Annotated in this window: 106 protein-coding genes and 1 tRNA gene (2 of these 107 cut by a window edge); 37 read left to right on the forward strand and 70 right to left on the reverse strand. The window is 73.4% G+C overall.

Annotation, left to right across the window (positions count from 1 at the left end; translation table 11 throughout):
- Both efeB and efeU read left to right on the forward strand, forming a co-directional pair.
- On the forward strand, positions 1-946 hold the 3' portion of the coding sequence (efeB, locus tag N0B34_RS12150) for an iron uptake transporter deferrochelatase/peroxidase subunit (protein ID WP_263731661.1). The gene continues 416 nt to the left of window position 1, outside the view; 946 of the gene's 1,362 nt are visible here — the last part of the coding sequence; its start codon lies beyond the left edge, outside the window; its stop codon occupies positions 944-946.
- A 114-nt stretch (positions 947-1,060) separates the two neighbouring features.
- Complete coding sequence (gene efeU, locus N0B34_RS12155) at positions 1,061-1,906, forward strand: iron uptake transporter permease EfeU (RefSeq protein ID WP_263731662.1); 846 nt, start codon at positions 1,061-1,063, stop codon at positions 1,904-1,906.
- Between the two features lie 43 nt (positions 1,907-1,949).
- On the opposite strand, the gene N0B34_RS12160 is transcribed toward efeU, so the two are convergent.
- Positions 1,950-3,359, reverse strand: a complete 1,410-nt coding sequence (locus N0B34_RS12160; RefSeq protein WP_263731663.1) for an NAD(P)H-quinone dehydrogenase — start codon at positions 3,357-3,359, stop codon at positions 1,950-1,952.
- Between the two features lie 72 nt (positions 3,360-3,431).
- Here N0B34_RS12160 and N0B34_RS12165 point away from each other — a divergent pair, with 72 nt between their 5' ends.
- The gene (locus tag N0B34_RS12165) at positions 3,432-4,310 is read left to right on the forward strand and encodes a purine-nucleoside phosphorylase (protein WP_263731664.1); all 879 of its coding nucleotides are present in this window, start codon (positions 3,432-3,434) and stop codon (positions 4,308-4,310) included.
- A gap of 32 nt (positions 4,311-4,342) precedes the next feature.
- Positions 4,343-6,184: a phospho-sugar mutase gene (locus N0B34_RS12170; RefSeq protein WP_263731665.1), complete on the forward strand. Its 1,842-nt coding sequence runs from the start codon at positions 4,343-4,345 to the stop codon at positions 6,182-6,184.
- 114 nt (positions 6,185-6,298) lie between these two features.
- On the opposite strand, the gene deoC is transcribed toward N0B34_RS12170, so the two are convergent.
- The 11 genes from deoC to N0B34_RS12225 all read right to left on the reverse strand — a co-directional run bounded on the left by deoC (position 6,299) and on the right by N0B34_RS12225 (position 18,454).
- Positions 6,299-7,024, reverse strand: coding sequence for a deoxyribose-phosphate aldolase (gene deoC / locus N0B34_RS12175; protein WP_263731666.1), 726 nt, complete (start codon positions 7,022-7,024; stop codon positions 6,299-6,301).
- Positions 7,021-8,214: an adenosine deaminase gene (locus N0B34_RS12180; protein ID WP_263731667.1), complete on the reverse strand. Its 1,194-nt coding sequence runs from the start codon at positions 8,212-8,214 to the stop codon at positions 7,021-7,023. Before N0B34_RS12180 ends, deoC begins: the two co-directional genes overlap by 4 nt.
- A 53-nt stretch (positions 8,215-8,267) precedes the next feature.
- Positions 8,268-8,489 carry a hypothetical protein gene (locus N0B34_RS12185; RefSeq protein ID WP_263731668.1) on the reverse strand — a complete coding sequence of 74 codons (222 nt, stop codon included), beginning with the start codon at positions 8,487-8,489 and terminating at the stop codon, positions 8,268-8,270.
- Positions 8,490-8,621: 132 nt separating this feature from the next.
- Complete coding sequence (locus N0B34_RS12190; RefSeq protein ID WP_263731669.1) at positions 8,622-9,914, reverse strand: thymidine phosphorylase; 1,293 nt, start codon at positions 9,912-9,914, stop codon at positions 8,622-8,624.
- The gene (locus N0B34_RS12195; protein WP_263731670.1) at positions 9,911-10,318 is read right to left on the reverse strand and encodes a cytidine deaminase; all 408 of its coding nucleotides are present in this window, start codon (positions 10,316-10,318) and stop codon (positions 9,911-9,913) included. The genes N0B34_RS12190 and N0B34_RS12195 overlap by 4 nt, the downstream gene beginning before the upstream one ends.
- Before the next feature lies 1 nt (position 10,319).
- Positions 10,320-11,618, reverse strand: coding sequence for an ABC transporter permease (locus tag N0B34_RS12200; RefSeq protein WP_263731671.1), 1,299 nt, complete (start codon positions 11,616-11,618; stop codon positions 10,320-10,322).
- Positions 11,615-12,856 carry an ABC transporter permease gene (locus N0B34_RS12205; protein WP_263731672.1) on the reverse strand — a complete coding sequence of 414 codons (1,242 nt, stop codon included), beginning with the start codon at positions 12,854-12,856 and terminating at the stop codon, positions 11,615-11,617. Before N0B34_RS12205 ends, N0B34_RS12200 begins: the two co-directional genes overlap by 4 nt.
- On the reverse strand, positions 12,853-14,454 hold the full coding sequence (locus N0B34_RS12210; protein WP_263731673.1) for an ABC transporter ATP-binding protein: 1,602 nt from the start codon (positions 14,452-14,454) through the stop codon (positions 12,853-12,855). The genes N0B34_RS12205 and N0B34_RS12210 overlap by 4 nt, the downstream gene beginning before the upstream one ends.
- A gap of 135 nt (positions 14,455-14,589) precedes the next feature.
- A complete protein-coding gene (locus N0B34_RS12215; protein WP_263731674.1) occupies positions 14,590-15,708 on the reverse strand; it encodes a BMP family lipoprotein in 1,119 nt (372 codons plus the stop codon).
- Between the two features lie 236 nt (positions 15,709-15,944).
- A complete protein-coding gene (locus N0B34_RS12220) occupies positions 15,945-17,168 on the reverse strand; it encodes an amidohydrolase (protein WP_263731846.1) in 1,224 nt (407 codons plus the stop codon).
- A gap of 155 nt (positions 17,169-17,323) precedes the next feature.
- Entirely contained in the window at positions 17,324-18,454 is a 1,131-nt protein-coding gene (locus tag N0B34_RS12225) for a mannose-1-phosphate guanylyltransferase (RefSeq protein WP_263731675.1), read from the reverse strand.
- Positions 18,455-18,613: 159 nt separating this feature from the next.
- Here N0B34_RS12225 and sdhC point away from each other — a divergent pair, with 159 nt between their 5' ends.
- From sdhC to N0B34_RS12245, 4 genes are read left to right on the forward strand one after another with little or no spacing between them, the layout of a single operon-like run.
- Complete coding sequence (gene sdhC, locus N0B34_RS12230; protein WP_263731676.1) at positions 18,614-19,006, forward strand: succinate dehydrogenase, cytochrome b556 subunit; 393 nt, start codon at positions 18,614-18,616, stop codon at positions 19,004-19,006.
- Entirely contained in the window at positions 19,006-19,455 is a 450-nt protein-coding gene (locus N0B34_RS12235) for a succinate dehydrogenase hydrophobic membrane anchor subunit (protein WP_263731677.1), read from the forward strand. Before sdhC ends, N0B34_RS12235 begins: the two co-directional genes overlap by 1 nt.
- Positions 19,456-19,480: 25 nt before the next feature.
- Positions 19,481-21,316, forward strand: coding sequence for a succinate dehydrogenase flavoprotein subunit (gene sdhA / locus N0B34_RS12240; RefSeq protein ID WP_263731678.1), 1,836 nt, complete (start codon positions 19,481-19,483; stop codon positions 21,314-21,316).
- Positions 21,316-22,113: a succinate dehydrogenase iron-sulfur subunit gene (locus tag N0B34_RS12245; RefSeq protein WP_263731679.1), complete on the forward strand. Its 798-nt coding sequence runs from the start codon at positions 21,316-21,318 to the stop codon at positions 22,111-22,113. Before sdhA ends, N0B34_RS12245 begins: the two co-directional genes overlap by 1 nt.
- Before the next feature lie 18 nt (positions 22,114-22,131).
- Here N0B34_RS12245 and N0B34_RS12250 read toward each other — a convergent pair whose 3' ends face one another.
- From N0B34_RS12250 to sigE, 6 genes are all read right to left on the reverse strand, one after another.
- Positions 22,132-23,181 carry a YihY/virulence factor BrkB family protein gene (locus N0B34_RS12250; RefSeq protein WP_263731680.1) on the reverse strand — a complete coding sequence of 350 codons (1,050 nt, stop codon included), beginning with the start codon at positions 23,179-23,181 and terminating at the stop codon, positions 22,132-22,134.
- A 9-nt stretch (positions 23,182-23,190) separates the two neighbouring features.
- Entirely contained in the window at positions 23,191-23,784 is a 594-nt protein-coding gene (locus N0B34_RS12255) for a 2'-5' RNA ligase family protein (RefSeq protein ID WP_263731681.1), read from the reverse strand.
- Positions 23,781-24,824 (reverse strand): tryptophan--tRNA ligase, encoded by a 1,044-nt coding sequence (gene trpS / locus N0B34_RS12260; RefSeq protein WP_263731682.1) that lies wholly within the window; start codon positions 24,822-24,824, stop codon positions 23,781-23,783. The genes N0B34_RS12255 and trpS overlap by 4 nt, the downstream gene beginning before the upstream one ends.
- Positions 24,821-25,195, reverse strand: a complete 375-nt coding sequence (locus N0B34_RS12265) for a Sec-independent protein translocase TatB (protein WP_263731683.1) — start codon at positions 25,193-25,195, stop codon at positions 24,821-24,823. Before N0B34_RS12265 ends, trpS begins: the two co-directional genes overlap by 4 nt.
- A 62-nt stretch (positions 25,196-25,257) precedes the next feature.
- Positions 25,258-26,214, reverse strand: coding sequence for a zf-HC2 domain-containing protein (locus N0B34_RS12270; protein ID WP_263731684.1), 957 nt, complete (start codon positions 26,212-26,214; stop codon positions 25,258-25,260).
- Entirely contained in the window at positions 26,211-26,813 is a 603-nt protein-coding gene (sigE, locus tag N0B34_RS12275; protein WP_263731685.1) for an RNA polymerase sigma factor SigE, read from the reverse strand. The genes N0B34_RS12270 and sigE overlap by 4 nt, the downstream gene beginning before the upstream one ends.
- A gap of 206 nt (positions 26,814-27,019) precedes the next feature.
- Here sigE and N0B34_RS12280 point away from each other — a divergent pair, with 206 nt between their 5' ends.
- Entirely contained in the window at positions 27,020-27,652 is a 633-nt protein-coding gene (locus tag N0B34_RS12280) for an O-methyltransferase (protein WP_263731847.1), read from the forward strand.
- Positions 27,653-27,670: 18 nt separating this feature from the next.
- Here the strand turns inward: N0B34_RS12280 and N0B34_RS12285 are convergent, their stop codons facing one another.
- From N0B34_RS12285 to N0B34_RS12325, 9 genes are all read right to left on the reverse strand, one after another.
- On the reverse strand, positions 27,671-29,248 hold the full coding sequence (locus N0B34_RS12285) for a leucyl aminopeptidase family protein (RefSeq protein ID WP_263731686.1): 1,578 nt from the start codon (positions 29,246-29,248) through the stop codon (positions 27,671-27,673).
- Between the two features lie 14 nt (positions 29,249-29,262).
- Positions 29,263-29,430, reverse strand: a complete 168-nt coding sequence (locus N0B34_RS12290) for a DUF3117 domain-containing protein (protein WP_263731687.1) — start codon at positions 29,428-29,430, stop codon at positions 29,263-29,265.
- Between the two features lie 106 nt (positions 29,431-29,536).
- Positions 29,537-30,760 carry a hypothetical protein gene (locus N0B34_RS12295; RefSeq protein WP_412175749.1) on the reverse strand — a complete coding sequence of 408 codons (1,224 nt, stop codon included), beginning with the start codon at positions 30,758-30,760 and terminating at the stop codon, positions 29,537-29,539.
- Between the two features lie 19 nt (positions 30,761-30,779).
- Positions 30,780-31,685 (reverse strand): TIGR00730 family Rossman fold protein, encoded by a 906-nt coding sequence (locus tag N0B34_RS12300; protein WP_263731689.1) that lies wholly within the window; start codon positions 31,683-31,685, stop codon positions 30,780-30,782.
- Between the two features lie 42 nt (positions 31,686-31,727).
- The gene (gene dapE / locus N0B34_RS12305; protein WP_263731690.1) at positions 31,728-32,813 is read right to left on the reverse strand and encodes a succinyl-diaminopimelate desuccinylase; all 1,086 of its coding nucleotides are present in this window, start codon (positions 32,811-32,813) and stop codon (positions 31,728-31,730) included.
- A gap of 71 nt (positions 32,814-32,884) precedes the next feature.
- Positions 32,885-34,969 (reverse strand): glycosyl hydrolase, encoded by a 2,085-nt coding sequence (locus N0B34_RS12310; protein ID WP_263731691.1) that lies wholly within the window; start codon positions 34,967-34,969, stop codon positions 32,885-32,887.
- On the reverse strand, positions 34,966-35,694 hold the full coding sequence (locus N0B34_RS12315) for an HlyD family efflux transporter periplasmic adaptor subunit (protein ID WP_263731692.1): 729 nt from the start codon (positions 35,692-35,694) through the stop codon (positions 34,966-34,968). The genes N0B34_RS12310 and N0B34_RS12315 overlap by 4 nt, the downstream gene beginning before the upstream one ends.
- Positions 35,691-37,400, reverse strand: a complete 1,710-nt coding sequence (locus N0B34_RS12320; protein WP_263731693.1) for a glycosyltransferase — start codon at positions 37,398-37,400, stop codon at positions 35,691-35,693. Before N0B34_RS12320 ends, N0B34_RS12315 begins: the two co-directional genes overlap by 4 nt.
- A 351-nt stretch (positions 37,401-37,751) precedes the next feature.
- Positions 37,752-39,230: a glutamate synthase subunit beta gene (locus tag N0B34_RS12325; protein ID WP_263731694.1), complete on the reverse strand. Its 1,479-nt coding sequence runs from the start codon at positions 39,228-39,230 to the stop codon at positions 37,752-37,754.
- A gap of 150 nt (positions 39,231-39,380) precedes the next feature.
- Between N0B34_RS12325 and dapD the strand changes: the two genes are divergently transcribed.
- Both dapD and N0B34_RS12335 read left to right on the forward strand, forming a co-directional pair.
- Positions 39,381-40,325, forward strand: a complete 945-nt coding sequence (gene dapD, locus N0B34_RS12330) for a 2,3,4,5-tetrahydropyridine-2,6-dicarboxylate N-succinyltransferase (protein WP_263731695.1) — start codon at positions 39,381-39,383, stop codon at positions 40,323-40,325.
- Positions 40,325-41,260 carry a hypothetical protein gene (locus tag N0B34_RS12335; protein WP_263731696.1) on the forward strand — a complete coding sequence of 312 codons (936 nt, stop codon included), beginning with the start codon at positions 40,325-40,327 and terminating at the stop codon, positions 41,258-41,260. The genes dapD and N0B34_RS12335 overlap by 1 nt, the downstream gene beginning before the upstream one ends.
- Before the next feature lie 87 nt (positions 41,261-41,347).
- Here the strand turns inward: N0B34_RS12335 and N0B34_RS12340 are convergent, their stop codons facing one another.
- The 3 genes from N0B34_RS12340 to fdxA form a co-directional block, all read right to left on the reverse strand.
- Positions 41,348-42,658, reverse strand: a complete 1,311-nt coding sequence (locus tag N0B34_RS12340) for a citrate synthase (RefSeq protein WP_263731697.1) — start codon at positions 42,656-42,658, stop codon at positions 41,348-41,350.
- A gap of 169 nt (positions 42,659-42,827) precedes the next feature.
- The gene (dapC, locus tag N0B34_RS12345) at positions 42,828-43,982 is read right to left on the reverse strand and encodes a succinyldiaminopimelate transaminase (RefSeq protein ID WP_263731698.1); all 1,155 of its coding nucleotides are present in this window, start codon (positions 43,980-43,982) and stop codon (positions 42,828-42,830) included.
- A gap of 7 nt (positions 43,983-43,989) precedes the next feature.
- The gene (gene fdxA, locus N0B34_RS12350) at positions 43,990-44,316 is read right to left on the reverse strand and encodes a ferredoxin (protein WP_263731699.1); all 327 of its coding nucleotides are present in this window, start codon (positions 44,314-44,316) and stop codon (positions 43,990-43,992) included.
- Positions 44,317-44,429: 113 nt separating this feature from the next.
- Here fdxA and N0B34_RS12355 point away from each other — a divergent pair, with 113 nt between their 5' ends.
- On the forward strand, positions 44,430-44,675 hold the full coding sequence (locus N0B34_RS12355) for a hypothetical protein (protein ID WP_263731700.1): 246 nt from the start codon (positions 44,430-44,432) through the stop codon (positions 44,673-44,675).
- Positions 44,676-44,694: 19 nt separating this feature from the next.
- On the opposite strand, the gene N0B34_RS12360 is transcribed toward N0B34_RS12355, so the two are convergent.
- From N0B34_RS12360 to N0B34_RS12420, 13 genes are all read right to left on the reverse strand, one after another.
- A complete protein-coding gene (locus N0B34_RS12360; RefSeq protein ID WP_263731701.1) occupies positions 44,695-47,253 on the reverse strand; it encodes a VanW family protein in 2,559 nt (852 codons plus the stop codon).
- Between the two features lie 129 nt (positions 47,254-47,382).
- Complete coding sequence (locus tag N0B34_RS12365; protein WP_263731702.1) at positions 47,383-47,883, reverse strand: flavin reductase family protein; 501 nt, start codon at positions 47,881-47,883, stop codon at positions 47,383-47,385.
- Positions 47,880-48,236 carry a DUF6113 family protein gene (locus N0B34_RS12370; RefSeq protein WP_263731703.1) on the reverse strand — a complete coding sequence of 119 codons (357 nt, stop codon included), beginning with the start codon at positions 48,234-48,236 and terminating at the stop codon, positions 47,880-47,882. Before N0B34_RS12370 ends, N0B34_RS12365 begins: the two co-directional genes overlap by 4 nt.
- A 9-nt stretch (positions 48,237-48,245) precedes the next feature.
- A complete protein-coding gene (locus N0B34_RS12375) occupies positions 48,246-49,187 on the reverse strand; it encodes a PIG-L family deacetylase (RefSeq protein WP_263731704.1) in 942 nt (313 codons plus the stop codon).
- Between the two features lie 32 nt (positions 49,188-49,219).
- A complete protein-coding gene (typA, locus tag N0B34_RS12380; RefSeq protein WP_263731705.1) occupies positions 49,220-51,142 on the reverse strand; it encodes a translational GTPase TypA in 1,923 nt (640 codons plus the stop codon).
- 139 nt (positions 51,143-51,281) lie between these two features.
- Positions 51,282-53,357, reverse strand: coding sequence for an ABC transporter substrate-binding protein (locus tag N0B34_RS12385; protein ID WP_263731706.1), 2,076 nt, complete (start codon positions 53,355-53,357; stop codon positions 51,282-51,284).
- Positions 53,358-53,362: 5 nt separating this feature from the next.
- Positions 53,363-55,105, reverse strand: coding sequence for a dipeptide ABC transporter ATP-binding protein (locus N0B34_RS12390; protein WP_263731707.1), 1,743 nt, complete (start codon positions 55,103-55,105; stop codon positions 53,363-53,365).
- A complete protein-coding gene (locus N0B34_RS12395) occupies positions 55,102-56,052 on the reverse strand; it encodes an ABC transporter permease (RefSeq protein ID WP_263731708.1) in 951 nt (316 codons plus the stop codon). The genes N0B34_RS12390 and N0B34_RS12395 overlap by 4 nt, the downstream gene beginning before the upstream one ends.
- On the reverse strand, positions 56,045-56,971 hold the full coding sequence (locus tag N0B34_RS12400; RefSeq protein ID WP_263731709.1) for an ABC transporter permease: 927 nt from the start codon (positions 56,969-56,971) through the stop codon (positions 56,045-56,047). The genes N0B34_RS12395 and N0B34_RS12400 overlap by 8 nt, the downstream gene beginning before the upstream one ends.
- Positions 56,972-57,146: 175 nt before the next feature.
- A complete protein-coding gene (locus N0B34_RS12405) occupies positions 57,147-58,835 on the reverse strand; it encodes a peptide ABC transporter substrate-binding protein (RefSeq protein WP_263731710.1) in 1,689 nt (562 codons plus the stop codon).
- Between the two features lie 246 nt (positions 58,836-59,081).
- Complete coding sequence (locus N0B34_RS12410) at positions 59,082-60,929, reverse strand: ABC transporter ATP-binding protein (protein ID WP_263731711.1); 1,848 nt, start codon at positions 60,927-60,929, stop codon at positions 59,082-59,084.
- Positions 60,922-61,809, reverse strand: a complete 888-nt coding sequence (locus N0B34_RS12415; protein ID WP_263731712.1) for an ABC transporter permease — start codon at positions 61,807-61,809, stop codon at positions 60,922-60,924. The genes N0B34_RS12410 and N0B34_RS12415 overlap by 8 nt, the downstream gene beginning before the upstream one ends.
- 1 nt (position 61,810) lies before the next feature.
- A complete protein-coding gene (locus tag N0B34_RS12420) occupies positions 61,811-62,794 on the reverse strand; it encodes an ABC transporter permease (protein ID WP_263731713.1) in 984 nt (327 codons plus the stop codon).
- A gap of 205 nt (positions 62,795-62,999) precedes the next feature.
- On the opposite strand from N0B34_RS12420, the gene N0B34_RS12425 reads away from it, so the two are divergent.
- Positions 63,000-64,724: an ABC transporter family substrate-binding protein gene (locus N0B34_RS12425; RefSeq protein ID WP_263731714.1), complete on the forward strand. Its 1,725-nt coding sequence runs from the start codon at positions 63,000-63,002 to the stop codon at positions 64,722-64,724.
- 61 nt (positions 64,725-64,785) lie between these two features.
- Entirely contained in the window at positions 64,786-65,418 is a 633-nt protein-coding gene (locus N0B34_RS12430) for a DedA family protein (RefSeq protein WP_263731715.1), read from the forward strand.
- Between the two features lie 24 nt (positions 65,419-65,442).
- On the opposite strand, the gene N0B34_RS12435 is transcribed toward N0B34_RS12430, so the two are convergent.
- Both N0B34_RS12435 and N0B34_RS12440 read right to left on the reverse strand, forming a co-directional pair.
- Complete coding sequence (locus tag N0B34_RS12435) at positions 65,443-65,982, reverse strand: DinB family protein (protein WP_263731716.1); 540 nt, start codon at positions 65,980-65,982, stop codon at positions 65,443-65,445.
- A 13-nt stretch (positions 65,983-65,995) separates the two neighbouring features.
- A complete protein-coding gene (locus N0B34_RS12440) occupies positions 65,996-67,240 on the reverse strand; it encodes an MFS transporter (RefSeq protein WP_263731717.1) in 1,245 nt (414 codons plus the stop codon).
- 94 nt (positions 67,241-67,334) lie between these two features.
- Between N0B34_RS12440 and N0B34_RS12445 the strand changes: the two genes are divergently transcribed.
- From N0B34_RS12445 to N0B34_RS12460, 4 genes are all read left to right on the forward strand, one after another.
- A complete protein-coding gene (locus N0B34_RS12445; protein WP_263731718.1) occupies positions 67,335-67,721 on the forward strand; it encodes a VOC family protein in 387 nt (128 codons plus the stop codon).
- A 10-nt stretch (positions 67,722-67,731) separates the two neighbouring features.
- Entirely contained in the window at positions 67,732-68,814 is a 1,083-nt protein-coding gene (locus N0B34_RS12450; RefSeq protein ID WP_263731719.1) for a tellurite resistance/C4-dicarboxylate transporter family protein, read from the forward strand.
- Positions 68,815-68,871: 57 nt separating this feature from the next.
- Positions 68,872-70,434: a protease pro-enzyme activation domain-containing protein gene (locus N0B34_RS12455; RefSeq protein WP_263731720.1), complete on the forward strand. Its 1,563-nt coding sequence runs from the start codon at positions 68,872-68,874 to the stop codon at positions 70,432-70,434.
- 102 nt (positions 70,435-70,536) lie between these two features.
- On the forward strand, positions 70,537-71,751 hold the full coding sequence (locus N0B34_RS12460; protein ID WP_263731721.1) for a hypothetical protein: 1,215 nt from the start codon (positions 70,537-70,539) through the stop codon (positions 71,749-71,751).
- Positions 71,752-71,761: 10 nt separating this feature from the next.
- Here N0B34_RS12460 and ychF read toward each other — a convergent pair whose 3' ends face one another.
- The 3 genes from ychF to N0B34_RS12475 are packed head-to-tail and all read right to left on the reverse strand — an operon-like array spanning position 71,762 to position 75,243.
- Entirely contained in the window at positions 71,762-72,838 is a 1,077-nt protein-coding gene (gene ychF / locus N0B34_RS12465; RefSeq protein WP_263731722.1) for a redox-regulated ATPase YchF, read from the reverse strand.
- Positions 72,839-72,856: 18 nt separating this feature from the next.
- Positions 72,857-74,419, reverse strand: a complete 1,563-nt coding sequence (locus N0B34_RS12470) for a hypothetical protein (RefSeq protein ID WP_263731723.1) — start codon at positions 74,417-74,419, stop codon at positions 72,857-72,859.
- Positions 74,389-75,243 (reverse strand): ABC transporter ATP-binding protein, encoded by an 855-nt coding sequence (locus N0B34_RS12475; protein ID WP_412175739.1) that lies wholly within the window; start codon positions 75,241-75,243, stop codon positions 74,389-74,391. Before N0B34_RS12475 ends, N0B34_RS12470 begins: the two co-directional genes overlap by 31 nt.
- 120 nt (positions 75,244-75,363) lie before the next feature.
- On the opposite strand from N0B34_RS12475, the gene N0B34_RS12480 reads away from it, so the two are divergent.
- On the forward strand, positions 75,364-76,749 hold the full coding sequence (locus tag N0B34_RS12480; RefSeq protein ID WP_263731725.1) for a DNA recombination protein RmuC: 1,386 nt from the start codon (positions 75,364-75,366) through the stop codon (positions 76,747-76,749).
- An 89-nt stretch (positions 76,750-76,838) separates the two neighbouring features.
- Here N0B34_RS12480 and N0B34_RS12485 read toward each other — a convergent pair whose 3' ends face one another.
- On the reverse strand, positions 76,839-77,891 hold the full coding sequence (locus N0B34_RS12485; RefSeq protein ID WP_412175750.1) for a 4-hydroxy-3-methylbut-2-enyl diphosphate reductase: 1,053 nt from the start codon (positions 77,889-77,891) through the stop codon (positions 76,839-76,841).
- A gap of 187 nt (positions 77,892-78,078) precedes the next feature.
- On the opposite strand from N0B34_RS12485, the gene xseA reads away from it, so the two are divergent.
- The 7 genes from xseA (at position 78,079) to N0B34_RS12520 (ending at position 83,381) form a co-directional block, all read left to right on the forward strand.
- The gene (xseA, locus tag N0B34_RS12490; RefSeq protein ID WP_412175751.1) at positions 78,079-79,410 is read left to right on the forward strand and encodes an exodeoxyribonuclease VII large subunit; all 1,332 of its coding nucleotides are present in this window, start codon (positions 78,079-78,081) and stop codon (positions 79,408-79,410) included.
- A gap of 19 nt (positions 79,411-79,429) precedes the next feature.
- Complete coding sequence (locus N0B34_RS12495; RefSeq protein ID WP_263731726.1) at positions 79,430-79,756, forward strand: exodeoxyribonuclease VII small subunit; 327 nt, start codon at positions 79,430-79,432, stop codon at positions 79,754-79,756.
- Entirely contained in the window at positions 79,753-80,679 is a 927-nt protein-coding gene (locus N0B34_RS12500) for a carbohydrate kinase family protein (protein ID WP_263731727.1), read from the forward strand. Before N0B34_RS12495 ends, N0B34_RS12500 begins: the two co-directional genes overlap by 4 nt.
- Entirely contained in the window at positions 80,676-81,317 is a 642-nt protein-coding gene (locus N0B34_RS12505) for a carbonic anhydrase (RefSeq protein WP_263731728.1), read from the forward strand. The genes N0B34_RS12500 and N0B34_RS12505 overlap by 4 nt, the downstream gene beginning before the upstream one ends.
- Positions 81,318-81,414: 97 nt before the next feature.
- Positions 81,415-81,645, forward strand: a complete 231-nt coding sequence (locus tag N0B34_RS12510) for a hypothetical protein (protein WP_263731729.1) — start codon at positions 81,415-81,417, stop codon at positions 81,643-81,645.
- A gap of 26 nt (positions 81,646-81,671) precedes the next feature.
- Positions 81,672-81,842 (forward strand): hypothetical protein, encoded by a 171-nt coding sequence (locus N0B34_RS12515; protein ID WP_263731730.1) that lies wholly within the window; start codon positions 81,672-81,674, stop codon positions 81,840-81,842.
- Between the two features lie 105 nt (positions 81,843-81,947).
- Positions 81,948-83,381, forward strand: coding sequence for a class II fumarate hydratase (locus N0B34_RS12520; RefSeq protein WP_263731731.1), 1,434 nt, complete (start codon positions 81,948-81,950; stop codon positions 83,379-83,381).
- 96 nt (positions 83,382-83,477) lie between these two features.
- Here N0B34_RS12520 and N0B34_RS12525 read toward each other — a convergent pair whose 3' ends face one another.
- From N0B34_RS12525 to N0B34_RS12545, 5 genes are all read right to left on the reverse strand, one after another.
- Positions 83,478-85,133 (reverse strand): DHA2 family efflux MFS transporter permease subunit, encoded by a 1,656-nt coding sequence (locus tag N0B34_RS12525; protein WP_263731732.1) that lies wholly within the window; start codon positions 85,131-85,133, stop codon positions 83,478-83,480.
- A gap of 27 nt (positions 85,134-85,160) precedes the next feature.
- Positions 85,161-85,778, reverse strand: a complete 618-nt coding sequence (locus N0B34_RS12530) for a PadR family transcriptional regulator (protein ID WP_263731733.1) — start codon at positions 85,776-85,778, stop codon at positions 85,161-85,163.
- Positions 85,779-85,924: 146 nt separating this feature from the next.
- Positions 85,925-89,350: a S8 family serine peptidase gene (locus N0B34_RS12535; RefSeq protein WP_263731734.1), complete on the reverse strand. Its 3,426-nt coding sequence runs from the start codon at positions 89,348-89,350 to the stop codon at positions 85,925-85,927.
- A gap of 251 nt (positions 89,351-89,601) precedes the next feature.
- On the reverse strand, positions 89,602-91,020 hold the full coding sequence (locus N0B34_RS12540) for a PhoH family protein (RefSeq protein WP_263731735.1): 1,419 nt from the start codon (positions 91,018-91,020) through the stop codon (positions 89,602-89,604).
- A gap of 281 nt (positions 91,021-91,301) precedes the next feature.
- Positions 91,302-92,063, reverse strand: a complete 762-nt coding sequence (locus N0B34_RS12545; protein ID WP_263731736.1) for an isoprenyl transferase — start codon at positions 92,061-92,063, stop codon at positions 91,302-91,304.
- Between the two features lie 179 nt (positions 92,064-92,242).
- On the opposite strand from N0B34_RS12545, the gene trhA reads away from it, so the two are divergent.
- A complete protein-coding gene (trhA, locus tag N0B34_RS12550) occupies positions 92,243-92,986 on the forward strand; it encodes a PAQR family membrane homeostasis protein TrhA (RefSeq protein WP_412175740.1) in 744 nt (247 codons plus the stop codon).
- 63 nt (positions 92,987-93,049) lie between these two features.
- Here trhA and N0B34_RS12555 read toward each other — a convergent pair whose 3' ends face one another.
- From N0B34_RS12555 to mca, 3 genes are read right to left on the reverse strand one after another with little or no spacing between them, the layout of a single operon-like run.
- Complete coding sequence (locus N0B34_RS12555; RefSeq protein WP_263731737.1) at positions 93,050-93,877, reverse strand: carbon-nitrogen hydrolase family protein; 828 nt, start codon at positions 93,875-93,877, stop codon at positions 93,050-93,052.
- 60 nt (positions 93,878-93,937) lie between these two features.
- Positions 93,938-94,279: a hypothetical protein gene (locus N0B34_RS12560; protein ID WP_263731738.1), complete on the reverse strand. Its 342-nt coding sequence runs from the start codon at positions 94,277-94,279 to the stop codon at positions 93,938-93,940.
- A complete protein-coding gene (gene mca / locus N0B34_RS12565) occupies positions 94,276-95,139 on the reverse strand; it encodes a mycothiol conjugate amidase Mca (protein ID WP_412175752.1) in 864 nt (287 codons plus the stop codon). Before mca ends, N0B34_RS12560 begins: the two co-directional genes overlap by 4 nt.
- A 206-nt stretch (positions 95,140-95,345) precedes the next feature.
- Between mca and N0B34_RS12570 the strand changes: the two genes are divergently transcribed.
- Complete coding sequence (locus tag N0B34_RS12570) at positions 95,346-95,753, forward strand: DUF4307 domain-containing protein (protein WP_263731740.1); 408 nt, start codon at positions 95,346-95,348, stop codon at positions 95,751-95,753.
- A gap of 53 nt (positions 95,754-95,806) precedes the next feature.
- Here the strand turns inward: N0B34_RS12570 and greA are convergent, their stop codons facing one another.
- The 4 genes from greA to N0B34_RS12590 all read right to left on the reverse strand — a co-directional run bounded on the left by greA (position 95,807) and on the right by N0B34_RS12590 (position 99,836).
- Positions 95,807-96,301, reverse strand: coding sequence for a transcription elongation factor GreA (gene greA / locus N0B34_RS12575; RefSeq protein ID WP_412175742.1), 495 nt, complete (start codon positions 96,299-96,301; stop codon positions 95,807-95,809).
- 242 nt (positions 96,302-96,543) lie between these two features.
- Positions 96,544-97,383 carry a PhzF family phenazine biosynthesis protein gene (locus N0B34_RS12580; RefSeq protein ID WP_263731742.1) on the reverse strand — a complete coding sequence of 280 codons (840 nt, stop codon included), beginning with the start codon at positions 97,381-97,383 and terminating at the stop codon, positions 96,544-96,546.
- Between the two features lie 33 nt (positions 97,384-97,416).
- A complete protein-coding gene (gene ilvA, locus N0B34_RS12585; protein WP_263731743.1) occupies positions 97,417-98,619 on the reverse strand; it encodes a threonine ammonia-lyase in 1,203 nt (400 codons plus the stop codon).
- Complete coding sequence (locus tag N0B34_RS12590; RefSeq protein ID WP_412175753.1) at positions 98,616-99,836, reverse strand: cystathionine gamma-synthase; 1,221 nt, start codon at positions 99,834-99,836, stop codon at positions 98,616-98,618. Before N0B34_RS12590 ends, ilvA begins: the two co-directional genes overlap by 4 nt.
- A 117-nt stretch (positions 99,837-99,953) precedes the next feature.
- On the opposite strand from N0B34_RS12590, the gene msrA reads away from it, so the two are divergent.
- Positions 99,954-100,622 carry a peptide-methionine (S)-S-oxide reductase MsrA gene (gene msrA / locus N0B34_RS12595; RefSeq protein ID WP_263731745.1) on the forward strand — a complete coding sequence of 223 codons (669 nt, stop codon included), beginning with the start codon at positions 99,954-99,956 and terminating at the stop codon, positions 100,620-100,622.
- A gap of 423 nt (positions 100,623-101,045) precedes the next feature.
- Entirely contained in the window at positions 101,046-101,288 is a 243-nt protein-coding gene (locus N0B34_RS12600; RefSeq protein ID WP_263731746.1) for a hypothetical protein, read from the forward strand.
- 34 nt (positions 101,289-101,322) lie between these two features.
- Here the strand turns inward: N0B34_RS12600 and N0B34_RS12605 are convergent, their stop codons facing one another.
- Entirely contained in the window at positions 101,323-101,760 is a 438-nt protein-coding gene (locus N0B34_RS12605; protein WP_263731747.1) for a YdeI/OmpD-associated family protein, read from the reverse strand.
- 117 nt (positions 101,761-101,877) lie between these two features.
- On the opposite strand from N0B34_RS12605, the gene N0B34_RS12610 reads away from it, so the two are divergent.
- Positions 101,878-103,467, forward strand: coding sequence for an ATP-dependent DNA ligase (locus tag N0B34_RS12610; protein WP_263731748.1), 1,590 nt, complete (start codon positions 101,878-101,880; stop codon positions 103,465-103,467).
- A 54-nt stretch (positions 103,468-103,521) separates the two neighbouring features.
- Here the strand turns inward: N0B34_RS12610 and N0B34_RS12615 are convergent, their stop codons facing one another.
- Positions 103,522-103,926, reverse strand: coding sequence for an FKBP-type peptidyl-prolyl cis-trans isomerase (locus tag N0B34_RS12615; protein ID WP_263731749.1), 405 nt, complete (start codon positions 103,924-103,926; stop codon positions 103,522-103,524).
- Between the two features lie 154 nt (positions 103,927-104,080).
- On the opposite strand from N0B34_RS12615, the gene N0B34_RS12620 reads away from it, so the two are divergent.
- Both N0B34_RS12620 and N0B34_RS12625 read left to right on the forward strand, forming a co-directional pair.
- Positions 104,081-104,971, forward strand: coding sequence for an alpha/beta fold hydrolase (locus N0B34_RS12620; RefSeq protein WP_263731750.1), 891 nt, complete (start codon positions 104,081-104,083; stop codon positions 104,969-104,971).
- A 1-nt stretch (position 104,972) separates the two neighbouring features.
- The gene (locus N0B34_RS12625; RefSeq protein ID WP_263731751.1) at positions 104,973-105,569 is read left to right on the forward strand and encodes a TetR/AcrR family transcriptional regulator; all 597 of its coding nucleotides are present in this window, start codon (positions 104,973-104,975) and stop codon (positions 105,567-105,569) included.
- On the opposite strand, the gene N0B34_RS12630 is transcribed toward N0B34_RS12625, so the two are convergent.
- Positions 105,509-106,525, reverse strand: coding sequence for an acetylxylan esterase (locus N0B34_RS12630; RefSeq protein WP_263731752.1), 1,017 nt, complete (start codon positions 106,523-106,525; stop codon positions 105,509-105,511). The two genes, N0B34_RS12625 and N0B34_RS12630, sit on opposite strands and share 61 nt — an antisense overlap.
- Before the next feature lie 81 nt (positions 106,526-106,606).
- Positions 106,607-108,013, reverse strand: coding sequence for a cystathionine beta-synthase (locus tag N0B34_RS12635; protein WP_263731753.1), 1,407 nt, complete (start codon positions 108,011-108,013; stop codon positions 106,607-106,609).
- 220 nt (positions 108,014-108,233) lie between these two features.
- On the opposite strand from N0B34_RS12635, the gene N0B34_RS12640 reads away from it, so the two are divergent.
- Positions 108,234-109,229 carry an ATP-binding cassette domain-containing protein gene (locus N0B34_RS12640; protein ID WP_263731754.1) on the forward strand — a complete coding sequence of 332 codons (996 nt, stop codon included), beginning with the start codon at positions 108,234-108,236 and terminating at the stop codon, positions 109,227-109,229.
- Positions 109,226-110,098, forward strand: a complete 873-nt coding sequence (locus tag N0B34_RS12645) for an ABC transporter permease subunit (RefSeq protein WP_263731755.1) — start codon at positions 109,226-109,228, stop codon at positions 110,096-110,098. Before N0B34_RS12640 ends, N0B34_RS12645 begins: the two co-directional genes overlap by 4 nt.
- 24 nt (positions 110,099-110,122) lie before the next feature.
- On the opposite strand, the gene N0B34_RS12650 is transcribed toward N0B34_RS12645, so the two are convergent.
- Positions 110,123-111,361, reverse strand: coding sequence for an MFS transporter (locus tag N0B34_RS12650; RefSeq protein ID WP_263731756.1), 1,239 nt, complete (start codon positions 111,359-111,361; stop codon positions 110,123-110,125).
- A 112-nt stretch (positions 111,362-111,473) separates the two neighbouring features.
- On the opposite strand from N0B34_RS12650, the gene N0B34_RS12655 reads away from it, so the two are divergent.
- The gene (locus N0B34_RS12655; RefSeq protein WP_263731757.1) at positions 111,474-111,944 is read left to right on the forward strand and encodes a MarR family winged helix-turn-helix transcriptional regulator; all 471 of its coding nucleotides are present in this window, start codon (positions 111,474-111,476) and stop codon (positions 111,942-111,944) included.
- Between the two features lie 48 nt (positions 111,945-111,992).
- Positions 111,993-112,412: a PLD nuclease N-terminal domain-containing protein gene (locus N0B34_RS12660; protein WP_263731758.1), complete on the forward strand. Its 420-nt coding sequence runs from the start codon at positions 111,993-111,995 to the stop codon at positions 112,410-112,412.
- Between the two features lie 26 nt (positions 112,413-112,438).
- Here N0B34_RS12660 and N0B34_RS12665 read toward each other — a convergent pair whose 3' ends face one another.
- From N0B34_RS12665 to N0B34_RS12680, 4 genes are all read right to left on the reverse strand, one after another.
- Positions 112,439-112,849, reverse strand: coding sequence for a VOC family protein (locus N0B34_RS12665; protein ID WP_263731759.1), 411 nt, complete (start codon positions 112,847-112,849; stop codon positions 112,439-112,441).
- Between the two features lie 84 nt (positions 112,850-112,933).
- Positions 112,934-113,010: transfer RNA gene (locus tag N0B34_RS12670), tRNA-Leu, on the reverse strand.
- Positions 113,011-113,053: 43 nt separating this feature from the next.
- Complete coding sequence (locus N0B34_RS12675) at positions 113,054-114,496, reverse strand: NAD(P)/FAD-dependent oxidoreductase (RefSeq protein WP_263731760.1); 1,443 nt, start codon at positions 114,494-114,496, stop codon at positions 113,054-113,056.
- 129 nt (positions 114,497-114,625) lie between these two features.
- Positions 114,626-115,343, reverse strand: the 3' portion of a protein-coding gene (locus tag N0B34_RS12680) for a DMT family transporter (RefSeq protein WP_263731761.1). Its footprint extends 215 nt past the window's final position; 718 of the gene's 933 nt are visible here — the last part of the coding sequence; its start codon lies beyond the right edge, outside the window; its stop codon occupies positions 114,626-114,628.

The following is a 115,343-nucleotide window of genomic DNA, read 5'->3' on the forward strand; positions in this document are numbered from 1 at the left end:
GCCGGCGGCACGGCTGACGCTGACGTTCGGCTTCGGCCGCTCGCTGTTCGTCGGGGACCGCGCCGCGGCGCACGACCGCTTCGGCCTCGCGGCGCGGCTGCCGGACGGGCTGGTCGAGCTGCCGCACTTCGCGGGCGACGCCCTCGACCCGGCGCGCAGCGGCGGCGACCTGGTGGTGCAGGCGTGCGCCGACGACCAGCAGGTGGCGGTGCACGCCGTGCGCAACCTGTCCCGTGCGGCGTTCGGAGCCGCGTCGATCCGGTGGACGCAGCTGGGCTACGGACGCACGTCGTCCACGTCCGCCGCCCAGCAGACGCCGCGGAACCTGTTCGGCTTCAAGGACGGCACGGCGAACGTGATGGCGGAGGAGACGGACGCCCTGGCCGAGCACGTCTGGGTGCCGCCGGCCGGCGGGTGGCTCGCAGCCGGCACGTACCTGGTGGCGCGGCGCATCCGCATGAGCATCGAGACGTGGGACCGCGCGTCGCTGCGCGAGCAGGAGGCCGTCGTCGGGCGCACCAAGGGCGAGGGGGCGCCGCTGTCCGGCGGCAGCGAGCACACGGAACCGGACCTCGGGGCCACCGGCGCGGGCGGGACGCCGCTGGTCCCGCGCACGTCGCACGTCCGACTGGCGCACCCCAGCTCCAACGGCGGCGTCCGGATGCTGCGGCGGGGGTACACCTTCACCGACGGCAACGACGCCCTCGGCCGGCTCGACGCCGGGCTGATGTTCCTCGCGTTCGTCCGCGACCCGCGCACGCACTACGTGCCGATGCAGACGACGCTGGCCAGGTCGGACGCCATGGGTGAGTACGTGCAGCACACGGGTTCGGGGCTGTTCGCGGTGCCGGCTGGGGTTCCCGACGGCGCCCTCGTGCTCGGTGCCGACGGCACACCGGTCACCACGGGACGCAGCCCGTTCGTCGGAGAGGTCCTGTTCACCTGACTCGGCCGTTAGGTTAGCCTTACCTCACTGGCATTCGTTCTCGTTCCGCCCCGCTCCATGCCAGCTCCCCGCCCGCTCCACGCCCCTCCCGGGCCCGCGTCGAAGGCAGACCACATGCTCGCCAACTACCTGATCGGCCTCCGCGAAGGCCTCGAGGCCGCGCTCGTGGCCAGCATCCTGGTCGCCTACCTCGTCCGGCTCGGCCGCCGGGACCTGCTGCCGGCGCTGTGGACCGGCGTCGCCGCGGCCGTCGCCGTCTCGCTGGCGTTCGGCGCGCTGCTGACCTTCGGACCGTCGGGACTGGCCTTCCGCGCCCAGGAGGCGGTCGGCGGCACGCTCTCCCTCGCCGCGGTCGCGCTGATCACCTGGATGGTCTTCTGGATGGCCCGCACGGCCCGGTCGATGCGCTCGGACCTGCAGCACCGGCTCGACGGCGCCGTGGCGGCCGGGCGCGCGGCGGTCCTGGTCACCGCCCTGCTCGCGGTCGGACGCGAGGGCCTCGAGACGGCCCTGTTCCTGTGGGCGGGCGCTCAGGCGGCCGGGACGACGAGCGCCGCACCGTTGGCCGGCGCCGCCCTCGGCCTGGCCACCGCTTTGGTGCTCGGCTGGGCGCTGTACCGCGGGAGCGTGCAGCTGGACCTGCGCGTGTTCTTCGCCTGGACGGGTGCGTTCCTCGTGCTCGTCGCGGCAGGCGTGGCGGCGTACGGCGTCCACGACCTGCAGGAGGCCGGGATCCTGCCCGGCGAGGACGCGCTGGCGTTCGACGTCTCCGGTGCCGTACCACCCGGCAGCTGGTACGGCGTGCTGCTCAAGGGCGTCCTGAACTTCTCGCCCGCGACGACGTGGCTGCAGGCCGCCGTCTGGGTCGGCTACGTCGCCGTCGTGCTGACCGCCTTCGTGCGGACCGCGGTCCCGCGGCGCGTGCGGCGCCCCGAGACCGCGGCGGTCGCAGCCGGCTGAGGGCCGAGGCGTCGAGACGCCGGGCGGTCGGTCCGGCGGAGGTTCAGTCCACCGGTCGGTGGTGCAGCATGCGCGCCACCTCCGCGATGGTGCCCGACATCGACGGGTACACCGTGATCGCGTCGGCCAGCTGGTCCGCCGTCATCCGGTGCGCCACCGCGAGCGTCAGCGGGAACACCTGCTCGCTGGCCCGCGGTCCGACGACGACGGCGCCCAGCACGGTCCCGCTCGAGGGGTGCGCGAACAGCTTCACGAAGCCCTCGTGCACGCCCAGCATCTTGGCGCGCGGGTTGCGCGCCAGGGGCAGGCTGCTGACCTCGTAGGGCGTGCCGGTCTCCCGCAGCCGCGCCTCGGACAGGCCGACGGTGGCGATCTCGGGCGTGGTGAAGACGTTCGCGGCCACACCCCGCAGCGACAGGGGTGCGACGGCGTCGCCGAGCGCGTGGGACATCGCGATGCGGCCCTGGGTGGCAGCGACGGAGGCGAGCGGGAGCACGCCGGTGCAGTCGCCGGCCGCGTAGACGCCGCGCGCGGAGGTACGGGACACCTGGTCGACCAGCACGTGCCCGCCCGGCCCCAGCCGTACGCCGGCCTCCTCGAGCCCGAGCCCGGTGGTGCTGGGGACGGAACCGACCGCGAGCAGCACGTGGGAGCCGGTCACCACCCGCCCGTCGGACAGCTCCACCTCGACACCGTCGGCCGTGCGGCGGGCCGCGACCGCCCGGGTCCGGCCGAGCACCGTCATGCCGCCGGCGGTGAACACCTGCTCGAGCAGCGCGGCGGCGTCGGCGTCCTCGCCCGGCAGCACCCGGTCCCGGCTGGAGACCAGCACCACGTCGACGCCCAGCGCGCTGTAGGCACCGGCGAACTCGGCACCGGTCACGCCGGACCCGACCACGACCAGCCGGCTCGGCAGCTCCGCGAGGTCGTACAGCTGCGTCCAGGTCAGGATGCGCTCACCGTCCGGCATCGCCTCGGGCAGCACGCGTGGTGTCGCACCGGTCGCCAGCAGCACCACGTCGGCCTCGACCACCAGGTCGTCCCGACCCGCCGGGGTCCGGACCGCCACGTGCTGGGCGTCCTGCAGCGACCCCTCGCCGAGGAGCACCCGGACGCCCTCCCGCTCCAGCCGCGCACCGATGTCCGCCGACTGGGCGGCCGCGAGCGCCTTGACCCGGGTGTTCACCGCCGCCAGGTCGATCGTCGGCCGCTGCGCCTTCGGCACACCCACCCCGAGCTCGGGCGCCAGCGATGCCGTGGTCATCCACTCTGCCGTGGCGATCAGCGTCTTGGACGGAACCACGTCGGTCAGCACGGCGGCCCCGCCGAGCCCCGTGCGCTCCACCACGGTGACGTCGGCCCCGAGGCGCCGGGCGACCAGCGCCGCTTCGTAACCACCCGGCCCTCCGCCGACGACGACGACACGACCGGTCGGGACGGCAGGAGCGCTCACCCCCGCATTGTGCCGATGCTCGCCCGGACCCGCTCACCTGGGCACGGAGTGTCCGCCGCTAGCCTTCGAGCCATGACCGGACCCGTGCCCGACCCCATCGCCGGCGAGACGCTCGCCACCGTCCCCGACCTGGACGACCCCGCCACCGACCCCGCGGAGGTGGCGAACGCCGCGGCCGCCGTGATCGCGGCACGAACCGGGGTGCCCCACCACGACGTGGCGCTGGTGCTCGGCTCCGGCTGGGGCGGCGCGGCGGACCTGCTGGGCGAGACGGTCGCCGAGCTGCCGAGCCACGAGGTGCCGGGGTTCAGCCGGCCGGCCGTCGTCGGCCACACGGGCACGTTGCGGTCGGTTCGGTACGCCGCGCCCGACGGGACGGACCGGTTCGCCCTGGTGCTCGGGTCGCGCACGCACCTGTACGAGGGTCGCGGCGTGCGCCGCGTGGTGCACGGGGTCCGCACGGCGGCCGCCACCGGCGCCCGTGCGATCGTGCTGACCAACGGCTGCGGCGGTCTCGACCCGGCCTGGGCTCCCGGCACGCCGGTGCTGATCAGCGACCACATCAACCTCACGGCGACCTCGCCGCTGGAGGGCGCCACCTTCGTCGACCTGACCGACCTCTACTCCGCGCGGCTGCGCGCGGTGGCGCACGAGGTGGACCCGACGCTCGCCGAGGGCGTGTACGTGCAGTTCCGCGGGCCCCACTACGAGACGCCGGCGGAGGTGGCGATGGCCGGTCGGATCGGTGGCCACCTGGTCGGCATGTCCACGACGCTCGAGGCGATCGCCGCACGCCAGGCCGGACTCGAGGTGCTCGGTGTCTCTCTGGTGACCAACGCGGCGGCCGGGATCAGCCCGGAGCCGCTGTCCCACGCCGAGGTGCTGGCCGCCGGCGCCGCGGCCGGCCCGCGGATCAGCGCGCTCCTGGCGCAGGTGGTCCGGCGGATCTGACCGGCGGTGCCGGTCTGCCCTACCGTGGCCCCATGAGCAGCGACGACGCCTGGTCCGACCTCGTCTCGCAGGTCCGGGCCTGGATCGACGACGACCCAGACCCGACCACCGCCGCGGAGCTGACGGCCCTGCTGGCCCGCGCCGAGACTCCCGAGCGGCCGGCCGCGGGCCACCGGACCGACCCGGCCCACCAGCGCGCACGGCAGGACGCCGAGATCGCCCGGGCGGAGCTCGCGGACCGGTTCTCCGGGCTGCTCGAGTTCGGCACCGCCGGTCTGCGCGGGGCGATGGGTGGCGGTCCCCACCGGATGAACCGTGCGGTGGTGATCCGGGCTGCCGCCGGCCTGGGCCAGTACCTGCTCGGTGAGCTCGAGGGGCTCACGCCGCCGCCCCGGGTCGTCGTCGGCTACGACGCCCGGCACCGTTCCCGCGACTTCGCGCTCGACTCCGTCTCGGTGCTGACGGCGGTGGGCATCGAGGCGCTGCTGCTCCCCGCGGCCCTCCCGACACCGGTCCTGGCCTTCTGCGTCCGGCACCTGGGCGCGGACGCCGGCATCATGGTCACCGCCTCGCACAACCCGGCGGCCGACAACGGGTACAAGGTCTACCTCGGGGGTCGGGTCACGGAGGACGCCGCTCGCGGTTCGCAGATCGTGCCTCCGGTCGACGCGGCGATCGCCGCGCACATCGCCCACGTCCGCTCCGTCGCCTCCGTGCCACGCGCCGAGTCCGGCTGGCGGGTGCTCGGCACCGACGTTGTGGACGAGTACGTCGCGGCAACCCTGTCCGCCGCACCCTCGGCACCCGCCGACCTGGCGCTGGCCTCCGACCTGCGCATCGTCCTGACTCCGATGCACGGCGTGGGCGCCCGGGTCGCCACCCGGGTGCTCGCCGAGGCGGGCTTCACGCACGTGAGCCTCGTGCCGGAGCAGGCCGAGCCCGACCCGGACTTCCCCACCGTGGCGTTCCCCAACCCCGAGGAGCCCGGCGCTCTCGACCTGGCGCTGGGGCTGGCGCGCGACGAGGGCGCCGACCTGGTGCTCGCCCTCGACCCGGATGCCGACCGGTGCGCCGTCGGGGTGCTGGACCGCCGCGCCCGGTCCTTCCACGGTCCGGACACGGCCGCCGCCGAGGGCTGGCGCGGGCTGCACGGCGACGAGACGGGGGCGCTGCTCGGCTGGTCGGTGGCGGAGGAGCTGTCCGGGCGTCCCGGTGCCGTGCTGGCCTCGTCGATCGTGTCGTCACGCCAGCTGGAGTGCATCGCCACCGACCACGGTCTCGGCTTCACCCCCACCCTGACCGGGTTCAAGTGGCTGTCCCGCGTCGAGGGGCTGGTGTTCGGCTACGAGGAGGCGCTCGGCTACTGCGTCGACCCGCAGCACGTCCACGACAAGGACGGGATCAGCGCCGCGCTCCGGGTGGCTCGTCTCGCAGCCGGCCTCAAGGGCCAGGGCCGGACGCTGCTGGACCTGCTGGACGACCTGGCGCGGCGCTACGGCCTGTACCTGTCCGGGCAGGTCGCGGCGCGCTTCGAGGACGTCGCGGGCATCGCGGCCGCCGTCGACCGGCTCCGCTCCGCACCGCCGTCACGCCTCGGCGGCTCGCCGGTGGTGCGCATCGACGACCTCGCGGCGGGCACGGACGACGACCGCGGCGGCCTGCCGCCCACCGAGGGCCTCCGCCTGCTGACCGAGGACGGCACCCGCGTCGTCGTGCGGCCGAGCGGCACGGAGCCGAAGGTGAAGTGCTACCTCGAGGTGATCGTCCCCGTCGCACCGGACGCCTCGGACGCGGACGTCACCTCGGCACGCACCACGGCACGGTCCCGCCTCGACGTGCTCGCTCGCGAGATCAGCTCCGCGCTCGGCCTGTAGCGGCGCGAGCCTGGTCGGCCGTCCTGACGGCGGCGACGACGCAGTGCGGCGAGAGGGGCGGGTGCCTGCGCACCCGCCCCTCTCCCGTGCCGACCTACCGACCCGTCTGCCGACTCAGTACGACCCCTCGTCGGCCGTCAGACCGCCCAGCACCGCGGCGGTGGAGGACAGGCCCAGCCGGGTCGCACCCGCGTTGATCATCGCGATCGCATCCGCCGCCGTCCTGATCCCGCCGGACGCCTTGATGCCGAGCCGGCCGCCCACCGTGCCGGCCATGATCCCGACCGCCCGCACCGTCGCACCACCCGCCGGGTGGAACCCCGTGGAGGTCTTGACGAAGTCGGCACCGGCCGCCGCGGCCGCCCGGCACGACTCGATGATCTCGTGGTCGGACAACGCCGCCGTCTCGAGGATCACCTTCAGCACCGTCGGGTGCGGCGCGGCCGCCCGGACCGCCGCGATGTCGGCCTGCACGTCCTCGAACCGCCGCTCCTTGGCCGCGCCGATGTCGATCACCATGTCGACCTCGTCGGCACCGTCCCGCACCGCACGGGCCGCCTCGGCGGCCTTGACGTCGCTGTGGTGCTTGCCGGACGGGAACCCGACCACGGTCGCGACCTTCAGGTCCGGCGCACCGTCGAGACCGACCGGGATCTCCAGCGGGAGGAAGGACGGCGAGACGCAGACGGCGTACACCCCGAGCTGCACGGCCTCGGCCACCAGGGCGTTCACATCGGCCCGCGTCGCCTCGGGCTTGAGCAGCGTGTGGTCCACGAAGGTCGCCAGGCCGGCGGCGTCCAGCGGCCGGTGGGCGCCCTCGAGGGTGATGTGGTGGTTCATGCGCGGTGCCTCCCGCCAGCAGCCCGGGCGAAGCCCGGGGTGATGACCTCGTCGATGAGTCGGGTCCGCTCGTCCTCGTGGACGAACGCGTGGTGTGCGGCGGTCAGCGTGACGCGCCGCAGGTCGTCGAGGGTCCAGCCGGCCTGCTCGACCAGCTGCCGCAGCTCGCGACCGAGGGTGGTGCCGGACTGCAGCCGGTTGTCGGTGCTCACCGTGACGGCGAACCCGAGACGCAGCAGCCGGGTGATCGGGTGGTCCGCCACCGAGGTGGCGGCACCGGTCTGGATGTTCGAGGACGGGCACAGCTCGAGGGCTATCTCTCGGTCCCGCACCCAGTGCGCCAGCGTGCCGAGCTGTCCGTCCGCCGCGACGTCGTCGGCGATCCGCACGCCGTGACCCAGCCGGCAGGCACCCACCTGCACGGCTTCCGCGATCGAGTCCAGACCCGCAGCCTCACCGGCGTGCACGGTTACCGGGAGCAGCCCGGCGCGCAGCGCGCCGAACGCGGACGTCAGGCGCGAGGGCGGGAAGCCGGCCTCCGGCCCCGCGATGTCGAACCCGACGACGCCACGGTCCCGGTACGCGAGCGCCAGAGCCGCCACCTCGTCGCCCCGGTCCGCCTGCCGCATCGCGGAGAGGAGCGTTCGGACCCGGATCGTCCGGCCCTGAGCAGCGGCCTCCTGCTCCCCCTCGGCGAAGCCGGCGAGCACCGCGTCGAGCACCTGCTCGAGGCCCAGGCCGCCCAGCTGGTGCTGCTCGGGGGCGAACCGCTCCTCGGCGTACACCACGCCGTCCGCGGCGAGGTCCAGCACCGCCTCGCGTGCGACGCGGTGCAGCGCCTCGGCCGTCTGGAGCACCGCGACGGTGTGGGCGAACGTCTCGAGGTACCGCTCCAGGGACCCCGACCCGGCCGCCCGCACGAACCAGTCGCCGAGCTCGTCCGGGTCGGACGTCGGCAGCTGGTGACCGACCGCGGCGGCGAGGTCCACCACCGTGGCGGGTCGCAGACCACCGTCCAGGTGATCGTGCAGCAGCACCTTCGGCAGGCCGGCCACCAGGTCCGTCAGGGGCTGCGCCGGCGCGGGTGCTCGGGTCCCGTCCCGTCCGCCACCGGCCGGTGCGGGCGGGACCGTCAAGGATCCGTCGGGGGCGTTGTCCGGTGCCACGGAGGGCTCCGGCAGGCTCGTCATGCGCTCACCGTAGTGTCGGCGGGTCGGTGCCCGGGACCACTGCGCACGTGCTCTCAGATCTCGTCGGGCTCGTCGTCGGGACCGACCTCGATGTCCTGCTCGACGACGTCGGCCTCCGCGGCGGCGTCGTCACGGTCGGGCCGCGGGAAGTCCGGGGCGTACTCCTCCGCATCGGGCTCCGGCTCGGCCTCGTCGGTCAGCCGGCGCGGGACCTCCGGGTCCACCGGCTCGAGGCCGGCGTCCCGCCAGGACTCCTGTCCGGGCACGGTGCTCATCGGTCCTCCCGGGGTCGACGCTGTCCCTCTCCCATCCTGGTCCGACGCCGGGCCGCGCGCCAGCACCGGAGCGCGCCGGTCGCGCGTCGGCCGCGGTGGCGCGGACCGGACCGCCACCACCCGTGACGTGGCTCAGTCGGCGACGCGCTCGAGGACCAGCGGGCCCCGCTCCGGAGCCGCGTCCGCGCTGATGCTGACGGCGCCGGCGAGCGCCTCGCGTGCCCGGCCGAACCGTTCCGGGGTGTCGGTGTGCAGCGTCATCAGAGGCTGTCCGGCACGGACCCGGTCGCCCGGCTTGGCGTGCAGCTGCACACCCGCCCCGGCCTGCACCGGGTCCTCCTTGCGGGCACGCCCTGCCCCGAGCCGCCAGGCGGCGATGCCGACGGCGTAGGCGTCCAGGGCGGTGAGCACCCCGTCGGCCTCCGCGAGCACCTGCTCCGTCTCGCGTGCGACCGGCAGCGTCGCGTCGGGGTCGCCGCCCTGCGCGGCGATCATCGACCGCCACACGTCCATCGCACGACCGTCGGCGAGCGCGGCGGCGGGATCGGCGTCGGGCCGTCCGGCGCCGGCCAGCATCTCCCGCGCCAGGGCGACGGTCAGCTCGACGACGTCCGCCGGTCCACCGCCGGCCAGCACCTCCACCGACTCGCGCACCTCGAGGGCGTTGCCCGCGGTGAGGCCCAGCGGCGTCGACATGTCCGTCAGCAGCGCCACCGTGCGCACCCCGGCGTCGGTGCCCAGCGCCACCATCGTCTGCGCGAGCTCGCGAGCCCGGTCGACGTCCTTCATGAACGCCCCGGAGCCGACCTTCACGTCGAGGACCAGCGAACCGGTGCCCTCGGCGATCTTCTTGCTCATGATCGAGCTGGCGATCAGGGGGATCGCCTCGACCGTGCCGGTGACGTCGCGCAGCGCGTACAGCTTGCGGTCGGCCGGCGCCAGGCCGGAGCCGGCAGCGCAGATCACGGCACCGACGTCCTCGAGCTGGCGCAGCATCTCGTCGTTGGACAGCGACGCCCGCCAGCCGGGGATCGACTCGAGCTTGTCGAGCGTGCCGCCCGTGTGACCCAGACCGCGGCCGGACAGCTGCGGCACCGCCACGCCGAAGACGGCCACGAGCGGTGCGAGCGGCAGCGTGATCTTGTCGCCGACGCCGCCCGTCGAGTGCTTGTCGGACGTCGGCCGCGACAGCCCGGAGAAGTCCATCCGCTCGCCGCTGGCGATCATCGCCGCCGTCCAGCGGGCGATCTCGGCACGGTCCATCCCGTTCAGCAGGATGGCCATGGCCAGGGCGGACATCTGCTCGTCGGCGACGACGCCGCGCGTGTAGGCGTCGAGCACCCAGTCGATCTGCGCGTCCGACAGCCGACGGCCGTCCCGCTTGGCGACGATGACGTCGACCGCGTCGAAGGCTTCGGTGCTCATCGCTGCTCCCCTGCTCGGGTGCCGAGGTCGGTCGGTCCGAAGGCGTCCGGCAGCACCTCGCTCATCGGCCGGACGCCCGACACGGTCTCCACCAGCAGGTCGGGGCCGCCATGCTCGAACAGCAGCTGCCGGCACCGACCGCACGGGGCGAGCACCTGCCCGTCACCCGCCACGCAGGTGAACGCGACCAGCCGGCCGCCGCCGGACACGTGCAGGCCTGACACCAGGGCGCACTCGGCGCACAACGTCAGGCCGTACGACGCGTTCTCCACGTTGCACCCCGTCACCACGCGCCCGTCGTCGACCAGCGCGGCGGCTCCCACCGGGAAGTGCGAGTACGGCACGTACGCCCGTCGGGACACCTCGCGGGCTGCCGTCCGCAGCCCGTCCCAGTCGATCGGCATGTCAGCCCTTCACGTACGGGACACCGTCCGCGGCGGGCGCACGCACCCGGCCGACGAAGCCGGCCACCGCGAGCACCGTCAGCACGTACGGCAGCATCAGCATGAACTGGCTCGGCACGGGGGTGCCGACGACCGACAGCACGGACGCCAGCTTGGTGGCGAACCCGAACAGCAGGGCGGCGCCGAGCGACCCGAACGGCGTCCACCGGCCGAGGATCATCGCGGCGAGCGCGATGTACCCGCGGCCGCCGGACATCTCCTGGCCGAACTGCCCGATGTACCCGATGGTGAGGAACGCACCGCCGAACCCGGCGGTCGCCGACCCCATGACGACGTTGCGCCAGCGCACCTTGTTCACCGGGATGCCGACGGTGTCGGCCGCCTCAGGGTGCTCGCCGACGGCGCGCACCCGAAGGCCCCAGCGGGTGCGGAACAGGCCCACCGTCAGCATGAAGACGGCGATGTAGAGGGCGTAGACGATCACCGTCTGCCGGAACAGCACCGGACCGAGCACCGGGATCTTCTCCAGCAGCGGGATCGCGATCGGCTGCATCAGGGGCGGCGTGTTCAGCCGCGCCGAGTTGGGCTTCAGCACCGCGGAGAACAGGAAGCTCGTCAGGCCCACCGCCAGCACGTTGAGCACCACGCCGACGATGATCTGGTTCACCGCGTACCGCACCGTGAACAGGGCGAGCAGCAGCCCGAGCAGGTAGCCGGCGACGGGCGCCGCGAGCAGACCGGCGTAGACGTTGTGCGTCACCGACGCCACGACCGCCGCCGCGAAGGCGCCCACCAGCAGCTGTCCCTCGATGGCGATGTTGACGACCCCGGAACGCTCGCACAGCACTCCACCGAACGCTCCGAACGCCAGCGGCACGGCCAGGAGCAGCGAGCCCTGCAGCAGGTCGACCAGCGACGTCTGCTTGCCGGCGACCGCCCACACCAGGAAGGCGAACACCCACAGCACGCCGAACCCGGCCAGCAGCCACATCGGCGTGCGGCGACGCCGCGCCGTCTGCGCGACCGTGAAGGCGGCGATCAGCAGGCACACCACGCCGATGACGATGTTGGTCGCCTGCGACGGCACGACCAGCGGCGACAGCTGCACCGCGTCGGTCCGGAACGACAGGTCGAACCGGCTGTGCGCGGCCGACGGCGCTCCGACGCCGAACGCGAGCAGGGCCAGCACGCCGAGCGCCGCGACGATGCCGGGCACCCGCCACGACACCTTCGGTGCGACGGCGTCGCGTTCCGGGGCAGCCAGCGGCTGGGCCGGCGGGGTTGCGGTGACGGTGCTCATGCCAGGGCCCCCTCGACGTCGGCGCTGGGCGCCGGCAGACGGAAGATCGTGCGGACCAGACCAGGTGCGGCGATGAACAGCACGACGAGCGCCTGGAGGACCAGCACGATGTCGATCGGCGTGCCGGTGACCACCTCCATGAAGCGACCTCCGGCCGACAGGCCGCCGTACAGCAGGCCGGCCGCGACGATGCCACCGGGCTTGGAACGACCGAGCAGCGCGACGGTGATCGCGTCGAAGCCGATCGTGCCGGCGATGCCGTCGGTCAGGTACTTGCTCGTGCCCAGCAGCTGCACCGCTCCCGCCAGGCCGGCCAGCGCACCGGAGGCCAGCATCACGTACGTCGTCATGCGAGCCACGCTGATGCCCGCCGTGCGGGAGGCGTAGGGGTTCGCGCCGACCGCCCGGAACTGGAAGCCCAGCCTGGAGCGGGACATCAGCCACCACACGAACAGGGCGGCGAGGAGGGCCAGCACGAAGCCCCACGTGGCCCGGTACTGCGAGCCGAACAGCAGCGGCAGCTGCGCGTTCGTCAGCACGGTCTGCGACTTGGGCTCCTGCGAGCCGTGCACGCGGAAGGCCGTCGTGGTCAGCAACCACGCCAGCAGGAACGACGCGACGTAGTTGAGCATGATCGTGACGATCACCTCGTGGGCGCCGGTCCTCGCCTTGAGCACGCCGGCGATGCCGCCCCACACCGCACCGGCGAGGACGCCGACGACCAGCGCGACCAGCACCGCCACCACCGGCGGCAGGTGGAACGTGAACCCGACGTAGCCCGACACCACCGCGCCCATGATCACCTGCCCCTGCGCGCCGATGTTGAACAGCCCGGCGCGGAACGCCACCGCCACCGCGAGCGAGGCGATGATCAGCGGCGTCGAGGTGGTGATCGTCTCGGTCAGCGGCCGGACCGCCTTCAGCACCGTGGTGGCCTGGTAGTCCAGGACGGCTCCCCGGAACAGCGCGGCGTAGGCGCCGCTGACCGAGTGCCACGCGGCGGAGAGCAGGTCGCTGGGCCTGGCGAAGAAGTACCCGGCGGCGGCGGTGACCTTCTTGTCGACCGCCGCGATCAGGATGCCGCCGATCACCAGCGCCAGGACGAACGCCAGGACGGTGGTCAGCACCTCGCCGCTCGAGACGCGTCGCAACCACGACGACGCCCGCTCCTCGCTCGACGGCTCCGGCGGCGCGGCCGGCGGTGCCGCAGCCCGGTCGGGAACCAGCTCGTCGGTCACGGGACCTCACCCTCCTCGGGCCCGGCGGCAGCCGCCGCGGACGGGTCCTGCTCGATCAGCGTCTCTGTGGTGGGGTGCTCGGCGGCATGGCGCTGCGCCTCCTCGTATGGCACGCCGGCCATCATCAGGCCGAGCACGTCGCGTGGGGTGTCGCCGGGGACGATGCCGACGATCCGACCGCGGAACATCACGGCGACGCGGTCCGCCAGGGCGCTGACCTCGTCGAGCTCGGTGGAGACGATCAGCACCGGGGTGCCGTTGTCCCGCTCGGCGACGATCCGCCGGTGCAGGAACTCGATCGAGCCGACGTCCACGCCGCGCGTGGGCTGGCTCGCCACGAACAGGCGCAGCGGCCGGGACATCTCCCGGGCGACGACCACCTTCTGCTGGTTGCCGCCGGAGAGGCGTTCCGCGGGCTGCTCCGGCCCACGGGTGCGGATGTCGAACTCGGCGATCCGCGCCTCGGCGTTGGCCTTGATCGCCGGGAGGTCCATGCCGAGCCCCCCGCGGAACCGGGCGTCTGCGAACAGGTCGAGGACCAGGTTCTCCGCGACGGTGAACTCCCCCACCAGCCCGTCGTGCGAGCGGTCCTCGGGGACGAAGCCGACGCCGTGGTCCAGCACCTCGCGGACGGAGCTGCCGACCAGCTCACGGCCCTCGAGCACCATCGACCCGGTGGCCGGCACCAGCGCCAGGATCGCCTCGGCGAGCTCGGACTGCCCGTTGCCCTGCACCCCGGCGATCGCCAGGATCTCGCCCCGCGCGAGGTCGAACGAGACGTGGTCCACCACGCGGGCTCCGGTGCGGTCCGTCACGACGAGGTCCCGCACGGACAGGGCCACCTCGCCGGGCTGCGCAGGTGCCTTGTCCACCTGCAGCATCACCGAACGGCCGACCATCATCGCCGCGAGCTCGGACTCCGGGGCACCCGGGTCGGCCTGACCGACCACGCGACCCCGCCGGATGACGGTGATCACGTCCGCGACCGCCTTGACCTCGCGGAGCTTGTGGGTGATGAAGACGATCGACGTCCCGGCCGCGCGCAGCTGCCGCATGATCTCGATCAGCTCGTCGGTCTCCTGCGGCGTCAGCACCGCGGTCGGCTCGTCCAGGATCAGCACCTTCGCGTCCCGGGCCATCGCCTTGATGATCTCGACCCGCTGCTGCACGCCGACCGGCAGGTCCTCGATCACGGCGTCGGGCTCGACGTCGAACCCGAACCGTGCGGACAGCTCGCGCACCTGACGGCGTGCGGCATCCAGGTCCAGCAGCCCGGCCCCGCGGGTCGACTCGTGACCGAGCATCACGCTCTCGGCGACGGTGAACACCGGCACGAGCATGAAGTGCTGGTGCACCATGCCGATCCCCGCGGACAGGGCGTCCGCCGGACCCTTGATCTTCGCCGGCTGGTCGTCGATGAGGATCTGCCCCGAGTCCGGCTCGTACAGGCCGAACAGGACGTTCATCAACGTCGACTTGCCTGCGCCGTTCTCGCCCAGCAGGGCGTGGATCTGACCCGGCTCGACGACCAGGTCGATGCGGTCGTTGGCCACCAACGGCCCGAACCGCTTGGTGATCCCCCGCAGCTCCAGCTTCACGTGCCCCTCCTCGGGCCTGCCGACGCTGGCCGGCCCCGCCGACCGCACCGACGACAGTAGCGGCCAGGGTCGGCCGCGGGCTCAGACGCGACCGAGCCGGCCCGGGACGTGCCCGGACCGGCTCGGTCGACGGACTCAGGAGGCCTTCGGCGAGTTCGCCGACTGGACCGTGATCTTGCCGGAGATGATGTCGGCCTTCAGCTGGTCGACCTCCGACTTCAGGTCGGACGGCACCTTCGAGTCGAGGTCGTGGTACGGCGCGATGCCGACCCCGTTGTTCTTCAGCGTGCCGACGTACGGCGTCGCGTCGAACTTGTTCTGCGCGGCGTCGGTCACGGCGGAGCCGACGGCCGCACCGATCAGCTTCATCACCGAGGTGAGGATGATCGACGAGGAGTCGGGGTTGATCAGCGCACCGTCGGAGTCGACCCAGATCACCAGGGTGCCCGGGGTGGCCTTGGCGGCCGTGAGGGCGTCGAGCGCCGCGCCGCCGGCGACGGGCAGCAGGATGTCCGCACCCGCGGCGACCAGCGAGTCGGCGTTGGCCTTGCCCGAGCCCGGGTCGAACGGGCTGTTGCCGCCGTCGAACAGGCCGTCCTGCTTGGCCTTGTCCCACCCGATCAGCTGGACGTTCTTGCCCTTGACCTGGTTGTACTTCGCGATGCCGTCGGCGAAGCCGTCCATGAACACGGTGACCGTCGGGATCTTCAGGCCGCCGTAGGTGCCGACCTTGCCGGTCTTCGACATGCCTGCGGCGAGGTAGCCCGCGAGGTACGCGGCCTGCGCGGTGTCGAACTCGAGCGGCTTGACGTTCGGCAGCGTGAGGGCGTTGCCCTGGGCGTCGGTGGGCTGGGCGTCCACGAGCGCGAACTTGGTGTTGGTGTTGGCCTTGGCTGCGTCACCGGTCGCCGTGGACAGCTTGAAGCCGACCGTCACGATGATGTTGCAGTTCTGGCTGAGCATGTTCTGGATGTTCGGCGTGTACGCGTCGTCCGTCTTCGACTCGGCGCTGGCCGTCTGGATGCCCAGCTTGCCCGCGGCGTCCTTCAGGCCCTGGAAGCCGGACTCGTTGAAGGACTTGTCGTTGAAGCCGCCGGAGTCGGAGACGATGCAGCCCTTGAAGCTGGAGTTGGCTGCACCGCTGGCGGCTGCCGACGAGCTCGAACCACCGGTCGTCGTCGGGGCGCTGCCGCACGCCGCGAGCGCGAGGGCGATCGCGCCGGTCAGCGCCGCCGCTCGAATCACGTTCTTCACTGGGTCTCCTGGGGTTCTCGTCGCCGCGCCGGCGGCCAGGGGTCCGAGCCGGCGACGACGCGCCGTTGCGCCGCCGCCGGGTCGGAAGCCGACCGGCATCGATCAGACGCGACCCTAGTGAGCGGGGCGTGTCCGTCGCGTTACCTGGCGGTATCGATCGAGCATCCGTTACCGCATTGGTACCTGGATCGGTCGCGCACGCGGCCGGACGGGTGACGGTGTCGGCAGTGCGGCGCTCAGCGCACCGTCTCGACAGGCTCGTGCCGGCCACCGAGCATCGCAGCGCGGGCCAGCAGGAGCGCTCCCGCCTCGATCGCGCGCTCGTCGACCCGCAGGTCGCCCTGATGGATGTCGTACGTGTGGCCGCCGGGGGTCCGGGTGCCCAGCCGCGCCAGCGCCCCTGGCACCTTGGTCAGGTACCACGCGAAGTCCTCGCCGCCGAGCGACTGCTCGGTCAGCGTGACGGCGTCGGGCCCCAGCACGTCCCGGGCAGCCGCCTCGAGCACCGCGGTGCTCCGCTCGTCGTTCTCCACGGGTGGCACACCGCGCTCGTGGCGGACCTCGAGCTCCACGCCGTAGGGCTGGACGACCTCGCGCACGGCGGACTCGAACACCTCCGAGGCGTGCTCCCACGCGCGGACGTCGAGGCAGCGGAGGGTGCCGGACAGCGAGCCGGTCGGCGGGATCGCGTTGGGTGCGGCCCCGGCGCGCACAGCTCCCCACGTCAGGTTCACGCCCGAGCGCGGGTCGAGGCGCCGTCCCAGCACGGCAGGCACCTGGGTGATCACCTGAGCGAGGGCGAACACGACGTCGGCCGTCAGGTGCGGACGCGAGGTGTGACCGCCGGGGCCGGTCAGGGTGACGTACACCTCGTCGGACGCCGAGGTGATCGGGCCGATGCGGGTGCCGACCAGGCCGACGTCGAGCTTGGGGTCGCAGTGCACCGCGAAGATCTGCGCGACACCGTCCAGGCCGCCGGCGCTCATCACGTCGATCGAGCCGCCCGGCTGGACCTCCTCCGCGGGCTGGAACACGAGCCGCACCGCGGTGCGCAGGTCCCCCGTCGCGTCGAGCTGCGCCAGCGCGAGACCGGCGCCGAGCACGGCCGTGGTGTGCACGTCGTGGCCGCACGCATGGGCGACGTTGCGCACCGTCGAGGTCCACGGAAGCTCGCAGCGGTCGGCCAGCGGGAGCGCGTCGATGTCGGCGCGCAGCGCCACGCGGCGGACGTTGGGCCCGGTGGGGCCGAGGTCGCACAGCAGACCCGCGCCCGGCAGGAGTCGCGGGCGGAGCCCGGCGGCGGCGAGCCGGTCGGCGACCACGCGCGTGGTGCGCTTCTCGGTGCGGGCCAGCTCGGGGTGGGCGTGCAGGTCGCGCCGGATCGCGACGAGCTCCGGACGGAGGGCACCGACGATGCCGTGGAGGCGTGCCGCGAGCGCAGTCTCGGGCGCCGGCGTCAACGACGTGATCGGCGGCACGGGGTCGGTCGAGGCGGTCAGCTGGAGCGGTAGCACGGAATCCGGCTCGGGCTGCGACACACGACGAGCCTAGTCGCGGCCCGCGACGCCCCACCGGGGGCGACCAGCGGCCGGACGCCAGCCGCTGCGCCCTGCCGTCAGAGCAGGTCCTCCCGGCCCCGGCCCCGCCAGCCGTCCACCGCGGCCTTCACCGCCTGGGCGTGCTCCCGGGTGGTGACCAGGACCGCGTCGGTGGTGTCCACCACCACTGCTCCCGGCACCCCGACCACCGAGACGGTCCGACCGCCGGTCACCACCAGCGCGTCGGCGGCGTCGACCCGCAGCACGGCGGCGTCGTCGCCGAGCGTCGTGCCGCCCGCCGCCTGCAGCAGCGCGCCGAGCGAGGCGAAGTCGCCGATGTCGTCCCAGCCGAACTCGCCGGGCACCACGGCGACGCCGCCGGCGGCGGCGACCGGTTCGGCGATCGCGTGGTCGATCGCGATCTTGGTCAGACCCGGCCAGATCCGGGCCAGCGCAGCGTCCCGCTCCGGGGTGTCCCACGCCCGCGCGAGCTGGCGCACGCCGTCCGCCAGCGCCGGCAGCTGCGTGGCGAGGTGGTCGAGCAGGACCTGCGCCTTGACGATGAACATGCCCGCGTTCCAGCGGTACTCCCCGGTGGCCAGGTACTCCGCGGCCGTCTGCGCGTCCGGCTTCTCGGTGAAACCGACGACGTGCCGGGCGCTCGGCGCCTCGGGCACCCCGAGCGGCGCACCGGCGTGCACGTAGCCGAACGCGGTGGACGGTTCGGTGGCCGCGATGCCGATGGTCGCGACGTAGCCGGCGCGCGCGGCCGCGACACCCTCGCGGACCGCCCGGCCGAACTCCTCGGCACCGCTGATCACGTGGTCGGCGGCGAACGAGCCGAGCACCACGTCCGGACCGTGCCGGTGCTCCAGCACCGCGGCCGCCAGCCCGATCGCGGCCATCGAGTCCCGCGGTGACGGTTCCGCCAGCACCCGCTCGGTGCCGTCGGCCAGCAGCTCGGGCAGCTGACCGCCCACGGCCGCGGCGTGGCGCGCACCGGTCACCACGAGCACGTTCCCCGCACCGGTCAGCGGCGTCAGCCGGTCCACCGTCGCCTGCAGCAGCGTGCGCCCGGTGCCGGTGAGGTCGAGCAGGAACTTCGGGTGGCCGGCACGAGACAGCGGCCACAGCCGGGTGCCGGCACCCCCCGCCGGGACGACGGCGTGGAAGCCGGGGACGGGCGTCGTGGCGAGGTCGGCGGGCATGGCGGCCAGGGTAGCGGCGCACGTGCCGGGCGGCGCCGGGCAGGGTCGTCGGGACGGCCACGCCGGGACCATCGGTCCGGAGCCCCGCGGCCCGGTCAGTACAGTGACCCCAGGACGTCGACGTCCTCCCCCGTGAACCTTCGCCAGGAAGGCCCTCAAGTGCCTACAGCGCCCTCAGCGCCGGCCGGAACGCTCTACCGCGGGCGGGAAGGCATGTGGTCGTGGGTCGCGCACCGCGTCACCGGCGTCGCGATCTTCTTCTTCCTGCTCGTGCACATCCTCGACACCGCGTTGGTGCGGGTGTCGCCCGAGGCCTACAACTCGGTGATCGGCACGTACAAGAACCCCGTGATGGGCCTGGGCGAGGCGGGGCTGGTCGCAGCGGTCGTCTTCCACGCCTTCAACGGCCTGCGGATCATCCTCGTGGACTTCTGGGCCAAGGGCGCCCGGTACCAGCGCGTGATGCTGTGGGTCGTCGTCGGGCTGTGGGTGCTCACCATGGCCGGCTTCCTGCCGCGACACCTGATGCACGTGTTCGGAGGGGGGAACTGATGAGCGCGATCGCCGATCCGAAGGCGCCGTTCGTCCGCCGCAACCGGCGGACCACCCGCGGCAACACCGAGCTGTGGGGCTGGATCTTCATGCGCGCCTCGGGCGTGCTGCTCGTCGTGCTGATCTTCGGCCACCTGTTCGTCAACCTGTGGGCGGGCAAGGGGATCCACGCGATCGACTTCGGCTTCGTCGCCGGCAAGTGGGCGTCCCCGTTCTGGCAGGTCTGGGACCTGCTCATGCTGTGGCTGGCGATGATCCACGGCACGAACGGCGTCCGGACCGTGATCAACGACTACGCCGAGCGGGACACCACCCGGCTGGTGCTCAAGTCGGTCCTGGCGCTCGCGTTCGTCGTGGTGGTCGTGCTGGGCACCCTGGTGATCTTCACCTTCGACCCGTGCCCGGCGGGTGCCCCCGCGAACCTGCTGCCGTCGTTCTGCCACGCCTGATCGCGCCCGAGACCCGAGGACAACCATGCAGACCCATCAGTACGACGTGGTGATCGTCGGCGCCGGCGGCGCCGGCATGCGGGCGGCGCTCGAGTCGTCCACCCGCGCGCGCACGGCGGTCATCTCCAAGCTGTACCCGACCCGGTCCCACACGGGCGCTGCGCAGGGCGGCATGTGCGCCGCGCTCGCCAACGTCGAGGAGGACAACTGGGAGTGGCACACGTTCGACACCGTCAAGGGCGGTGACTACCTGGTCGACCAGGACGCCGCCGAGGTGATGGCCAAGGAGGCCATCGACGCGGTGCTCGACCTGGAGAAGATGGGCCTGCCGTTCAACCGCACGCCCGAGGGTCGGATCGACCAGCGCCGCTTCGGCGGCCACACCCGCAAGCACGGCGAGGCCCCGGTGCGCCGGGCCTGCTACGCGGCGGACCGCACCGGCCACATGATCCTGCAGACGCTGTACCAGAACTGCGTGAAGCAGAACGTCGAGTTCTACAACGAGTTCTACGTGCTCGACCTGCTGGTGGACCACGACCTCGCGGCCGGCCACGTGCCGGAGGGCGAGGAGGTGCACGCCTCCGGCGTCGTCGCGTACGACCTGGCCAGCGGCGAGATCCACGTGTTCCAGGCCAAGTCCGTCATCCTGGCCACGGGTGGCGCCGGCAAGATCTTCAAGACGACGTCGAACGCGCACACCCTGACCGGTGACGGCATCGCCCTCGCCTACCGGCGCGGCATCCCGCTGGAGGACATGGAGTTCTTCCAGTTCCACCCGACGGGCCTGGCCGGGCTCGGCATCCTGCTGTCCGAGGCCGCCCGCGGCGAGGGCGCGATCCTGCGCAACAGCGAGGGCGAGCGCTTCATGGAGCGCTACGCCCCGACCATCAAGGACCTGGCGCCCCGCGACATCGTCGCGCGGTCGATGGCCAACGAGGTGCGCGAGGGACGTGGTGCAGGACCGAACAAGGACTACGTCCTGCTCGACCTGACCCACCTCGAGCCGGCGCACATCGACGCGAAGCTGCCGGACATCACCGAGTTCGCCCGGACATACCTCGGCGTCGAGCCGTACACCGAGCCCATCCCGGTCTACCCCACCGCCCACTACCTGATGGGCGGCGTGCCGACCAACATCCGCGGCGAGGTGCTGCGCAACGAGACCGACGTGATCCGGGGGCTCTACGCCGCCGGCGAGTGCGCCTGCGTCTCGGTGCACGGCTCGAACCGGCTCGGCACCAACTCGCTGCTGGACATCAACGTGTTCGGCAAGCGGTCCGGCATCGCCGCCGCCGAGTACGCCGCGGACGCCGAGTGGGTGGAGCTGCCGGAGAACCCGGCCGAGTCGGTCGAGGCGGAGCTCGAGGGCATCCGCACCCGGCCGGACGGCGAGCGGGTGGCGGACATCCGCCGGGACCTGCAGCAGACGATGGACACCAACGCCCAGGTGTTCCGCACCGCGGAGTCCCTGACGCAGGCGCTGGAGGACGTCAAGGCCCTGCAGAAGCGGTACCAGGCCGTCTCCGTGCAGGACAAGAGCCGCACGTTCAACACGGACCTGCTCGAGGCGGTGGAGCTCGGCTTCCTGCTCGACATCGCGGAGACCGTGGTGGTCGGCGCCCTGAACCGCAACGAGTCCCGCGGCGGCCACTTCCGCGAGGACTTCCCCAAGCGCGACGACGCCGGCTACATGCGCCACACGCTCGCCTACCGCCGTCCGCTGTCGGTGGACCCGGCGGAGACCGACGGCGACCAGGAGGGCTCGTTCCACCGGGTCACCCAGTTCGACGACTACCAGCTGGTCCTGGGCTCGAAGCCCGTCACCGTCACCCGCTACCAGCCGATGGAGCGCAAGTACTGATGACAGCAACCATGGACAAGCCCGCTGCCTCCGGCGCCCCCATGGGCGAGGTGCCGACGTTCGAGGTCCGGCTGAAGATCCGCCGCTACCAGCCTGCGGACGCCGAGCCGGCGCCCTACGGCGAGGTGGTGGAGCAGGGACCCTCGACGTGGCAGGAGTTCGTGGTGCAGGTGCACGGCACCGACCGCGTGCTCGACGCCCTGCACAAGGTGAAGTGGGAGCAGGACGGCTCGCTCACGTTCCGCCGCTCGTGCGCCCACGGCGTGTGCGGCTCGGACGCGATGCGGATCAACGGTCGCAACCGGCTCGCGTGCAAGACGCTGCTCAAGGACCTCGACCCGACCAAGCCGATCGTCATCGAGCCGATCAAGGGCCTGGCCGTGATCAAGGACCTCGTGGTCGACATGGAGCCGTTCTTCGCCTCGTACCGCGAGATCATGCCGTTCCTCATCACCTCGGGTAACGAGCCGACCCGCGAGCGCCTGCAGTCGCCGACCGAGCGGGCGCGTTACGACGACACCACCAAGTGCATCCTGTGCGCCTGCTGCACGTCGAGCTGCCCGGTGTTCTGGAACGACGGGCAGTACTTCGGCCCCGCCGCGATCGTGAACGCGCACCGGTTCATCTTCGACAGCCGCGACGAGGGCGGCTCGCAGCGTCTGGAGATCCTCAACGACAAGGAAGGGGTGTGGCGCTGCCGCACCACCTTCAACTGCACCGAGGCGTGCCCGCGTGGCATCGAGGTCACCAAGGCGATCGCCGAGGTCAAGCGGGCGATGATCACCCGGGCCTTCTGAGCGTCGGCCTCCTGCAGCTCAGCCTCGCGAGCCGACCTTCGCGCCCTCCGGCGCGGGGGTCGGCTCCGGCTGTGTCAGGGGCGGGTTCGCGGTCCAGGCGACGGCGAGCAGGACGATCCGCGACACGAGGTTGATCCACAGCAGCAGCACGACGATGACGGCGAACGACGCCAGCACCGGGTTGTGGCGCACGCTGCCGGACACCACCGACGTGCCCAGCACCCGGACGACGCCCAGACCGACGCCGGCGATGGCGGCGCCGCCCAGCAGGTCCTTGCGCGGCGGCGACTCGCCGGCCAGGACCTTGACCACGACGACGAACGTCACCGCGTCGACGACGAACGTGACCGCGATGCCGAGCACCCGGCCGGCGAACCGGGCCATCGACCCCCACCCGACCGCACCGAGCAGCCAGTCCGCCGCGGACGTCAGCGCGAGCCCGAGCGCGGCGGACACCAGCACCGCGATGCTCATCGCCGCGAACCCCCCGAGCTCCCGGAGCTTGTTCGACAGGGTGCTGCCCTGCTGCATCCGGCCGAACATCGCGCGGACGCTGGTCTGCAGGGCCCCGACCGCGGACAGTGCGCTGAGCACCAGCGTGACCAGCGCGACGATCCCGGCCACCGAGAGCCCGGCCGAGAGCCGCAGCTGGTCGGGCTTGATCACGCCCTTGCCGTCGCCGGTGTCGATCAGGCCCGGCAGGGTGTTCGCCACGGTGCTGATGACGCGGTCGTGCACGGCCTTGTTCTTGCCGAGCACCAGCATGAACACAGACCAGCCGAGAGTCAGGGCCGAGAAGACCGCGAACAGGGCCGCGTAGGCGATGCCCCCGGTCAGCAGGCCGCCGCCCGCGGCGCTGAACCGCGAGTTCGCTCGGCCGGCACGGCTGCGCTGCCACCACGCCAGCAGACGCTTGACCCGCTCCACGAGCGCGGACCACGGACCAGCCCCGGATCGTCGGGCGCCGGCACCAGGCCCCTCGGGATCCGGTGCGGCTGCCGCGGCGCGCGCATGTGCAGCGCCGGAGCCAGCCGGAGGCTCGACGGTCGGGTCGGTCTGATGGTCCACGGGCCGACCCTAGGTCGGCCGCACCACCCTGGCATCCGGTGCCGCGGGCTGCGGAACCCCCGCACGAGCGGCGCCGCCGCGCAAGCGGAACGTGCGGACGGCGCACCACGTCCCGTCGTCGTCCTGCTCGTAGCGGCTGAACCCCGTCACCACGAAGGTCGCCTCGAAGCCGGAGAGCCGGTCGAAGACCTCGTCCAGCACCGGCTCGGGCACCCCGTGCGCCACCGTGACGTGCGGGTGGTACGGGAACCGCACCGGTGTGGACAGCGGACCCTGACGGATCCCGCGCTCGAGCTGCTCGCAGTCGGAGATGCCGCGGCTCAGCTGGAGGAACACCACGGGGGTCACGGGCCGGAACGTGCCGGTCCCCCGCAGCTGCACGACGAACGGGCGGTGCGCGGACGCGACCGCCGCCAGGTGCGCGTCCACGTCGTCGAGCGCCCCGGCGACCAGGTCCGTCGGACCGAGCAGCGTGATGTGCGGTGCGATCGCATGCGCCTCCGGGTCCCCGGTGGCGATGCGCTCGGCGCGCAGCACGGGACCGTGCGGCTCGGGGACGCCGACGACGACGCCGATCCGCACCACACCGGGCGGCACGGTCATCGGCGCCCTCGGCGGGCGAGCAGACCGGACCGCTCGTAGAGCCGGTCGAGGGTGACGGCCGCGATGTCGCGGGCCTTGCCGGCGCCCTCCGCGAGCACCTCGTCGAGCGCAGCCGGGTCGGCGAGGAAGTGCTGCACCCGCTCCTGGAACGGGGTGAGGAAGTCGACCACGACCTCGGCGAGGTCCTTCTTCAGGTCGCCGTAGCCCCGGCCCTCGTACTCGGCCTCGAGCTGCGGCACCGACCGGTCCGTCAGCGCGGAGAAGATGGTCAGCAGGTTGGCGATGCCGGGCTTGGCGACCGGGTCGAACCGGATCTCCCGCTCGGTGTCCGTCACCGCGGAGCGGATCCGCTTGGCCACCACCTTCGGGTCGTCGAGCAGCTCGATCAGCCCGTTGGGGCTCGCCGCCGACTTGCTCATCTTGGCCGTCGGGTCCTGCAGGTCGTAGATCTTCGCCGTGCTCTTGACGATGAACGCCTCGGGCACCACCACCGACCCGGCTCCGAGCCGGGCGTTCAGCCGCTGGGCGAGCGTCCGGCTGAGCTCCAGGTGCTGACGCTGGTCCTCGCCCACCGGGACGAGGGCCGTGTCGTACAGCAGGATGTCGGCGGCCATCAGCACCGGGTAGGTGAACAGGCCGACGTTGGTGCCCTCCGTGCCGTGACGCGTCGACTTGTCCTTGAACTGGGTCATGCGACCCGCCTCGCCGAACCCGGTGTGGCAGGACAGGAGCCAGGCGAGCTCGGCGTGCTCCGGCACGTGGGACTGGACGAACAGCATCGACCGCGTCGGGTCCACCCCCGCCGCCAGGTACTGGGCCGCCGTGCGACGGGTGCGCTCGCGCAGCACCGCGGGGTCCGGGCCGACCGTCAGGGCGTGCAGGTCGACGACGCAGTAGATCGCGTCGTGGTCCTCCTGGAGCGCCACCCACTGCGTCAGGGCGCCGAGGTAGTTGCCCAGGTGCAGCGAGTCGGAGGTCGGCTGCATCCCCGAGAACACCCGGGGCATGCCGGCGGTCAGCATCTGCGTGTCTCTCCTCATGTTGCCTCGTCGTCGTACGGAGCCGGTCCCGCGAGACCGACGTCGGACGACGGTACCGGCGAGCCCGTGGCACCGGTTGCCGGGCGGGCCACGGGCCCCGCGGGAACCCGCCCGGAACCGGACCCGTCGTCCAGCAGCGCCTCGCGCACGATGCGGCGCGGGTCGTACCGACGCGGGTCGAGAGCTTCCCAGTCGATGCCGGTGTCACCGAGCTCGGAGTCGACCCGGGCGCGCGCGTCCGACGCCAGCTGGCGCAGGCCCCGTGCCCAGCGGGCGAGCTGCTCGGCGTAGGCCGGCAGGCGTTCGGGCCCCACGACGAGGGCCACGACGACGAGCAGGATGATCAGCTCGCCACCGTTGATACCGAACACCGGGCAAGGCTACCCCGCAGGGATCGGCGCCCCCGGACGCCGGCTGCCCGCTCGGACTGCGGTCAGGGGCCGGCCAGCACGTGCGCGACGGTCGACCAGCCGCGGCCGATCCGAGCCGGCACGCCGTCGTCGAACGGCGTCGCCGGGAACGCGGCCACGAGGGCCTCGACGCTGTCGTCGCGCGCGGCCGACACCATCTCGACCACGCTGCCGTCGGACTGCCACACGAGGTGCCGCGGCGACGTGGAGAGCACGTACACGGCCCGGCCGCCCACCTGGTGCACGGCGACCCCGTGCAGCGCGGTGGTGTCCAGCCGCCCCTGCCTCTCGGTCACGACGACCGTGGCGCCCGTCGGACCGGTCAGGTCGAGCTCCACCGACGTCCCCGCCGAGTCGCTGCGGAGCGCGGCCACCGCCCATCCCGCGGGCAGCTGCGGAGCCGTCCAGCCGCCGCCTGCGAGCGCATCCACCGTCGACGTCGACGCGGTCCGCACGGTGCCGCCCGCGGACGGCGCCGGGGCCGCCGCCTGCCCGAGCAGCCCGAGGGCGACGGCCGGGTGGTCCGTGGGCACGACCGCGGGTCGGGCCCCGAGCGCGAAGAGCCCCGTCGCGGCCAGGCCCAGTCCGGCGACCGCTCCGACCACGAGGCGGCTCGGCGACCGGCGTGCGGTCACCTCGCCGCGCAGCGCGCGGGACTGACCACGCAGACCGAGGGCGCCGACCGCCGGGCGGAGCGTGAACGCACGGGCCAGCTCCTCGGAGCGCGGGCCGGCGAACGGGTCCCGTGGCGCGGGACGGCGCTCGGGAGCGGGGGCCAGGGACAGGAGCCGGGCCGTCAGATCGGGTGCGGGGTCGACCGGGTCGGCGGCGGAGGCCAGCACGTCCCGGGCACGCCGGGCGGCTGCGAGCTCGCCGGCGCAACGCGGGCACCCCGCGACGTGGGCGAGCGCCCGCTCCGTCTCCGCGACGGACAGCTGGTGGTCGACCAGCGCGCTGATCCGCGAACCGAGGTGGGTCATCCCCGTGCCCCCGCGACGGGTACGGCGTCGCCGCCGAGCGCGAGCCCGACCGGCCCGCCGTCGTCCGCCTGCGGCCGCCGGTGCTCGAGCGACACCCGCAGCCGTGCCCGCGCCCGGTGGATGCGCGAGCGGACCGTGCCGAGCTTGATCCCGAGCGTGACGGCGATCTCCTCGTAGGAGAGCCCCTCGATGTCGCAGAGCACCACGGCCGCGCGGTACTCCGGGGGCAGCTCGTCCAGCGCCCGCTGCACGTCCTGGTCGAGGTTGCCGTGCTCGAAGGCGCGCTCGGGCGAGGCGAGCTCGTCCGACGTGGTCCACCGCTCGGTGTCGTCGCCCATCGCGTCGATCCGGATGCGCTTGCGGCGACGCGCCTGGTCGAGGAAGAGGTTGGTGGTGATCCGGTGCAGCCAGCCCTCGAACGTGCCGGGCACGTAGGAGTCGAGCGAGCGGAACACCCGGACGAAGGTCTCCTGCGTCAGGTCCTCGGCGTCGTGCCGGTTGCCGGTGAGCCGGTAGGCGAGCCGGTACACCCGAGCAGAGTTGTCCCGGACGATCGCCTCCCACGTCGGGGCCTGCCACTCGGCGGGCTGCGTGGTCATCTGGTCCAGGTCCTCCTCCGGGCGGGTGGCCCGTTCGACGTCGACGGCCGGGTGCGGTCGTCTCGTGGGTCGTCCGCCGATCCTCCCAGGGCCGAGCGGCTTCCCACCACTGCGCAACGTCCTGACGGGTCGATCGGTTCCGCCTCCACCGGCCCTCGACACGGCACCGATACGCTGACCCGCGGAAACGCCATCAGGAGGTCGCCATCCCCACCGACAAGGCCCAGAGCTGGGTCTACTGCGAGGAGTTCGTCCCCGAGGACGACGTGCTGCGCCGTGCCCGCGAGCGCGCCGACCAGCTGGGTTGCACGCCGGTGCTGCCCGGCACCGGCGCTGCGCTCCAGGTGCTCGCGGCCGCCAGCCGGGCCCGTGCGGTGGTGGAGATCGGCACGGGTGCCGGCGTCAGCGCCCTCTACCTGCTGCGCGGCATGCCCGCGGACGGCGTGCTCACCACGATCGACGTCGAGGTGGAGAACCAGCGCGCCGCCAAGGAGGCGTTCGCGGAGGAGGGTGTGCGACCCACCCGGACGCGCACGATCTCCGGGCGGGCGCTCGACGTGCTGCCCCGGCTGACGGACGGCGCGTACGACCTCGTGCTGGTGGACGCGGACAAGGAGTCCTACCCCGCCTACGTCGAGCAGGCCGTGCGCCTGCTGCGCTCCGGCGGCGTGCTGGCCGTGGACAACGCGCTCTGGCACGACCGGGTGGCGGACCCGGCACGGCGCGACGAGACGACGACGATCGTCCGCGAGGTCGGCCGCACCGTCCGCGACGACGCCCGGCTGATCTCGACGCTGCTGCCCAGCGGTGACGGGCTGCTGGTGGCCGTCCGCCGCTGAGCGGCGTCCGAGGACCGGTCAGCTCAGGTCGGCCAGGTACTGCAGCAGCAGGCGGGCGCCGTAGCCCGTCGCCCCGGCCGTCACCTCGTGGGCATCGGCGGTGGCCCGTGCGGTGCCCGCGACGTCCAGGTGCGCCCAGCGGCGCGTGCCGACGAAGCGCTGCAGGAACAGGGCCGCGAACACCGAGCCGCCGCCCATGTGCTTGTCCCGCGCGGTCTGACGCACATCCGCGACGTCGGAGCGGAGCGAGTCCTGGTACTCCGCCGACAGGGGCATCGGCCACGCCAGCTCACCGGTCGCCTGGCCGGCAGCGGTCAGCGCCCGCACGAGGTCGTCGTCCGTCCCGTAGAGAGCGGCGTGGCCGCGCCCGAGCCCGAGCGTGGCCGCACCGGTCAGGGTGGCGACGTCGATCAGCACGTCCGGGTCGAGCACCGCATCGGCGTACGCGAGGGCGTCGGCGAGGACCATGCGGCCCTCCGCGTCGGTGTTCTGCACCTCGACCGTCGTGCCGCCGTACACCCGCACCACGTCGTCCGGCCGGTAGGAGGCGGCGCCGACCTGGTTCTCCGCGAGCGGGAGCACCGCAGTGACGCGATGCACAGAGCCGCTGTGCGCGGCGCCGAGCACCGTGGCCAGCGCGACGGCAGCACCCGCCATGTCCGTCTTCATCGGCACCATCGACTCGCGTGGCTTGATCGACAGGCCACCGGTGTCGTACGTGATCCCCTTGCCGACCACCACCACGTGGTGCGCGGCCGGCTGCGGTGGCGTGTACCTGGCGACCACCAGCCGGGGCGTCGAGGCGGAGCCGCTGCCGACCGCGAGGATGCCGCCGAACCCCTGGGCGGCCAGCTCGCGGGGACCCAGTACCTCGACGCTCACGCCGGCGCGCGTGGCCAGCCGACGCGCCTGGTCGGCGACCCACGCCGGGTTCTTCACGCCGGACGGCGTGTTCGCCAGGTCCCGCACCAGCCACGTCGCCGAGGCGGCCGTGCGTGCGGCGACGACGGCGGCGCCCGCCCGACCACCGTCGCGGCCCAGCAGCACCAGCTCGGCGGCGGCCTTGACGGCGTCCTTGTGCGCACCGCTCGGCTGGGCGTACGCGGCCAGGAGGTAGCCCTCGACGAGCGCCCGGGTCGACCGCGCCACGTCCGACGACGCGGCGTGGTCGTCGTCGCCGAGGGTGGTCGCGACCGCACGCCAGCCCCGGGACGCACGAGCCAGCGCCGCACCGGCCCGGCGCAGGTCGGTGTCCGAGCCCTGCCCGACCCCGACGAGGACGATCCGCGGGGGAAGGTCCGTCCACGGCAGGGCCACGGCCGAGCCGACCGGCCGTGGCAGCTGCACGACGGAGGACTCCCCGGCCGCACCCGTCAGGCCGGAGCGCTCGGCCAGCTCCGCCAGGTCGATGCCGTACCGGGCCGCGGCCTGCGCTGTCCCGGAACCTGCGGCCAACCCCTCGTCACCCTCGCGTCCCGGTGCGACCGGCACGGCGACGGCGTCGAGAGAGCCGTCCGTCAGCAGAGGGCTGTCCGCGAGCGCGCTGCCCGACAGCGTGACGGTCGGAGGTGTGCGGTGACGTGCCGACGGCGCCATCCCGCCGGCCGGCCTCAGCCGGCGACCGACGTCAGAGCCTGTCCCAGCTCCGCCGCCTCGGTCGCGTTGAGCTCGACCACCAGACGGCCGCCGCCCTCGAGCGGGACGCGCATGACGATGCCACGACCCTCCTTGGTGACCTCCAGCGGTCCGTCGCCGGTCCTCGGCTTCATCGCGGCCATGCGGGGCCTCTCCTTCGGCTGGTGTGACCCGGCCTCCCTGCGCAGGGAGGCGGTTGTCCGGGTCCCATCCTAGGTCACCCGCCCCTTCCGACCGGCCCCCGCACGGTCACGGTGGCCAGTCGCCGTGCGGGTTGAACAGCCACATCGTGCGGATCCACAGCACCTGCAGCCCCACCATGAGGGCCAGCACGGCCCAGAACGCGATCCGCCGGGCACGTTCCGGGCGGGTGACCAGCCCGGCGGTGACGGCACCCATCGGGAACGCCAGCAGGAGGAAGCGGGCCAGGCTGCTCCCCGGCTCGATCACCGCGACGATGTACCCGATGTAGGCCGCGGCCCAGGTGTGCAGCTCGTTCCCGAGCCGCCAGGCGGCCGGCGCGACCAGCAGGGCGATCGTCAGCCCGAAACCGGCGACCACGACGAGGGCCGCCCACGGCCCGAACCAGAACTGCGGGACATAGGTCCAGCCGTAGAACGGCGTGGTGGTGCGCACGCCCCGCCACGACTCCTGGGTGAGCAGGTACCCGTTCGGCACTCCGGTCATCCAGCCGCAGATGAGCGGCCACGCGAAGCCGGACACCACCGCGACCGCACCGAGGACCGCGACGCGCAGCACGTCGCGCAGCGGGAACGCCTCGCTCCCCCGGCGGGCGTCGCGCCACCGCACGAGCGCGTGCACCGCCACGACGACGGCCATCGGCAGGGCTACGGCACGGGCGAAGCCCAACGCCACCACGACCAGCGCCGCCGCGCCGTAGCGCCGTCGCATCAGCAGGTACAGCGAGCCTGCGACCAGGAGCAGGGCGAGCGACTCGGTGTAGCCCGCCTGGAGCACCGGCGACGTCGGGAAGACGCAGACCAGGGCGACGGTCGCCAGCGGCAGCGCCGGCCACGCGGCGACGGCGCGGGGCGCGCCGAGGACGACGCAGCGGTGGACGAGCAGGACGGCGCCGGCGCCGAGCAGCGTGGCGACCACCGGGGCGGCCACCTCCCACGGCAGGCGGGTGACCGCCATCACCGCGCGGACGAGTGCCGGGTACAGCGGGAAGAAGGCCCAGGCGTTCTGCTGCACCAGCCCGTCGGCGCCGTGCGGCAGCGTGGCCGGGTAGCCGTGCTCGGCGATCTGCCGGTACCAGGACCCGTCGAACATCAGGCCGACGAACTTCCAGTACGACGGGTGCCCCGGCGTCCAGAGGTTGGGCAGCTGCAACCGCGCCACCCAGACGAACACCGCCGCGGTGAACAGCCTGGTCACCGTGTACAGCGCCAGGACCTGGCCCCACCAGGGCCACGTGCGCGGGTCGGTCCGGGCGCGGCTCACGCCCGGCATCGGCTCGAGGACCACGCGACTACCAGCCGGCGCTCTCGGCGGCGGCCTGCTCGGCCTCCGCGTTGGCCCGGACGACCGCCTCCTCCTGTGCGCGGAGCTCGGCGCTGCGCCGCACCACGATCTCGACGGCCTCGTCGGGGTCGTCCGTCAACCGGAGCAGGTCGGCGTCGAGCGGCCCGATCATGCCGCGGTCCGCGACGGTGCCGCGGATCCAGTCCAGCAGCCCGCCCCAGTAGTCCGAACCCATCATCACGATCGGGAAGCCGATCACCTTGTGCGTCTGCACCAGGGTGAGCGCCTCGAACAGCTCGTCCAGCGTCCCGAACCCGCCGGGCAGCACCACGAAGCCCTCGGCGTACTTCACGAACATCGTCTTGCGGGCGAAGAAGTACCGGAAGTTGACCCCGAGGTCGACCCACTTGTTCATGCCCTGCTCGAAGGGCAGCTCGATGCCGAGGCCGACCGACAGACCACCGGCCTGAGCCGCACCGCGGTTCGCCGCCTCCATCACCCCGGGTCCCCCGCCGGTGATCACCGCGTACCCGGCACGGGCGAGCCGCTCGGCGACGCGGCGGGCCAGGTCGTACTCCGGCTGGCCCTTGCGGATGCGGGCCGAGCCGAACACGCTGACGGCCGGACCGACCTCGGCGAGCGCGCCGAAGCCCTCCACGAACTCGCTCTGGATGCGCATCACCCGCCACGGGTCCTCGTGCACCCAGGCGACCCGGTCGCCACGGGTCAGCAGGCGCTGGTCCGACGTGGTGGTGGGGATCTGCGGGCCCCGCAGCAGGACGGGGCCGCGGCGGTACTCGGCGGTGTCCTTGCGCCGGCGGCCGTCACCACGTCGGGAACCGCCCCGCTCGCCGGCGCCCTGCGGCGCGTCCGCGGTGCGCTCGACGCCGTCGTCGTCCTGCTGCTCGTCCATGGGGGGCACTCTAGGGCCGGCACCGAGGTGCGGCCGGTGCGCTCAGCGCACCAGCCAGGCGCGCAGTGCCGCGTGCACCTGCTCGACCTGCGCGAGCGGGCAGCGCTCGTCGCGGGTGTGCGCCAGCAGCGGGTCACCGGGGCCGAAGTTGACGGCAGGAACCCCGAGGGCGCTGAACCTCGCCACGTCCGTCCAGCCCAGCTTGGCCACCGGAGCGCGGCCGGTGGTCCCGAGCACCGCGGCGATGAACTCCTGGGCGGCCGGCTGGTCGAGCCCGGGCAGCGCGCCGGCGGCCGCGTCGACGACGGTGACGTCGTAGCCGGCCATCACGTCACGGACGTGGGCCTCCGCCTCGGCGAGCGAACGGGTGGGAGCGAACCTGTAGTTGACGGTGACGACGCACCGGTCCGGGATGACGTTCGCAGCGGTGCCGCCGGAGACGAGGACGGCGTTGAGGCCCTCCCGGTACTCCAGGCCGTCCACCGTCACGGTGGCGGGCGTGTACTCCTCGAGCCGACGGAGCAGCTCGCCCGTGCGGTGGATGGCGTTGACGCCCATCCACGAGCGGGCCGAGTGGGCGGCCACGCCCGGGACGACCACCTCGGCCCGCAGCGTGCCGTTGCAGCCACCCTCGACACCGCCTGCCGTCGGCTCGCCCAGCACCGCGAAGTCCGCCGCCAACCAGTCCGGGTGCGCGGCGGCCACCCGGCCCAGCCCGTTCAGGTCCGCGGCTACCTCCTCGTGGTCGTAGAACACCCACGTGACGTCGTGCACCGGCGCCGTCAGCTCGGCGGCGAGCGCCAGCTGCACGGCGACTCCCGCCTTCATGTCGACGGTGCCGCGGCCCCAGAGCACCGCGTCCGACCCGCTGCCCTCGACGTGGCTCGGCACGTTGTCCGCGATCGGGACCGTGTCGAGGTGACCGGCGATCGCGATACGCCGGGGCCGGCCCAGCCGGGTGCGGGCCACGACGGTGTCGCCGTCGCGGAGCACCTCGAGGTGCGGCAGGGCGCGCAGCGCGCCCTCGACGAGGTCGGCCAGCGGTCCTTCGTCCCCGCTGACGGAGGGGACGTCGCAGATGGCGCGCGTCAGCGTCAGGAGGTCCGCCGTGAGGTCGAGGTCGGTCACGCGCCGACCCTAGCCACTCCTGGAGCCACTCCAGGAGCCCACTCCTGCGGTACGACCCCGGCGCCCTCCGCTCACCGGGAGTGTGCCGCGACGAACGCCAGCAGGTACGCCTTGGAGTCGCCGTTGTCGATCGCCGTGTCCGGGAGCTGCTGCGCAGCCGTCCACGCGGCGGCCGCCTCCTTCGGACCGGCCATCGACCGGTACATGAGCAGGTAGTCGCCGAACTGCACGCCGTACCCGTTCGGCGCCGCCTCGTCGACGGCGGCCGTGATGCGGGCCGGGTCGACACCCTGCGCGAGCCAGCCGGACCCCGGGTTCATCGGGATCAGCTGGATGCCGAGCATCGCGCTGGGCTCGGGGCTGAACCAGGTGGCGTAGTCACGCTTGCCGCCCCAGTTCATGGCGACCACCTTGTGCTGGAACCCGCTGAACGACGACAGGTCCGGTGCCGTCCAGTAGGCGCGCACCGAGGCGGCCTCGGTGGACATCAGCCAGGTGGCCTCCGTGCCGAGCGCGTCCTGCCCGCTCGCGGCCGCCCACAGGCCCAGACCGTTCCAGGCGTTCACCGCCTCGGAGCCGGACTCCTGGTTGTTCCCGTCGGCGAACGGCGACGTGCCGGACGCCCACGAGTGGCCCGCGTAGGGGTCGAACACCCGCAGCTGCGGCAGCTGGTCGCTGGGCTTCGCCGCGGCGATGTCCTGCGCCACCAGGTCGAGCACCGGCCGCAGCTTGTCGGCGAGCCCCGGGTCGCCCTTCGCGAGCAGCCCGGCGGCCGAGAGCAGGTAGCCGTAGTGGAAGTGGTGGTCGTTCAGCTGGTCGGAACCGAAGGACGGCGTCTTGCCGATGACCGACCGGACCGACTCGTCGTACACGAAGCACCGGGCGTCGCGCTGCGCGCAGCCCTGCGGGTCGGCCCACTCCTGGAGCGCCTTCTCCGTGCGCGCCCGCAGGTCGGCCACGGCGTCCTTCTCGCCGACCTGCTCACCCAGGACCACGAGCACGGCGGCGCGGTACAGGTTCTTGCCACCGAAGTAGGTGTCCGAGGCGAACGCCCCGGTGGACGCGACGTCGGCGCGCACCTGCGTGGCGACGGCCGCCTTCTGGTCGGCGGTCAGGTGCGACAGGTCGAGAGATCCGGACGGTGTCGCCAGCGGTGCGTACGCCGTCAGCACCGAGCCGCGGCACAGCGTCAGGTCCCCGTAGATGCTCGGGTAGGTGCCGAGGTCGCAGCCGGTCCGCGTCGGCTGTGCACCGGTGCGCTGGTGCGGCATGAGGACGTAGGCCGACGGCGCGCCCTTGGCGGTCCGGTAGGTCAGCGTCGTGCGGGCCACCTGGTCGCCGACGCCGTACGACACGTCGACGCCCGTGACGGGGTCGGCGGCGGCCTGGGCGAGCTGGGGCGCCGCCTGGTCGGACGCGCCGTGCGGCAGCGGGTACCAGGTCGCCGTCTGGCCCGCCTGGAGCGTGACGGAGGATCCCTTCAGAGCCCCCGACGGGACCGCGAGGGCCCACGTCGTGTCCCCGACGGTCACCGTGGGCGCCGGCCCGCTGCCGGCGGCGAAGCCGGCTCCGGAGCCGAACGTCACCTGCCGGTCTGCCGTGAACGAGGCGAAGGGTGAGCCCTCGGCGAGCGCGACGTGGCCGAGCCGTGCGCCGCCACCGTCGAGGAGCGCCACGGTGACGCTCACGGGGTCGGCGGCGATCACCTGCGAGGACGCGGCGCCGACGTCGACCGTCACGGCCGGGACGTGCGGACCCGCGATCGTCTTCGCGGTGGCCACCGGCTTGGGCGCGCCGAGCTGGAAGCCGCCACCCACGAGCGCGAACGACAGCGGAAGCGGGAACACCGGCTGCGGCTGGGCGCCGAAGACGAGCCCGGAGTACCACCGGTTGGAGGGCGGCACCATGCCCGGCGCGAGCCGCGGGGCCGTCACGCCCTGGGCCACGCCCGCGTGCGGCACGCCCTTGACCAGGGCCGCGGTGTCGACCCGTGGCACGGGCGCGTCGGCCGGACCCTGGACCGGGCCGGTCCCCGCGCTGGAGGACCCGGCCGCGAGGTGCCGGCCCCCGCGTCCCCAGGGCGACAGCCCGACCACGACGGCCGCGACCAGCGCGAGGGCGGCGAGGGAGCTGATGACGACGACGCGGCGGCTCAACCGATCAACCCCTGGACGTAGGTGCGGACCTTGTCGGCGACGGTGGTCACCACCCCGTCGTTGCGCAGCTGGAGCTGGGCGACCACCGGGGTGCCGGCCGTCACCATCCCGTCACCGGCGCCGGACGCCAGGCCCGGGCTGGTCACGTCGACCACCGCCTGCGCCTTGCCGTTGACCGTGGTCACGCGCATCTGGTCCACGGAACCGACGACCGTGCGCTGGTCCGGCAGCACGATGGTCACCGGCTCCTGCTTGCTGACGCGGGCGTACTCCTTGGGCGTGAGGGTGTACTGCGCCTCCACGGTCAGGCTGCCCGCCCGCTGCACGGTGCCGAGCTGGCCGCCGGCCTGCACGAAGCTGCCGGGCTGCGCCTGCAGCTGCGTGACCGTGCCGTCCTCGGCGGCCTGGACCACCAGGTGGCCCGCCTTGTCGACGACGGTGGCGTCGGGCACCTGTCCGGCACCCTGTGACCGCGCCTGGGTGAGCGTGGCCGAGTCGATCGTGAACAGCGTGTCGCCCTTGTGCACCTGGTCGCCGACCTTGACGGGTCGGTCCAGCACGATGCCGGCGTACGGAGCGCCGACGGCGATCTCCTGACCGACGATCTGCGCCGACGTGCTGGTGGCACGTCCACGGTTCTCGTTCAGCTTGTAGGTGGCCAGTGCGGCCAGGACGAGGACGAGCACGACGCCGAACAGGAGTCGCAGGCGGGAAGCCCAGGTCATGCGGCACCTCCGGTGAGGACGAGGTCGGGGTTCTGCGCGGCGCGGACGGCACGACGACCGCTGCGGCGGGCGAGCCGGGCGGCGCGACGAGCGCGGCGCGCCTCGCGCAGGGCGGTGACGAGGAAGCCACCGAGGATCAGCGTGTTGGTGATGTTCCAGGCGAGCGCGAGGCTCGGGTAGCCGTTGCTGACGTCCTTCCAGACGCCGACCACCGTGGTGACCGCCAGCAGGACGAACATCAGCACCTGCGGCTGGATGAAGGCGAAGGGCGAGCGGTACGCGCCCTTCTTGCCGGTGACGTGCCACACCTGCTCGCGCCGCAGCAGCGCGTTGACCAGCGCCCGCAGGTAGATCGGGAACGACACGGAGGCCAGCAGCAGCACCTCCCAGCGGAACGAGCCGAGGGTGTAGAAGGCGAGCAGCACCTGCAGCACGTAGAACCCGGCGTAGTACAGCGCCCACGTGACGGGTGTCAGGTGCAGGTTCATCGGCGTCATGTCGAAGTAGATCTGCAGCGGCGGCACCAGCAGCAGGAGGGCCGGTGTGATGCCCGTCAGGTAGTGGGTCGCGGTGACCGTGTACTGGACCTTCTGGTCCACCGTCAGGCCGCGACCGCGCCGCCAGGGCCAGCGCTGCAGCATGATCTCGAAGCCACCCGTCGCCCACCGCAGCTGCTGCTTGGTGTAGGCCTCGACGGTCTCGGGGGTGTCGCCGACCGCGAGCGCCGTGGGGATGTAGACCGACCGCCAGCCGCGCTCGTGCAGCCGCAGGGACGTCCAGACGTCCTCCGACTTGGAGTCCGCGTACATGCCGCCGACCGAGGCGATCGCCGCGCGGCGGAACACGACGTTGGTGCCCACGCAGAACGCGGCGTTGAACCGGTTCCGGCCCGGCTGGATGAACCGGTAGAACACCGACTGCATGTAGCCCGCGCCGCGGGAGATGATCGAGTCGAGGTTGCCGTAGACCTGCGGCGTCTGCACGAAGGCCACGTCGTCCTCGGCGAAGAACGGCACGGTCTCGTGCAGGAACGACGGGTCCGGCACGAAGTCCGCGTCGAAGATGGCGAACAGCTCCGCCTTGCTCAGCGACAGCGCGTGGTTGATGTTCCCGGCCTTGGCGCCCGTGTGCACGAGGCGGCGCACGTAGCGGGCGCCGAGCTCGGCGGCGAGGTCGCGGACGTCGTCGTCGTCACCGTCGTCGAGCACCCAGACGACGTGCGCGCCCTGCATCGCCATCGCCGCGCTGACCGTGCGGCGGATCGTGCCGAGGTCCTCGCCGTAGGTGGTGACGAAGACGTCGACGTCCACCACGCGGTCCTTGAGGAACATCCGCCACGCCCACGGCGCGTCCTCCGCCCGGTCACGGACGATCTCCGCCATCTCGTACAGGCGATCCTGGGCGTGGTGAAACGCGAAGTTCCGGGGGTTGTCGCCACCGGCGAGGATGGTCCACATCGCCAGCAGGGCGTGCGCGACGAGCACCGCCTCGGCCGTCATCACCATCACGTACGGCAGCCAGTCGCCGCGGTTCGACGGGTTCAGCAGGAAGACGGCGTACAGGACGACGCCTGCTGCGGCCGCCAGCACGAGCAGCACCAGCGAGGGGCTGCGCGCCGCGTCGTTCTCGGCGCTCGGGGCGGGAACCTCGTACGGCTCGTCCGTCGCGCGCGGCTCGCTCATCAGCCGCCCGAAGGTCGTGGTCACCGGTCCTCCATCGTCGTCGTCCAGGTCGCGAAGGAGACTCCTTCGCGAGTGGGCGGCGTCGTCGGCGCCGGTCGGCGGACGACCTGCCCTCGACGGTTCCGAGGACGGTCTCGCTGGGACCTGGATGGCCCTGCAGCGCCCGCACTTGCGTACTTCGACGATGGGTGGGCAAAGCCGACATGTCCACCCGAGACGGTGTGAAGCAGGTCACGCAAGAACGGTCAGAACGGACGTAACAGGCGCCTGACCTGCATGGACAGGCGTCCAGATCGGGACTGGCGTGACAGCCGCGGACACCGCACCGTTCTCACGATGCGGGACGGCAGACGTCGGCGCGCGAAGCGCGTCGACTCAGAGGCGCAGGCTCGCGGTGCTGGCCCGGATCGGTGCCGGCAGCTCGCTGGTGCCGGTCCCCGACAGGTACGCGTCGACGGCGCGGGCCGCTGCACGACCCTCGGCGATGGCCCAGACGATCAGCGACTGGCCACGCCCCGCGTCCCCGGCGACGAACACGCCGGGGACGTCCGTCGCGAACTCGTCGTCGCGCGCCAGCGTGCCGCGACCCGTCAGCGTCACGCCCAGCTGCTCCAGCAGCGGGCTCCGCTCGGGCCCGGTGAAGCCCATCGCCAGGAGCACCAGCTGGGCCGGCAGGTCACGCTCGGTGCCCGGCACCGGGGCGATGCGTCCGTCCACCAGCTCGACGTCCACCAGGCGCAGCGCGCGGACCGCGCCGTGCCCGTCCGCCAGCACCTCCTGGGTGCTGACCGCGTAGACCCGTTCGCCGCCCTCCTCGTGCGCGCTCGCGACGCGGAACAGGTTCGGGTACGTCGGCCAGGGCTGGCCGGCGGGCCGGTCCTGCGGCGGCCGCGGCATGATCTCCAGCTGCGTGACCGAGCGAGCGCCCTGCCGGATCGCGGTGCCCAGGCAGTCCGCGCCCGTGTCGCCGCCCCCGATCACCACGACGTCCTTGCCCGTCGCGGTCACCTGACCCGGCACGTCCTCGCCGAGCGCCGCCCGGTTGGCCGGGGGCAGGTACTCCATCGCCTGCAGCACGCCGCCCACCTGGCGGCCAGGCACGTCGAGGTCCCGCGGGACGGTCGAGCCGACCGCGAGGACCACCGCGTCGTAACGGGCGCGCAGCTCCACGCCGGACACGTCGGTGCCGACCTCGACGCCCGAGTGGAACCGGGTCCCCTCCTCGCGCATCAGCGCGAGGCGACGGTCGATGACGTCCTTCTCCATCTTGAACTCGGGGATCCCGTAGCGGAGCAGGCCGCCCGGCTTGTCCGCGCGCTCGTACACCGCCACGGTGTGGCCCGCCCGGGTCAGCTGCTGCGCCGCGGCGAGGCCTGCGGGCCCGGAGCCGATCACGGCCACCGTGTGGCCGGTGTACCAGCGCGGCACCTGCGGCGTGACCAGGCCGCGGGAGTAGGCCTCCTCGATGATGGAGACCTCGACGTTCTTGATGGTGACCGGCGGCTGGTTGATGCCGAGCACGCAGGCCGTCTCGCAGGGTGCCGGGCACAGCCGCCCGGTGAACTCCGGGAAGTTGTTGGTGGCCAGCAGCCGGTCCGTCGCATCCACCCACTGGTCGCGCCACACCAGGTCGTTCCACTCCGGGACGAGGTTCCCCAGAGGGCAGCCGTTGTGGCAGAACGGGATGCCGCAGTCCATGCACCTGCCCGCCTGCTGGTGCAGCGTGGCGAGCGCGTCCCGGTCCCCGGCGCGGTGCGCATGGATCTCGCGCCAGTCCAGGATGCGGACGTCGACGGGCCGGTCGGCGGGCAGCGCTCGCTGCCGCACGGTGAGGAACCCTCGGGGATCAGCCACGTCACTTGCCCTTCGATGCAGGCCAGAGCCCCTTTCGGGGAGCTGGCGGCCCGGGGCACGGAACCGGGCAGGCACCCGTGCCGAGCACACCCTAGACACTGTCCGGACGCCCGCCGAACGGGCCTAGGTCCCGGCCCTAGGCTGGCGGCCATGTCCTCCCGTACCGCCTGGGGCCACGGCCTCGCCACGGTCGCCGACGACGGCACCACCCTGGACGTCTGGTACCCGGCGCCTGCGCTCGGCGCTGCGCCCGCCGACGCGCAGCCGCCCGCCGAGCTGACGGCGGCGACCGGGTCCGACCCGCTGCGGGGGGTCACCGTCGTCGTCGTCACCACGTCGATCGACCTCGACGCGGCCCCCGCCGACTGCGCCGACGCCTACCTGCGGCTGCACCTGCTCTCGCACCGTCTGGTCCGGCCCAACGAGCAGAACCTCGACGGCATCTTCGGCGTGCTCCCCACGGTGGTCTGGACCTCGGCGGGTCCGTGCGCCGTCGAGGGGTTCGAGCAGACCCGCCTGCGGCTGCGCGCCCGGGGCGCGGTCACGGTCCTGGGCGTGGACAAGTTCCCCCGGATGGTCGACTACGTCGTCCCCGACGGCGTCCGGGTCGCCGATGCCGACCGCGTCCGGCTCGGCGCGCACCTGGCACCCGGCACCACCGTGATGCACGAGGGCTTCGTCAACTACAACGCCGGCACGCTCGGCGTCTCCATGGTCGAGGGCCGCATCTCCCAGGGTGTCGTCGTGGGAGACGGCTCCGACATCGGTGGTGGCGCGTCGATCATGGGCACCCTGTCCGGCGGTGGCCGCGAGCGGGTGTCGATCGGGCGGCGCACGCTGCTCGGCGCGAACGCCGGTCTCGGCATCCGGCTCGGCGACGACTGCGTGGTCGAGGCCGGGCTGTACGTCACGGCGGGCACCAAGGTCGCGCTCGTGGGGTTCGACGACGAGCCTGGCGCGCGGGTCGTCAAGGCGCGCGAGCTGTCCGGGGCGGATGGCGTGCTGTTCCGTCGCAACTCCCGCACCGGGGCCGTCGAGGCCGTGCGGCGCACCGGGGTCGGTGTGCAGCTCAACGCGGCGTTGCACGCCAACTGATGCCGGGTCGACGCCCGCAGCGTCGTTCTCCGCGACGTCGGCGGGGACGGCGAGTCCTCGCCACCGTCGTCGGGGCGCTGCTGCTGGCCGCCGCCGCGGTGGCAGGTGTCGTGCTGCTGCTCGACCACGCGGCGCCCCGACCACCCCTCGCGGAGAGCTGTGTCGCCGAGGTCAACGGTGTGACGGCGCGGCTGAGCCCGCAGCAGTCGGACAACGCGGCCGTGATCGCCGCGGTGGCGGTCCGTCGTGGGCTCCCCGCACGCGCGGCGACGATCGCCCTCGCGACGGCGCTGCAGGAGTCCGGCCTGATCAACCTCGACCACGGCGACCGGGACTCGCTCGGGCTCTTCCAGCAACGGCCGTCCCAGGGCTGGGGCACCGCCGCCCAGGTGATGGACCCGGTCTACGCGACCGGGACGTTCTACGACCGGCTGGTGAAGGTGCCCGACTACCAGAACCTGCCGATCACCGCGGCGGCCCAGGCGGTGCAGCGCTCGGCGCTCCCCGACGCGTACGCGGTGCACGAGGACCGGTCGAGGGCATGGGCCTCGTCGCTGACCGGATGGTCGACGGCCGCCCTGAGCTGCACGCTCCGCCCGGCGAGCGCCCCGGGAACCACCGACGCGGTGCTGACCCGGGCGTCGCGGGACCTCGGGCTGACCGGATCCGTCGTCCCCACCGCGCCGCCTGCGGGCTCGGTGCACACCGCGGCGCCGGCGCCCGTCGTGGCGCTCGACGCGACGCCGCTGGTCGCCGGTGATGCGGCGCGCGCCGGATGGGCGACCGCGCAGTGGGCGGTCGCGGTGGCGTGGACCGTCGGTGTCGACCAGGTGGCCGTCGCCGACCAGGTGTGGAAGCGGGGCACCGACGGCTGGCACCCGACCACCACCGCGGCGCTGCCAGCCGGTCAGGTGCGGCTGACGCTCGCCACCTGACCGTTCACCGTCCGATCCCCTGCACGTGCCACCCGGCCGAGCGCGCCGGGGCCGTTCCGTGCGGCGGCCCAGCCGCCGCCCGAACCCTCAGCGCTGCTCGACCGGGACGTAGTCGCGCTCGGTGGCGCCCGTGTAGATCTGCCGCGGCCGGCCGATCTTGGTCTGCGGGTCGTTCATCATCTCCCGCCACTGCGCGATCCACCCGGGCATGCGTCCCAGGGCGAACAGCGGCGTGAACATGTCCTCGGTGAACCCCATCGCCTTGTAGATCAGGCCGGTGTAGAAGTCCACGTTCGGGTACAGCTTGCGGGAGATGAAGTAGTCGTCCGAGAGCGCGATCTCCTCCAGGCGGAGGGCGATGTCCAGCAGCTCGTCCTGCGTGCCGAGCGCCTGCAGCACGTCGTGCGCGCTCTGCTTCACGATCGCCGCACGCGGGTCGTAGTTCTTGTAGACGCGGTGCCCGAAGCCCATCAGCCGGACGCCCGCCTCCTTGTCCTTGACCCGCCGCATGAACGAGGTGGCGTCGCCACCGTTCTTCTGGATCTCGACGAGCATCTTCAGCACGGCCTCGTTGGCGCCGCCGTGCAGCGGGCCGGACAGGGCGTTGATCCCCGCCGCGACCGACGCGTACACGTTGGCGTGGCTCGAGCCGACGATCCGCACGGTCGACGTGGAGCAGTTCTGCTCGTGGTCGGCGTGCAGGATCAGCAGCTTGTCGAGCGCCTTGACGGCGACCGGGTTCGGCGCCCACTGCTGGTACGGCACCGCGAACGCCATGCGGAGGAAGTCCTCGACGTAGCCGCGCGAGTAGTCCGGGTACAGCAGCGGCTCGCCCTTGGACGCCCGGTACACGTACGACGTGATGGTGCGGGTCTTGGCGAGGATCAGCACGGTGGCCAGCTCGACCGCCTCGGGGTCGAACGGGTCGAGCGACTCGGGGTAGAAGGTCGAGAGCGCGTTGACCGCCGAGGCCATCACGGCCATCGGGTGCGCGCCGCGCGGGAACGTCCCCATGAAGGTGCGGAAGTCCTCGTGCACCAGCGTGTGCCGGTTGACGCGCTCGACGAAGCTGTCCAGCTCGCTCGGCGACGGCAGCTCCCCGTGGATCAGCAGGTACGCCACCTCGAGGAAGCTGGAGCTCTCCGCGAGCTGGTCGATCGGGTAGCCGCGGTAGCGCAAGATGCCGGCGTCACCGTCGATGTAGGTGATCTTCGACTCGCAGGACGCCGTGTTCATGAACCCGGGGTCCACGGTCACCAGGCCGGTGTCGCGCAGCAGCGAGGAGACGACGATGCCGTCGTTGCCCTCGGTCGCGGTGACGATCGGCAGGTCACGGGCCTGGCCGTCCACCACCAGCTGAACCGGTGCCTGCGTGGGCGCCGAGAGGGTCTCCGTCATGTTCGTCCTTCCTGCACCGGCCGGATGAGCCGCATCGTCGCGTACCTCAGCGGGCGGGGCCAGTGGTGAGGGCCCCGCAGGATGTGGCGTGACAGTACCCGCCGAATTCGTCACACGACCAACGTCCAGCGGACGTTCGTCCCATGTGTGACGCGACTCACACGGTCCGTCATGCCCCAGTCAGGCGAGCCGCGGCCTCCCCGATGCGCTCGTCCGATGCCGTCAGAGCGATGCGCACGTGGCCGCTTCCCGCCGTCCCGTAGAACGCACCGGGTGCCACCAAGATGCCCAGCCCGGCCAGGTCGTCCACGGTCGCCCACGAGTCCTGCCCGCCGGCCGCAGGACGGGTCCACAGGTACAGGCCGGCCGCGGAGCGGTCCACCGTGTACCCGGCCTCCTCCAGCGCGGCCCGCAGCACCCGACGGCGACGTGCGTAGCGAGCCCTCTGCTCCGCCACGTGGGCGTCGTCGTCCAGCGCCACGGTCATCGCCGCCTGCACCGGCCCGGGCACGATGAGGCCCGCGTGCTTGCGGACCTCCAGCAGCGCCGTGACCAGCGCGAGGTCACCGGCGACGAACGCCGCCCGGTAGCCGGCGAGGTTCGACTGCTTGGAGAGGGAGTAGGCGGCCAGCAGACCGGAGTGGTCGCCGCCGCACACCCGCGGGTCGAGCAGGCTCGGCACGCCCTCGGCGTCCCACGGCGCGTCCCACGCCAGCTCGGCGTAGCACTCGTCGGACGCGACGATCACGGGCTTGCCGTGCCGCGCCGACGCCGCCCGGGCGGCCTCGACCACGGCACGCAGCTGCGGGACGCCGAGCACGGAGCCGTCCGGGTTGCACGGCGAGTTCAGCCAGACGAGCCGCACCGCCCCCGCGTCGTCCGCGGCGAGCCGGGCGGCCGGGTCGGCGCACGGCTCCGGGGTCGCACCGGCGAGGCGGGCGCCGACGTCGTACGTCGGGTACGCCACCGCCGGGTGCAGCACCACGTCGCCCGGGCCGAGCCCGAGGAGAGCCGGCAGCAGTGCGACCAGCTCCTTGGACCCGACCGTCGGCAGCACCGCCGCGGGGTCGAGGTGCGGCACGTGCCGCCGCCGGGCGAACCACCGGGAGACCGCCTCGCGGAGCTCCCTGGTGCCGTGGGTCGTCGGGTAGCCAGGTGAGTCGGCCGCGGCAGCAAGGGCCTCGCGCACCAGGACCGGCGTCGGGTCGACGGGTGTGCCGACGGACAGGTCGACGATCCCCCCGGGGTGAGCAGCGGCACGGGCGGCCGCCGGTGCCAGGGTGTCCCAGGGGAAGTCCGGGAGCGTGCCGGTCAGCAGTCCCACGGGGACGTCACTCGCCGTTGATGCGCAGCGGCAGCGTGGCGATGATCGGGTGGTCCTTGTCGATCTGGCCCATCTTGGCGGCACCGCCGGGCGAGCCCAGGTCGTCGAAGAACTCGACGTTGGCCTGGTAGTACGTCGCCCACTGCTCCGGGACGTCGTCCTCGTAGTAGATCGCCTCGACCGGGCACACCGGCTCGCACGCACCGCAGTCCACGCACTCGTCGGGGTGGATGTAGAGCGAACGACGCCCCTCGTAGATGCAGTCGACAGGACACTCGTCGATGCACGCCTTGTCCTTGACGTCGACACAGGGCTCGGCGATGACGTACGTCACGGTGCTCCTCCACGGGTGCGCGACAGGCGCGGTGCCGGCGCCGGATCGGTCGTGCCTAGTATCGCTCACATGCCCCTGCCGCCCGGTCACGGTCCACATGACGGGGACGCCGCGTGAGCCGCGACGGCTGGCGGGAGTGGGCCCCGGGCATCCGCGTGGTGGTGCGCCGGCTGCGCGACGACAGCCCCGGGCCCGGCGAGCCGCGGTACACGGACGTGCTGGGCGACCTGCTGGAGGTCGACGACGAGGGCGTGCTGGTCCGCACCCGCCGCGGTGACGTGCACGTCCCGGCCCGTGCGATCGCCCTGACCAAGGTGGTGCCGCCCGCACCGCCGCGGCGCCGGCCCCGCTCTCTCTAGAGCCGGCTGGCCGGCGGGGTCAGGACGTCGGGCTCGGCGACGCCCCGCTCGGGGCCGGGCCGCAGATGATCGTGTCCTGCGGCTTGTACGTGGTGGTCCGGGACGTCGACTGCTTCACCTCGCCGTTCAACGACAGCTGTCGCGTCACCGTCACGGTGAAGCCCGGGTTGCCGGCCTGCTGCGGCGTGCAGTTCGGCGACTGCGAGTAGACCGTCGTCGGGGCGTGCACGTTGGACCGCGGGCTCGTCGTGGACGTCACGGTCCAGTACTTGGTGCCCCAGATCCGCACGTGCATCTGGTTGTCCGCCACCCACGCCTGGATGAGGGCGCCGTACGGAGTGTTGTTCTTCCACTTCATGTCGAGGGTCGGCACGAAGATCGTCGCCTCGCGACCCTCCGGGTACCGCGTGAACCACTCCGAGTGCGGGGTGTGCGCCACGTCCTCGAAGCCCGCGAAGAAGGCGGCGTTGTACGTGGTCGTCGACACCTGCGACAGGCCGCCGCCCAGCGCCTGGACGTGGTCGCCGTCGACGATCGCGCCGGCGTCGATGTAGCCGTGCGCCGCATCGATCGGGCTCAGCGCGGTGCCGAGGCTGAAGGTGTCACCGGGCTTGACGAGGACGCCGTTGATCTTGCTGGCACCGACGGTGATGTTGACCGTCCGGTGCGGCTCGCTGGTCAGCGGGGTGGCGAACTCCGAGACGATCTCCTTGATGCCGAGCGCCTGCAGCGCCGCCGTGCTCTGCGCCGGGTCCGACGGCACCAGCGAGACGGTGGCGGTGCGCTGGGTCGGGGACGACGCGGCCGTGGCGACCGCCGTGGCGAGGGCGTTGGGGTCGATCGTCGTGCCGGGCGTCCCCGGGACGAGCACGGGGGCGTCGTTCTGGAAGTCGAAGCGCGCGTCCGACGCCGGCGTGACGAGCCCTGGCGTCTGCGCCAGCACCGCGGCCACCAGGGCGGGGCCGTTGAGCTGCAGCACCAGCTTGCCGTCCTGGGCGACGAAGGACGCGTTGGCGACCAGGGTGCTCGCGGGCAGGCTGACCGTCCGATCGGCGACGGACACCGTCACGGGTGCACCGGCGACGCGCTGCGCCACCTCGGTCAGCGCCGCGTCCGTCTCGGCCTGCGTGATGTCCGGTACGACCGACCTGGTCGGCAGCACCAGAGGTCGAGCGCCCACCAGCCAGCCGTCGCGGATCGCCTTCTCCGCACCGGGCACGTCCAGGTCGGTACCGTCCTGCGCCGGCGTGGCGTGGGCGGTGCCGTCGGCGAAGACGATCGAACCGTTGACCGGGGCGACCTGCAGCGAGTCGGCCAGCTGCCGGACCGCGGCGTGCAGGGCGCCGGCGTCGACCGCCGTGACGGCGGGCTGGGCACCCACCCCCACCACCTGGTTCCAGAGGCGGACCGGTTGCAGCAGGTTCACGCCGACCAGCCGCCGGACCGTCGCTGCGGCGTCGAACGTCAGGCCGGCGTGCGCCGGGTCGAGCTGCGACTGCTGGGTGCCTGCCGCGACGGCCAGCGCGCCGGTGGTGGCCGGGCCGAGGCGACCGGTCAGCCGGTCCACCGCCGCCGCTTCGGTCAGGCCGCCGATGTCCACCCCGGCGACCGTGGCCCCACGCGGCACCCGGTGGCCCAGCGCGTAGCAGGCACCGGCGTACGCACCGACGAGCACCAGGACGATGCCGAGCGCGACGGCCAGCTGGCGTGGCCAGCGACGGCGGCCGTCGTCCGGCTCGAAGTCGTCGAGCACCGAGGCGTCGCGGCTCACGACCGGGATCGCGCCGGCGCGGACGTGCGGGGACGAGGAGCCGCCGGCCGCGGTCGCAGGGAAGGCGCTGGCCCGCGAGGGGGTCGTCGCAGCAGCCGCGGGCTCCGCCGGGACCGCCGGGACCGCGACGGTCGGCTCGGCGGCGGTCACAGGGGTCGCCGGGGCGTCGACAGGAGGTTCGACGGCGGCCGGCGAGCCATCGCCCGAGGCCGTCTCGGCGGTCGGTGCGCCCGGGCCGGTGACCGGCTCGCCAGTACCGTCGGCAACGGGGGCGTCGGGGGCGACCGCGGCGTCAGCGACGACCGGGGCATCAGCGGCGCTCGCCGGCGCACCCGGCGCAGCTGCCGCGGCGTCGACGCCGTCGACCGCCTGGGCTGGCTTCGTCGCGCTCTGGGCGTGCCCCGCGGTGCCCGCCTCCTCGACGTCGGCGTCGTGCACGGTCTCGGCGGGAGCCACCGCCTCGGTGGGAGCCACCGCCTCGGTGGGGACGACGGTCTCGGCAGGGACGATGGTCTCGGTGGGATCCGCCGTCTCGGCAGACACCGACCCGGCGGTCCGGTCGCGCGGTTCGGTCCCCTCGCCGGCGTCCGGCGTCTCCGGGGTGCCCTCCGGCGTCTGCTCCGAGGCATCGGCGACCGAGGTCGGCTCCGCTTCGTCCGGCTTCGTGCTCGGGCCGTCGCCACCCGGGTGCGCCGAAGGGATGTGGTGGAGCCGGCTGATGTCGGACCAGGTGGGCCAGCGGGTGCCGTCGCCGCCCGGCGTGGGATCGGCGACCGGCACGGAGTCGCTGTCGGTCCCGTTCGTCATCCACTCCCCCTGGGTGGCGGGGCTGCTCTCCCGCGTCGCGCGATTCTACGGCGGCAGGGGTCCGCGACCGGGGAGGTGCCCGTCGGCCGGCCACCGGACGGCTGCGCGCGGACGCCCGGCCCGCGCGGTTCAGCGGACCGGCCGCAGCCGCCCGCGAAGGTGCACCAGCGAACCGGCCTCGGCGTCCCCCTGGACCGCGTCGAGCACGCCGCCCACGACGATCCGGTGGTCACCGGACTCGTACGTCGCGACCGTCTCGCAGTCGAACCAGGCGGCGGCGCCGTCCACGCGAGCGCCGCCCGTCAGCGCCGAGACCGTGTGCGGCACGCGGAGCAGCTGGTCGACGACGGGCCGGCCGTACGACGCCAGCCAGTCCGCGACCGGGGCCTGGTCGTCCGCCAGCACGCTGAGGGTCCACCGCGCGGTCTCCTCGAGCGCATCCGCCAGCCGGGAGTCGGCGTGCACGCAGAACAGGAGCTGCGGCGGCCGCAACGAGACCGACGCCACGGAGCTGACCGTGGTGGCGTGCACCGACCCCCGCCACGCGACCGTGACCACGCACACGCCGCCGGGGAGCCGGGCGGCTGCCGCCCGGTACGCGTCCACGTGCTGCCCGTCGGCGGCGGTCACGGGCGGTCGGCGAACAGCCGGCGCGGGAGCAGCGCCACCGCCACCGTGACCACCAGCGACCCGAAGACCCACACCAGCCCGAGCACCCCGGCCGGCACCAGCACGTCCCCGCCGGGTCCCCGCTGCGCGAGCACCTGCACCGCGAGGAAGAGACCGCCGAGGAAGCCGACCCACGTGACCCAGCCGGACCACGCGCGCGCCGTGACGGCGGCGCTGAGGACAAGGAGGAGCGCCCCGACCATCCCCCACGGCTGGTAGGCGCGGTGCACGACGGTGCCGACCGTACCGACCAGCACACCGAGCAGCAGGGCGCCCGCGGCACGACCCGCCGCGGCGGCTGTCAGGGGTTGCACCGGGTCAGGCTACCGGCGCGTGCTGGGGCCGCCGTCCGAGCCGGTCCGGCGCCGGTGCACGGGCGCCGGCCACTCGACGGCACCTGGGTCGCCGGCCACCACCTCGTAGCCCTCGTGCGGCAGGAGCGGCTGCAGCAGGCGGTTGCTCAGGGCGAACGCACCGAGGAGCCGAACGTCGCCGTCGATCGGGGTCACAGCCTGGACCTGCGTGGCGTGAGCGCGCAGCGCGCCCACCACCTGATCACGCAGGGGGCGCACGTCCACCGCGAGCTGCACGGCCTCGTCGGTCACGACGAGGGCTGCGGTCTCCCCCGCGGGGTCCGTCAGCGTCAGGCCCTCCGGCCAGGGCCCGTGCGCCTCGAGGGCCGCCGCGGCGGCGGCCGTCTCGGTCCGGCCCGCGCGCCGCCAGAGCACGACGGGAGACCAGGCCGGTCCCGTCGTCAGCTCCAGCGCGCGCATCGTCACCTGGTGCGCCCGGACATGGTCGGGGTGGCCGTAGCCTCCCTCCGGGTCGTACGTCGCGACCACGTCCGGACGGCGCCGACGCAGCAGCCGCGCCAGCCGCTCGGCCGCCTCGTCGACCGGGACGCCGACGAAGGCGCCCGCGGGCACCTCGGCACCCAGCCCGGCGCGCGCCGACCCGGTCCACACCATGCCCGAGTCCTCGTACCGTCCCGAGGACGCCGGAGCCAGCCGGTCGACGAACGCGTGGTCGGCGACCCCGAGGGCGGTCAGTGCAGCGGCCAGCTCCGTCTCCCGATGGGCGGCCAGCGCCGGGCCGTCGCCCTGCAGGTGCGCGAGACGATGACCGATCACCTCACCACGCTCACCGCGGGTGGCGGTGACCACCGTCACAGGCCGCCCGGCATCGGCGAACGCCGCGAGCAGCGCGCCGGTCGAGAGCGTCTCGTCGTCGGGGTGCGCGTGCACCGCGACGAGACCCCCGGTCACGTGCTCGCCCGGACCCGCCGGGCCCGACGGCGTCACGACCGCGCGGCGGCCTTCGCGCGCGCCGTCATCCGCGCCCGCTCGGTCTGGTCCAGCTCGACCTTGCGCAGCCGCACCACCTCGGGCGTCACCTCGACGCACTCGTCCTCGCGCGCGAACTCGAGGGACTCCTCGAGCGTCAGCTTGCGCGGCGGCACGAGGTTCTCGAACGTGTCCGCCGTGGAGGAGCGCATGTTGGTGAGCTTCTTCTCCTTGGTGATGTTGACGTCCATGTCCTCGTTGCGCGGGTTCTCGCCGACGATCATGCCCTCGTAGACCTCCTGCGTCGGGTCGACGAAGAAGGTGCCACGGTCCTGCAGGTTGGTCATCGCGTACGGCGTGGCGACGCCGGCGCGGTCGGCGACGAGCGAGCCGGTCAGCCGGGTCTCGATGCTGCCCGCCCACGGCTCGTAGCCCTCGGCGATCGACGACGCGATGCCGGTCCCACGGGTGTCGGTGAGGAACCGGGTGCGGAAGCCGATCAGCCCGCGCGCCGGCACCAGGAACTCCATGCGGACCCAGCCGGTGCCGTGGTTGGACATCGTCTGCATGCGGCCGCGGCGCTGCGCCATCAGCTGCGTGACGGCGCCGAGGAACTCCTCGGGCACGTCGATGGTCATCCGCTCGGTCGGCTCCCAGGTGTGCCCGTCGATCTGCTTGGTGACCACCTGGGGCTTGCCGACCGTCAGCTCGAAGCCCTCGCGGCGCATCTGCTCGACCAGGATGGCCAGCGCCAGCTCGCCGCGGCCCTGCACCTCCCACGCGTCCGGCCGGCTGGTCGGCAGCACGCGCAGCGAGACGTTGCCGACGAGCTCGCGGTCCAGGCGGTCCTTGACCTGCCGCGCGGTGACCTTGTGGCCCTTGCCGCCCTTGCCGGCCAGCGGGGACGTGTTGATCCCGATGGTGACGGAGATGGCGGGGTCGTCGACCGTGATCAGCGGCAGCGGGCGCGGGTCGTCCGGGTCCGTCAGCGTCTCGCCGATGGTGATGTCCTCGATGCCGGCGACGGCGACGATGTCGCCCGGACGGGCCTCGTCGGTGGGCACGCGCTCGAGCGCCTTGGTCTCGAGCAGCTCGGTCACCTTGACGTTCTGGATGCTGCCGTCGTGCCGTGCCCACGCGACGGTCTGGCCCTTGCGCAGGGTGCCGTTGAAGATGCGGAGCAGGGCGAGCCGGCCGAGGAAGGGCGACGCGTCGAGGTTGGTGACGTGCGCCTGCAACGGCGCGTCCTCGTCGTACGTCGGCGCCGGGATCTTCGCGACGATCGTGGCGAACAGCGGCTCGAGGTCCTCGTTGTCCGGCAGACCGCCGTCCGCCGGCTGCTCCAGCGACGCGCGCCCGGCCTTGGCCGCGGCGTAGACCACCGGCACGTCGAGGATCGAGTCCAGGTCGAGGTCCGGGACGTCCTCGTGCAGGTCAGAGGCGAGGCCGAGCAGCAGGTCGGTCGTCTCGGAGACGACCTCGCTGATGCGCGCGTCCGGCCGGTCGACCTTGTTCACGACGAGGATCACCGGCAGCTTGGCCGCCAGCGCCTTGCGCAGCACGAACCGGGTCTGCGGCAGCGGACCCTCGCTCGCGTCCACCAGCAGCACGACGCCGTCGACCATCGACAGGCCGCGCTCCACCTCGCCACCGAAGTCGGCGTGGCCGGGGGTGTCGATCACGTTGATCGTGATGCCGTCGGGCTGCCCCGCCTCCGCCGCCGCAGGCCCGGAGTACCGGACCGCGGTGTTCTTGGCGAGGATCGTGATGCCCTTCTCGCGCTCCAGCTCGCCGGAGTCCATCGCGCGCCGCTCGACGTGCTCGTGGGCGCCGAACGCCCCGGTCTGCCAGAGCATGGCGTCGACCAGGGTGGTCTTGCCGTGGTCGACGTGCGCGACGATCGCGACGTTGCGCAGGTCCGGACGCACGGCGGGCATACGAGACTCATCTCTGTTCGAGGGTGGGGAGCGCGCCACGACGGCGGGCGCCCGACGATTCTACGCGGTCCGCGCCGCGGGCCCCGGGTCGGTCCGTGACGAGGGCCAGCAGCTGCGCCTCCCCTGGGACGGGCAGACCTCAGGCGGCGGTGCTCGCCCAGCGCCACCACGACGTCAGGTCGGCCGACCCCCACGGGACGGCGGGAACCTGTGGCAACCGAGGCCGGCCGTCGGACGAGGCGGTCGACGTCCCGGCGCCGACCGTCGCCGCCAGCTCCGGCTGACGCACCAGGGGCACCACGACGTCCGCAGCGGTGAGCGCTGCCGAGACGGCGGACAGCGACTCGGTGACGGCCGCCGCATCGGTCTGCCTCGCAGCCTGGTCCAGCAGTGCGTCCAGCGCGGGGTCGCGGTGCGCCGTGACGTTGGTGGCGCCGCCCGTGCGCCATCGAGCCAGCACCGAGGCGACCGGCGCGGGACTCTGCGGCACGGGCAGCAGCGCGACGTCCCAGGAGCCCGGGTCCGCCCACAGCGCCGTGGCCGGGTCGGCGGGCCGCGCCTGCGTGACCGCGAACCCCGCGGGCGCCAGCTGCGCCGTCAGCGCCGCCAGCATGTCCCGGCGCACCTCGTCGTCCGTGCTCACCAGGACGCGGACCGGCACGGCCGCCGCGGAGGGGCCGCCCGTCGGGGTTGCGGACGGGCCGCCGGGTGTCGCGGACGGCGGGGGAGCGCTCGTGGTCGTGTCGCCGGGGGCCGGGCTGGACGACTGGCTCGGTGCCGCCGCCGAGGTCGTCGCGGTCGGGCCGACGGCGGCGAGGACGGCGCCGCTCGGCGACCCGTGGGCAAGGGCTGCGAGCCGAGCGCGGTCCACCGCACCGACGAACGCGGCGCGCAGTGCCGCCGCCCGCGCCGTGCCGTCGCCACCGGACGACGTCCAGTGCGCCGGGTCGAAGACGCTGCCGCCACCCTCCTGCAGCTGGAGCTGCAGGACCGCACCACCGCCGTCGGACAGCCGGACGTTCGGCAGCTTCTGCAGCGCCGACCGGACGTCCGGCGTCGCCACGGGAGCCACCACGTCCGCCGTGCCGGCGCGCAGGGCGGCCACCTGGGCGAGCGGGTCGAGGTCGGAGCGCACCACCACGCGGTCGTACGCCGCAGGCCGCGCACCCGAGTACGCCTCGTTGCGCACCAGCTCCACACGCTTGCCGGGGTCCACCACGTCGAGCCGGTACGGGCCGGTGGTCACCGCGGCGGCCGGGTCGTCCTTCAACGCCGCCGCGTCCGCAGCCGTGCGCCAGACGCGCGAGACCGGGATCAGCGCGTTGCGGTCCGCGTGCTGGATCGCCGCCGTCACCAGGGCGGCCCAGCGTGGCGCGTCTGCCCCCGCGGTCGACGTCGCAGCGGGCGACCCACCCGTTGCGGTGGTCGCGGACGGCGACCCCGGGGTGGCGGACGCCGCAGCGCCCGCGGTCGGGCCCTCGGTCGCACCCGTCGCCCCGCCCAGCGCCAGCCGGCCGACGACATGGGCGGGGAGGTTGACGTCGAGGGCGGACTGCCAGTCCGCGACGGGGTCGGCGTACACGAGAGTGAGCCCGTGCTCGTCCACCGTCGGGAGGGCGGGGGCGTGCACCAGCACCGGCGACACCGCGCCGAACCACACGGTGTCCGAGGCAGGCGCCGTCGACGGGGCCGAGGAACTCGGTGCGGGAGCGGTGCTCGACGCGGCGGGCGTGGTGCTCGGCGCCGCCGACACCGTGGCGGAGCTGCTCGGAGCAGGGCTCGCCGTCTCGGTGCCGCCGGGACCGGTGCCCGGCGGCGTCTCGTCGAGCTGACCCGACCGCGCCGCCCACTCCAGCAGCAGGTCGTCGCCGGTGACCGGCACACCGTCCGACCACCGGGCGTTCGGCGCGATGGTGTACCGCACGGTCAACGGGTTGTCGGACGTCTTCTCGACCGTGCCCATCGCCGTGTCCGGGACCACGGCACCTGCCTCGTCCACCGTGGTGAACCGGTCCTGCACCAGCCCGCGGACCAGCGTGCTGCCCGGTGTCCGGCCCGCGGTCGTCGCGGCGTTGAGCGACTCGAAAGGCACGTCCACGGTGACCACCACCGTCCGAGACCGCTGCGGGTCGACCGTCGTGGCGGTGCAGCCGGCAACCGTGAGCGCGGCCACCGCCACGAGGGCGGCGATCAGCTGCCCACGACGGCGGCGCACGGTGCTCAGGCGGCCGGCGGGGCGCCGAACACGTCGAGGTGCGCGCCCGGGATCGCGTTCAGCAGCTCGCGCGTGTACTCCTCGCGCGGGTTGTCGAACACCTCGTCGGTCGTGGCGGCCTCGACGATGCGGCCGGACTGCATGACGGAGACCTCGTCGGCGATCTGCCGCACCACGGCCAGGTCGTGCGTGATGAACAGGTACGTCAGGCCCAGCTCGGCCTGAAGGTCGTTCAGCAGCGTGAGGATCTGCGCCTGCACCAGCACGTCGAGGGCGGAGACCGCCTCGTCGCACACGATCACGTCGGGCTCGAGCGCGAGAGCGCGGGCGACGGCGATGCGCTGCCGCTGACCACCCGAGAGCTCGTTGGGGAACCGCCGCATCGTCGACGCCGGCAGCGCCACCATGTCGAGCAGCTCGCGCACCCGCTTCTCGCGCGACTTCTTGTCGCCGACGCGGTGGATCCGCAGCGGCTCCTCGAGCGTGCGGAAGATCGAGTACATCGGGTCGAGCGACCCGTACGGGTTCTGGAAGATCGGCTGCACCCGGCGCCGGAAGCCGAACTCGCCCTTGCGGTCGAGCTGGTGCAGGTCCGTGCCCTCGAAGTAGATCTTCCCCTCGGTGGGCTGCAGCAGGTTGAGCATGATGTTGGCGACCGTCGACTTGCCGGAGCCCGACTCGCCCACCAGCGCCATCGTGGTGCCGCGGCGGACGGTGAACGAGACGTCGTCGACCGCCTTGAACTCCTTGGCGGCACCGGCGCCACCACCGCGCAGCTCGAAGACCTTCGTCAGGTGCTCGACGCGGATCAGCTCCTGCCGAGCGGGGCTGACGCCGTCGCCGTGCGTGATCGCCAGCAGCTCCGTGGCGCGCTCGCCGCGCTCCTTCGCGCTCTGGATCCGCCGCGAGGCGAGGGAGGGAGCCGACGCGACCAGCCGCTTGGTGTACGGGTGCTGGGGGTCGGCGAGGATCTTGCGCGCCGGGCCGGACTCGACCACCTGCCCGCGGTACATCACGACGAGGTGCTCGGCGCGCTCCGCCGCGAGGCCCAGGTCGTGGGTGATGAACAGCACGGCCGTGCCGAGCTGCTCGGTCAGACCCTCCAGGTGGTCGAGGATCTTGCGCTGCACCGTCACGTCGAGGGCCGACGTCGGCTCGTCGGCGATCAGCAGCTTGGGCCGTGCGGCCAGGCCGATCGCGATGAGGGCGCGCTGGCGCATGCCGCCGGAGAACTCGTGCGGGTACTGGTTGGCCCGGCGGGCGGCGTCCGGCAGACCGGCCTCCGCGAGCAGCTCGGCCACGCGGGTCATCGCCGCCTTGCCGGACGCGATGCCGTTGGCCTTGAGGGCCTCCTTGACCTGGTACCCGATCTTCCAGACGGGGTTCAGGTTGGTCATCGGGTCCTGCGGGACCAGGCCGATCTCCTTGCCGCGCAGGCCGACGAACGTCTTCTTGTCGGCGCCGACCAGCTCACGACCGTCGAAGAGGATCGATCCCGCGGTGACCCGGCCGGTGCCGGGCAGCAGGTTGATGATCGAGTGCGCGAGGGTCGACTTGCCCGAGCCCGACTCGCCCACGATGGCGACGGCCTGCCCGGGGTAGATCGTCAGGTCCGCGCCGCGCACCGCGTTGACCACACCGGTCGCCGTGGTGAACGAGACGTCGAGGTTGCGCACCTGCAGCAGCGGGCTGTTGCGGTCGACCACCGGCGCCTGCGTGTCGGTCAGCTCCACCGTCGTCCTGCTCATCGCTTCCGGGCCTTCGGGTCGAGGGCGTCGCGTACGGCGTCGCCCATCATGATGAAGCCGAGCACCGTCAGGGCGAGGGCGCCGGCCGGGTAGAAGAGGATGCCCGGGTAGCTGCGCAGCTGCTGCTGGGCCTTGGCCACGTCCGCACCCCACGAGACCACCGACGGCGGCAGCCCGAGACCGAGGAACGACAACGTCGCCTCGGCCACGATGAACGTGCCGAGGGACACGGTCGCGGTCACGATGATCGGAGCCAGCGAGTTCGGCATCACGTGCCGCACCAGCGCCGCCGGCCTCGAGGCGCCGAGGGCCTTGGCGGCCGTGATGAAGTCGGCGTTCTTGACGCTCATCACGGCACCGCGGGTGATGCGGGCGATCTGCGGCCAGCCGAAGATCCCGAGCACCAGCACCACGGTGAAGATGTTGCGGTGCGCCCGGAACATCGCCATGACCAGCACGGCTGCGAGCACGAACGGGATCGCGAAGAAGATGTCGGTCACGCGCGAGAGCAGCGCGTCGAACCAGCCGGCGTAGAAGCCGGCGATCGCGCCGATCACCGCGCCGAGGACGGTGACGAGGATCGTGGTCAGCACGCCGACCGCGACCGACGCACGCGCCCCGTAGATCGTGCGGGCGTAGATGTCACAGCCCTGGAAGTCGAACCCGAACGGGTGCCCCGCCTCCGGCCGCTTCAGGCTGTTCTGCAGCTCGCAGAAGTTCGGGTCCACCGAGGTGAACAGCTTCGGGAAGATCGCGACGACGACCACCAGCAGGATGATCGCCGCGGACACCCAGAACAGCGGACGCGTCCGGAGGTTGCGCCAGGCGTCCTGCCACATGCTGGCAGGGGCCTCGGTCTCGTCGACGGCGTCGACGGCGGCGAGCACGTCCTCGTCGAGCGAGGCGAAGAAGTGCGCCTGGTCCTGACGGACGAGGGGCTCAGGCATAACGGATCCTCGGGTCGAGTGCGGCGTACAGCAGGTCCACGATCAGGTTCGCCGCGATGAACACGATCACGAGGATCGTGGTGAAGGACACGATGGTGGGTGCGCTCCCCTGGCGGATCGCCTGGTAGAGGGTGCCGCCGACGCCCGAGATGTTGAAGATGCCCTCGGTGACGATCGCGCCGCCCATCAGGCTGCCGAGGTCGGACCCGAGGAACGTGACCACCGGGATCAGCGAGTTGCGCAGCACGTGCACCATCACCACGCGGGGCCGGGACAGACCCTTCGCGGTCGCGGTGCGGACGAAGTCGGCGGTGAGGTTCTCGAAGACGGACGTCCGGGTCAGCCGCAGCACGTAGGCGAACGACACCGCCCCGAGCACGATCGCCGGCATCAGCAACGTCCGGAACGACACGTCCGACCCGACGGACACCGGCAGCAGGTGCCACTTCACACCGACGAAGAACTGCAGCACGAAGCCGATGACGAACGTCGGAACGGCGATCACCACGAGGCTGACGACCAGCAGCGTGGAGTCGAACACCTTGCCCTTGCGCAGGCCGGCGAGCAGTCCGGCGCCGATGCCGAACACGCCCTCGAAGACCAGCGCCATGATCGCGAGCTTGAAGGTGATGGGGTACGCGTGCGCCAGCAGCTCGCCGACGGGGCGTCCCGAGAAGGTCACGCCGAAGTTCCCGGTGAAGATGCCCTTGAGGTACAGCACGTACTGGACCAGGAAGGGCTTGTCCAGGTTGTACTTGGAGCGCAGCTGCGCGGCCAGCGCATCGCTCACACCCTTGTCACCGCCGAGGGCGAGCACGGGGTCGCCGGGCAGCGAGAACACCATGAAGTAGATCAGCAGCGTCGCCCCGAAGAACACGGGGATCGCCTGGAGCAGGCGGCGGCCGAGATAGCGGGCCATCAGCCTTCCTTCGAGTCAGGGGTCGCGACGATCAGTGCCGCGACAGGGGGGTCCGCTCCCTCACGGAGGCGGAGCGCCGACCGGTGAACTGTAGTCCATCGGCGGCCTCCGACCACCGCAGACGAGTGGGGGCGGGGCCCCAGCGGGCCCCGCCCCCACTCGTGGAGCGATCAGGTCAGGACTTGGTGACCGCGTAGTACAGCGGGACGCCGTCCCAGCCGAACTCGACGTTCTTCACCGTCTTGGCGAAGCCGCCCGTGGAGTTCGAGTACCACAGCGGGATCGACGGCAGGTCCTTGAACAGGATCGTCTGGGCCTGGGCGAAGTCCTTGTTCGCGTCGTCCAGAGACTTCTCCTGCGCACCCTTGCTGAGCAGCGCGTCGAACTGCGGGTTCGAGTAGCTGCCGTCGTTCGAGCCGGCTCCCGTGGCCCACATGGCACCGAGGAAGTCGAGCGCGCCCGGGTAGTCACCCTGCCAGCCGCTGCGGAACGCACCGGTCAGACCGGTCTTCTTGCCCTTCTTGCTGGCGTTGATGTCCGTGCGCAGGTCCTTGAAGACCGGGTACGGCTGACCGGCCGCGTCGATGCCCAGCGCGTTCTTGATGCTGTTGGTCACGGCGTCGACCCACGCCTGGTGCCCACCGTCGGCGTTGTAGGCGATGGTGAAGGTGCCCGACCACGGCGACATGGCGTCCGCCTGGGCCCAGAGCTTCTTGGCGGCGGCCGGGTCGTACTTCAGCACGTCGGAGCCGTCGATCTTGTCCGACCAGCCCGGGATGACCGGGGAGGTGAAGTCGGTCGCCGGGGTACGGGTGCCGTGGAAGATCGTCTTGGTGATGGTGTCACGGTCGATCGCGTGGGAGAGAGCCGCACGGCGGAGCTGACCCTCGGCGCCGGTGAAGTGCGCGAGGTTCTGCGGGATCGTGAAGCCCTGCCACACGGCGCCCGGGATGTTCACCGCGTTGCTGCCCAGGTCGTTCTGGAAGGTGCCCAGAGCGGACGACGGGACGGTCTGCAGGACGTCGAGCTGGCCCGCGAGCAGGTCGTTGTAGGCCGTGTCCTGAGATGTGTAGAACTTGATGTCCAGCCCACCGTTGCGCGCCTTGCGGTCACCGGTGAAGTCCGTGTTCGGCACCAGCTTGATGTCGACGTTGTGGGTCCAGCCGTTGTCGGCGACCTTGTACGGGCCGTTGCCGATCGGGTTCTCGCCGAACGCCTTCATGTCCTTGAACGCCACGGACGGCAGCGGGAAGAAGGCCGAGTAGCCGATGCGGACCGGGAAGTCCGACAGCGGGGTGGTCAGCTGGACCGTGAAGGTCGTGTCGTCCACGACCTTCAGACCCGACATCGTCGTGGCCTTCGGCTGGCTCGAGGCGTCCGCGGCCTGCGTGTCGTCGTAGCCGACGATCGGGATGCCGTAGCTCGGGTCCTGGAACCAGCCGCTGTTCAGCTGGGCGTTGGTGGAGACGGCGCCGTAGTTCCACGCGTCCACGAAGCTCTTGGCCGTGACGGGCTCACCGTTGGTGAACTTCCAGCCGGACTTCAGCTTGATGGTCCAGTTGGTGTTGTCCGACGACGTGATGGAGTCCGCGACCTCGTTGTGCGTCTTGCCCTTGGCGTCGTAGTACACGAGGCCCGCGAAGATCTGGGTGAGGATCGTCCCGCCACCGGTCTCGTTGGTGTTGGTGGGGATCAGCGGGTTCTCGGGCTCGCTGCCCCATGCCGTCACGATGCCCGTGCTGGTCCCGCCGCTGGCCGCCGTGGTCGAGCTGGAGCTCGACGAGCCGCCGCTGGAGCAGGCCGCGAGGAGCAGGGCACCAGCCGTGATCGTCGCGAGCAGGCCTGCGCTACGCCTGATCTTCAATGTTCCTCCTGGGATGGGAGTGGCCGGGCGAGAGGTGCACGCCACCGGCCTGGCCGGGTGCGCGCACGGACGTCGCCGACCGCCACACGTTGGGAGCCACCGTAGGGCGGTCGAGCCGGACATTCGCGACAGGCTGGACACCGGTTTCGAATCGTTACGTGATCGATACTGCCCAGTAGGTCCTGCGCTGGGAGGATGCCCGGCCGGACACCGGCCCGAAACATGCTGGTAACACGGCGCCCGCCATCAGGGGTGTCGCTGAACGGGGACGTCCGCGTAGTGGCACGCCACGTCCCGGCCCTCGATCCGACGAGACACCGGGTCCACCTGTGTGCACACCTGCGCGAGGTCGTCGGGCAGCGCGGCGCGGAGCGAACACCGGTGACGGAAGCGGCATCCGGCCGTCGGCGGCGCGTCGTCGTCCAGCAGCGGCACCCGAACCGGTCGTACGCGCGGGTCCGCCACCGGGACGGCGGCGAGCAGGGCGCGCGTGTACGGGTGCCGCGGGTCGTCGAGCACCACGTGCGCCTGCCCCTGCTCGACCACGCGGCCGCGGTACATCACGGCGACGAGCTCCGCGTGGGCGCGCACCACGCCCAGGTCGTGGGCGACGAGGACGCAGGTCAGCCGCAGCTCGTCGCGCAGCCGGTCCACCAGGGCGAGCAGCTCCGCGCGGACCGGTGCGTCCAGGGCCGAGACCGGCTCGTCCAGCACCAGGACCTCGGGCCGGGCGGCGAGCGCGCGAGCGAGGGCGACGCGCTGCAGCTGGCCGCCCGAGAGCTCGTGCGGGTACCGCTCCGCGAGGGGTTCAGGCAGGCCGACGAGCCGCAGGACGCCGGGGACGTCCGCACCGGCCGCGCCGGCGGCCCGGAAGCCCTCGGCGAGGGACTGCCGCACCGTCATGCGGGGGTCGAGCGAGCCGCCGGCGTCCTGGAACACCAGCTGCACCCGTCTGCGCAGGGCCAGCCGCTCGCCGCGGCCGAGCCGCGGCACGGTGGACACGTCGGTCCCGACCACCCGCACGGTCCCCGCCTCGGGCGGCTCGAGGGACGCGATGGCCAGCGCCGTCGTCGTCTTCCCGCTCCCGCTCTCCCCGACCAGGGCCAACGTGGTGCCCCGCGGGACGACGAGGCTGACCCCGTCCATCGCGACGACGGCCTCGTCGGCGGCGCGCCCCCTCCACCTGCTCCGCGACCGGAAGGTGCGACGCACGTCGACCAGCTCGACGGCCGCACGCCCGGTGAGCTCCACCGCGCGCTGAGCGGGTGCGGGCGCCTCGGCCCGGAGCAGCCTGGCCGTGTAGTCCTGACCGGGCGCGTCGAACAACGTCCTCACGTCGCCCTGCTCCACGACCTGCCCGTCGCGCAGCACCACGACGCGGTCCGCGTGGCCCGCCACCACCCCCGGGTCGTGCGTGATGAGGAGCAACGACGCGCCGGCGGCCTCGCGGGCCCGGTGCAGCACCTCGAGCACCTGGGCCTGGACCGTGACGTCCAGGGAGGAGGTGGGCTCGTCGGCGACGATCAGCCGGGGGCGGTTGGCGACCGCGACCGCGACGAGCACGCGCTGGCGCTGGCCGCCGGACAGCTGGTGCGGGTACGCGTCCAGGGCCCGCGCCGGCAGGCCGACGAGGGTGCACAGCTGCGCGGCCCGGGCGAGCGCCGCAGCACGGGACAGCCGCCGGTCGTGCAGCTGGAGCGCCTCGACGAGCAGAGCGCCGACGCGGTGCACCGGGGGCAGCGCCGAGCGAGGGTCCTGGAACACCATCGCGATCCGCACGCCGCGCAGCGCGGAGAACGCGCGGTCCGACAGGTCGAGGAGCGAGGTCCCCTCCAACCGGACCGAGCCGCGCACGCGTGCGCTCGAGGGGAGCAGCCCGAGGACGGCGAGCGCCGTCGTCGTCTTCCCCGCTCCCGACTCGCCGACCAGGGCGACCACCTCGTCGCCGCCGACGGTGAACGAGACGTCCCGGACGGCAGGAACGCCCCCGGCTGCGGCGGCGGACCGGCTGCGCGGGCGTGGGCCGGGCCGGGCCGCGCGCGGGGCGCGGAACGTGACGCCCAGCCCCTCCACGGCGAGCAGCGGCTCACTCACCGGCTGTCCCCGTCGTCGGGTCGAGGGCGTCGCGCAGCGCGTCGCCGACGAGGCTGGTCGCCAGGACCGTGACGACCAGCAGACCGGCCGGGAACCAGAACAGCCAGGGCCGCGTGACCGCCGAGGCGCTGCCGGCGGCGAGGAGGGTGCCCAGCGACACCGCGGGCGGCCCGAGGCCGAGACCCACCCAGCCGAGCGTCGCCTCGGTGAGCACCGCCGCTGCGACGCCCAGCGTCGCGTCCACGACCAGGAGGGACGCGAGGTGCGGCAGCACGTGCCGGCGCAGCACCGCGCCCGTGGGCACGCCGAGGAACCGTGCCGCCGTCACGAAGTCACGACGGCGCAGCGAGCGGGCCTGCGCCCGGACCAGCCGTGCCATCACCATCCAGCCCAGCAGCGCGATGGCGAGAGCCACCGCGAACCAGCCGGCACGGCCCGCCGTCGGGGCGAGGAGCACCAGCAGGTAGAAGGACGGCAGCACGAGCGCGAGGTCGATGCCCCACACCACCACGCGGTCGACCCGACCTCCGAGGTAGCCGCCGACGGCGCCGACCACGGCGGCGATCAGCGTCGACAGCGGGCCGGCGACCAGCCCGACGGCGAGCGACGTGCGCAGCCCGACGAGGGTGCGGACGTACAGGTCCCGACCGGAGGAGTCCGTGCCGAACCAGTGCAGCGCGGTCGGCGGTCGCCCGAAGGCGGTGACGTCCGAGGTGAACGGGTCCCAGCGCGACAGGACGGGACCGAGGACGGCCGCGAGGACGACCAGCACCAGCACCGCCAGCCCCACCCGGGCTCGCGGTGCCCGGAAGGTGCGACGCAGCACACCGGGTGCCCCGGACCCGGGAGCCGAGGTGGCGGTCAGGTCGGTGACGGCCACGTCAGGTCCGCACGCGCGGGTCGAGGGCGGCGTGCAGCACGTCGGCGAGGACGCCGGCGAGCAGCACCAGGACGGCGGTGAACAGCACCGTGCCGGCCGCCGCGTTCACGTCGTCGTCCACGACCGACCGGACCAGGTACTCCCCCATGCCGTGCCAGCTGAAGGCCAGCTCGGTGATCGCCGCCCCGGTCAGGATCAGTCCGAAGGAGTACGCGAAGAACGTGGACATCGGGATCAGTGCCACCCGGACCCCGTGGCGCCACAGCGCGGACCGGCGGGTGTGGCCCATCGACCGCGCCGTGCGGACGTGGTCCGCCGCGAGCACGTCGAGCATCGCGGCGCGCTGGTACCGGGACCACGTCGCGGACGTGCCCAGCGCGAGGCAGAGGGTCGGCAGCAGCAGGTGCGCGGCCCGGTCCCCCACCTGCGTCGGCCAGCCGCCGCCCAGGCCCGGCGTGTACTCCCCGGTGAACGGCACCAGCGTGCGACCCGCGGCCGAGTCGAGCCGCACCGCGAGGGTCATCAGCACGACGGCGAGGACGAACGGTGGGGTGGCCAGCAGCACGAACGAGCCCACCGTGGTCACCCGGTCCGGCCAGCGGTACTGACGGGAGGCGCCCCAGGTCCCGATCACGACCCCCAGCAGCGCGCCGAGCAGGCTGCCGACCAGCAGCAGCCGCAGGCTGGTGCCGGCTCGGGCGGCGATCTCGGCGGTCACGGGGACACCTCGCACGCTGAGCCCGAGGGAGCCGTGCGTGACGAGCTCGGTCAGCCAGTGCCACAGCCGGGCCGGCACCGGGACCCCGGGGTCCACGCCGAGCGTCGCGAGCTCCGCGTGCACCACCGAGGGGGGCACGGGCGGGGTCCGACCCGCGTACCGCGCCGCCGGGTGCAGCGTCAGGCTGGCGAGCACGTAGCCCAGCGCCGTCGCGACCGTCGCCAGCACCCCGTAGCCCGCGGCCCGGCGCACGAGGAACCGGAGCATCGCGCCGACGCTAACACCGGGCCGCTGCCGCGGCGCCGACCACGCCGGGACGAACCGGACAGGTGCGACACGCCGCGCCCACCAGGCACTCCGTATCCGAAACCCGTCCTCGTCCAGAGGTTGGCCCGGGGCTCGCCGGACGACATGATGACCACGCAGGGGTGCACGTTCGCCACGTCTCGGCGCTGAACACGATGTGAGGACCATGGCCTACCCCAGGACGACCGCACGGCTGTGCGCGGGCCTCGTCGCCGTGCTGCTCGGCCTCGCCGGGTGCACCGCCGGATCACCGGCCCCGCGCGCGACCACCGGGACGACCGGCGTGGCGACGCCCGCCGCACTGCCGGGCACGGCGTGGCGAGCCGTGCCACGCGAGCAGGTGCGCGACGGCGGCTCCCTCACGCTCAGCGTCGACGCGCTGCCGCAGACCTACCAGCTCAACGACCCGAACTCCTCGCTGGACCTGCAGCGGATCTCCAACCTCTACCTGCCCTCGTTCGTGCGGATCGAGGCGGACGGCAGCTGGTCGCCGAACCCGGACTACACCGCCTCGCTGACCGTGACGTCGCAGGACCCCGAGGTGGTCGAGCTGCGCATCGCGCCGGCCGCGACGTGGTCGGACGGCACCCCGATGAGCTGGCGCGACCTCGCCGCGAGCTGGCAGGCGTTCAACGGCACCAACTCGGCGTACACGCCGGCGTCGACGGCCGTGTGGCAGGACGTGAAGTCGGTGACGCGCGGGGACGACGACCGCGACGTGCTGATCACGTTCGCCAAGATCGATGCCGACTGGCCTGCGCTGCTGTCCAGCGTGTACCCGTCGTGGGCGGTGGACACGCCGGCGCACTTCGCCTCGGCGTGGAAGAACGGTCCGTTCGCGGCGGACGGCACGACGTACGTCTCCGCGGGGCCCTTCGTCGTGCGCTCGATCGACACGAACGCCGGGGTGGTCACCCTCGGCCGCAACCCCCGGTGGTGGGGCGACCCCGCGCGGCTGGACACGGTCGTGTTCCGCACGGTGTCCCGGGACAGCCTCGGCCAGAGCTTCGCCAACCAGGAGCTGGACGCGGTCGACGTGATGGGCATGCCGGACGTGCTGACCGCGGCGCGAGCCCGGCAGGGCACCACCGTCGAGCAGTCCGGCGGCACGGTGGCGCGGCAGCTGACGCTCAACGGCACCGCGGGCGTGTTCGCCGACCCGGCGGTCCGCAAGGCGTTCGCCCAGGCGGTGGACCGCAGGGTGCTGGCCCAGGCGGTGCTCGGACCGGTCGGGGCGCCGGTGCAGACGCTCGGCAGCGTGATCTTCGTCCCCGGGCAGAAGGGGTACGCCGACCACACGGCAGGCGTGCTCACCGGGTCCGCGACGGACGCACGCAGCACCCTGCAGGCGGCGGGCTGGACGATCGGGCAGGACGGGGTGGCGACGAAGGGGGGCACCCGGCTGACCGCCCGGTTCGTGGTCCCGCAGGGCGCCGCAGCGGTCGCGACGATCGCCCAGCTGGTCAGCCAGGAGGCCAAGGCCGCAGGGTTCGACGTGAGCGTCCAGACGGTGCCCGGCAGCGACTTCTTCAGCAGCTACGTCACGGCGGACAACAAGCGCAACTTCGACGTGACGTCGTTCGCGTGGGTGGCGGGGGCGTTCCCCATCGCCACCGCCGAGGCGTACTTCTACCCCGCCGACTCCGGGTCCAACTACGGCGGCGTCACGGACAAGACCCTCGGCAGCGACTGGGACGCGCTGAACGCCCAGCTGGACCCGGCGAAGCGGCTGACGCTCGCCGCGGACGTCGACAAGCGTGCGCTGGACCTGTTCACCATGGTCCCGCTGTTCGTCGAGCCGTCGACGTGGGTGGTCCGCTCCGACCTGGCCAACTACGGCCCGTCGCAGTTCCAGGACGTGCGCTGGCAGGACGTCGGCTACACCGGCTGACGGTGCGTCCGGCCGTGGGCGGCACCGGGCCGATCTCCCGATCGCCGGATACCGTCGCGGCATGACGGCCTTCCTGGACCAGGTGCTCGGTGCCGCCCCGTGGGCCGTGCTGCTCGTCGTCGGGCTCGTGGTGTTCGCCGAGGACGCGCTGTTCGTCGGCTTCGTGCTGCCGGGCGAGACCGCGGCGATCCTCGGCGGCGTCGCCGCGCACCGGGGGCACGTGGCGTTCGCGGCCGTGCTGGCGGTGGTGATCGTGGCCGCGATCGTCGGCGACAGCGTCGGGTACGAGGTCGGACGGCTGGTCGGACCGCGCGTGCTCGCATCGAAGCTGCTCCACGGTCGGCGCGAGCGCATCGAGCAGGCGCAGGACTTCCTGGCCCGGCGCGGCGGCTGGGCCGTGCTGCTCGGCCGGTGGGTCGCCTTCTTCCGGGCGGTGATGCCGGCGCTGGCGGGCCTGGCGCGCATGCCGTACCGGGTGTTCCTGCCGTTCAACGCCGCGGGCGGGATCATCTGGGGGTCGGTCGTCGTCACCGTCGGCTACCTCGCCGGCGCCTCCTACGCCGCGGTGGAGAAGAAGCTGGGGACGGACTCGGCCCTGGTCGTGCTCGGGATCGTCCTCGTCGGCCTGGTGGTGTGGCACCTGCGCAAGCGGTTCACCGAGCGACGCTCGCAGGACGCACCCGCCGCCGACTGAGACCCGCCCGCCCGGGTGCCCGGCCTACTGCCCGGTGCGCCCGTCGATGCACTCCCGCAGCAGGTCGGCATGGCCGGCGTGGCGGGCGTACTCCTCGATCAGGTGCACCAGGACGTCGCGAACCGAGACGGTGCCGTCACGGTGCGGCACCGTGTCGCCGAGGCGGCTCTCGTCGAGGGCGTCCAGCCAGCGGTCCGACCGATCGATCTCCGCCTTCCAGGTGGTGAAGGCGTCCGCCACCACCGCGTCGTCGGCGACGGCACCGTTGAAGTCGGCGTCGCGGTCCTCGGGCGTCAGGTAGATCGACTCGTCCTCCGGGTGCCTGTCGAGGACGCGGTGGAACCAGTGGTTCTCGACGCCGACCAGGTGCCGTACCAGGCCGAGCAGGCTCAGCGTGCTGGGGGGCACAGACCGGCGCGCCAGCTGCTCGGCGTCGAGGTCCTGGCACTTCAGCTCGATGGTGAGGCGGTAGTTGGTCAGGTACTCCCGGTAGGTCGCCAGCTCGCCGACGGGGTTCGCGTACGTGCGCGGGTCGAGCTCCGGAACGGTCCACATGTCGCTCATGCGGACCACCAGATCACGGACGCGGCCTCGCGCGGAAGCGCAATGCCGCGAGCACCGGGACCGCGATCACGGCTCCCGCACCGGAGACCAGCAGCGGCACGGTTCCCCTGCCGCGTCCCGCGTCCCACAGCAGCCCGGCCCACAGGCCGGCCACGAGCACGGCCCCGCTGCTCAGCGCCTGGAACGCGCCCTGCGCACGGCCGCGGTGCTCCGCCGGCACCAGCGAGGAGATCCACGCCTTGCCCACACCGTCGGTCAGGGCCGGGAACAGGCCGTAGACGGCCAGCAGGACGAAGACGGCCGGACCCTTGCCGACCAGGGCGAGGCCGACGTAGCCGATCGCGAACGCCAGCAGGCCCACCGCGTAGACGTAGGCCCGCGGCCAACGGTCCGTCAGCGCACCGGCGGGGTACGAGCCGACCGCGTAGACGACGTTGAACAGCACGTAGGCGAGCACCACCTGCGTGGTGCCGAACCCGAGCTCCGAGACGCGCAGCAGCAGCAACGTGTCGGAGAAGTTGACCAGGGCGACGACGACGAGCACACCGACCACCCACCAGTACGCCGCGGGCAGCGGGCGGGACGGCGCCGCGGATGCCGCGACGGGTCGCGCCGGTAGGGGGGCGGGTCCGGCCGGGGCGGGGCCTCGTCGGGCCGGGGCGGGTGCGGGTGCCCGATGCTCGCGCACCAGCACGACGAGGCCGGCGGACAGCACCGCGGGCACCACCGCCCACCACAGGGCGGCATGCAGGTTGCCGCCCATCACCGACAGCGCCAGCAGGCCCAGCAGAGGCCCGACCACGGCTCCCAGGGTGTCGCCCGCGCGGTGGAAGCCGAAGGCCCGGCCCAGGTTCTCCGACGGGACCGACGCCGCGATCAGCGCGTCCCGCGGTGCCGACCGCACACCCTTGCCCAGACGGTCGACCGTCCGGCCGGCCAGCACCGTCGGCCACGCCCCGGCCGCCGCGACCAGCACCTTGCCGACCGCGGCGAGACCGTAGCCCGCGCCGATGAACCGCACGCGCCCCGCCCGGTCCGACCAGCGACCGGTCACGTACCGGGCCAGCCCCGCCGTGCCCTCGGCCACGCCCTCGATCACTCCCAGCACGACGGGTGGCGCCGCCAGCACGCCGGTCACCAGGACGGGGAGGAGCGGGTACAGCAGCTCGCTGGCCGTGTCCTGGAAGAGCGAGACCAGCGTGAGGACGACGAGGTTGCGGGTGAGCCACCGACGCCGGTGCCCCGTCGTGCCCGCCATGCCGACCCCCCTCGTGACGACGTCGCCACCGGGTGCCAAGGTAGGCCTGGCCGCCAGCAGGCGACGACCGTGTACCACGACCCCAGGGGGACGCATGAGCGAGTGGCCGGGACCGATCTTCGCCCTGACCCTGTTCGCCGAGGACCTCGGTGAGGCCAAGCGCTTCTACACCGACGTGTTCGGGCTGCCCGTCGTCTTCGAGGACGGCAACTCCGCCGTGTTCCAGCTCGGCGACACGCTGATCAACCTGCTCGCGGTGTCGCAGGCGCCAGGGCTCGTCGGACCGGCGCCGATCGCCCCGCCGGAGGCCGGCGTGCGCAGCCAGCTGACGCTGAAGGTCGCGGACGTCGACGCGATGTGCGCCGAGCTCGAGCGCCGCGGCGTCACCCTGCTCAACGGGCCGATGGACCGCCCGTGGGGCCCGCGCACGGCCGCGTTCCGCGACCCGACCGGCACGGTCTGGGAGATCGCCTCCCAGTAGCGTGCGGCGAGTGACCAGCCAGCTGGGCGGCCGGGTGAGCGGCGCCGTCGAGGGCCTGACCCCCGGGTACTTCGCCCTGGTCATGGCCACCGGCATCATCTCCGTGGGCATGCGCCTCGAGGGGTTCGTCGTGGTCTCCGACGCCCTGCTGGCGGTCACGGCCGCCGGCTACGCCGTGCTGGTCGTCCTCACCGTCTGGCGCCTGGTCGCCTACCGGCGCGCCGTGAGCGACGACTTCAACGACCCGAGACGCGCCTTCGGCTTCTTCACCTTCGTCGCGGCCACCAACGTGCTCGGCGTCCGGCTCGGGGCCGACGGCCACCATGCCGCGACCGCCGCGCTGCTGGCCGTCTCGGGCGCCTCGTGGCTGGTGCTCGGGTACGTCGTCCCGTGGACCGCGGCCCTGGGTCGGCAGCAGCGTCCGATCGTCGCGGACGCGAACGGCACGTGGTTCATCTGGGTGGTCGCCAGCCAGTCGGTCGCGATCGCCGCGGCGACCATCGAACCCGTCTTCGATACCGGGCGCCGCGAGCTGGCGGTGCTCGCCGTCACGTCGTGGTCGGTGGGGGTCTTCCTCTATGCGGCCGCCGGGATCTTCGTCGCGCTGCGGCTGATGCTCTACCGGTTCGGGCCGGAGGACCTCACGGCGCCCTACTGGGTGTCGATGGGCGCCCTCGCGATCTCTGTGCTGGCCGGGGCGCGCATCGTCGAGATGGCCGACGCGCCGATGGTGCAGGCCACGCGAGGCCTGATCGCCGGCCTGACGGTGGTGCTGTGGGCGTTCGCCACCTGGCTGATCCCGGCGCTGGTCGCCGCCGGCTGGTGGCGGCACGTCGTCCGGCGGCTGCCGCTGCCGTACGACGCCACGCTGTGGAGCATCGTGTTCCCGCTGGGCATGTACGGCGTCGCGGGCATCTACCTCGGGCAGGCCGACCAGCTGCCGGTGGTGGGCATGGTCGGGCGCGTGGAGCTGTGGGTGGCGCTGGCCGCCTGGGTCGTGGTGCTCGTCGCGATGCTGCGGCACGTGTGGCTGAGCGTCGTCGTCGGCGCGCTCGCACCGCGGGACGAGGAACCAGGGATCGCCACACGCTGAGACCGCGGGCCGGCTCCCGGGGTGGCGGGTGTGGGTGCGCGGAGGGAGGGTGCGGGCATGAGCGAGGAACGACACTCCCTGCCCGGCAGCACCCGGCACCCGGTGGCCGACGCCCGGCCTGTCGGCGGTCCGGAGCCGTCGACGACGGTGGCGGTCACGCTCGTGCTGCGCCGACGCGGTGAGCTGCCCCCGCCCGGTGGTGCGCCGATGAGCCGCGAGCAGCTCGCCTCCACGGCCGGCGCGGACCCGCAGGACCTCGAGCTGGTGCGCCGCACGCTGGCAGCGGCCGGTGTCACCGTGACGGCCGAGGACGCCGCCTCTCGGCGCATCCAGGCGCAGGGCAGCCTGCAGACGCTGGAACGGGTGTTCGGCACGTCCCTCGGGCTCGTGGAGTCGCCGGCACCGGACGGTGCCGGCACCGTCACGCACCGGCAGCGGACCGGCGAGCTGTCGGTGCCCGGCCCGTTGGCCGGCGTGGTGGTCGCGGTCCTGGGGCTGGACGACAGGCCCCAGGCGAGGACCCGGTTTCGACCCGCCGCCGCCGGCGCCAGGGCGTTCACCCCGCAGCAGCTCGGCACCGTCTACCGGTTCCCCGCCGGGACCACCGGCGCCGGGCAGCGGCTCGCCGTCCTCGAGCTCGGTGGCGGCTACACCGACGCCGACCTGGCCGCCTACTGGTCCCGCGTCGGAGTGACCTCCCCGCCGACCGTGACAGCCGTCGGTGTGGACGGCGCGACCAACGCCCCGGACGGGAACCCGTCCGGGGCCGACGGTGAGGTGATGCTCGACATCGAGGTCGCGGGCGCGCTGTCCCCCGGCGCTGACCTGGTGGTGCACTTCGCACCGAACACCGACCGTGGCTTCCTCGACGCGCTGGCGACCGCGGTGCACGCCAGCCCGACCCCTGCCGCCGTGAGCATCAGCTGGGGGCAGTCGGAGGACCAGTGGACCGCCCAGGCCCGGGCCGCGATGGACCAGGCGATGGCGGACGCCGGCGCCCTGGGCGTCACGGTGTGCGTGGCCTCGGGTGACGACGGCAGCAACGACAACGCCACCGACGGCCGCCCGCACGTCGACTACCCCGCCTCCAGCCCGCAGGCGCTCGGCTGCGGCGGCACCACGCTGCACGCCGACGCCGCCGGCTCCGTCACCAGCGAGACGGTGTGGTTCCACGGCGCCGGCAAGGGCGGCACCGGCGGCGGGGTGAGCGACGTCTACCCGACGCCCGTGTGGCAGTCCGGTGTCGGCGTCCCGGCGAACGCCGCGACCGGCCGGCCGGGGCGTGGGGTGCCCGACGTCGCGGGGGACGCGGACCCCGCCACCGGGTACGACGTCCGGGTGGACGGGACGGACACCGTGATCGGGGGGACGAGCGCCGTCGCGCCGCTGTGGGCGGCACTCGTGTGCCGCCTGGCCGAAGGGCTGGGAAGGCTGCCCGGTCCGCTCGGCCCGCAGCTGTACGCGGGCGCGCATGCGGGCGCGCCGACGGGCGGGTTGCGCGACATCACGTCCGGCACGAACGGCGCCTACTCCGCCGGCCCCGGCTGGGACCCGTGCACCGGGCTGGGCGTCCCCGACGGCCAGGCGCTGCTGGACAGGCTCCGCGCGGCGCACCCTTGACCGGAGATCCCTGAACGATGGGATCGTCCGAGCACGGCTCATGACGGCCCCACCACGTGGCAGGGAGGTTCGATGCACGTGCCACCACCCGCAGCAGCGTGGATGCGAACCCACCGTCGAGGGCTGCGCCGAACGCTGAGGGCCCTGCTGGTCCTGGCGATCGTGCTGGTGGTGGCGCTCGGCGGGTACGTCGGCTACGTGACGGTCCGGCAGCAGGAGGAGGTCGCCCTCCCCGCCCCGACCGGCCGGTATCCCGTCGGCCGGACGACGGTCGACTGGACGGACGACGCCCGCACCGACCCGCTCGCCCCGCGACCGGGCATGCCACGCGAGCTGTCCGCGTGGCTCTGGTACCCGGCCGCACCGGCCCCGGGCGCGGCACCTGCGCGCTACACCCCGGGCGCATGGGCGGGGCTGCACCTGCACGGCCCGCTCGGGCTGGGTGAGACCCGTTTCGACCACGTCCGGGTGCACGCCGTCGCCGACGCCCCCGCCGCGGCCGGTCGGTTCCCCGTCGTCGTGCTCGAACCGGGGTTGGGTCTCGCCGCGCCGCAATACACCACGCTCGCGGAGAACCTGGCGAGCCACGGATACCTGGTCGCCGGGATCACCCCCACCTACAGCGCCCACCTGACCGTGCTGGACGGACGGCCGGTGGACGCGACACCCGCCGGCGGCCTGCAGGAGTCCGACGCGGCCGCCATGCGCCTGTCCGCCGACCGGCTGGTCAGCGTGTGGGCGGCCGACGACCGCTTCGCCGCGTCCCGGGTCGCGGCGCTGGATACGACCGGCCGGTTCGCCGGTCACGTCGACGCCGCCGCCACGGTGTACCTGGGTCACTCCTTCGGCGGCGCGGCCGCGCTGCAGGCCTGCCACGACGACCCGCGGTGCGCGGGCGCGGCCGACCTGGACGGGACCCAGTTCGGCACGGTCGTCCAGTCCGGACTGCAGAAGCCCATGATGCTGCTGGGCAGCCAGGGCTCCTGCATCACGGGCACCTGCCGGCCGGGCACGGCCGACGAGCAGTCCGCGCGCGACGCGGCCCGCACGTTGCTGGCCGCCAGCACCGGGCCCGTCTGGAGCTTCCAGCTCGACGGGGCTCGGCATTTCAACTTCAGCGACTACGGCGCCTACTACCTGGCCGCGCCGATCCGGCTCCTCGTCGGGCTCGGGCCCATCGACGGCGACGAGGCGCTGAGCATCACGGACGCCTACCTGGCCGCGTTCGTCGACCACGTGGCGCGCGGGACGCCGGAACCGCTGCTCGCCGGGTCCTCGCCGTACCCGCAGGTCGAGGTGCAGCGCACCGCGTCATGAGGGCGTGCGCTCAGACGTTGAAGCGGAACTCCACCACGTCGCCGTCGGCCATCACGTACTCCTTGCCCTCGATCCGCGCCTTGCCGGCAGCGCGCACCGCCGCGACGGACCCGGCCTCGACCAGGTCCACGTAGCTGATCACCTCGGCCTTGATGAAGCCCTTCTGGAAGTCCGTGTGGATCACCCCGGCGGCCTGCGGCGCCGTCCAGCCCTGGTGGATGGTCCACGCGCGGGCCTCCTTGGGGCCGGCGGTGAGGTACGTCTGCAGGCCGAGGGTGTGGAAACCGACGCGGGCCAGCTGGTCCAGCCCGGACTCCTCCTGGCCGTTGGCGGCGAGCATCTCGCGCGCCTCGTCCGGCTCGAGCTCGACCAGCTCGGCCTCGAACTTCGCGTCGAGGAAGACGGCGTCGGCGGGCGCGACGGCGGCACGCAGCCGCTGCTGCATCGCGGTGTCGGCGAGACCTTCGTCGTCGGTGTTGAACACGTAGATGAACGGCTTCGTCGTGAGCAGGCCGAACTCCGCGAGCGCTGCCACGTCCACCCCGTCGGCCAGCGAGAGCGGACGACCCTCCTCGAGCACCGACTGCGCCTGCTGCGCCGCAGCCAGGGATGCGGCGTCGACCCGCTTGAGGCGCACCTCCTTCTCCAGGCGCGGCACCACCTTCTCCAGCGTCTGCAGGTCCGCGAGCGCCAGCTCCGTGTGGATCGTCTCGATGTCGGCCAGCGGCTCGACGCGACCCTCGACGTGCACCACGTCCGGATCGGCGAACGCCCTGGTCACCACGCAGATCGCGTCGGCCTCGCGGATGTTGGCCAGGAACTTGTTGCCCAGCCCCTCGCCCTCGCTCGCACCCTTGACGATGCCGGCGATGTCGACGAACGACACGGTGGCCGGGATCGTCCGCTCGGAGCCGAACACGCGGGCAAGCTCGGTCAGCCGGGGATCCGGCAGCGGGACCACGCCGACGTTGGGCTCGATGGTCGCGAACGGGTAGTTGGCGGCGAGCACCTGGGCCTGGGTCAGTGCGTTGAAGAGGGTGGACTTGCCGACGTTGGGCAGGCCGACGATGCCGATGGTGAGCGCCACGGCGGGAGAGTCTACGGGTCAGGCCATCGCGATCAGCCGGCGGAGCAGGTCGGGAGCGGTGCGGTCGAGGGTCCGACCGCCGAGCCGCACGCCGAGCGCCATCAGTGCGGTACCCACCGTCGGGCCCACCGCGAGGGTCACCCAGCCGAGCCCCTCTCGGTGCCCCGCGACCGACATCACGGCGAGCACGGTGACCGGCGCGCACAGCAGCCCGACCGCCGTCCAGCCGGCGAGCTGCGTGAGCATCGCGGGGACCGTGGCGCCCTGCTGCGTGGAGAACGGGTTCTCCCCTGCCTTCCGCACGCGGTAGACGACGAGTGCCGAGGCGACGGACGAGACCCCGAGGGTCGTGGAGAGAGTGCCCAGTGCGCTGCCGAGCAGCGGCGCGACCGCGTCAGGTCGATGCAGGAACAGCGCGCACGCGACCGTCATGACCGTCACCACCGGTACGCCGAGCACCAGGGCGGCGAGCACCCGGCCCACGCGGTCCACCCCGCCGCGCACCCCCGCGGCGACGTGCACCCAGAACGCCGCACCGTCGAAGCTGATGTCGGAGGAGATCGACCAGCCGAGCAGGAACCCTGCGAGCGGACCCGTAGCCAGCACCAGGCCGCTGCCGATGCCGAGCACGGCGAAGAGCACGGGGAAGATCGGCACGGCCACGACCGCCATGGCGTAGCGGGGATCGCGGACCCAGTAGGTCAGGCACCGGGCCAGCACGGCACCGCGTGGGCTGGCCGGTACGCGGGCGAACCAGCCGAGCCCGCGCTGACGCCGTCCGGCCACGTCGTGCGGCGGGTCCACCAGGGCCCTGGCCAACGACCGGTCCCAGACGAGCACCGCCACCGCGACCGTGGCCAGGGCGATCACCAGCCGCGCCAGCGCCTGCCACCAGCGCCCCGACGCCACGTCGGGCGCCAGGGCCCAGGCCGCCCCGAACGGCGTCCAGCCCACGGCGTGCACCACCGGCGCCGTGTCGGCCGCACGGATGCGGGAGGCGCCCATGGTGAGGCCGGACATCGCCGGGCCGATGAACATCATCGGGATGAGCACCAGGGCGGCGCCGAGCTCGCGCACCCGCCGCCGCACCACGAACCGAGCCAGCGCGGTGGTCAGCGCACGCGATCCGGCGACGCAGGTCGCCACCGCGAGGACGGCGCCCAGCAGGCTCGCGACCAGGGCCGCCGGTTCGCGCCACCACAGGATCGCCGACCCCAGTGCGGCGAGCACCGTCAGCAGCCCGGGCACGCCCACCAGCCCGGAGATCGCCAGGCCGGTGAGCAGGTGCGCCCGCCGGATCGGATAGGGCGCGAAGCGTGCGGGGTCCATCGTGGCGTCGACGCCGAACGCGACGAGCGGCACCACGCACCACGCGAGCACCAGTGCGGCGCCGCCGATGACGGCCACCAGCTCGCGAAGCACCAGCGCCTGGGTGCTGACGTAGACCAGGCCACCGGTCACGGTGACCAGCACGCCGAGCCCGTACAGCAGCGCGAGCACCATGAGCACCACCTGCCAGGCGCTCCGCTTCAGCCCGTTGGCGAGCAGCCTCAGCTTGAGGCGGACGAGGTGCCCAACCACGCCAGTCCCCCGCCCGTGATACGTCCGCCGACCAGCTGCACGAAGCGGTCCTCCAGCGTGCCGCCGCCGCGGACCTCGTCCACCGTGCCCGCGGCCAGCACGTGGCCGCCGGCGATCACCGCGACGTGGTCGCACATCCGCTGGACCAGGTCCATCACGTGCGAGGAGACGATCACCGTGCCACCGGCCGCCACGTAGGCGGCGAGGATGTCCCGGATGTTCGCCGCCGACACCGGGTCGACCGCCTCGAACGGCTCGTCGAGCACCAGCAGCCGGGGCGCGTGCACCATCGCGCACGCCAGCGCGATCTTCTTCGTCATGCCGGCCGAGTAGTCGACCACCAGCGTGTCCGCGTCCCGCTGCAGGTCCATCGTGCGGAGCAGGTCGGCGGTGCGCGCGGCCACCGTGTCGCGGTCGAGGCCGCGGAGCAGACCGGCGTACGTGATCGCCTGCGCGCCGGTCAGACGGTCGAACAGCGGGATGCCGTCGGGCAGCACGCCGAGCAGCGCCTTGCCCCGCAGCGGATCGGCCCACAGGTCGACGCCCTGCACCCACACGCTGCCGAAGTCGGGGCGGAGCAGGCCGGTCGCCATCAGCAGCGTGGTCGTCTTGCCGGCGCCGTTGGGGCCCACCAGGCCGTAGCAGGACCCGGTCGGCACGTCGAGGTCCAGACCGGCGACCGCGATGGTGCTGCCGAACCGCCGCCACAGGCCGCGCAGCACCAGTGCCGGGGGCTCGGCGAGCGGTTGCGCAGGGGCGAGCGGCGGTCGTGGGTCGGGAGGGAGCTGCGGCCCCTGGTTGCCGTCGGGCACGGGCGTCAGCATAGGTGCGGGCACCTACTCGGGTCCGGGGTTCTGGCGCAGCCGCGCCCCGGTGGAGGGACGGGGGACGGCCGCCGTGCGCGCCGCGACCGGCATGTCGGTGGTCGGCGGCACCCTGGCGGCATGGACGTGGGCGCGCTGCTGCTGGGACTGGCGGTCGGGGTCGTGCTGGGGGCGGCCCTCGGCTGGGTGGGGGCGGGCACCCGGGCAGCAGCCCGCGTCCGGGCGGCCGAGGTCTCGGCGGCTCGCTCGGAGGCGGGCTGGGCGGCGGAGCGCACGGCGGCGGCGGCCGCCCGCGCCGACGACGAGCGTGCGGCGGAACGGTTCAAGGCGCTGGCCGCCGACGCCCTGGCCGCGAGCAGCGAGCAGTTCCTCGCGCTGGCGCACCAACGGCTGGCCGCCGAGCACCAGACCCAGGTCGGCGAGCTGGCGCAGCGCGAGCAGGCGGTCCGCGCCCTCGTCGAACCCGTCGGGCGCACGCTGGACCAGGTGCGCGAGCAGCTCCAGCTCGCCGAGCAGGGCCGCGCCGCCGGCCAGGCGGCGCTCGGTGAGCAGGTCCGCGCGATGCACGCGGTGTCCGAGCAGCTGCGCGGTGAGACGGCACAGCTGGTCACCGCCCTGCGCGCGTCCCAGGTGCGCGGCCGCTGGGGCGAGGTCCAGCTGCGACGGGTGGTCGAAGCGGCCGGGATGCTGCCGCACGTCGACTTCGTCGAGCAGGAGAACGTCCGCACCGACGACGGTCTGCTGCGGCCCGACCTGGTGGTGCACCTGGCGGGCGGCAAGAACGTGGTGGTGGACGCGAAGGTCGCGTTCCTGGGCTTCCTCGACGCCGCGCAGGCGTCGGACCCCACCGTGCGGGCCGCGCGGCTGAGCGACCACGCCCGGCACGTGCGCCGGCACGTCGACGACCTGGCGGCCAAGCAGTACTGGGAGCAGTTCGCCCCGGCACCGGAGTTCGTCGTGATGTTCGTGCCCGCCGACGCCTTCTGGCACGCCGCGCTCGACGAGGACCCGGGCCTGGCGGAGTACGCCTTCGACCGGCACGTCGTGGTGGCGACCCCCTCCACGCTGCTGGCCCTGCTCCGGACGGTCGCCTACGCCTGGAAGCAGGACGCGCTGGCCGCCAACGCCCAGGCGGTGCTGTCGCTGGGCAAGGAGCTGCACGGCCGGCTCGCGACGATGGGCTCGCACCTCGCGCGCCTGGGCCGGGCGATCGACGCGACGGCCTCGGCCTACAACCAGACGGTCGGCTCCCTCGAGACACGGGTCCTGGTAAGCGCCCGGCGGTTCGCCGACCTGCACGTCACCGACGCCGAGCTGCCCTCACCCGCGCCGGTCGACCCCCGCCTGACCACGCTGACCGCACCGGAGCTGCTGGCCTCCACCGACGAGCGGCTGGTGGTGCTGGAGCAGGCCGCGCTCGCGGAGGAGGACGGTCGCCGGGATGCCGCCGCGCTGCGCGCCGAGGCGGCCTCCCCGCACGCCGGCCCGACGGAGGTCGCGGGCTGAACCCGGGCGGCCGCGGTGTCGGGTGAACGGCCCGCACGGCCGGACCGACGTGCCGCGACCGAGCGGACCGGCCCCACGTCGGACGAACGCTAGACGCCCTGGACGTCCAGCGAGCGCCGGCCCTCGCGTGCCGGCCGCGTCTCGGCGCCCGCCGCCTTCAGGTCGGCACGCAGCTCCCGCGGCAGCGAGAACATCAGGTCCTCGGTCGCGGTGCGGACCTCTTCGACGTCGCCGAAGCCGAGCTCGGCCAGACGGGTCAGCACGTCCCTGACCAGGATCTCCGGCACCGAGGCGCCGGAGGTGACGCCCACGGTCGTCGCACCGGCCACCCATGCCGGGTCGATCTCCGCGGCGGTGTCGATCCGGTGCGCCGCGCGGGCGCCCGACTCGAGCGCCACCTCGACCAGCCGCACCGAGTTCGACGAGTTCGCCGAACCGACCACCACGACGACGTCGCACGACGGCGCCATCTTCTTCACCGCCACCTGCCGGTTCTGCGTCGCGTAGCAGATGTCGTCGCTCGGCGGGTCCTGCAGCGCGGGGAACCGCTCACGCAGCCGTCGGACGGTCTCCATCGTCTCGTCCACCGACAGGGTGGTCTGCGAGATCCAGACGACGCGCTCGGGGTCGCGCACCTCGACGGCGTCGACGTCGTCCGGGGAGTTGACCACCTGGATGTGCTCCGGCGCCTCCCCCGACGTCCCCTCGACCTCCTCGTGCCCGGCGTGACCGATCAGCAGGATGTCGAAGTCGTCGTCGGCGAACCGCACCGCCTCCTTGTGCACCTTGGTGACCAGGGGGCACGTCGCGTCGATCGTGCGCAGCGAACGAGCGGCCGCCGCGGCGCGCACCGCCGGGGACACACCGTGCGCGGAGAACACCACCCGGGCACCCTCCGGGACGTCGTCGGTGTCCGCGACGAACACGGCCCCGCGGGCCGCCAGCGTGTCGACCACGTGCCGGTTGTGCACGATCTCCTTGCGCACGTACACCGGCGGTCCGTAGTGCTCGAGCGCCTTCTCCACGGCCACCACCGCGCGGTCCACGCCCGCGCAGTACCCACGCGGCGAGGCGAGCAGCACACGCCGGGCCACGTCGGACGACCGGGTCGCCGCACCGGCGTCGGGCACGGCCGGTTCCACGGCCGGTTCCACGGCACGGTCGACGGACGGACGGTGGGGGTTCACCGCACCAGTCTAGGTCGGGGCTCGGGACCGTCCCCGGGCGGCCGGCGGCGGACGCGTGCAGGTGCCGTGGGCGGCATGGGGCAGTCTGGTGACCGTGAGCGCATCGGCCGATCGGGCGGCGGACCAGGCAGCGGAGCGCGCCGTGTTCCCACCGCCCGGCGGCACCGTCCGCCCGCAGGGCCCGGACCTGACGGCCCGCGGGCCGCTCCCCCTCCGCGCCGCAGACACCACGCCGGACCGCCCGTGGCCGGTCCGCCACCTCGCGCCGAAGATCGCCGACTACATCGCCCGGATGCCGCCGGTGTGGGTCGAGGGACAGGTGCTCAACCTCAAGCGGTGGAACTCCCTGTACTTCCTGACGCTGCGGGACACGGACCTCGACATGTCGCTGTCCGTCACCGTCCCGGCCGGCGCGATCGCCTCCGTCGCCGACCGGCTGTCCGACGGCTCGCACCTGGTGGTGCACGCCCGGCCCCGGTACCACGAGAAGCGGGGCGAGCTGACGTTCGCCGCCGACGCCGTCCGGCTGGTCGGCCTGGGCGAGCTGCTCGCGCGGATCGAGCACCTCAAGGGCGTGCTCGGGGCGGAGGGCCTGTTCGACGAGGACCGCAAGCGGCCGCTGCCCTTCCTGCCGGCGGTGGTCGGCCTCGTGTGCGCGCAGCAGGGCGACGCCGAGCACGACGTGGTCTCCAACGCGCGGGCCCGCTGGGCGGCGGTGCAGTTCGAGATCCGCCGGGTCACCGTCCAGGGCCCTCGCGCGGTGCCCGAGGTGACGGCCGCGATCGCCGAGCTCGACGCCGACCCCCGGGTCGAGGTCATCGTCGTCGCGCGGGGCGGCGGGTCGTTCGAGGACCTGCTCCCGTTCAGCAACGAGGCCCTGGTGCGCGCAGCCGCCGCCTGCCGCACGCCTCTGATCAGCGCGATCGGGCACCACCTCGACTCTCCCCTGCTCGACCTGGTGGCCGACTGGCGCGCCTCGACGCCGACGGATGCCGCGAAGCGGGTGGTCCCCGACGTCACCGAGGAACGCGCCCGCCTGACGCAGGCGCGCCACCGTGCCCGCGCGGCCGTGCTGGGGCGCCTGACCCGTGAGCAGTCGACGCTGGACCACTGGCGTGGGCGGCCGGTGCTGGCACGTCCCGTCACCCTGGTCGAACCGCACCAGCTCGCGCTCGACCGGCTGGTGGACCACGGCCGCCGGACCGTCGGCGCTGCGCTCGCCGAGGCGGGGATCGCCACGGCGCGGCTCGCCGCACAGGTGCGCGCGCTGTCACCCGCGGCGACCCTCGACCGCGGGTACGCGGTGGTGCAGCGCGCCGACGGCGCCGTGGTGCGCGACCCGGCGGAGGTGGCCGACGGCGATCCGCTCGCGGTCCGCGTGGCCCGCGGTCGGTTCGCGGTGACGGTCTCGACGCCCGCGACGGCTACGCAGCCGGACGGGGCGGGCACGCGCCCTCGCACGCCCCGTCGGTGAGGGCTGGTTGACTTCTCCCGTGCCGAAGCCAGCCGTACCGCCGACCGATCCGAACGCCGACGTGCAGGGCCTGGGGTACGAGCAGGCGCGGGACGAGCTGGTGGCCGTCGTCGCGCGGCTCGAGAGCGGCGCCGGCTCCCTCGAGGAGGCCCTGGCGCTGTGGGAGCGCGGCGAGGCGCTGGCCGCCCGGTGCCAGCAGTGGCTCGACGGTGCGCGGGAGCGCCTGGCCACCGCGGCGGCACCCCGAGGCGCAGGTCAGACGGGTACGGCCGGCGCGGCCGGCGTGCAGGACGAGCGGCCGCAGCAGCAGGCCGGTACCGACGACGAGGGCGGGGACGACGAGTGAACGACGCACGGGCGCTGGTGATCGGCGAGGCGCTGGTGGACGTGGTGGTGCGCGAGGACGGCAGCCGTGAGGAGCACCCCGGCGGCAGTCCCGCGAACGTGGCCCTCGGCCTCGCCCGGCTGGGCCGCGAGGCGGACCTGCTGACGTGGCTGGCGCCCGACGCTTACGGCGACCGCGTCCGTGAGCACCTCGTCGCGTCCGGGGTGCACGTGCTCACCGCACCGGTGCACGCGACCCGCACCCCGGTCGCCCTCGCCCGTCTCGACGCGACGGGTGCCGCGACGTACGAGTTCGACCTGGAGTGGGACCTGCCCGCGACGTGGGACGGCGACGACGTCGACCCGATCGTGGTGCACACGGGCTCGATCGCCACGACGTTGCAGCCCGGCGGTGCCGCCGTGGCGCGACTGGTCGAGGCGCGCCGCGCCACGTCCACCATCAGCTACGACCCCAACATGCGTCCGGCGCTGATGGGCTCGCCCGCAGTGACGCTGCCCGTGGTGGACGCCCTCGTGGCCGCGGCCGACGTGATCAAGGTGAGCGACGAGGACCTGCTCTGGCTGCACCCCGACGAGGCGCCGGACGACGTCGCGGCCCGCTGGGCGAAGGCCGGACCGGCCGTCGTGGTGGTGACGCACGGGGGTGAGGGTGCGTTCGCCGTCACGTCCACCGGTCTCCGGGTGCAGATCGTCGCTCCACGCGTCACAGTGGCGGACACGGTCGGTGCCGGGGACTCGTTCATGAGCGGCCTGATCGACGGCCTGTGGACGGCCGGGCTGCTGGGCGCCGACCGGCGCGAGGCGCTGCACCAGATCGACGAGGGGACGCTGACGGCTGTGCTCGAGCGGTGCGCGCGGATCGCCGCGATCACCGTCTCGCGGGCCGGGGCCAATCCCCCGACTGCCGCGGAGGTGGACGCATGACGAGCACGACCGACCGACCGACGACGCCCGGCGAGGCCTGGGCCGCGCTGCTCGAGGGCAACGAGCGGTTCGTGCGAGGCGAGATGGTGCACCCGTCGCAGGACGCGGCGCACCGTGCCGCCCTCAGCTCGAGCCAGCAGCCGTTCGCCGTCGTGTTCGGCTGCTCGGACAGCCGGGTCGCGGCCGAGATCGTGTTCGACCAGGGGCTCGGTGACGCGTTCGTCGTGCGGACGGCCGGCCACGTGATCGACACCACCGTGCTCGGCTCGATCGAGTTCGGCGTCGAGGTGCTCGGCACGCCGCTGGTCGTGGTGCTGGCGCACGACAAGTGCGGGGCGGTGGCTGCCGCCGCCAAGACGCTCGCCAGCGGTGAGCAGGCGCCGGGGTTCGTCCGGGCGGTGGTCGACCGGGTGATCCCGAGCATCGTCGGCCTCACCAGCACCGGGAAGCCGCTCGACTCCTTCGACGCCGCAGAGCTCGGGCACGAGCACGTGCGGCAGACCGCGCACATGCTGAACGACTACTCGGCGGTGCTGTCCCGGCGGACGGCCGACGGCAGCTGCGCGATCGTCGCCGTGGAGTACACGTTGGAGGACGGCCGCGCGAAGCTGGTGGAGACGGTCGGCCGCCTCGACTGACCTGGGCTGATCCGCGCACACTGTGCGCGTGCACAGCCTGAATACCCGCACAGATCTCACCTCTCGATCGTCGCCAGGGCGCCGCTGACTGGGGAACGTGTACAGTCCCCGGCAGCCCTGGCGACGTCGTCCCCCGGGGCGGGTCACCTCGGCGCCGTTCGCGCTGACCGGGTGGCAGCAGTGGTCGCACCCGTCGGTCCCGGTGCAGGTCGGTGCCGACGGCGCCGTCACGGTGACGGTGACCGGCTCGCTGTCCGGCGGCGCCTGGGGTGCCGTGGACGAGGTGCAGCTGGTGCGGGCGCACCCGACGGTGGACCGACAGCGCTGAAGGCCCTGGTCGACCGCGCGACGGCGGTGGACCAGGCGCGGTGCACGCCGCCGACTGCGCGGGCGCTGCAGCGGGCGATCGAGATCGGCCAGGTGGTGCTGGAGGCGCAGTCGTCGGCCGCCGACGTGGTGGACCGCGCTCAGCAGGTGCTGACGGCAGCCCTCGACGCCCTGCGGCCCCTCGGCGGCGGGCGCTGACCCGACGGCCGCGGCCGGACCGGTCTCCACGCCGGTCCGCCGCGGCCACCGCCGTCCTCGCGGCGCGGTCGTGGGCCGTTGCGGCGCCTGCGGCAAGATGGGTCCATGACCCCCACCACCGGCAGTGCCGCCGTGCCCGCGGACGCGGGCTTCCGCATCGAGCACGACACGATGGGCGAGGTGCGCGTCCCCGCCCACGCCCTGTACCGCGCCCAGACGCAGCGCGCGGTGGAGAACTTCCCGATCTCCGGCAGCACCCTCGAGCGGGGTCACATCGAGGCGCTCGCCCGCATCAAGAAGGCCGCCGCGCGCGCCAACGTCGAGCTCGGCGTGCTGGCCGGGGACGTCGCCGACGCGATCGTGGCCGCAGCCGACGAGGTGGCCTCGGGTGCGCACGACGAGCACTTCCCGGTGGACGTCTACCAGACGGGCTCCGGCACCAGCTCCAACATGAACACCAACGAGGTGATCGCCACGCTGGCGACCCGGGCGCTGGGCCGCGAGGTCCACCCGAACGACCACGTCAACGCCTCGCAGTCGTCCAACGACGTGTTCCCCACCTCCGTGCACGTCGCGGCGACCGCCGGCGTGGTGCGCGACCTGGTGCCCGCCCTCGAGCACCTCGCGGCGGCGTTCGAGGCGAAGGCCACCGCCTGGGCCGACGTGGTGAAGTCCGGCCGGACCCACCTGATGGACGCCACGCCCGTCACGCTCGGCCAGGAGTTCAGCGGCTACGGCGCCGCGATCCGGTACGGCGTCGAACGCCTGCAGGCCGCTCTCCCCCGGGTCGCCGAGGTCCCGTTGGGCGGCACCGCCGTGGGGACCGGCATCAACACACCGGCCGGCTTCCCGCAGCGGGTGATCGCCCTGCTGCGGGAGGACACCGGCCTGCCTCTGACGGAGGCGCGCAACCACTTCGAGGCGCAGGGCGCCCGGGACGGGCTGGTGGAGCTGTCGGGCGCGCTGCGCACCATCGCCGTGAGCCTGACGAAGATCTGCAACGACCTGCGCTGGATGGGCTCCGGCCCCAACACGGGCCTGGGCGAGATCGCCATCCCGGACCTGCAGCCCGGGTCGTCGATCATGCCCGGCAAGGTGAACCCCGTGGTGCCCGAGGCGACGCTGATGGTGGCGGCCCGGGTGGTGGGCAACGACGCGACGGTCGCCTGGGCCGGTGCGAGCGGTGCCTTCGAGCTCAACGTGCAGATGCCGGTCATGGCCTCGGCGGTGCTCGAGTCCATCCGCCTGCTGTCCAACGCCTCCCGCGTGCTGGCGGACCGCACGGTGGACGGCATCACGCCGAACGTCGAGCGGTCCCGCGCGCTCGCCGAGTCGTCGCCCTCGATCGTCACGCCCCTCAACCGGGTGGTCGGTTACGAGGCGGCCGCGAAGATCGCCAAGCACGCCGTCAAGGCGGGCATCACCGTCCGCCAGTCGGTGATCGACCTCGGTTTCGTCGAGCGCGGAGAGGTCACCGAGGAGCAGCTCGACACGGCGCTCGACGTGCTGGCGATGACGAGGCCGCCGCAGACCCGCTGAGCGCAGCTGCGGCCCGGCCGCCCGCAGAGGGCGCCGGGCCGCGGCCGTTCGGCGGCCGGGCCTCTCCGGCCCGCAGCCGTGCCGCCAGCGGACCCCTCAGGCCGCAGCCGCCGCCGGCGCCTCGTCCGGCACGCTGCGCCGCTGCGCGCGCTGACCGTGCATCAGCAGCGCGGACACCAGCCCGAGCGCGAACACCGCGACCGCCAGCAGCATCGTCTCCGCCACGGCGGTGGCGAAGCCGTGGTGCACGGCCTGGAGCGCCGCGGCCTTGATCTGGTCGGCGACCGCCGGCGGCACCGACGAGGGCAGTTGCGGGGCGGAGGCGGACCCGGACGAGAACGCGGATCCCGACAGGTGCGAGAACCGGTCGAGGAACTGGCCCCGCACCGCCTCGGGGAGCGACGCCGCCGCGTCCTTCGCCGCCGCCGGCACCGTGTGACCGAGCCGCGACGTCAGCATCGCCACGATGGCCGCTGACCCGATCACGCCGCCGATCTGGCGGTTGGTGTTGAACGCGCCCGCACCCGCGCCCGCCGTCCGGTGGTCCAGGCCGCTGGTCGCCAGGTTGGCGAGCGGGGAGAACACGCAGGACGTGCCGAGCCCGAAGAACGCCATGGGCAGCAGCAGCCGCCAGGGCGAGCGGTCGGGGTCGATCCACTGCGACACCCAGGTGATCGAGACGATGAACATCACGAAGCCGAAGGTGACCACCCACTTGGGCGGGATGCGGTCGGACAGCCGACCGGCGATCGGCGCCACCACCCCGGACACCAGCGAGGACGGCAGCCCGACCAGCGCCGCGTGCAGCGGCGAGAGTCCGGCGACCTCCTGCAGGAACAGCGTGAACGGGAAGAAGATGCCGATCATCGCGAAGCCGACCGCCGCGCCGGACACGTTGGCCAGCAGGAAGTTCCGGTTGCGGAACAGCCGCATCGGCAGCAGCGCCTCCTCGCCCCGCCGCACCTGCAGCCAGCCGAAGACCAGCAGCACCGCCACCCCGACGCCGATCACGCCCCAGACGGTGACCGGTCCGCGGATGGTGCCCCAGCTGTACGTCGACCCCTCCTGCAGGCCGAACACCAGCAGGAACATCCCGCCGACCGACATCACCATGCCGAGCAGGTCCACCGAGCGCACGTGCCGCTCGAGCGACGGCAGCCGCGTGAGGGCGAACCAGAGGGCGACCAGCCCGACCGGCACGTTGACGTAGAAGATCCACTCCCAGCCGACCGACTCCACCAGGATCCCGCCGAGCAGCGGGCCGGTGATCGTCGCGACACCGGCCACCGAGCCCCAGATCCCGAGCGCGGCACCGCGCTGCTGCGGCGGGAAGACGCGCGTGATCATCGACATGGTCTGTGGCGTCATCAGCGCGCCGCCGATGCCCTGCACCGCGCGGGCGGCGATCAGCAGGCCGATGGACCCCGACAGACCGCACGCCAGCGAGGACAGCGTGAACACCACCAGGCCGGCGATGAACACCGGCTTGGGGCCGAACGTGTCCCCCATCCGGCCGGTGACCAGCAGCAGCACGGCGAACGTCAGCAGGTAGGCGCTGTTCACCCACCCGACCGTGGTCAGGTCGGCCCCGAACGACTTCACCAGCGTCGGCACGGCGATGTTCACGATCGTCGTGTCGACCATGATCATGAAGAAGCCGAGGCACAGGGCCGGCAGGATGCTCCACGGGCTGCGCCCGTGCAGGTCGACGAGCGCGCGTGGCGCGGCGGTGGACTGCCCGTTGCGGGACATGGGACCTTCCTCAGGGGCTGGCTGGGGCTAGGGAGCAGCATGCGGCACGCCACCGACAGAGCCGGTGCGGGCCAGGTAGAGGTCCGACTCCCAGGGTTCGGGATCGGCTTCCAGACGAGCGACGACGTCGTCGAGCCAGGCGATCTCCGCGGCGAGCATCGCCCGCTCGTGGTCGACGTCAAGGACGAACCGCAGCGGCAGCTCACGCTCCGTGCGCAGGTGGGTGAGCGTCGACGTGGCGGACGCGTGGGCGGCGGCGAGCCGCTCCCGCCGGGCCGCGAGCGCGGCGAGGGCCTGGTCCCGTGGCAGGTGCGGCGCCTCCGCGAGACCGACGGCGAACGGCGGGTACGTCCGCTCGTCGTCCGCCAGCAGGCCGGTGAGCCGCGGGATCAGCGCCGCGGTGCCCGCGTCCGTGGCGCGGTAGGTCGTCCGCTCGGGGCGCCGACCCTGCCGCTCGGTCCCCACCGCCTCGGCGAGGCCATCCGCGACCAGACGTTCCACCGCGTGGTAGACGGCGCCGACGGTCACCCGCGTGAGCCGGGTCTCGGCGCGCTGCTCGAGCGTGCGGAACACCTCGTACGGGTGCATCGGCTCCTCGTGGAGCAGCGCGAGCGTCATGACCGCGACGACCGACAGCTGCGGCATCGGTGCTCCCCTCGGTATGTTCCCTGCGGAATAGTCCGGGGAAACCATAGAGCCCACCGTTGCGCCCGGCAAGCGCACGAGCAGACGGGCGGTGCCGGGCCCTCCCCCGGCACCGCCCGTCTTCGTGCGGCCGTCCTCCGCCGCGACTACCGCCTGGTGACGGTGACCGCCGTCTGCACCACGGGGGTAGCCCGGATGATCGGGGAGGACAGCCTGGCCGTGAGCGTCTGGGTCCCCGGCTGTCGCGCGGTGGCCCGGTAGCCCAGGCTGACGGACCCACCGGGGGTCGGCGGGGCGGTGGTGATCGCCCACTCCGTCCCGGAGGCCGCGGTGATGTTCACGCCGCTGGTGCCGTCGCGGTTCTCCGCGCCGGACGACAGGGGCGCACCGGCGGACCCGCCGAGGGTGCCGTAGGAGAACCACTGACCCTCGGTGGTACCCGTCTGGATCCAGACCTCGAACGAGCTGGCCGGACCGTGGCCCCAGGCCTGCACCTGGTCGTAGTCGACGACGAGCCAGTGGTTCGTCCCGTCGGACAGGGTGCCCACGCGGATCGCGCCGCCGCCGCTTGCCGGGTCGAGCGACAGGTCCGTCCAGTACGGGGCCAGCACGTTGTTCGGCCTGGTCGGATCGGGGAACGTCTGCGTGTTGCAGCAGTCGTTGTCCTCGGCGGTGCCGCCGCCGACGACCACGTACCCGTTGGAGTCGATGCCGATCCGCGTGTACGTCTCCCCGCCGTACTGGAACGCCGGCACGTCGTAGTTGGTGATCGTCTCGTCACCGAACCCGGTCGCCGCCGGGATGCCGAAGGACGACAGCGGCAGGTAGCCGCCTGCGGGGCTGGCGCCGGGGGTGATGGACGTGATCGTCGGCGGCAGTGCCGGGCTCAGCGTGCCCGTCCAGCGCAGGCCCGACCGCGTGGCCGTCCCGGGCGCCGCCACCGAGGTGATCGGCAGACCGGGTGTCGAGGAGACCTCGACCGTGGTCGGTGCGGCCACGGCGGCGAAGTTCGTCGCCGTCACGGTGCAGTCGGTGCTGGCGCCCCGCGCCAGCGTGGTCGGGTCGCACGTCTGCGTCAGGTGCACCGCCGCGTCACCGGTGTTCACCACCACCGGCAGCACCACCGGAACCGCACCGCCGCTGGTCAGCGTGATCTGGCCGCTGTGCCACCCGTGCGCGGTCGCGGTGCCGTCCACCAGGATCCGCAGCCTCTGCGTCTGGCCCGGCCGCAGCGTGAACCGCGCCGGCTGAACGGTCACCTTCAGCCCGTCCGCACCGGTCGCCGCCGCCGAGAACGCCAGGGTGCGCCCCGAGACGTTCTTCGCCGTGCGCGTGGTCAGCAGCGCGCCCGGCAGCGGGTTCACCGCGATGCTCGGCAGGTCCAGGTCCACCCGGTGCAGCGGGTCGGTGGCGCTGGCCGCCATGTCCTTCGCCGAGACGTCGAACGTCAGCGTCGGCTGCACCGCCCGGTCGGCCCGGATGGAGCCGGCGCCGCGGTCGAACACCCCCGCGGGGCCGCCGTCGGCGTTCACCACGGACTGCAGCGAGGACGTCATCAGCGCGGACTTCACCTGTCCCGGCGTCCAGTCCGGGTGCGCCGCACGGACCAGCGCCGAGATGCCGGTGGCGTGCGGGCTCGACATCGAGGTGCCCGCGATGGCCTGGTACAGCTGGCCCTTCGGCCCGGCCGGGATGTCCACCGGGGTCGGGGTGTTGCCCGCCAGCACCTGCACCCCGGGCGCGGTGATGTCCGGCTTGAGGAAGTCACCCACCGGTCCGCGGGAGCTGAACCCGGCCATCACGTCGCCGGTGGCGGGCGTCAGCGCCCCGGTCGCCCAGGTGGCCGTCACGCCGGTGTGCGCCGCGAGGAACGCGAGCAGCTCGTCGTTCGGACCCTCGAGGTGGATGGCCGGCAGGAAGTGGTTGTCCGTCTCGGTGTCCGACGGCGTGGGGTTGTAGAGCACCATGCCCGCCGCACCGCCCTGGCTGGCGAAGTACCCCTTCTCGACGCGCCCCCCGCCACCGCCACCGCGTTCGCAGACCACCACCTTGCCGGTCAGCGACCCGGCGGCGAACGGCTTCAGGCAGTACTGGCCGCCGGTGTAGCCCGGCACGTCGGCGGCGAGCACCACGGGGGCGTCGGTGACGCCGGTGGTCAGCGTGGCGCCCTGCTTGGTGTAGGTGGCGCCGTCGGCTGCGGTCAGGTGCAGCACGGACGCGAAGGCCCGGTCCGACGTGGACGCGCCGACGGTGGTCACCCACGGCCCGGCGTGGTTCGCCGTGCCCGCGGTGGGCCCGTCGTTCCCGGCGGACGCGTTGACGCTGATGCCGGCCTCGTAGGCGTCCAGGAACGCCAGCTCCACCGGGTCGGTGTACGCCGAGGTGCCGCCGGAGATCGAGTAGTTGATCACGTCGACCCCGTCGAGGATCGCCTGCTGCACGGCCGCCACCGAGTCGGACTGGTAGCAGCCCGCCACGGCGCACACCTTGTAGGCGATCACCGAGGCGCCCGGCGCCATGCCGGCGACCGGACCGCGGTCCGTGCCGAGCAGCGGTGCGCTGGCGACGTAGCTGCCCGCCGCAGTCGTGGCCGTGTGCGTGCCGTGCCCGTCGGCGTCGCGCACGGAGCACGCAGTCGCCGAGCAGTACTCGTCCTTGCCGATCGCGCCCTGGGCTCGGGCGGTGTCGAGGAAGGCGTAGGCGCCGATCAGCTTGTCGTTGCAGGTGAACGCCGCACCGAGCGCCGGGTCGCTGCCGTCGCCGAACTGGCACGCCCACGGGCCGCCGGCCGGCTTGGGCAGGCCCACGTCGGTCAGCATCGGGTGCTCGGGCCAGATGCCGGTGTCCAGCACGCCGACGATCACACCCTGGCCGGCGTGGTCACGGCCGCCGAGCGACGGCCACACCTTCTCCGCGCCGACGAATGCCGTGGTGCCGTTCTCGAGCGCACCTGCGGTCGGGGCAGCGGTGGTGCCCGCGAGCGCCGTCGTCGAGACCCCGGAGCCCAGCTCCGTCTGCACGTGCTCGAGCGCGTCCTGCTGCACCGCGACCACGCCGGGCACCTTGAGCAGATCCTTGGCACGGTTCGCCGGGAGCGTCACCGCCAGACCGCCGTACGCGAGGTTGTAGGTGCCGCGGACCGTCGCGGACGGCACGGCGGCGCGCACGGCGGCCGACGCCTTGTCCGCCTTGCCGCCCAGCAGGCGCAGGTACGACGAGACGTTCGAGTCGCCCGTGCGCAGCGCCTTGCCGGTCACCTCGGGGCTGGTCGCCGCGAAGCCCGCCACGTCGCCGGAGTAGGCGGCCGCCGCGTCGTAGTCGAGCTTGACCATGATCGTCGTCGGTGCGGTGTCCGTCCGGGCGAGCAGAGCGGGATCGCTCTGCGCCAGCCGCGCGCGGCTCGCCTTCGGGGTGTCGATGGGCGCCGACGAGGGAGTCACCGCCGCCGCCGTGAAGCGGCCGGTCGGACCCGGGTCCGGTGGCGCCGCCTGCGCCGGGATCGTGCCGAGCGCGGTCGCGACCGCAGCCCCCACCGCCACTGCCCACATTCGGGTCCCCGACCGTCGAGTCATCGACGCCCCCTCTGTCAGTCACCACAGGTGTTACACAAGTTGGCGGGAACCGTAACGGGTGCGGGGCCGCGCTGACCAGGGGTTGACCAGGGCGGATCGTCGGGCGCACACTCGCGCGCCCGTGTGCGGTGAGCACACGCTGACCCCGTTTGTTACGAGGCCTGTGACAACGGGGCGAGGACGGTTGGCGGGGAGACGCCGGAGGGCGGGGACCCCACGGCCCCCGCCCTCCGCGGCCCTTCGGTACCGCGCTACGCCTCGATGCCCTCGAGCATCTCGGTGACGAGGGCCGCGACGGGCGACCGCTCCGACCGGGTCAGCGTCACGTGCGCGAACAGCGGGTGGCCCTTGAGCGCCTCGATCACGGCGGCCACGCCGTCGTGCCGTCCGACCCGCAGGTTGTCCCGCTGCGCGACGTCGTGGGTGAGCACCACTCGGGAGCTCTGCCCGATCCGGGACAGGACGGTCAGCAGCACGTTGCGCTCGAGGGACTGAGCCTCGTCGACGATCACGAAGGCGTCGTGCAGCGAGCGGCCGCGGATGTGGGTCAGGGGCAGCACCTCGAGCAGGTCGCGGTCGAGCACCTCCTCGACCACCTCCTTGCTGACCAGGGCCCCGAGCGTGTCGAACACCGCCTGCGCCCAGGGGTTCATCTTCTCGGCCTCGTTGCCCGGCAGGTAGCCGAGCTCCTGCCCACCGACGGCGTACAGCGGCCGGAACACCATCACCTTGCGGTGCTGCCGTCGCTCCAGCACCGCCTCGAGGCCGGCGCACAGCGCCAGCGCAGACTTGCCGGTGCCGGCCCGACCGCCGAGGGACACGATGCCGATCTCCTCGTCGAGCAGCAGGTCGATGGCGATCCGCTGCTCGGCGCTGCGGCCGTGCACCCCGAACACGTCCTGGTCGCCGCGCACCAGCTGCACGTGCTTGTCGGCCGTCACGCGCCCGAGCGCCGAGCCGCGGGGGCTGTGCAGCACCAGGCCGGTGTGGCAGGGCAGGTCGCGGGGGCCGTCACCGGGAGCGAGCCCGTACGTCAGGTCGATGTCGGCCAGCGCCAGGCTCTCGTCCTCCCACAGCCGCGACATCTGCTCCTCGGACAGGTCCAGGGCGTCCATCCCGGTCCAGCCGGAGTCCACCGCGAGCTCGTGCCGGTACTCCTCCGCCCGCAGCCCCATCGCCGACGCCTTGACCCGCATCGGCAGGTCCTTCGAGACGACCGTGACGTCACAGCCCTCGGCCGCGAGGTTGGCGGCCACCGCGAGGATGCGCGTGTCGTTGTCACCGAGCCGGAACCCGGCCGGCAGCACCGTCGGGTCGATGTGGTTCAGCTCGACCCGCAACGTGCCGCCCGCGTCGTTCACCGGTACGGGCGCGTCGAGGCGGCCGTAGGTGATGCGCAGGTCGTCGAGCGCACGCAGGGCGCTGCGGGCGAAGTAGCCGAGCTCGGCGTGGTGTCGCTTGGCCTCGAGCTCGGTGATGACGACGACGGGCAGCACCACGTCGTGCTCGGCGAAGCGCGCGATCGCCTTGGGGTCCGAGAGCAGGACCGAGGTGTCCAGCACGTGCGTGCGGCGTCCGTCCCCTCCGGTCGTGCCCGACGTCGTGCTCGTGCGAGCGGAGGTCGATCCGTTCTGCGCAGTGCTGACCACGGCAGGCTCCCTCCGGCGCATCAGCGCCGTGTCGGGCACCTCACGCCGACGTCCCCGCAGGGACCGCCGACGAGCGGCGACGGGGTGCGGTCGGCCGGCCCGACGAAGGGCCGGACCGGCCCTCCTCCGCGGAGCGGATGCTCCATGGGCTGGCCTCCCGGGGACGGCGGGAGCCGTCCACTGAGCCGACGCTAAGTCCGTGCGCGGCGCGCTCCGCACCACGACACGCCCCGTTCCGGCGGATCATCCGCTCGACGACGAAGAGTTCACCTGGCCGTCACACGGACGTCGTCGTGCGTCTCCTACAGGCCCAGCCGGCGCTCGCGCGCCACGTACGAGCGCACCGCGCGCAGGAAGTCGACCTTGCGGAAGCTCGGCCAGTACGCCTCGCAGAAGTAGAACTCGGAGTGCGCGCTCTGCCACAGCAGGAACCCGCCCAGCCGCTGCTCGCCGGAGGTACGGATGACGAGCTCCGGGTCCGGTTGACCCTTCGTGTACAGGTGCGCGGCGATGTGCTGCACGTCGAAGTCAGCGGCCAGGTCGTCCAGGCTCGCGCCCTTGGCGGCGTTCTCCCGCAGGTACGACCGGACGGCGTCCGCGATCTCGTGCCGCCCGCCGTACCCCACCGCGACGTTGACGTGCAGTCCGACGACGCCCTCGGTGGCGGTCTCGGCGTCCTTGAGCGCCCGGGCGGTCCGCTCCGGCAGCAGGTCCAGGGCACCCATCGCCTGCAGGCGCCAGCGCCTGGTCGCCGCGAGGTTGCGCACCGCGTCCTCGATGATCTCCAGGAGCGACCCCAGCTCCTCCGGGTCCCGGGACAGGTTGTCCGTGGACAGCATCCAGAGGGTGACCACCTCGACGCCGACGTCCTCGCTCCACTCGAGCAGCTCGGCGATCTTGTCCGCACCGGCGCGGTGGCCGGTCGCCGAGGACAGCCCGATGCTGCGGGCCCAGCGACGGTTGCCGTCGAGGATCACACCGACGTGCCGGGGCACACGGTCCCGCGGCAGGCTCGCGGCCAGGCGGCGCTCGTAGAGCCCGTAGAGCGGGTGTGGCAGACGCACGCCGACGACTCCTCCGGGTCGGGGTGGTGGCGGAGGAGCACCCCCGCTCGGCACGGGATCACGGTACTCCGCCGCCCTCGCGCGGGCCGCTGACGCAGGACCTCCGGCGTCGACACCCCGACCTACGTCCACGTAACCTACGGTGTCGTAGGTTTCTGTCAGCCAGCCGAGGAGACGCCGTGAGCTCGAGCCAGGTCCCCTCCACGGGCCACGGTGTGCCGGACCCGTCGCAGGCCGCGCACCAGGTGGCCGAGGGGCTGTCCCGGGTGGGTCAGACGGTGGCGCACCAGGTCAAGCCGCGACTGCGCGGATGGATCCACGCCGGGGTCGCACCGCTGGTGCTGGCGGCGGCGATCGTGCTCGTCGCCCTGTCGCCGACCGCCGCCGCGCGGTGGTCGAACACCGTCTTCGGCGTGTCGGCCGTGCTGCTGTTCGGCACCAGCGCGGTGTACCACCGCGGCCACTGGTCACCCCGGACGGCCGCGGTGCTGCGGCGGCTGGACCACACCAACATCTTCCTGATCATCGCCGGCACCTACACGCCGCTGGCCGTCCTGCTGCTGGACGCCCGGACGGCACGGACCCTGCTGCTGGTCGTCTGGATCGGGGCGCTGATCGGCGTGCTCGGTCGGGTGTTCTGGCTGGGCGCACCGCGGTGGGTCTACGTGCCCATCTACCTGGCGCTCGGCTGGGTGGCCGTCGGGTTCATCCCGTCGTTCGGGCGCACCGGCGGTGCCGCCGTCGCGTGGCTGGTGATCGCCGGCGGGGTCGCGTACACGGTCGGGGGGATCGTCTACGGGATCAAGCGACCGAACCCGAGCCCCCGCTGGTTCGGGTTCCACGAGGTGTTCCACACGCTGACGGTGCTGGCGTTCGCCTGCCACTACGCGGCCGTGTCGATCGCCACCTACCGGCTGCGCTGAGCGGCGGCCGGGGCGCCGCGCCGGAGCAGGGGGCCGGCGCGACGAGCGTGGGTCAGGCGCGGGTCAGCGCGGGACGACGGCGTACCGGCGGTTGGCCAGCGACGGGTTCGCGGCGCGCACCTGGTCTAGCCGGTCGGCGTCGAGGTCCACGGTGCGCATTGCCGGCTGCTCGTCCATCTCCAGGCCCACCACACCGTCCGGGCCGACGACGATCGACCGGCCGACCACACCCCTGCCGGCCTGGCCCACCGCCACCACCGCGCAGGTGTTCTCGATCGCCCGGGCGATCGCCAGCGCGCGCCAGTGCATCGCCTTGAGCGCCCCGTCGGCCCATGCCGCGGGCACCACGAGCACGTTCGCCCCCGCGTCCACCAACCGCCGGGCCGACTCGGGGAACCGCAGGTCGTAGCAGGTCAGCACCCCGAACCGAAGCCCGTGCAGCGGCAGCACCAGGGGCGTCGCACCGGCCGGACCGGCCTCCAGCACGTCGGACTCCCGCGCGCCGAACGCGTCGTACAGGTGCACCTTCCGGTACGCGCCGACCAGCTCGCCCGCACCGTCCACGGCGACCACCGCGTTGACGGCGCGCCTCGGGTCGGCCGCCGGCAGCAGGCTCCCGGCGATCACGGCGACACCGGTCCGCGCCGCCTGCTCGCGCAGCAGGGTGACGAACGGTCCGTCGAGCGGCTCGGCGAGGTCGACGGCCACCGCTCGAGGGTCGAACGCGCTGGTGTACTCAGGCAGCACCAGCACGTCGGCCCGGGCGTAGGAGGCCGTGCGGAACGCGTCGCGGACCGCCTCGCGGTTCGCCGCCCGGTCGGTTCCGGTGCTCAGCTGACCGAGCGTCACCCGCACCGCGGGACGCTCCGGCGGGACGGGACGGTCGGCCATGCGAACCTCCTGTGCGGGGTGGGCCGTGCGTGCTGAGGGGTGCGGTACGCGACGGTTGCGTCAGCCGGCGCGCGGCGGGGTGCCGTGGCCGGTCGGTCCGGCGCTCGGCGCGTCGGTGCGGTGCTCCGTCGGCTCGGCGACCGGCGCGGCCGGCGGGCCACCGGGGACGGGCGTCGTGCCCGGCGCATCGAGGCGGGTGCTGTTGCGCTCCATCCGCCGCATGCCGCGCACCAACGAGATCGCCAGGCCGATCACCACCACCGCGAGCGCGAAGGTGAACAGGAACCCCGCCAGCCCCGGTGTGCCGCCGCCCACCGGGTTGTCGTCCAGGTTGCCGACCGGTCCGGGCGCCGGCGTCGCGGCGGCCACCACCCACACCGCCAGTCCCGTCACCGCGCTCATCGGCCCTCCACCATCCCTCGCACGCCCGCGAACAGGTCGTCCTCGGGCAGCTCGACCGGGACGCGCGTCTCGGCGAGCTCGAACTCCTCCCAGGGCCACACGCGGCGCTCCAGGTCGCGGGGGGCGGCGAAGAACCACCCCTCGGGGTCGATCTGAGTCGCGTGCGCGCGCAAGGCCGCGTCGCGGCGGTCGAACCAGTCGGCGCAGGCGATGCGGGTGGTCACGGGCCGCTCCGGGATCTCGCGTGCCGCACGGGAGTCGATCCAGTCACCGAAGGGGCTGGACAGCCCCTCGGCCGTCAGCGCGTCGTGCACGGCCCGCATTCGGGACAGCGAGAAGCCGTGGTCGTAGTAGAGCTTCAGCGGCGCCCACGGCAGGCCGGTGCCGCGGTAGCGCTCTGGGTCGGCGGCGGCCGCGAACGCCTCCACGCTGACCCGGTGGCACATCACGTGGTCCGGGTGGGGGTAGCCGCCGGTCTCGTCGTACGTGGTCATCACGTGCGGCCGGAACTCGCGCACCAGGGCGACCAGCGGTGCCGCGGCGACCTCGAGCGGCTGCAGCGCGAAGCAGCCCTCCGGCAGCGGCGGCAGCGGGTCGCCCTCCGGCAGACCGGAGTCGACGAAGCCGAGCCACGTCTGCCGGATGCCGAGCGCGGCCGCCGCGGCGGCCATCTCCTCGCGGCGCACCGCGCGCATCTCGTCGAGATCGGTGATCTCGCGGCCGTAGCGGGGGTTCAGCACGTCGCCGCGCTCGCCGCCCGTGCAGCTGACGACGAGCACGTCCACGCCCTCGTCCACGTAGCGCGCCAGCGTCGCGGCGCCCTTGCTGGACTCGTCGTCGGGGTGCGCGTGCACCGCCATCAGCCGCAGTCGCTCGTCGGCCACCGGACCTCCCCTGCTCGCTGCGTACCGCGTCCCGGGAGCCCGGGGCGCTGCGTCCCTGCTGCCGCGGACGCCGCCGGGCCGAGCCCGACGAGTGACAATGATCGCGCACGTCGCCCCGCCACCCGCCGACCGTCGTCCGGAACGACGGCGCACAGCACCCCGACCACCGCAGGAGCCGCCCCGTGACCACGGTCCCGACCCGCCCGCCGGCGGGCCGCTACGGCCCCGAGCCGACCACGGGCCGACGCCTGTGGGCACGCATCGGCCTCGCGGCGCTCCTCGTGGCGACCCTCGGCGTCCTCGCGTGGCTCGGCTGGGGCGTGTTCCGCGACCCCGTGCAGTGGCGTGACGTGGGGTTCCACGTGGACGGCGCCTCGTCGATAGCGGTGACGTTCGACGTCACCAAGGCCCCCACGGCCACCGTCAGCTGCCGCGTGGTGGGGCTGTCGAAGTCGTTCGGGCACGTCGGCGTGAAGGACGTGACGGTGGGACCGGCCAGCGCGCGGACAGTGCGCGTCACGGTGACCGTGCCGACCGCCGAGGCGGCGGTCAGCGGCACGGTCACCGGGTGCGACGTCGTGACGTCCTGACAGCTTCCCCGGGAGGAGCCTGCAGGGGCTCCGCGGGACACCGGTCCCGGACGTCAGAACGGACGCGCCGCGACGATCTCCACGTTGATGTCGCGGCCGTTCGGTGCGGTGTAGGACGTGGTGTCGCCCACCTTGCGGCCGTTGATCGCGGCACCCAGAGGTGACGTCGGCGAGAAGACGTCGATGTCCGCGCTGCCGGCGATCTCGCGGGAGCCGAGCAGGAAGGTCATCTCGTCGCCGGCGACACTGGCCGTCACCAGCATCCCGGGCTCCACCACGCCGTCGTCCGCCGGCGTGCCGATGTGCACGTTGGCCAGCTTCGCCTTCAGCTCGCGGATGCGAGCCTCCTGCTTGGCCTGCTCCTCACGCGCGGCGTGGTAGCCGCCGTTCTCCTTGAGGTCGCCCTCGTCGCGCGCCTTGGCGATCTTGTCGACGATGTCGCGGCGCCCCTCGCCCTCGAGGTGGGCGAGCTCGGCCGTGAGCCGGTCGTAGGCCTCCTGCGTCAGCCACGTGGCCTCGGTCGTCTCGGTCACGATCGCTCCTTCCATGCAGTTCACGTGCGTCCTCGTCGGGCGTACCGGTCGGCGAGCGGGGTGGTGACCCCGCTGACACCTGCTCGGGCACGGCGCGACGACGGACGCGACGGTCGGGGTGCCGCCCCGGCGATCGGCGGACGACGACGACCCGGAGCCGGTGTGCGACGGGCCGCCGGTCCCCTCGCGGGGTCGGCGTAAACGGCCATCCTACCCGGCGAACCCGGAAGGGCCCGGTGAGCCGGTTCCGAGCCGGTTCAGTCGAGAGCGACCGTGCCATGGACGCCGAGCACAGTGTCGCCGCCCACCCACACCTGCTCGCCGTCCCGCTCGACCCGGACCAGCCCGCGCCGGCCGAGCACCGTCCCCTGCCGGATGGTGAAACGCGCTGGGACCAGCCCGGCCGACGTGAGCCACTGCCCGAGCCCGGCGGCGAGGCTGCCGGTCACCGGGTCCTCCTGCACGCCGACGCCGGGATGGAAGGCGCGGACCTCGACGTCCGCCGGTCCACCGGCAGGGTGCGGGGCGACCAGGCCGACCGCCTGGTCACCGATCAGGTCCCGGTCCGCCCGGGCGTCGAGCACGTCCTGCGCGGTGGTCAGCAGCAGCGCCGCCCAGCCCGGACCGTTGTCCACCCACTGCGCGGCCCGCACCCGGTCCGCCGGGACGCCGACCGCCCTGGTCAGCCGCTCACGGGTCGCGTCGTCCACCGGTCCGCTGCGCCGCAGCGGCGGTGCCGCGAACGCCGCCCGGCCCGGCACCGTCTCGTCGAGCCGGATCAGCACGAGTCCCACCGCGCACTCCTGCACCACCGTGCCGGGGGTCGCGGGGACGCCACCGGCCGCGAGCCACGCCCGGGCGGAACCGAGGGTCGGGTGTCCGGCGAACGGCAGCTCACCACCGGGGGTGAAGACGCGCAGGCGGTAGTCGGCACCGGCCTGGGTGGGCGGGAGCAGGAACGTCGTCTCGGACAGGTTGGTCCACCGGGCGAACGCCTGCATGGCGGACTCGTCCAGGCCGGCGGCGTCGTGCACCACCGCGACCGGGTTGCCGAGGGTGAGGGTGTCGGTGAACACGTCGACCTGGCTGAAGCGCACGGGCGTCTCCTCGCGGCGGTGTGAACCGGTGGGTCAGTCGGACAGGCGGTAGCCGGTGTCGCGCAGGCGGCGCACCAGCTGGGTGCAGTGCTCGGGCCCCTTGGTCTCGACGTGGACCTCGATCGCGACCTCGTCGAACGCGAGGTCGCCGCCCGTGCGCGCGTGCGCGACGTCGATCACGTTGCCGCCCAGGGCCGCGACGTCACGGAGCACGCCCGCGAGCGCGCCGGGGGTGTCGGAGATGCGGATGCGCAGCTGCAGGAAGCGGCCTGCCGAGGCGAGGCCGTGCCGGACCACCCGCATCAGCACCAACGGGTCGATGTTACCGCCGGAGAGCACGGCCACCACGGGCCCACGCCCGGCGAAGTCGCCACCCGCCGCCATCAGGGCCGCCACGGACGCCGCACCGGACGGCTCGACGATCAGCTTGGCGCGCTCCGCCACCAGTAGGAGGGCCCGCGACAGGTCCTCCTCCGAGACGGTGCGGACGGGCACGTGGTGGGTGGACAGCACCTCGAACGGGACCGCGCCCGGCATCCCGATGGCGATGCCGTCGGCCATCGTGCGCAGCTCCGGCGCCTTGACCGGGTGTCCCGCGGCGAGCGACGCCGGGTAGGCGGCGGCGCGAGCGGCCTGGACACCGATGACGTGCACGTCCGGCCGCTCGTCGAGAGCAGCGGCGATGCCGGCGGCCAGGCCGCCGCCGCCGACCGGCACGACGATGGTCCGCACGTCCGGCACCTGCTCGAGGATCTCGAGCCCGATGGTGCCCTGACCGGCGTCGATGTCCGGGTGGTCGAACGGGTGGATCAGCACGGCTCCGGTCGCGTCGGCGTGCGCGTGCGCGTGGGTCAGCGCCTCGTCGACGCTCGCACCGACCAGCTCCACGTGCGCGCCGTACTGCCGGGTCGCGGCGATCTTGGGCAGCGCCGCGTCGACGGGCATGAAGACGACCGCCTTGATCCCCAGCAGCGAGGCGGCGAGTGCGACGCCCTGGGCGTGGTTGCCGGCACTGGCGGCGACGACACCGCGGGCCTTCTCGTCGTCGGACAGGCGCGACATCCGGGTGTACGCGCCGCGGATCTTGAAGGAGCCGGCGCGCTGCAGGTTCTCGCACTTGAGCCAGACGTCGGTGCCTGCGATCGCCGTCAGCGCGCGGCTGTACTGGACCGGGGTGCGGTCGGCGACCCCCTCGAGCAGCCGGGCGGCGGCGCGGACGTCGGCCGGCCCGATCACCGCCCCACGCCCGCAGCGTCGAGCGCCTGCGCCAGGTCCGCCAGCAGGTCGTCCACGTCCTCGATGCCGACCGACAGCCGGACCAGGTCGTCGGGCACCTCCAGCGCGGTACCCGCCACCGACCCGTGCGTCATCCGAGCCGGATGCTCGACCAGCGACTCGACCCCGCCCAGCGACTCGGCGAGCGTGAACAGCTGCGCGGCGCCGCACACCGCGACGGCGCTGTCGGCCGAGCCGGTGCGGAACGACACCATGCCGCCGAACCCGCGCATCTGCCGGGCGGCGACCTCGTGCCCGGGGTGGCTCTCCAACCCGGGGTACAGCACCTGCGTGACACCGGTTCGTCGCTCCAGGAACGCCGCCACCGCGCCGGCGTTGGCCAGGTGCCGGTCCATCCGCACCGCCAGGGTGCGCAGCCCGCGCAGCGTCAGCCACGCGTCGAACGGCCCGGCGACCGCCCCGGACGAGTTCTGGTGGAACGCCACGGCGTCGCGCACGTTCGTCGTCCCCGTCGGACCCTCCAGGCCCACCGGCAGCTGCGCACCGTCGGCCACCACCAGCGCACCGCCCACCACGTCCGAGTGCCCGCCGATGTACTTGGTGGTCGAGTGCACGACGACGTCCGCACCCAGTGCGATCGGCTGCTGCAGGTAGGGCGTCGCGAACGTGTTGTCCACTGCCAGCAGCGCACCGGCCGCTCGTGCGTGCGCCGCGATCGCGGCGATGTCGGCGATGCCGAGCAGCGGGTTGGTCGGCGTCTCGACCCACACCAGCTTGGTGCGGCCGGGCTGGATCGCGTCGAGCACGGCATCGGGGTTCGACAGGTCGACCGGCGTGTGCTCGATCCCCCACGGCCCGAACACGCGCGCGACCAGGCGGTACGTGCCGCCGTAGGCGTCGTTGGGGACGATCACGTGGTCGCCGGGACGCAGCACGGCGCGCAGCAGCGTGTCCTCCGCGGCGAGGCCCGACGAGAACGCGAAGCCGGCGGCGCCACCCTCGACGGCCGCGAGCGCCGCCTCGAGCGCCGCACGCGTCGGGTTGCCGGACCGGGAGTACTCCCAGCCGCCGCGCAGCCCGCCGACGCCGTCCTGCTTGTAGGTGGACACCTGGTAGATGGGCGGGACCACCGCACCGGTGGCGGGGTCGGCCTCCTGACCCGCATGGATGGCGCGGGTGGCGAAGCCCTGGGTCTGCTCGTCGGTCACGGGGCTCAGGCTAGGCCGTCGGACCGACGCAGCCCCAGCACCGTCGGCCCGGCTGCCGGACGCCGTGCGAGCGCGCGGAACACCCGGGTGCGGGGGCCGGTTGAACGGGCTGGAAAGGAGCGAGACATGAGCTGGCTGTTCGGATCCGCGCTGCGCACGACGATGGTGGAGCGTGCCGACGCGCTGCCGGGCCGGGAGTCCCCCGCGTTCGAGGTCCCGACGACCCACACGGTGCTCGGCACCCCGCTCGCCGGCCCCTGGCCGGACGGCACGCGGGTGCTGTACCTCGCGTCGGGCTGCTTCTGGGGCGCCGAGAAGGCCGCCTGGCAGCTGCCGGGCGTGGTGACCACCGCGGTCGGGTACATGGGCGGGTACACCCCCAACCCGACGTACGAGGAGGTGTGCACCGGCCGCACCGGGCACGCCGAGACGGTGCTGGTCGCCTACGACCCGACGAAGCTGAGCGACGTGGACCTGCTGCGGCACTTCTGGGAGGAGCACGACCCCACGCAGGGCTTCCGGCAGGGCAACGACGTCGGCACCCAGTACCGGTCGGCCGTCTACACCACGACGCCCGAGCAGCAGGCGGCGGCGCTGGCGACGCGCACGGAGTTCGCGCCGCGGCTGCGGGCGAACGGGTACGGCGACATCACGACGGAGATCCGGCCGGCCGCCGACGCCGGGCCGTTCTTCTACGCCGAGGGGTACCACCAGCAGTACCTGGACAAGAACCCCGCCGGGTACTGCCCGATCAACTCGACCGGGGTGGCCTGCCCGATCCCGACGGGCGCCTGACCGGACGCCGGTCGTCCTTTGCCGATGCGGGGACGACCGGCCCTGCAGAGCGCTGGCGTACCCGTCAGTGCTCATGCGCCTGGTCCGAGACGGCCCCCGCAAGCAGCACGTCAGCTGCGACCCTCGAACCAGGTTGGCAAGCCTGCGGGGTCGAAGGCGCGTGCTGGGCAACAAGGGTCACCGCACGCGACGTCAGGTGCGCTCCTGTGCTCGAACTCGAAGTGAAAGCACGACCAGTGCATGCACTCGAACGCCTCGTAGTCGGCCCGGTCTCCGACGACGGCTCGGTGGCAGCGTTGACATTCCATGGACGCGGAGTCGTCGCTCACACGCAGATGATGCGCGCGTCGCGGGTCGTTCGTCGCTGGCCTGCTCGTCTGCCTGGGTCCTCCTGGTCCAGCACCAGCTGAGTACGCTCCGGCCGTGGCGTACGAGTTCGACCTCGTGGCAACGGGCGGCACTTCACGATTCGCGGACGACGACTTCGATCGCGCCGCCTTCCTGATCCGTGAGTTCCAGCCCGCCACGCAGGTGGCACTCATCGGCACGCCGCCGTCGCGCATCAGAGTGCGAGCGCTGGGCTCACCCACGGACGTGGCTCCGGGCCTTAAGGCGCAGATCGAGGAGCTGGCGGGAACCCGTCTGCGCTGCGCGCCCGTGGAATGAGCAAACGCGCTCACCGATGGGGGCGTCCGGCGTCTCAGCCCTTCAGCGCGTCGATCGTCGAGGCGATGCGGCGTGCGCGCGTCTCCGGCTTCTTGGCGGACGCGACGGCGAGCACGTGCTGGCGCTGCTGCGAGTAGCTCAGGGCATCGAAGGCCGCCTTGGCAGCAGGGTCGGCCGCGAGGGCTGCCGCGAGGTCGTCCGGCACGTCGACGGTGCGCGGCGCGGCGTCGAGCTCGACGTCGAGCTCGACCTCGTCGCCCGCGCTCAGGCCCGCGGCGGCGCGGTTCTCGGCGCTGACACCCAGCCAGAAGGCGCCGCCCATCCGGGCGATGCTGGTCCGCCAGGTGTGGCCGTTCACCGTCGCGACGACCTTGGGTCGGTTGCCTCCGCCGAGCTCGGTCACCGCCTCGTCGGGGATCCGGATGCCCGTCGTCGTGCCGCCCGTGGCGGTCAGCTCGCTCACCAGGTGCATCGCGCCATCGTCGGTCGGCGTCCCTGACATGTAAACAGCGTCGGGACGTGCACGCACCGCTGGCGGCACGGCGACGACATCGGGCGCATGTCGGTGGCCCGCGGCACCATGACGGCCATGCGCCTGGTGCAGATCGCGGAGACGTCGGCGGCCGTGGCCGCCACCCGGTCCCGGCTGGCCAAGCGCGAAGCACTCGCGGCGACGTTGCGCGCCGCGGCGGACGACGGGCCGGACGATGTCGCGCTGGCCACCCGCTACCTCGCCGGGCAGCTGCGGCAGCGGCGCACCGGCCTGGGCTGGCGGTCGCTTGCCGGCCTGCCCGCTCCGGCAGCCGAGCCGAGCCTGACGCTCGTCGAGGTCGATGCGGTGTTCGAGAGGATGGCGTCGCTCTCCGGTGCCGGCTCCGCGGCAGCCCGGACGGCGGCCGCCGCACGGTTGTTCGGCGCGGCAACGGACACCGAGCAGCGCCTGCTGCGCGGCCTGGTCACCGGTGAGCTGCGACAGGGAGCCCTGGACGCGCTGGTGCTCGATGCCGTCGCGGCGGCAGCCGCCGTGCCCGAGGCGGCCGTGCGCCGAGCGGCGATGCTCGCCGGCGACTCGGCACCCGTCGCGGTGGCCGCCCTGGGTGCGCCGGACGGGCCCGGTGCTCTCGCGGCGCTGGAACGGTTCGGTCTCACAGTGGGCCGCGGGGTGCGGCCGATGCTCGCCCAGTCGGCTCCGGACGTCGCGGCGGCGTTCACGTCGCTGGGCGTCGACGGCGCGACCGACCGGCCGGCCGTGGTCGACGTGAAGCTCGACGGCATCCGCATCCAGGTGCACCGGGATGGGGACGAGGTGCAGGTGTTCACGCGCAGCCTCGACGAGATCACCGACCGGGTGCCGGAGGTGGTCGCGGCCGTCCGCGCCATGCCGGCGCAGTCGCTGGTGCTGGACGGCGAGGCGCTGTCGCTCGACGAGAACGGCCGCCCGCGGCCGTTCCAGGAGACCTCGTCCCGCACCGCGACCCGGGACGCCGACGTGGCGGCCGGCACGGCCCTGACGCCCTTCTTCTTCGACGTGCTGCACCTCGACGGCCACGACCTGCTCGACGCACCGCTGCGTGAACGGCTCGCGGTGCTGGACTCGGTCGCGGCAGGCCACGTGGTGCAGCGCCTGGTCACGTCCGATCCCGCCGAGGCGCAGCGGCAGTTCGCCGCGTGGGTGGCCGACGGGCAGGAGGGCGTGGTGGTCAAGGCCGTCGACGCCCCCTACGAGGCCGGTCGGCGCGGCGCCGCGTGGGTCAAGGTGAAGCCGCGGCACACCCTGGACCTCGTCGTGCTGGCGGTCGAGCGGGGCTCCGGTCGGCGAGCCGGCCTGCTGTCGAACATCCACCTGGGCGCGCGCGACGGCTCGGGCGGGTTCGTCATGCTCGGCAAGACGTTCAAGGGCATGACGGACGCGATGCTCGCCTGGCAGACCGAGCGGTTCCGCGAGCTGGCGACCTCCGACGACGGCTGGGTGGTGCACCTGCGGCCGGAACAGGTGGTGGAGGTGGCGTTCGACGGGCTGCAGCGCTCGTCGCGCTACCCGGGCGGCGTGGCGCTGCGGTTCGCCAGGGTGCTGCGCTACCGGGACGACAAGCCGGCAGATGAGGCGGACACCATCGAGACGGTGCTGGCCCTCGCCGGGCCGGTGCGGCAGGTCACCGAGGACGAATCCTCGTCCTGAGACGACGACGGCGCGGCACCCCGCCAAGCAGGGGCCGCGCCGTCGACGAGCGGGTCAGTGGGTGCCGAGGATGTCCACGACGAACACGAGGGTGTCGCCGCCGCGGATGCCGGCCTGCGGCACGCCGCGGTCGCCGTACCCGAGGTGCGACGGGATCGACAGCAGCACACGGGAGCCGACCTGCTGGCCGACGAGTCCCTCGTCCCAGCCCGCGATGACGGCGCCGACGCCGATCGGGAAGCTGATCGACTCGCCACGGTCGTACGAGTTGTCGAACACCCGGCCGCCCCAGCTCTGACCGAGGTAGTTCACCTCGATGTCCTGACCCGCCTCGACCAGGTCGCCGTCGCCACGGCTGAGCACCTGCACCTCGAGCTCGGCGGGCGCCGCCGAGTCCGGGAAGGTCAGCGTGGGCTTGTCTCCGAACGAGCCCGAGGCCTCGGGCAGCACTGCGGCCATGGGGATGTCTCCTCACCGGTTCGTGGTCCGGCCACGTGCGCGGCCGGTGGCCCCGACCGCGCGGCCGGGTGCCCGGACATCCTGCCCTGCCCGAGCCGCACAACGCTCATCCGACCTCTTGCCAGACTTGGCTAATGGCATTAGCTTTCTGGTCATGACGAACCACACCGAGCTCCTCGACCGGCCTGAGGGCCGGATCGCGTACACCGTCGAGGGTCCGGCCGACGGCCCCCTCGTCGTCCTGGTCCCCGGCATGGGTGACCTTCGCGGCACCTGGCGAGACCTCGTCACCCCGCTCGTCGCCGCGGGCTACCGCACGGCCGTCACCGACCTGCGTGGCCACGGCGACTCGGACACCACGTTCCGCCTGCACGGTGACCTCGCCACCGGCTCGGACGTCATCGCGCTGGTCGAGCACCTCGGTGGTCCCGCGGTGCTGATCGGCAGCTCCATGGGCGCCGCCTCGGTCGCCTGGGTGGCCGCCGAGCGCCCCGACCTCGTCGCCGGCCTGGTCCTCTCCGGCCCGCTCCTGCGCAACCCCCCGACGAGCCCGCTCCTCGAGCACGTGATGCACGCCGCCTACCGCGCGATGTTCGTCCGGCCGTGGGGCGCCGCCCTGTGGGCGAGCTACTACCGGTCCCCGCTGAGCCGAGGCCGCCGTGCACCGTGGTTCGACGAGCACCTCGCCGCGATCCGCACCGCGATGAGCGACCCGGCGCACCTGCGCCAGTTCCGCCGGCTGACCCTCCAGCTCACCCACGCCCCGGTCGAGGCCCGTCTCGGCGACGTCCACGCCCCCGTGCTCGCCTTCATCGGCCGCCGCGACCCCGACCTGCGCGACCCGGCTGCCGAGGCGGTGTGGATCGAGCAGACGCTCGACGCCCGCACGGTCTTCCTGGACGACGCGGCGCACTACCCGCACCACCAGGCCGCGGACGACGTCGCGCCCGCCACCCTGGGCTGGCTCGCCGAGCGGCCGCGCGACGCGTCAGGTCGCCTGGTCGTCCCCACGCGCGGAGCGCACACCGACCCGGCGGACCGCTGACGTGCCGCGCGCCGGCCTCGACCCGGAGGCCGTCGTCCGGCTCGCCCTCGCGGTGGTCGACGACGGCGGCCCGACGGGCTACGCCGACCTGACGCTCGCTGCCGTGGCGGCACGTGCGGGGGTCGCGGTGCCGAGCCTGTACAAGCACGTCGCCGGTCTGCCTGCGCTGCGCCGAGCGGTCGCCCAGCGTTGCATCGAGCAGCTCGCCGACGCCCTCGACGAGGCCGCGAGAGGTCGTCACGGCGCCGACGCGCTGGTCGCGCTGGCGTGGACGATGCGACGGTTCGCCCACGACCACCCCGGCCGCTACGCCGCGACGCAGACCGAGCTGCTGGGTGTGCCCGAGGAGGCGACCCAGCTGCAGGCCGCAGCGGCCCGCAGCGTGGCCGTCGTCGCCCGGGCCGTCGGCGAGCTCGGCGTGCCGGCGGACCGGCACGTGGACGCCGTCCGCGCGGTCCGGTCCGCCGTTCACGGGTTCGTCGTCCTCGAGGCGGCCGGGGGCTTCGGCATGCCCGACGACCTCGAGGTCAGCTTCGACTACCTGGTGACGGGGCTGGTCGGGGCGCTGGCCAGGACGTCGGCGAGCCAGCGCAGCTGACGGTCGAGCTGGTACCCCAGCCCGCCCTCGTGCTGGTTGAACTCGTACACCTCGATGTCCCGGTCGGGCCGGGCGCCGACGGCCAGCGTCCCGTAGTGGTTGTACGCCGCGAAGACGGTGGACGGTGGGCACGTCTGGTCGCGCAGCGCGACGGAGAACAGCGCCGGTGCGGACGCCCGCCGCCCGAGGTGCACGCCGTCGACGTAGGAGAGCGTGCGCAGCACCTGGTCCACCTGGTCGCGGTGCACGGCGAGGTACTGCACCACCTCCCCGTACGGGAAGTTGTCGGTGATGGCCATCGCCCGCGGGAAGTGGCAGAGGAACGGCACGTCGGGCATCGCCGCCACCAGGTCGTCCGCGAGCCCGGACACCGCGAGCGCCAGCCCGCCGCCCTGGCTGCCGCCGGTGACGGCCACCCGGGCCGGGTCGACGCCGGGCAGCGCGCGGACCGCGTCGACCGCACGCACGGCGTCGGTGATCAGCCGCCGGTAGTAGTACGTCGCCGGGTCCAGGACGCCACGGGTCATCACGCCGTTCGCGGCCGGGCCGCTGCCCTCCGGGTCGGGCGTGTGACCACCTGTCCCCCAGGTCGAGCCCTGCCCGCGGGTGTCCATCAGCAGGTGCACGTAGCCGGCGGCCGCCCAGGCCAGGTGCTCGTGCGGGAAGCCGCGGCCGCCGCCGTAGCCGATGTACTCGACGACCGCCGGCAGCGGCTCGGTCACCCCCGCGGGCCGGGTCAGCCACGCGCGGATCGGGTCCCCGCCGAAGCCGGCGAACGTCAGGTCGAACGCCTCGACCAGCCGCAGCCCCGTGTCGACCGGCTCGACGGTGAGCGCCAGGTCGTGCCCCCGCGCCTCGGCCAGCGTCCGCGACCAGAAGTCGTCCAGGTCGGCGGGCTCGTCCAGCTCGGGCAGGTACGCCCGCAGCTCCGGCAGGGACAGGTCGAAGATCGCCACGTTGCTCCTCGTCTCGCACGCGCCGCACCGGCGCGCCGGGGACGAGGCTAGAGCACCGCGCGAGGGTGCCGGCGCCCCGGCTCAGCGGGCCAGGAACCCCAGCAGGTCGTGCCGGGTGAGCACGCCGACCGGCTGCCCGTCCTGCACCACCATCAGCGCGTCGGCGCCCTGCAGCGCCGCCCGCGCGGCGTCCACCGGCTCGCCGGAGCCGATCAGCGGCAGTGCCGGGGACATGTGCCGGTCCACCCGGTCCGCGAGCGCCGCCGAGCCGCCGAACACCGCGTCGAGCAGGCTGCGCTCGCTGACCGACCCGGCCACCTCGCCGATCTTCACCGGCGGCTCGGCGCCGACCACCGGCATCTGCGACACACCGAACTCGCGCATGATCTCGATCGCGTCCCGCACCGTCTCGGTCGGATGGGTGTGCACCAGGTCCGGCATCCCACCCGTCTTGGTCCGCAGCACGTCGGCCACCGTCGCACCCTCCCCCGCCGCGAGGAAGCCGTACGAGCGCATCCACGAGTCGTTGAAGATCTTCGACAGGTAGCCGCGCCCGCCGTCGGGCAGCAGGACGACGACCACCGCTCGCGCCGCCGCCACCGGGTCCTCGTCCTGCAGCCGGCGCGCCAGCCGCAGGGCCGCCTCGACCGCCATCCCGGACGAGCCACCGACCAGCAGCGCCTCCTCGCGCGCGAGCCGCCGCGTCATCGCGAACGAGTCGGCATCGGACACCGGGATGATCTCGTCCGGCACCGACGGGTCGTACGCGCGGGGCCAGAAGTCCTCCCCCACGCCCTCGACCAGGTACGGCCGCCCGTCACCGCCGGAGTACACCGACCCGGCGGGGTCCGCGCCGACAACACGGACCCGTCCCCCGCGCTCCGCCGGCCGGTCCGCCGACACGTCGTGCAGGTAGCGGCCCGTGCCGGTGATGGTGCCACCGGTCCCCACGCCGGCGACGAGGTGGGTGATCGTCCCCTCGGTGCCCTCCCAGATCTCCGGCCCGGTGCTCGCGTAGTGGCTCGCCGGGCCGTTCGGGTTGGAGTACTGGTCCGGCTTCCACGCGCCCTCGATCTCGCGGACCAGGCGGTCCGAGACCGAGTAGTACGACTCCGGGTGGTCCGGCGGCACCGCGGTGGGGGTGACGACGACCTCGGCTCCGTACGCGCGCAGCACGTCGCGCTTGTCCTGGCTCACCTTGTCCGGGCAGACGAACACGCAGCGGTACCCCTTGCGCTGCGCGACCAGCGCGAGCCCGACGCCGGTGTTCCCGCTGGTCGGCTCGACGATGGTGCCGCCGGGGCGCAGCGCGCCGGACTGCTCGGCCGCCTCGATCATCCGCACGGCGATCCGGTCCTTCACCGACCCGCCCGGGTTGAGGTACTCGACCTTCGCCAGGACGGTGGCCGACAGCCCCTCCGTCACGGCGTTCAGCCGGACCAGCGGCGTGTGCCCCACCAGCTCGGAGATGTGCTGCGCGTACGTCACCGGCCCACCTTCTCATCGCTGCCCTGCTCGCCGACGGCCACACCGGCCGGACGGCGGCCCTGGGCGTCGACCCGGTATCTGGTCGGTCAAACCGACCCCATGGCGAGCCCCCGTCACCTACGGTCGTCTGGGGTCGTCGAGCGGTCGGCGTGGTCCGCAGGTCTCCGGCCCCCACCTCACAGGACGAGACGGACGGTCGGACGATGCGGGCGGGACGGCGATGATCGAGGCACACGGCCTGACGAAGCGGTACGGGCACACCACCGCGGTGGACGGGGCCAGCTTCACGGTGCAGCCCGGACGGGTCACGGGCTTCCTCGGCCCCAACGGGGCGGGCAAGTCCACCACGATGCGGATGATCGTCGGCCTCGACCGGCCGACCGCCGGCGACGTGACCGTCAACGGCAAGCGCTACGCCGCGCACCGGTCGCCGCTGACCGAGGTCGGTGCTCTGCTCGAGGCCCGTGCCGTCCACCCGGGACGCACGGCGCGCGCACACCTGCAGGCCATGGCCGCCACCCACGGCATCGGCGACCGTCGTGTGGACGAGGTCATCGAGCTGACCGGCCTGGGTGCGGTCGCCGGCAAGCGGGTCGGCGGCTTCTCCCTCGGCATGAACCAGCGGCTCGGCGTCGCCGTGGCGCTGCTCGGCGACCCGCACACGCTGATCCTCGACGAGCCGGTGAACGGCCTGGACCCCGAGGGCGTCATCTGGGTCCGCACGCTGGTGAAGTACCTGGCGGCGCAGGGCCGGACGGTGTTCCTCTCCTCGCACCTGATGAGCGAGATGGCCGTCACCGCGGACCACATCATCGTCATCGGCCGGGGCCGGATCATCGCGGACGCCCCCGTCGAGCAGGTGGTCGCGGGCGCGACGCACTCGACCGTCCGCGTGCGCAGCCCGCGCGCCACCGAGCTGGCCGACGTGCTGCGGCGGTCGGGCGCCACCGTCGACAGCGCGGAGCCCGGGGTGCTGCAGGTGGTCGGCACCGGACCGGAGGCCGTCGGCGAGGCGGCCGCGGCGCACGGCATCGTGCTCCACGAGCTCACCACGGTCAGCGGCTCGCTCGAGGAGGCCTACCTGGCCCTGACCGCCGAGGAGGTCGAGTACCACTCCGGCGTCGGCGGCCCGGCGACCCCCACCGGCACGCCGCCGACGGTGCCGACCACCGCCCCGAGCCACGCGCCGATCGACGCGCAGGAGGACGTGCGATGAGCACCGTGACGACGACCCCGCAGACGACCCCGGCAGCCGAGCCCACGTCGTCACTGCGGCTGAGCCCGCTGCACGTGCTGCGCTCCGAGTGGCTGAAGTTCTGGACGGTGCGGTCGACCTACTGGACGTTGGCCCTGACCGCCGTCGTGTTCATCGGGCTCGTGACGCTCGTCTCCTTCGGGCTGCGCAGCTCGAACGTGACGGGCGACCAGCTGAGCGGCACGCAGATGGCGCTGCTGCCGCTGAACGCGGGGGCCCAGCTCGCGCTGATCCCGCTGGCGGTCCTCGGCGTGCTCACCGTCACGTCCGAGTACAGCACCGGCATGATCCGCGCCAGCCTGACCGCCGTCCCCACGCGTCTGCCGGTGCTGTGGGCCAAGGCCGTCGTCGTGGCCGTGGTGACGCTCGTGCTCACCCTCGTCACGGTGCTGACCAGCGCGGCGCTGGCCTCGGCGATCCTGCACTCGAAGGGAGGCAGCCTGGACGCCGGCGACCCGCAGGTGCAGCGCATCGTGCTGGGCACAGCGCTGTACCTGGCGACGACGACGCTGTTCGCCTTCGCCCTCGGCGCCCTGCTGCGGCACTCGGCGGCGGCGCTCGGCGTGGTGCTGACGCTGCTGCTGGTGATCGAGAACGCGATCAACGTGCTCGCCCAGGTCGTGTGGAAGTGGCTGCAGCACGTGACGCCGTTCCTGCCCGCCTCGGCCGGCAGCCGGCTGACCATGACGGAGCAGCAGATCACGGCGACCAACGACGCGAACCTCTACCACGTGCACCTGACCGCCTGGCAGGGCTACGGCGTGCTCGTCGTGTGGGTGGTGGTCATCCTCGCGTTCGCGGCGGTCCGGCTGCGCTCGCGCGACGCCTGACCGGCACCACCGAGCGGCTCTCGGTCAGAGCTCGCCCATCGCCTCTTCCGGGCTCAGCTCGGCGGCCCGCGCCCGGTTGTTCCAGCGCGACCACAGCACCCGCTCGCCCACCGCGCGCGCCATCACGTGGCTCGTCAGCGCGAACACGACCAGACCCACGCCGAGCACGACGACGGCCACCCAGAACGGGGCCTTGAGCCCGGAGTGCTCGGCGACCAGGCCGGAGATCACCGGCGCCGGCGCGGCGAAACCCCACCGCACCAGGTTGAACGCCCCGGTGGTGGAGCGACGGTCCGGCAGGCCGGTGGCCAGCGCCAGGTCGGTGAGGTTGGCGTTGCAGATGCCCATGCAGACGCCGGCCAGCACCAGCACCACGATCGACACCGCGGTGGTGGTCGACAGCGCGAGGCCGACGAGGCAGCCGGCCAGCACCAGCACGGCCAGCCCGACGGTCGCCACCGCGCCGATGCGGTGCGCCAGGCGGTGGCCGACCACCAGGATGCCGAACGCGAGGCCGATGCCCCAGGCGGTGAACACGAGGCCGAGCGGCACCACGGACAGCCGCAGGGCGACGGGCGTGTAGCCGAGCACGACGAAGAATGCGAAGTTGTAGGTCGCCGTCAGCACGCACAGGGCGATGAACGCGGGCTTGCGGTAGGAGGCCACCACGTCTGCGAACCGCAGCCGGGACGGCCGCTCGTCGGGGTCTCGCAGCCGGGACACCGACATGACGGCAGCCGCGACCATCAGCACGCCGCACGCCAGGAACGGCACGCGCCAGCTGATCCTGCCGAGCAGCCCGCCGATCAGCGGTCCGACGGCGAACCCGAGGCCGACGCACGTCTCGAAGAGCTCGACCACCCACTCGCTCTGCCGGGCGAGCGCCACGAGCAGGCTCATCGCCGTCGCGAAGAACATGGCGTTGCCCAGGCCCCACAGGCCACGGAGGGCCGCGAGCTGCCCGATGCCACCGACCGCCGACGCCGCCAGCGCGGCGACCGCCACGACCGAGACCCCGGCGGTGAGCACCTTCTTGTACCCGAACCGCCCGGTGGACATCACCGCCGGCACCATGCCGAGGGCCATCACGGCGATGTAGGCCGTGAACAGCAGCTCGATCTGCCACGTGGAAGCGCCCAGCGAGCTGCCGATGACGGGCAGGATGGGATCGACCACGGCGATGCCCGCGATCGCGAAGAAGGCGGTCAGCGCGGTGGCGTAGATGGCGGTGCGGTGCGGTTCGTCGCGAGTGGCGGCGCTCATGCGGCTCCTTGTGGGGGACGGTGGTGCGCACCTCGTCGTGCGGCCGGTGCATCGATTGCTGTATGCACCAGTGATTTACTTGTACCATACACCTGGTTCAGGGGGATGTGTCATGACGGCAACGGCCCAGACGGCCCAGAGGTCCGACGACCGGATCGGGCGCATCGAGACCGAGGTGGCGCTGCTGCTGCGTCTCTCGGACCGGAACCGTCGCCGCTCCCGCCTGATGGACGGGACCCTCGAGCGGTCCGCCTACCTCGCCCTGCGGCTGCTGGAGTCGAACGGACCCTCCACCATCACCCGCATCGCGGAGGAGCTGCGGCTCGACGGGTCGACGGTGACCCGGCAGGTCGTCGCGATGGAGGAGGCCGGCCACGTCCGCCGCGGCAAGGACCCGCGCGACGGACGGCACCAGGTGATCTCCGCGACGTCGGAGGGTCTCGACGCGCTCGCACGCACCCGGGCGGCGCGCAACGCCGTCTACCACGAGGTGCTGTCGACCTGGTCCGAGGAGGACCTCGGCACGCTGGCGCACATGCTGCGACGGCTCAACGCAGACCTCGACGCGCACCTGGACTCCTGAGCCCCGAACCGCACCCGCGCGGCCGCGTCCTCCGCTACCGTCCGCCCCATGCTGCGCGTGCTGCCGTTCGCCCTGGACCTGGCGCTGCTCGTCTTCTGCCTGATCGACTGCATCCAGGCCGACCCGGGCGCCGTCCGGAACCTGCCCAAGGGTGGCTGGATCGTCCTCATCCTGCTGTTCCCGCTGGTCGGCGGCGTCGCCTGGCTCGTGGCGGGCAGGCCGGTCGGGCCGGGGCCACGTCGCGTCCCCTGGCCGTCGACCGCCACGGCCGGCTTCCCGGAGTACGAGCGGCCCCGCCCCGTCGCACCCGACGACGACCCGGCGTTCCTCGCCGGGATCGCCGAGTCGAACGCCGAGCACGAGAAGCTGCTGCGCGCCTGGGAGGACCGGCTGCGCGAGCGCGAGCGCCGTCTGGCTGAGCGGGACGATGACGACCGGGGCACCCCTCCGCCCGCCGCGGACCACTGAGTCCCACGCGCCCCTGACCAGCCGCGCTACGCGGTCCCCGCGTCCGGACGCGCCGCCTCGTCGGACGTCAGCAGGATGACGTTGCCGTCCGGGTCGTCCACCATCGCCGCATAGGGCCCGGCGGTCTGGGTCGGGGCCATCCGCCCGTGGTAGCCGGCCCCGGTGAGCCGGGCCCACTCAGCGTCGACCGCGGCGTCGTCACCGGCGTAGAACTCCACCAGCTGCTGGTAACCGCGCTCCGGGCGTGCCCAGTCCGGGTCGTACCGTGCCGCGAACGACTCGGTGAGCACCAGCTTGGCGCCGTGCCCGAGCCGGCAGATCGACACCGGGCGATCCGGCCGCGGGTCCGGGACGTCCAGCCCGAGCAGCCGGTAGAAGTCGATGGAGCGCCGCAGGTCGCGGACCTCGAGGACGAGCATCGCGAACGTGAGACTCATCCGGCGACCGTCCCACCGGGGTCCGACAACCAGCGCCCCGTGCGGCCGCATGGGGCGCCCGGTGCCGCGCGGCGGTGCGCGCCCTGGTGCCCCCGCCGGGACTCGAACCCGGACTGAGCCGGTTTTAAGCCGGCCGCCTCTGCCGGTTGGGCTACGGGGGCGCGAGCCCCATCGTGCCAGCCGGCGGCCACCGCGTCGGACGGCTCAGCGGGCGCCGGCCACCGACGAGCTCGCCTGCTCCGCTGCCGGCTTCGGCTTCGGCCGCACCGCCGCGGCGCGGAACTCGGCACGGGGGTCCTGCAGGGCGCCCAGCGAGACGACCTCGCGGCGCAGCAGCAGCGACGACGTCCAGCCCATCATGATCCGGACCTTGCGGTTCACCGTCGGCATGGCGAACACGTGGTACGTGCGGTGCAGCACCCAGGCGAGGAACCCGCGCACCTTGATCCTGCCGAACATCTGCGCGACGCCCTTGTACATGCCGAGCGAGGCGACGGCGCCGATGTTCTTGTGCTTGTACTCCGTCGGCGGCGCGGAGCTGAGGACACGTGCCAGGTTGTCGCCCAGGTGGTTGCCCTGGCGCAGCGCGTGCTGGGCGTTCGGCGGGCACGTCTTGCCGGGGTTGACCAGGTCCGGGACCGCCGCGCAGTCACCCGCGGCGTACGCGTCGGGGATGACGTCGCCGTCCGCGGTGGTCACCTGCAGGTACGCGTTGGTGATGACGCGGCCCGTCTTGTCCAGCGGCAGGTCGGAGTCGGCGAGCACGGGGTTCGCCTTGACGCCCGCCGTCCACACGACCGTCTCGGTGTCGAACTCGGTGCCGTCGGACAGCACGATGTGCCCGCCGACGCAGGAGTTGAGGAACGTGGACAGGTAGATCTCGATGCGGCGCTTGCGCAGCTGCTCCAGGGTGTAGCCGCCGAGCTCCTCGCTGACCTCCGGGAGGATGCGCGGCGAGCCCTCGACCAGGACGAACCGCAGCTCGTCCTCCTCGACCTGCTTGTAGTGCTGCACCGTGTAGCGCGCCAGGTCCTCGACCTCGGCGAGCGCCTCGACCCCGGCGAAGCCGCCGCCGACGAAGACGAAGGTCAGCATGCGGCGCCGCAGCTCGGGGTCCCACGTGCTGGCCGCCAGGTCGATCCGGTCGAGCACGTGGTTGCGCAGCGCGATGGCCTCTTCGACCGTCTTGAAGCCGATGCCCTCCTCCGCCAGACCGGGGATCGGCAGCGTCCGCGCCACCGAGCCGAGGCCGACGACCAGGTGGTCGTACTGCACCCAGTACGGGTCGCCCTCCTCGGGGGTGATCTGCACCCGTCGGCCGCCGTGCTCGATCCGTGTCACCTTGCCCTGCAGGACGTCGACGCCCTTGAGCGCCCGCCGGTGCGGGGCCACGACGTTGCGCGCGTCGATCGACCCGGCGGCCGCCTCGGGGAGGAACGGCGCGTAGGTCATGTACGAGCGCGGGTCGACGACGACGATCGCCGCGTCCCGTCGGCCCAGGCGCCGCCGCAGCCGGCGGGCGGTGTACAGCCCCACCGTGCCGCCGCCGAGGATGAGCACCCGAGGCGACTTGCGCGGCTTGGCCGGACGCGTGGGCGCCTCCGACGGGACCGGTGCGGAACCCTGGACGGCAGCGGGATCGGACATGTCCCAACCGTAAACCGGGACTTTCGTCCCCGCCGAGGCGGCGTCGCGTGATCCTCCGCACAGCGCGCACCCAGGGCCGGCGCAGCAGGGGGACCGGCCCGGTGCGGGTGCCGGTCGAGGGCAGCGCGGTCAGCCCTCGCCGGCAATCACGAGCTGCGGGGCCGGCGCCCCGACGGCGAGCCGGTGGCGACGTTCGACCTGCTGGCCCCAGGTGGTGGACGCGACGATCAGGGCCGCTCCGACGACGCCGAGCGCCGTCGACGGCTCGCCGCCGAGGCTGACGCCGACCGCGACGGCCCACAGCGGTTCGGTCCCCAGCAGCAGGCTGGCCCGGCTGGCCGACGTGCGCCGGATGGCCCACGTCTGCGCGAGGAAGGCGAACACACTGCACGCCAGCGCGAGGTAGGCCAGCCGGCTCCAGCCGAGGAGCGACAGGTGCGGCACGGTCGAGGCGAGGCGGCCGCCGGCGATGGCGCTGAGGAGCACGGCGCCGACCACGGCCTGCGCCGTGGTGAGCGACAGCGAGCTGTGCTGCCGGCCGCGGGTGAGCCGACCGATCAGGCTGACGTGCACCGCGCGGACCGCCGCGGCGGCGAGCATCAGCAGGTCGCCCAGCGTCGGAGCGCGGAAGCCGCGACCGGACACCAGCAGCGCCACGCCCAGCACGGCGAGGACCGCGGCGACGAAGAACGGCACCGGCAGCCAGGCGCGCGACCACAGGCTCTCCAGGACCGGGGTGACGACGATGGTCAGGCTGATGATCAGACCGGCGTTGGTGGCCGACGTCGCCGCGACGCCGAAGGTCTCGAGGGTGAGCACCGCGGCCTGGGTGCAGCCCAGCAGCATG

It is taken from the genome of Cellulomonas sp. SG140, from assembly GCF_025770785.1.
Taxonomy (GTDB): Bacteria; Actinomycetota; Actinomycetes; order Actinomycetales; family Cellulomonadaceae; genus Cellulomonas.

Bases quoted from the DNA above. Each gene is read 5' to 3' on its own strand.
- efeU (WP_263731662.1), top strand. From the start codon at position 1,061: ATGCTCGCCAACTACCTGATCGGCCTCCGCGAAGGCCTCGAGGCCGCG.
- N0B34_RS12165 (WP_263731664.1), top strand. From the start codon at position 3,432: ATGACCGGACCCGTGCCCGACCCCATCGCCGGCGAGACGCTCGCCACC.
- N0B34_RS12170 (WP_263731665.1), top strand. From the start codon at position 4,343: ATGAGCAGCGACGACGCCTGGTCCGACCTCGTCTCGCAGGTCCGGGCC.
- deoC (WP_263731666.1), bottom strand. From the start codon at position 7,024: ATGAACCACCACATCACCCTCGAGGGCGCCCACCGGCCGCTGGACGCC.
- N0B34_RS12180 (WP_263731667.1), bottom strand. From the start codon at position 8,214: ATGACGAGCCTGCCGGAGCCCTCCGTGGCACCGGACAACGCCCCCGAC.
- N0B34_RS12185 (WP_263731668.1), bottom strand. From the start codon at position 8,489: ATGAGCACCGTGCCCGGACAGGAGTCCTGGCGGGACGCCGGCCTCGAG.
- N0B34_RS12190 (WP_263731669.1), bottom strand. From the start codon at position 9,914: ATGAGCACCGAAGCCTTCGACGCGGTCGACGTCATCGTCGCCAAGCGG.
- N0B34_RS12195 (WP_263731670.1), bottom strand. From the start codon at position 10,318: ATGCCGATCGACTGGGACGGGCTGCGGACGGCAGCCCGCGAGGTGTCC.
- N0B34_RS12200 (WP_263731671.1), bottom strand. From the start codon at position 11,618: ATGAGCACCGTCACCGCAACCCCGCCGGCCCAGCCGCTGGCTGCCCCG.
- N0B34_RS12225 (WP_263731675.1), bottom strand. From the start codon at position 18,454: ATGCCCGCCGACCTCGCCACGACGCCCGTCCCCGGCTTCCACGCCGTC.
- N0B34_RS12235 (WP_263731677.1), top strand. From the start codon at position 19,006: ATGAGCGCGATCGCCGATCCGAAGGCGCCGTTCGTCCGCCGCAACCGG.
- sdhA (WP_263731678.1), top strand. From the start codon at position 19,481: ATGCAGACCCATCAGTACGACGTGGTGATCGTCGGCGCCGGCGGCGCC.
- N0B34_RS12245 (WP_263731679.1), top strand. From the start codon at position 21,316: ATGACAGCAACCATGGACAAGCCCGCTGCCTCCGGCGCCCCCATGGGC.
- N0B34_RS12255 (WP_263731681.1), bottom strand. From the start codon at position 23,784: ATGACCGTGCCGCCCGGTGTGGTGCGGATCGGCGTCGTCGTCGGCGTC.
- trpS (WP_263731682.1), bottom strand. From the start codon at position 24,824: ATGAGGAGAGACACGCAGATGCTGACCGCCGGCATGCCCCGGGTGTTC.
- N0B34_RS12270 (WP_263731684.1), bottom strand. From the start codon at position 26,214: ATGACCCACCTCGGTTCGCGGATCAGCGCGCTGGTCGACCACCAGCTG.
- sigE (WP_263731685.1), bottom strand. From the start codon at position 26,813: ATGACCACGCAGCCCGCCGAGTGGCAGGCCCCGACGTGGGAGGCGATC.
- N0B34_RS12285 (WP_263731686.1), bottom strand. From the start codon at position 29,248: ATGGCGCCGTCGGCACGTCACCGCACACCTCCGACCGTCACGCTGTCG.
- N0B34_RS12290 (WP_263731687.1), bottom strand. From the start codon at position 29,430: ATGGCCGCGATGAAGCCGAGGACCGGCGACGGACCGCTGGAGGTCACC.
- N0B34_RS12295 (WP_412175749.1), bottom strand. From the start codon at position 30,760: ATGCCGGGCGTGAGCCGCGCCCGGACCGACCCGCGCACGTGGCCCTGG.
- N0B34_RS12300 (WP_263731689.1), bottom strand. From the start codon at position 31,685: ATGGACGAGCAGCAGGACGACGACGGCGTCGAGCGCACCGCGGACGCG.
- N0B34_RS12315 (WP_263731692.1), bottom strand. From the start codon at position 35,694: ATGACCTGGGCTTCCCGCCTGCGACTCCTGTTCGGCGTCGTGCTCGTC.
- dapD (WP_263731695.1), top strand. From the start codon at position 39,381: ATGTCCTCCCGTACCGCCTGGGGCCACGGCCTCGCCACGGTCGCCGAC.
- N0B34_RS12335 (WP_263731696.1), top strand. From the start codon at position 40,325: ATGCCGGGTCGACGCCCGCAGCGTCGTTCTCCGCGACGTCGGCGGGGA.
- N0B34_RS12340 (WP_263731697.1), bottom strand. From the start codon at position 42,658: ATGACGGAGACCCTCTCGGCGCCCACGCAGGCACCGGTTCAGCTGGTG.
- N0B34_RS12360 (WP_263731701.1), bottom strand. From the start codon at position 47,253: ATGACGAACGGGACCGACAGCGACTCCGTGCCGGTCGCCGATCCCACG.
- typA (WP_263731705.1), bottom strand. From the start codon at position 51,142: ATGCCCGCCGTGCGTCCGGACCTGCGCAACGTCGCGATCGTCGCGCAC.
- N0B34_RS12390 (WP_263731707.1), bottom strand. From the start codon at position 55,105: ATGAGCAGGACGACGGTGGAGCTGACCGACACGCAGGCGCCGGTGGTC.
- N0B34_RS12395 (WP_263731708.1), bottom strand. From the start codon at position 56,052: ATGCCTGAGCCCCTCGTCCGTCAGGACCAGGCGCACTTCTTCGCCTCG.
- N0B34_RS12400 (WP_263731709.1), bottom strand. From the start codon at position 56,971: ATGGCCCGCTATCTCGGCCGCCGCCTGCTCCAGGCGATCCCCGTGTTC.
- N0B34_RS12420 (WP_263731713.1), bottom strand. From the start codon at position 62,794: ATGCTCCGGTTCCTCGTGCGCCGGGCCGCGGGCTACGGGGTGCTGGCG.
- N0B34_RS12425 (WP_263731714.1), top strand. From the start codon at position 63,000: ATGGCCTACCCCAGGACGACCGCACGGCTGTGCGCGGGCCTCGTCGCC.
- N0B34_RS12430 (WP_263731715.1), top strand. From the start codon at position 64,786: ATGACGGCCTTCCTGGACCAGGTGCTCGGTGCCGCCCCGTGGGCCGTG.
- N0B34_RS12435 (WP_263731716.1), bottom strand. From the start codon at position 65,982: ATGAGCGACATGTGGACCGTTCCGGAGCTCGACCCGCGCACGTACGCG.
- N0B34_RS12440 (WP_263731717.1), bottom strand. From the start codon at position 67,240: ATGGCGGGCACGACGGGGCACCGGCGTCGGTGGCTCACCCGCAACCTC.
- N0B34_RS12445 (WP_263731718.1), top strand. From the start codon at position 67,335: ATGAGCGAGTGGCCGGGACCGATCTTCGCCCTGACCCTGTTCGCCGAG.
- N0B34_RS12455 (WP_263731720.1), top strand. From the start codon at position 68,872: ATGAGCGAGGAACGACACTCCCTGCCCGGCAGCACCCGGCACCCGGTG.
- N0B34_RS12460 (WP_263731721.1), top strand. From the start codon at position 70,537: ATGCGAACCCACCGTCGAGGGCTGCGCCGAACGCTGAGGGCCCTGCTG.
- N0B34_RS12475 (WP_412175739.1), bottom strand. From the start codon at position 75,243: ATGCTGACGCCCGTGCCCGACGGCAACCAGGGGCCGCAGCTCCCTCCC.
- N0B34_RS12480 (WP_263731725.1), top strand. From the start codon at position 75,364: ATGGACGTGGGCGCGCTGCTGCTGGGACTGGCGGTCGGGGTCGTGCTG.
- N0B34_RS12505 (WP_263731728.1), top strand. From the start codon at position 80,676: ATGACGAGCACGACCGACCGACCGACGACGCCCGGCGAGGCCTGGGCC.
- N0B34_RS12520 (WP_263731731.1), top strand. From the start codon at position 81,948: ATGACCCCCACCACCGGCAGTGCCGCCGTGCCCGCGGACGCGGGCTTC.
- N0B34_RS12525 (WP_263731732.1), bottom strand. From the start codon at position 85,133: ATGTCCCGCAACGGGCAGTCCACCGCCGCGCCACGCGCGCTCGTCGAC.
- N0B34_RS12530 (WP_263731733.1), bottom strand. From the start codon at position 85,778: ATGCCGCAGCTGTCGGTCGTCGCGGTCATGACGCTCGCGCTGCTCCAC.
- N0B34_RS12535 (WP_263731734.1), bottom strand. From the start codon at position 89,350: ATGACTCGACGGTCGGGGACCCGAATGTGGGCAGTGGCGGTGGGGGCT.
- N0B34_RS12540 (WP_263731735.1), bottom strand. From the start codon at position 91,020: ATGCGCCGGAGGGAGCCTGCCGTGGTCAGCACTGCGCAGAACGGATCG.
- N0B34_RS12555 (WP_263731737.1), bottom strand. From the start codon at position 93,877: ATGGCCGACCGTCCCGTCCCGCCGGAGCGTCCCGCGGTGCGGGTGACG.
- N0B34_RS12560 (WP_263731738.1), bottom strand. From the start codon at position 94,279: ATGAGCGCGGTGACGGGACTGGCGGTGTGGGTGGTGGCCGCCGCGACG.
- mca (WP_412175752.1), bottom strand. From the start codon at position 95,139: ATGGCGGTGCACGCGCACCCCGACGACGAGTCCAGCAAGGGCGCCGCG.
- greA (WP_412175742.1), bottom strand. From the start codon at position 96,301: ATGGAAGGAGCGATCGTGACCGAGACGACCGAGGCCACGTGGCTGACG.
- msrA (WP_263731745.1), top strand. From the start codon at position 99,954: ATGAGCTGGCTGTTCGGATCCGCGCTGCGCACGACGATGGTGGAGCGT.
- N0B34_RS12605 (WP_263731747.1), bottom strand. From the start codon at position 101,760: ATGCACCTGGTGAGCGAGCTGACCGCCACGGGCGGCACGACGACGGGC.
- N0B34_RS12610 (WP_263731748.1), top strand. From the start codon at position 101,878: ATGCGCCTGGTGCAGATCGCGGAGACGTCGGCGGCCGTGGCCGCCACC.
- N0B34_RS12615 (WP_263731749.1), bottom strand. From the start codon at position 103,926: ATGGCCGCAGTGCTGCCCGAGGCCTCGGGCTCGTTCGGAGACAAGCCC.
- N0B34_RS12620 (WP_263731750.1), top strand. From the start codon at position 104,081: ATGACGAACCACACCGAGCTCCTCGACCGGCCTGAGGGCCGGATCGCG.
- N0B34_RS12640 (WP_263731754.1), top strand. From the start codon at position 108,234: ATGATCGAGGCACACGGCCTGACGAAGCGGTACGGGCACACCACCGCG.
- N0B34_RS12645 (WP_263731755.1), top strand. From the start codon at position 109,226: ATGAGCACCGTGACGACGACCCCGCAGACGACCCCGGCAGCCGAGCCC.
- N0B34_RS12650 (WP_263731756.1), bottom strand. From the start codon at position 111,361: ATGAGCGCCGCCACTCGCGACGAACCGCACCGCACCGCCATCTACGCC.
- N0B34_RS12655 (WP_263731757.1), top strand. From the start codon at position 111,474: ATGACGGCAACGGCCCAGACGGCCCAGAGGTCCGACGACCGGATCGGG.
- N0B34_RS12660 (WP_263731758.1), top strand. From the start codon at position 111,993: ATGCTGCGCGTGCTGCCGTTCGCCCTGGACCTGGCGCTGCTCGTCTTC.
- N0B34_RS12665 (WP_263731759.1), bottom strand. From the start codon at position 112,849: ATGAGTCTCACGTTCGCGATGCTCGTCCTCGAGGTCCGCGACCTGCGG.
- N0B34_RS12675 (WP_263731760.1), bottom strand. From the start codon at position 114,496: ATGTCCGATCCCGCTGCCGTCCAGGGTTCCGCACCGGTCCCGTCGGAG.